Origin of the sequence: Streptomyces sp. SCSIO 75703, from assembly GCF_036607905.1 — a bacterium.
Classification (GTDB): Bacteria; Actinomycetota; Actinomycetes; order Streptomycetales; family Streptomycetaceae; genus Streptomyces.
Genome location: NZ_CP144555.1, coordinates 4,179,475 through 4,294,817, shown reverse-complemented (window position 1 = coordinate 4,294,817; position 115,343 = coordinate 4,179,475). Strand labels below are relative to the sequence as shown.

Annotated in this window: 90 protein-coding genes, 3 rRNA genes and 1 pseudogene (2 of these 94 only partly in view); 35 read left to right on the top strand and 59 right to left on the bottom strand. The window is 72.6% G+C overall.

Going from position 1 to position 115,343, the window contains the following annotated elements:
* The 3 genes from VM636_RS18870 to VM636_RS18860 form a co-directional block, all read right to left on the bottom strand.
* Positions 1–4,730: the 5' portion of an NAD-glutamate dehydrogenase gene (locus tag VM636_RS18870; RefSeq protein WP_030418502.1), read on the bottom strand. The gene continues 202 nt to the left of window position 1, outside the view; the window shows 4,730 of its 4,932 coding nt (coding positions 1–4,730); it begins with the start codon at positions 4,728–4,730; the stop codon falls past the left edge of the window.
* A gap of 486 nt (positions 4,731–5,216) precedes the next feature.
* Positions 5,217–5,882 carry an HAD family hydrolase gene (locus tag VM636_RS18865; RefSeq protein WP_030418503.1) on the bottom strand — a complete coding sequence of 222 codons (666 nt, stop codon included), beginning with the start codon at positions 5,880–5,882 and terminating at the stop codon, positions 5,217–5,219.
* Between the two features lie 70 nt (positions 5,883–5,952).
* Entirely contained in the window at positions 5,953–6,477 is a 525-nt protein-coding gene (locus tag VM636_RS18860; protein WP_030418504.1) for a hypothetical protein, read from the bottom strand.
* 308 nt (positions 6,478–6,785) lie between these two features.
* On the opposite strand from VM636_RS18860, the gene VM636_RS18855 reads away from it, so the two are divergent.
* Positions 6,786–7,442: an Rv3235 family protein gene (locus VM636_RS18855; protein ID WP_053913903.1), complete on the top strand. Its 657-nt coding sequence runs from the start codon at positions 6,786–6,788 to the stop codon at positions 7,440–7,442.
* A gap of 362 nt (positions 7,443–7,804) precedes the next feature.
* On the opposite strand, the gene secA is transcribed toward VM636_RS18855, so the two are convergent.
* Positions 7,805–10,621: a preprotein translocase subunit SecA gene (gene secA, locus VM636_RS18850; RefSeq protein ID WP_030418506.1), complete on the bottom strand. Its 2,817-nt coding sequence runs from the start codon at positions 10,619–10,621 to the stop codon at positions 7,805–7,807.
* 279 nt (positions 10,622–10,900) lie between these two features.
* Between secA and VM636_RS18845 the strand changes: the two genes are divergently transcribed.
* Both VM636_RS18845 and VM636_RS18840 read left to right on the top strand, forming a co-directional pair.
* A complete protein-coding gene (locus VM636_RS18845; protein ID WP_030418507.1) occupies positions 10,901–11,470 on the top strand; it encodes a GNAT family N-acetyltransferase in 570 nt (189 codons plus the stop codon).
* A gap of 61 nt (positions 11,471–11,531) precedes the next feature.
* On the top strand, positions 11,532–12,707 hold the full coding sequence (locus tag VM636_RS18840) for a crosslink repair DNA glycosylase YcaQ family protein (protein WP_030418508.1): 1,176 nt from the start codon (positions 11,532–11,534) through the stop codon (positions 12,705–12,707).
* A gap of 33 nt (positions 12,708–12,740) precedes the next feature.
* On the opposite strand, the gene VM636_RS18835 is transcribed toward VM636_RS18840, so the two are convergent.
* The 7 genes from VM636_RS18835 to mtnA all read right to left on the bottom strand — a co-directional run bounded on the left by VM636_RS18835 (position 12,741) and on the right by mtnA (position 21,737).
* A complete protein-coding gene (locus tag VM636_RS18835; RefSeq protein ID WP_030418509.1) occupies positions 12,741–13,487 on the bottom strand; it encodes a response regulator transcription factor in 747 nt (248 codons plus the stop codon).
* A 225-nt stretch (positions 13,488–13,712) separates the two neighbouring features.
* On the bottom strand, positions 13,713–14,405 hold the full coding sequence (gene raiA / locus VM636_RS18830; protein WP_338485194.1) for a ribosome-associated translation inhibitor RaiA: 693 nt from the start codon (positions 14,403–14,405) through the stop codon (positions 13,713–13,715).
* 314 nt (positions 14,406–14,719) lie between these two features.
* Positions 14,720–15,730: a ComF family protein gene (locus VM636_RS18825; protein WP_053913995.1), complete on the bottom strand. Its 1,011-nt coding sequence runs from the start codon at positions 15,728–15,730 to the stop codon at positions 14,720–14,722.
* A gap of 202 nt (positions 15,731–15,932) precedes the next feature.
* A complete protein-coding gene (locus VM636_RS18820) occupies positions 15,933–17,777 on the bottom strand; it encodes an LpqB family beta-propeller domain-containing protein (protein ID WP_030418512.1) in 1,845 nt (614 codons plus the stop codon).
* Complete coding sequence (mtrB, locus tag VM636_RS18815; protein WP_338485193.1) at positions 17,767–19,899, bottom strand: MtrAB system histidine kinase MtrB; 2,133 nt, start codon at positions 19,897–19,899, stop codon at positions 17,767–17,769. The genes VM636_RS18820 and mtrB overlap by 11 nt, the downstream gene beginning before the upstream one ends.
* A gap of 1 nt (position 19,900) precedes the next feature.
* Entirely contained in the window at positions 19,901–20,590 is a 690-nt protein-coding gene (mtrA, locus tag VM636_RS18810) for a two-component system response regulator MtrA (RefSeq protein ID WP_193776289.1), read from the bottom strand.
* Between the two features lie 4 nt (positions 20,591–20,594).
* Positions 20,595–21,737 carry an S-methyl-5-thioribose-1-phosphate isomerase gene (gene mtnA / locus VM636_RS18805; RefSeq protein WP_338485192.1) on the bottom strand — a complete coding sequence of 381 codons (1,143 nt, stop codon included), beginning with the start codon at positions 21,735–21,737 and terminating at the stop codon, positions 20,595–20,597.
* Positions 21,738–21,877: 140 nt separating this feature from the next.
* On the opposite strand from mtnA, the gene VM636_RS18800 reads away from it, so the two are divergent.
* The 5 genes from VM636_RS18800 to VM636_RS18780 are packed head-to-tail and all read left to right on the top strand — an operon-like array spanning position 21,878 to position 27,491.
* On the top strand, positions 21,878–23,215 hold the full coding sequence (locus VM636_RS18800; protein ID WP_338485191.1) for a hypothetical protein: 1,338 nt from the start codon (positions 21,878–21,880) through the stop codon (positions 23,213–23,215).
* 22 nt (positions 23,216–23,237) lie between these two features.
* Complete coding sequence (locus tag VM636_RS18795; protein ID WP_338485190.1) at positions 23,238–23,987, top strand: DUF4129 domain-containing protein; 750 nt, start codon at positions 23,238–23,240, stop codon at positions 23,985–23,987.
* Positions 23,984–25,192, top strand: coding sequence for a DUF4350 domain-containing protein (locus VM636_RS18790; RefSeq protein WP_030418517.1), 1,209 nt, complete (start codon positions 23,984–23,986; stop codon positions 25,190–25,192). Before VM636_RS18795 ends, VM636_RS18790 begins: the two co-directional genes overlap by 4 nt.
* Positions 25,192–26,181: a MoxR family ATPase gene (locus tag VM636_RS18785; protein WP_078962701.1), complete on the top strand. Its 990-nt coding sequence runs from the start codon at positions 25,192–25,194 to the stop codon at positions 26,179–26,181. Before VM636_RS18790 ends, VM636_RS18785 begins: the two co-directional genes overlap by 1 nt.
* Positions 26,181–27,491 (top strand): DUF58 domain-containing protein, encoded by a 1,311-nt coding sequence (locus VM636_RS18780; protein ID WP_338485189.1) that lies wholly within the window; start codon positions 26,181–26,183, stop codon positions 27,489–27,491. The genes VM636_RS18785 and VM636_RS18780 overlap by 1 nt, the downstream gene beginning before the upstream one ends.
* Positions 27,492–27,619: 128 nt before the next feature.
* Here VM636_RS18780 and rrf read toward each other — a convergent pair.
* The 4 genes from rrf to VM636_RS18760 form a co-directional block, all read right to left on the bottom strand.
* Positions 27,620–27,736, bottom strand: a 5S ribosomal RNA gene (gene rrf / locus VM636_RS18775).
* Positions 27,737–27,804: 68 nt separating this feature from the next.
* Positions 27,805–30,925 (bottom strand): 23S ribosomal RNA (locus VM636_RS18770).
* Between the two features lie 312 nt (positions 30,926–31,237).
* Positions 31,238–32,762: ribosomal RNA gene (locus VM636_RS18765) — 16S ribosomal RNA — on the bottom strand.
* The 16S, 23S and 5S rRNA genes sit together here, the layout of an rRNA operon.
* Positions 32,763–33,312: 550 nt before the next feature.
* A complete protein-coding gene (locus VM636_RS18760; protein WP_030422590.1) occupies positions 33,313–34,320 on the bottom strand; it encodes a stage II sporulation protein M in 1,008 nt (335 codons plus the stop codon).
* Positions 34,321–34,446: 126 nt separating this feature from the next.
* Between VM636_RS18760 and VM636_RS18755 the strand changes: the two genes are divergently transcribed.
* Positions 34,447–35,490, top strand: a complete 1,044-nt coding sequence (locus VM636_RS18755; protein ID WP_338485188.1) for an RDD family protein — start codon at positions 34,447–34,449, stop codon at positions 35,488–35,490.
* A gap of 144 nt (positions 35,491–35,634) precedes the next feature.
* Here VM636_RS18755 and VM636_RS18750 read toward each other — a convergent pair whose 3' ends face one another.
* The 9 genes from VM636_RS18750 to VM636_RS18710 all read right to left on the bottom strand — a co-directional run bounded on the left by VM636_RS18750 (position 35,635) and on the right by VM636_RS18710 (position 45,897).
* Positions 35,635–36,249, bottom strand: coding sequence for a hypothetical protein (locus VM636_RS18750; RefSeq protein WP_030422592.1), 615 nt, complete (start codon positions 36,247–36,249; stop codon positions 35,635–35,637).
* A 152-nt stretch (positions 36,250–36,401) separates the two neighbouring features.
* The gene (gene ahcY, locus VM636_RS18745; protein ID WP_030422593.1) at positions 36,402–37,859 is read right to left on the bottom strand and encodes an adenosylhomocysteinase; all 1,458 of its coding nucleotides are present in this window, start codon (positions 37,857–37,859) and stop codon (positions 36,402–36,404) included.
* A 356-nt stretch (positions 37,860–38,215) separates the two neighbouring features.
* Positions 38,216–39,190, bottom strand: a complete 975-nt coding sequence (locus VM636_RS18740) for a cation diffusion facilitator family transporter (protein WP_030422594.1) — start codon at positions 39,188–39,190, stop codon at positions 38,216–38,218.
* Positions 39,191–39,391: 201 nt separating this feature from the next.
* On the bottom strand, positions 39,392–40,543 hold the full coding sequence (manA, locus tag VM636_RS18735) for a mannose-6-phosphate isomerase, class I (RefSeq protein WP_338485187.1): 1,152 nt from the start codon (positions 40,541–40,543) through the stop codon (positions 39,392–39,394).
* Positions 40,544–40,734: 191 nt separating this feature from the next.
* Entirely contained in the window at positions 40,735–41,862 is a 1,128-nt protein-coding gene (locus VM636_RS18730; protein ID WP_338485186.1) for an SIS domain-containing protein, read from the bottom strand.
* 109 nt (positions 41,863–41,971) lie between these two features.
* The gene (locus tag VM636_RS18725) at positions 41,972–42,142 is read right to left on the bottom strand and encodes a Trm112 family protein (RefSeq protein ID WP_078856207.1); all 171 of its coding nucleotides are present in this window, start codon (positions 42,140–42,142) and stop codon (positions 41,972–41,974) included.
* Between the two features lie 117 nt (positions 42,143–42,259).
* Complete coding sequence (locus tag VM636_RS18720; protein ID WP_030422597.1) at positions 42,260–43,624, bottom strand: phosphomannomutase/phosphoglucomutase; 1,365 nt, start codon at positions 43,622–43,624, stop codon at positions 42,260–42,262.
* A gap of 76 nt (positions 43,625–43,700) precedes the next feature.
* Positions 43,701–45,317, bottom strand: coding sequence for an L-lactate permease (locus tag VM636_RS18715; protein WP_338486403.1), 1,617 nt, complete (start codon positions 45,315–45,317; stop codon positions 43,701–43,703).
* A gap of 208 nt (positions 45,318–45,525) precedes the next feature.
* Complete coding sequence (locus VM636_RS18710) at positions 45,526–45,897, bottom strand: DUF3499 domain-containing protein (protein WP_030422599.1); 372 nt, start codon at positions 45,895–45,897, stop codon at positions 45,526–45,528.
* Positions 45,898–46,240: 343 nt separating this feature from the next.
* Between VM636_RS18710 and VM636_RS18705 the strand changes: the two genes are divergently transcribed.
* Entirely contained in the window at positions 46,241–46,690 is a 450-nt protein-coding gene (locus VM636_RS18705; protein ID WP_030422600.1) for a metallopeptidase family protein, read from the top strand.
* A gap of 220 nt (positions 46,691–46,910) precedes the next feature.
* On the opposite strand, the gene VM636_RS18700 is transcribed toward VM636_RS18705, so the two are convergent.
* From VM636_RS18700 to VM636_RS18690, 3 genes are all read right to left on the bottom strand, one after another.
* Positions 46,911–48,518, bottom strand: coding sequence for a DUF5719 family protein (locus VM636_RS18700; RefSeq protein WP_030422601.1), 1,608 nt, complete (start codon positions 48,516–48,518; stop codon positions 46,911–46,913).
* Entirely contained in the window at positions 48,515–52,279 is a 3,765-nt protein-coding gene (locus tag VM636_RS18695) for a glycosyltransferase family 2 protein (protein WP_338485185.1), read from the bottom strand. Before VM636_RS18695 ends, VM636_RS18700 begins: the two co-directional genes overlap by 4 nt.
* Positions 52,280–52,506: 227 nt before the next feature.
* A complete protein-coding gene (locus tag VM636_RS18690; RefSeq protein ID WP_003975777.1) occupies positions 52,507–52,770 on the bottom strand; it encodes a WhiB family transcriptional regulator in 264 nt (87 codons plus the stop codon).
* Between the two features lie 780 nt (positions 52,771–53,550).
* Between VM636_RS18690 and VM636_RS18685 the strand changes: the two genes are divergently transcribed.
* The 4 genes from VM636_RS18685 to VM636_RS18670 all read left to right on the top strand — a co-directional run bounded on the left by VM636_RS18685 (position 53,551) and on the right by VM636_RS18670 (position 57,565).
* Positions 53,551–54,072, top strand: coding sequence for a cysteine dioxygenase family protein (locus VM636_RS18685; protein ID WP_030422603.1), 522 nt, complete (start codon positions 53,551–53,553; stop codon positions 54,070–54,072).
* 130 nt (positions 54,073–54,202) lie between these two features.
* On the top strand, positions 54,203–55,162 hold the full coding sequence (cofD, locus tag VM636_RS18680; RefSeq protein ID WP_030422604.1) for a 2-phospho-L-lactate transferase: 960 nt from the start codon (positions 54,203–54,205) through the stop codon (positions 55,160–55,162).
* Positions 55,159–56,469 carry a coenzyme F420-0:L-glutamate ligase gene (locus tag VM636_RS18675; protein WP_030422605.1) on the top strand — a complete coding sequence of 437 codons (1,311 nt, stop codon included), beginning with the start codon at positions 55,159–55,161 and terminating at the stop codon, positions 56,467–56,469. Before cofD ends, VM636_RS18675 begins: the two co-directional genes overlap by 4 nt.
* An 82-nt stretch (positions 56,470–56,551) precedes the next feature.
* Positions 56,552–57,565, top strand: coding sequence for a DNA-3-methyladenine glycosylase 2 family protein (locus VM636_RS18670; RefSeq protein ID WP_030422606.1), 1,014 nt, complete (start codon positions 56,552–56,554; stop codon positions 57,563–57,565).
* A 142-nt stretch (positions 57,566–57,707) separates the two neighbouring features.
* On the opposite strand, the gene VM636_RS18665 is transcribed toward VM636_RS18670, so the two are convergent.
* Entirely contained in the window at positions 57,708–58,790 is a 1,083-nt protein-coding gene (locus VM636_RS18665; RefSeq protein ID WP_030422607.1) for an NDP-sugar synthase, read from the bottom strand.
* 139 nt (positions 58,791–58,929) lie between these two features.
* A complete protein-coding gene (locus VM636_RS18660; protein ID WP_338485184.1) occupies positions 58,930–60,276 on the bottom strand; it encodes a peptidoglycan recognition protein in 1,347 nt (448 codons plus the stop codon).
* A 128-nt stretch (positions 60,277–60,404) separates the two neighbouring features.
* On the opposite strand from VM636_RS18660, the gene VM636_RS18655 reads away from it, so the two are divergent.
* The 4 genes from VM636_RS18655 (at position 60,405) to VM636_RS18640 (ending at position 66,246) form a co-directional block, all read left to right on the top strand.
* Positions 60,405–61,166 (top strand): TIGR03089 family protein, encoded by a 762-nt coding sequence (locus tag VM636_RS18655; RefSeq protein ID WP_053914180.1) that lies wholly within the window; start codon positions 60,405–60,407, stop codon positions 61,164–61,166.
* 1,052 nt (positions 61,167–62,218) lie between these two features.
* Positions 62,219–62,461 carry a hypothetical protein gene (locus VM636_RS18650; RefSeq protein WP_338485183.1) on the top strand — a complete coding sequence of 81 codons (243 nt, stop codon included), beginning with the start codon at positions 62,219–62,221 and terminating at the stop codon, positions 62,459–62,461.
* A gap of 230 nt (positions 62,462–62,691) precedes the next feature.
* The gene (locus VM636_RS18645; RefSeq protein ID WP_030422610.1) at positions 62,692–64,506 is read left to right on the top strand and encodes an LCP family protein; all 1,815 of its coding nucleotides are present in this window, start codon (positions 62,692–62,694) and stop codon (positions 64,504–64,506) included.
* Between the two features lie 78 nt (positions 64,507–64,584).
* The gene (locus tag VM636_RS18640) at positions 64,585–66,246 is read left to right on the top strand and encodes an LCP family protein (protein WP_338485182.1); all 1,662 of its coding nucleotides are present in this window, start codon (positions 64,585–64,587) and stop codon (positions 66,244–66,246) included.
* Positions 66,247–66,417: 171 nt separating this feature from the next.
* On the opposite strand, the gene VM636_RS18635 is transcribed toward VM636_RS18640, so the two are convergent.
* Positions 66,418–67,461 (bottom strand): glycosyltransferase family 2 protein, encoded by a 1,044-nt coding sequence (locus VM636_RS18635; RefSeq protein WP_030422612.1) that lies wholly within the window; start codon positions 67,459–67,461, stop codon positions 66,418–66,420.
* 73 nt (positions 67,462–67,534) lie between these two features.
* On the opposite strand from VM636_RS18635, the gene VM636_RS18630 reads away from it, so the two are divergent.
* Entirely contained in the window at positions 67,535–69,109 is a 1,575-nt protein-coding gene (locus VM636_RS18630) for an LCP family protein (protein WP_078856210.1), read from the top strand.
* A gap of 27 nt (positions 69,110–69,136) precedes the next feature.
* Here VM636_RS18630 and VM636_RS18625 read toward each other — a convergent pair whose 3' ends face one another.
* A complete protein-coding gene (locus VM636_RS18625) occupies positions 69,137–70,396 on the bottom strand; it encodes an LCP family protein (protein ID WP_199809447.1) in 1,260 nt (419 codons plus the stop codon).
* Positions 70,397–70,515: 119 nt separating this feature from the next.
* Between VM636_RS18625 and VM636_RS18620 the strand changes: the two genes are divergently transcribed.
* Entirely contained in the window at positions 70,516–71,082 is a 567-nt protein-coding gene (locus VM636_RS18620; protein ID WP_053914178.1) for an acyl-CoA thioesterase, read from the top strand.
* 73 nt (positions 71,083–71,155) lie between these two features.
* Here the strand turns inward: VM636_RS18620 and VM636_RS18615 are convergent, their stop codons facing one another.
* The 3 genes from VM636_RS18615 to VM636_RS18605 are packed head-to-tail and all read right to left on the bottom strand — an operon-like array spanning position 71,156 to position 72,760.
* On the bottom strand, positions 71,156–72,004 hold the full coding sequence (locus VM636_RS18615; RefSeq protein ID WP_053914177.1) for a helix-turn-helix transcriptional regulator: 849 nt from the start codon (positions 72,002–72,004) through the stop codon (positions 71,156–71,158).
* Between the two features lie 14 nt (positions 72,005–72,018).
* The gene (locus VM636_RS18610; protein ID WP_030422617.1) at positions 72,019–72,534 is read right to left on the bottom strand and encodes a DUF6879 family protein; all 516 of its coding nucleotides are present in this window, start codon (positions 72,532–72,534) and stop codon (positions 72,019–72,021) included.
* Complete coding sequence (locus VM636_RS18605) at positions 72,506–72,760, bottom strand: hypothetical protein (protein WP_053914176.1); 255 nt, start codon at positions 72,758–72,760, stop codon at positions 72,506–72,508. Before VM636_RS18605 ends, VM636_RS18610 begins: the two co-directional genes overlap by 29 nt.
* Positions 72,761–73,046: 286 nt before the next feature.
* On the opposite strand from VM636_RS18605, the gene VM636_RS18600 reads away from it, so the two are divergent.
* From VM636_RS18600 to VM636_RS18580, 5 genes are all read left to right on the top strand, one after another.
* Positions 73,047–73,208 carry a hypothetical protein gene (locus tag VM636_RS18600; protein WP_234312781.1) on the top strand — a complete coding sequence of 54 codons (162 nt, stop codon included), beginning with the start codon at positions 73,047–73,049 and terminating at the stop codon, positions 73,206–73,208.
* A gap of 321 nt (positions 73,209–73,529) precedes the next feature.
* Entirely contained in the window at positions 73,530–74,024 is a 495-nt protein-coding gene (locus VM636_RS18595; protein ID WP_053914175.1) for a hypothetical protein, read from the top strand.
* Positions 74,025–74,999: 975 nt separating this feature from the next.
* Entirely contained in the window at positions 75,000–75,830 is an 831-nt protein-coding gene (locus VM636_RS18590) for a helix-turn-helix transcriptional regulator (RefSeq protein WP_053914199.1), read from the top strand.
* 534 nt (positions 75,831–76,364) lie between these two features.
* Positions 76,365–76,589 carry a hypothetical protein gene (locus VM636_RS18585; RefSeq protein ID WP_030423078.1) on the top strand — a complete coding sequence of 75 codons (225 nt, stop codon included), beginning with the start codon at positions 76,365–76,367 and terminating at the stop codon, positions 76,587–76,589.
* Between the two features lie 85 nt (positions 76,590–76,674).
* Positions 76,675–77,142, top strand: a complete 468-nt coding sequence (locus tag VM636_RS18580) for a hypothetical protein (protein ID WP_078962739.1) — start codon at positions 76,675–76,677, stop codon at positions 77,140–77,142.
* 434 nt (positions 77,143–77,576) lie between these two features.
* Here VM636_RS18580 and VM636_RS18575 read toward each other — a convergent pair.
* A pseudogene (locus VM636_RS18575) lies at positions 77,577–77,669 on the bottom strand (transposase family protein); the annotation flags it as partial.
* A 222-nt stretch (positions 77,670–77,891) separates the two neighbouring features.
* The gene (locus tag VM636_RS18570; RefSeq protein WP_030423077.1) at positions 77,892–79,064 is read right to left on the bottom strand and encodes an acyl-CoA dehydrogenase family protein; all 1,173 of its coding nucleotides are present in this window, start codon (positions 79,062–79,064) and stop codon (positions 77,892–77,894) included.
* Between the two features lie 187 nt (positions 79,065–79,251).
* Here VM636_RS18570 and VM636_RS18565 point away from each other — a divergent pair, with 187 nt between their 5' ends.
* Positions 79,252–80,595: a UDP-glucose/GDP-mannose dehydrogenase family protein gene (locus tag VM636_RS18565; protein ID WP_030423076.1), complete on the top strand. Its 1,344-nt coding sequence runs from the start codon at positions 79,252–79,254 to the stop codon at positions 80,593–80,595.
* A gap of 112 nt (positions 80,596–80,707) precedes the next feature.
* Here the strand turns inward: VM636_RS18565 and VM636_RS18560 are convergent, their stop codons facing one another.
* On the bottom strand, positions 80,708–81,214 hold the full coding sequence (locus VM636_RS18560; protein ID WP_030423075.1) for a CGNR zinc finger domain-containing protein: 507 nt from the start codon (positions 81,212–81,214) through the stop codon (positions 80,708–80,710).
* Between the two features lie 125 nt (positions 81,215–81,339).
* Here VM636_RS18560 and VM636_RS18555 point away from each other — a divergent pair, with 125 nt between their 5' ends.
* On the top strand, positions 81,340–81,699 hold the full coding sequence (locus VM636_RS18555; protein ID WP_053914173.1) for a VOC family protein: 360 nt from the start codon (positions 81,340–81,342) through the stop codon (positions 81,697–81,699).
* A gap of 37 nt (positions 81,700–81,736) precedes the next feature.
* Here VM636_RS18555 and VM636_RS18550 read toward each other — a convergent pair whose 3' ends face one another.
* The 4 genes from VM636_RS18550 to VM636_RS18535 form a co-directional block, all read right to left on the bottom strand.
* Entirely contained in the window at positions 81,737–82,969 is a 1,233-nt protein-coding gene (locus tag VM636_RS18550) for a dipeptidase (protein ID WP_053914172.1), read from the bottom strand.
* A 108-nt stretch (positions 82,970–83,077) separates the two neighbouring features.
* The gene (locus VM636_RS18545; RefSeq protein ID WP_053914171.1) at positions 83,078–84,256 is read right to left on the bottom strand and encodes a dipeptidase; all 1,179 of its coding nucleotides are present in this window, start codon (positions 84,254–84,256) and stop codon (positions 83,078–83,080) included.
* A 5-nt stretch (positions 84,257–84,261) separates the two neighbouring features.
* On the bottom strand, positions 84,262–84,783 hold the full coding sequence (gene purE, locus VM636_RS18540; protein ID WP_078856270.1) for a 5-(carboxyamino)imidazole ribonucleotide mutase: 522 nt from the start codon (positions 84,781–84,783) through the stop codon (positions 84,262–84,264).
* Complete coding sequence (locus tag VM636_RS18535; RefSeq protein ID WP_078856269.1) at positions 84,780–85,919, bottom strand: 5-(carboxyamino)imidazole ribonucleotide synthase; 1,140 nt, start codon at positions 85,917–85,919, stop codon at positions 84,780–84,782. Before VM636_RS18535 ends, purE begins: the two co-directional genes overlap by 4 nt.
* 153 nt (positions 85,920–86,072) lie before the next feature.
* Between VM636_RS18535 and VM636_RS18530 the strand changes: the two genes are divergently transcribed.
* A complete protein-coding gene (locus tag VM636_RS18530) occupies positions 86,073–86,669 on the top strand; it encodes a GtrA family protein (RefSeq protein WP_051821577.1) in 597 nt (198 codons plus the stop codon).
* Positions 86,670–86,711: 42 nt separating this feature from the next.
* On the opposite strand, the gene VM636_RS18525 is transcribed toward VM636_RS18530, so the two are convergent.
* Both VM636_RS18525 and VM636_RS18520 read right to left on the bottom strand, forming a co-directional pair.
* Complete coding sequence (locus tag VM636_RS18525) at positions 86,712–87,980, bottom strand: ATP-binding protein (protein WP_030423068.1); 1,269 nt, start codon at positions 87,978–87,980, stop codon at positions 86,712–86,714.
* 65 nt (positions 87,981–88,045) lie between these two features.
* Positions 88,046–88,723: a response regulator transcription factor gene (locus VM636_RS18520; RefSeq protein WP_030423067.1), complete on the bottom strand. Its 678-nt coding sequence runs from the start codon at positions 88,721–88,723 to the stop codon at positions 88,046–88,048.
* A gap of 576 nt (positions 88,724–89,299) precedes the next feature.
* Here VM636_RS18520 and VM636_RS18515 point away from each other — a divergent pair.
* Positions 89,300–90,796 (top strand): oligopeptide:H+ symporter, encoded by a 1,497-nt coding sequence (locus tag VM636_RS18515; RefSeq protein ID WP_338485181.1) that lies wholly within the window; start codon positions 89,300–89,302, stop codon positions 90,794–90,796.
* Positions 90,797–91,034: 238 nt separating this feature from the next.
* On the opposite strand, the gene VM636_RS18510 is transcribed toward VM636_RS18515, so the two are convergent.
* Together VM636_RS18510 and VM636_RS18505 are read right to left on the bottom strand one after the other, a co-directional pair.
* Entirely contained in the window at positions 91,035–91,667 is a 633-nt protein-coding gene (locus tag VM636_RS18510; protein ID WP_030423065.1) for an ATP-binding protein, read from the bottom strand.
* A gap of 201 nt (positions 91,668–91,868) precedes the next feature.
* Positions 91,869–92,246: an STAS domain-containing protein gene (locus VM636_RS18505; RefSeq protein WP_030423064.1), complete on the bottom strand. Its 378-nt coding sequence runs from the start codon at positions 92,244–92,246 to the stop codon at positions 91,869–91,871.
* Between the two features lie 239 nt (positions 92,247–92,485).
* Here VM636_RS18505 and VM636_RS18500 point away from each other — a divergent pair, with 239 nt between their 5' ends.
* Complete coding sequence (locus VM636_RS18500; RefSeq protein ID WP_030423063.1) at positions 92,486–93,412, top strand: RNA polymerase sigma factor SigF; 927 nt, start codon at positions 92,486–92,488, stop codon at positions 93,410–93,412.
* A gap of 92 nt (positions 93,413–93,504) precedes the next feature.
* Here the strand turns inward: VM636_RS18500 and hutI are convergent, their stop codons facing one another.
* The 4 genes from hutI to hutU all read right to left on the bottom strand — a co-directional run bounded on the left by hutI (position 93,505) and on the right by hutU (position 99,069).
* On the bottom strand, positions 93,505–94,680 hold the full coding sequence (gene hutI / locus VM636_RS18495) for an imidazolonepropionase (RefSeq protein ID WP_030423062.1): 1,176 nt from the start codon (positions 94,678–94,680) through the stop codon (positions 93,505–93,507).
* A 77-nt stretch (positions 94,681–94,757) separates the two neighbouring features.
* Positions 94,758–96,161: a formimidoylglutamate deiminase gene (locus VM636_RS18490; protein WP_338485180.1), complete on the bottom strand. Its 1,404-nt coding sequence runs from the start codon at positions 96,159–96,161 to the stop codon at positions 94,758–94,760.
* Entirely contained in the window at positions 96,158–97,375 is a 1,218-nt protein-coding gene (locus VM636_RS18485; RefSeq protein ID WP_338485179.1) for an allantoate amidohydrolase, read from the bottom strand. Before VM636_RS18485 ends, VM636_RS18490 begins: the two co-directional genes overlap by 4 nt.
* Positions 97,372–99,069: a urocanate hydratase gene (gene hutU / locus VM636_RS18480; protein WP_030422143.1), complete on the bottom strand. Its 1,698-nt coding sequence runs from the start codon at positions 99,067–99,069 to the stop codon at positions 97,372–97,374. Before hutU ends, VM636_RS18485 begins: the two co-directional genes overlap by 4 nt.
* A 183-nt stretch (positions 99,070–99,252) precedes the next feature.
* Between hutU and VM636_RS18475 the strand changes: the two genes are divergently transcribed.
* Positions 99,253–100,620, top strand: a complete 1,368-nt coding sequence (locus VM636_RS18475; protein WP_030422144.1) for a diaminopimelate decarboxylase — start codon at positions 99,253–99,255, stop codon at positions 100,618–100,620.
* A 70-nt stretch (positions 100,621–100,690) separates the two neighbouring features.
* Here VM636_RS18475 and VM636_RS18470 read toward each other — a convergent pair whose 3' ends face one another.
* Both VM636_RS18470 and VM636_RS18465 read right to left on the bottom strand, forming a co-directional pair.
* Entirely contained in the window at positions 100,691–101,284 is a 594-nt protein-coding gene (locus VM636_RS18470) for a hypothetical protein (RefSeq protein WP_030422145.1), read from the bottom strand.
* A gap of 118 nt (positions 101,285–101,402) precedes the next feature.
* Positions 101,403–102,248, bottom strand: a complete 846-nt coding sequence (locus tag VM636_RS18465) for a MurR/RpiR family transcriptional regulator (RefSeq protein WP_030422146.1) — start codon at positions 102,246–102,248, stop codon at positions 101,403–101,405.
* Positions 102,249–102,453: 205 nt separating this feature from the next.
* Between VM636_RS18465 and VM636_RS18460 the strand changes: the two genes are divergently transcribed.
* Entirely contained in the window at positions 102,454–102,894 is a 441-nt protein-coding gene (locus tag VM636_RS18460) for a hypothetical protein (RefSeq protein ID WP_078856150.1), read from the top strand.
* Positions 102,895–103,464: 570 nt separating this feature from the next.
* Here VM636_RS18460 and VM636_RS18455 read toward each other — a convergent pair.
* On the bottom strand, positions 103,465–104,853 hold the full coding sequence (locus VM636_RS18455; protein ID WP_053914169.1) for a cystathionine beta-synthase: 1,389 nt from the start codon (positions 104,851–104,853) through the stop codon (positions 103,465–103,467).
* Positions 104,854–105,019: 166 nt separating this feature from the next.
* Between VM636_RS18455 and VM636_RS18450 the strand changes: the two genes are divergently transcribed.
* The 3 genes from VM636_RS18450 (at position 105,020) to VM636_RS18440 (ending at position 108,668) form a co-directional block, all read left to right on the top strand.
* A complete protein-coding gene (locus tag VM636_RS18450) occupies positions 105,020–106,045 on the top strand; it encodes an SGNH/GDSL hydrolase family protein (RefSeq protein WP_030422149.1) in 1,026 nt (341 codons plus the stop codon).
* 312 nt (positions 106,046–106,357) lie between these two features.
* Positions 106,358–107,578 (top strand): acetyl-CoA C-acetyltransferase, encoded by a 1,221-nt coding sequence (locus tag VM636_RS18445; protein ID WP_030422150.1) that lies wholly within the window; start codon positions 106,358–106,360, stop codon positions 107,576–107,578.
* A gap of 280 nt (positions 107,579–107,858) precedes the next feature.
* The gene (locus VM636_RS18440; RefSeq protein ID WP_030422151.1) at positions 107,859–108,668 is read left to right on the top strand and encodes a hypothetical protein; all 810 of its coding nucleotides are present in this window, start codon (positions 107,859–107,861) and stop codon (positions 108,666–108,668) included.
* Between the two features lie 144 nt (positions 108,669–108,812).
* Here VM636_RS18440 and VM636_RS18435 read toward each other — a convergent pair whose 3' ends face one another.
* From VM636_RS18435 to VM636_RS18405, 7 genes are all read right to left on the bottom strand, one after another.
* On the bottom strand, positions 108,813–109,124 hold the full coding sequence (locus tag VM636_RS18435) for a hypothetical protein (RefSeq protein WP_199809433.1): 312 nt from the start codon (positions 109,122–109,124) through the stop codon (positions 108,813–108,815).
* A gap of 153 nt (positions 109,125–109,277) precedes the next feature.
* Positions 109,278–110,189, bottom strand: coding sequence for a Bax inhibitor-1/YccA family protein (locus VM636_RS18430; protein WP_030422153.1), 912 nt, complete (start codon positions 110,187–110,189; stop codon positions 109,278–109,280).
* 175 nt (positions 110,190–110,364) lie between these two features.
* Positions 110,365–111,540, bottom strand: coding sequence for a 4-hydroxybenzoate 3-monooxygenase (locus tag VM636_RS18425; protein WP_030422154.1), 1,176 nt, complete (start codon positions 111,538–111,540; stop codon positions 110,365–110,367).
* Positions 111,541–112,156: 616 nt separating this feature from the next.
* The gene (locus VM636_RS18420; protein ID WP_338482875.1) at positions 112,157–113,113 is read right to left on the bottom strand and encodes an IS481 family transposase; all 957 of its coding nucleotides are present in this window, start codon (positions 113,111–113,113) and stop codon (positions 112,157–112,159) included.
* 351 nt (positions 113,114–113,464) lie between these two features.
* Positions 113,465–113,854, bottom strand: coding sequence for a hypothetical protein (locus VM636_RS18415; RefSeq protein ID WP_030422161.1), 390 nt, complete (start codon positions 113,852–113,854; stop codon positions 113,465–113,467).
* A 93-nt stretch (positions 113,855–113,947) separates the two neighbouring features.
* Positions 113,948–115,084 (bottom strand): hypothetical protein, encoded by a 1,137-nt coding sequence (locus tag VM636_RS18410; RefSeq protein ID WP_338485178.1) that lies wholly within the window; start codon positions 115,082–115,084, stop codon positions 113,948–113,950.
* On the bottom strand, positions 115,081–115,343 hold the 3' end of the coding sequence (locus tag VM636_RS18405) for an NAD(P)-binding domain-containing protein (protein WP_338485177.1). Its footprint extends 643 nt past the window's final position; 263 of the gene's 906 nt are visible here — the last part of the coding sequence; the start codon falls outside the window, past its right edge; the stop codon is at positions 115,081–115,083. Before VM636_RS18405 ends, VM636_RS18410 begins: the two co-directional genes overlap by 4 nt.

The following is a 115,343-nucleotide window of genomic DNA, read 5'->3' as shown; positions in this document are numbered from 1 at the left end:
GCCGCGTGCGCGGCGAACAGGTCCTCGCGGATGGCCGCGCGGGCCATGGACTGCCAGCGGTCGGCGCGGGGCAGATCGCTGATCCGGTCCATGAGCTGCGTGATGTTCAGCCGGTCGGCGAGGTCGTAGTAGACCTCGGCGACCTCCAGCGGGTCGCGGCCCATGCTGTCGGCGACGGAGACGATGTCGAGCGTCGGGAAGGCCGAGGAGAACCCGGCGACCCGGGTGGCCGGCTCGTCCGGGACGCCCGCGGCGGTCAGCTCGTCGTAGATCCGCTGGTACCACTCGGCGTCCGCGCCGCGCAGCAGCTTGGGGAGCTGCGACCAGACCTCCTCCACGCGCGCGGTGAAGAACTCGACGGTCTCGGCCAGCTCCACCGGCTGCTGCCGGTTGTTGAGCAGCCAGCGCGTGCCGCGCTCCACCAGGCGCCGCGAGTGCAGCCGGATGCGGGTCTGGACGTCGGCCTCGACCTTGGTGTCCAGGGCCTCCACCGCGTCCCACACCTCGGCCGAGTGGAAGATGGCCCGCGCCGCGGTCTGCGCCCGCACGATCTCCTCCAGCGAAGCGCCGGTCTCCTCGCGCATCCGGTGGAGGTAGGTCGTACCGCCCGTGTTGACCGTGTCGTTGACCAGCACCGTGGTGGTGATCTCCCGGCGCAGCGGGTGGCCGTCGATCCGGTCGCCGAACTGCTCGCGCAGCGCGGTCGGGAAGTAGGCGTGCAGCAGTCCGCGCAGGTACGGGTCGTCCGGCAGCGAGGTGTGCAGCAGCTCCTCGGCGACCGTGATCTTCGTGTAGGCGAGCAGCACCGCCGTCTCGGGGGCGGTCAGGCCCTGCCCGGCGTTGATCCGCTCGCGGATCTGGCGGTCGGTGGGCAGGAACTCCAGCGCCCGGTTGAGGTGGCCCTCCCGCACCAGGTGGCGCAGGAAGCGCTGCTGGGCGTTGACCATGTCCTTGGACTGCGCGAGCGCGTTGGCGATGGCCGTGTTCTGCGCGTAGTTGTTGCGCAGGACGAGCGCGCCGACCTCGTCGGTCATCTCGGCGAGCAGCTTGTTGCGCTGCTTGACGGTCATGTCGCCGTCCTTGACGAGACCGTTGAGCAGGATCTTGATGTTCACCTCGTGGTCGGAGGTGTCCACGCCGGCGCTGTTGTCGATCGCGTCGGTGTTGACCCGGCCGCCGTTCATGGCGATCTCGATCCGGCCGAGCTGGGTCAGGCCCAGGTTGCCGCCCTCGCCGACGACCTGGACGCGCAGGTCCTTGCCGTCGACGCGGATCGGGTCGTTGGCCTTGTCGCCGACGTCGGCGTGGGACTCGGTGGACGCCTTGATGTACGTCCCGATGCCGCCGTTCCACAGCAGGTCGACCGGCGCGGTGAGCACCGCCCGCATCAGCTCGGCGGGGGTCATCTTGGTGACGCCGTCCTCGATGCCCAGGACCTCGCGCATGTGCGCGTTGACGGGGATCGACTTGGCCGAGCGCGGGAAGACGCCGCCGCCCGGGGACAGCAGCTTCTCGTCGTAGTCGGCCCACGAGGAGCGCGGCAGTTCGAACAGCCGGCGGCGCTCGGCGTACGAGACGGCCGCGTCCGGGGTCGGGTCAACGAAGATGTGCCGGTGGTCGAACGCGGCGACCAGGCGGATGTGCTCGCTGAGCAGCATGCCGTTGCCGAACACGTCACCGGACATGTCGCCGATGCCGACGACGGTGAAGTCCTCGGACTGGGTGTCCACGCCCAGTTCCCGGAAGTGCCGCTTGACGGACTCCCAGGCGCCGCGGGCGGTGATGCCCATGCCCTTGTGGTCGTAGCCGGCCGAACCGCCGGAGGCGAAGGCGTCCCCGAGCCAGAAGTTGTACGACTCGGCGACCTCGTTGGCGATGTCCGAGAACTTCGCCGTGCCCTTGTCGGCGGCGACGACGAGGTACGTGTCGTCCTCGTCGTGGCGGACGACGTCCAGCGGCGGGACGACCTCGCCGGCGACCATGTTGTCGGTGATGTCGAGCAGTGCCGAGATGAAGGTGCGGTAGCTGGCGACGCCCTCGGCCATCCAGGCGTCGCGGTCCACGTTCGGGTCGGGGAGCTGCTTGGCGACGAAGCCGCCCTTGGCGCCGACCGGCACGATGACGGTGTTCTTCACCATCTGCGCCTTGACCAGGCCGAGGATCTCCGTACGGAAGTCCTCCCGCCGGTCCGACCAGCGCAGCCCGCCGCGGGCCACCTTGCCGTACCGCAGGTGGACGCCCTCGACGCGCGGCGAGTAGACCCAGATCTCGAACGCCGGGCGCGGCGCCGGCAGGTCCGGGATCGCGGTCGGGTCGAACTTCATGGCGACGTAGTCGTGCGGTCCGCCCTCGCGCGACTCCTGGAAGAAGTTGGTGCGCAGCGTGGCCTTGATGACGGTCAGGAAGGAGCGCAGGATGCGGTCCTCGTCCAGGCTGGCGACCTGGTCCAGGGCGGCGTCGACCTCTTCGAGGAGGGCGTCGACGATCTCCAGCCCGGCGCGCTGGCGCTCCGGCGACATCCGCGCCTCGAAGAGCGAGACCAGCAGCCGGGTGGTGTGGACGTTGTTGCGGAGGGTGTCCTCCATGTAGTCCTGGCTGAACGTGGAGGCGGCCTGACGCAGGTACTTGGCGTACGCGCGCAGCACCATGGCCTGGCGCCAGGTGAGCCCGGCGCTGAGCACCAGGGCGTTGAAGCCGTCGTTCTCCGCCTTGCCGGTCCAGGTGGCGGCGAACGCCTCCTGGAACCGCTCGCGCGCGTCGTCGTCGAGGTCGCCGGCGACCGACGCGGGCATGCGCAGCCCGAAGTCGTAGATCCAGGCCGTGCTGCGGTCGGCGCAGCGCAGTTCGTAGGGCCGCTCGTCGGTGACCTCCACGCCGAGCCGGCTGAGCACCGGCAGGACGGCGGACAGGGAGACGGTGCCGCCCTTCTGGTAGATCTTGAGGCGGCGTTCCCCGGGGGCGGCGCCCACCGGCTCGTAGAGGCTGAGCGCGAAGGCGTGCTCGTCGTCGAGCCGCTCCAGGTGACCGAGGTCGGCGACGGCGGAGCGCGGGTCGTGGTCGGCCTTGTAGCCCTCGGGGAAGGCGCCGCCGTAGTGGCGCGTCAGCTCGGCGGCCCGCTCCTCGCCCACCTCGGCGGTGAGCGCCTCGCCGAAGCCGTCGGACCAGGAGCGGGCGGCGGCGACGAGGCGGGCCTCGATGCGGTCCTTGTCGGCGTCGGAGAGCTGCGGCAGTTCGGTGCCCTGCGGAACGCGGACCACGAAGTGCAGGCGGGACAGGATGGACTCGGTGTTCCAGGCCGTGAAGTCGACGCTGGTGCCGCCCAGCTCCTCCTTGAGGATGTCGATGATCCGCAGCCGGACGCCGGTGGTGTAGCGGTCCCGGGGGAGGTAGACGAGGGCGGAGTAGTAGCGCCCGTAGTCGTCCTGGCGCAGGTAGAGCCGCAGGCGGCGGCGCTCCTGGAGGTAGAGCACGGAGGTGGCGATGGGCCGGAGCTCGGCGACCGGGGTCTGGAACAGCTCGTCGCGCGGGTAGGTCTCCAGGATCTGGAGCAGGTCGCGGCCGTCGTGGCTGTTGGGCGAGAACCCGGCCTGCTCCAGCACCTCCTCGACCTTGCGCCGGATCACCGGCACGCGGCGCACCGACTCGGTGTAGGCGGCGGAGGAGAACAGGCCGAGGAAGCGGCGTTCGCCGACGACCTCGCCGTCGGCGCCGAACTTCTTGACGCCGATGTAGTCCAGGTACGACTGCCGGTGGACGGTGGCGCGGCTGTTGGCCTTGGTCAGGACGAGCAGGCGGTGCTCGCGCGCCTTGGCGCGGGCGTCGGCGGGCAGCCGCTCGAAGGACGGGCTGACCGGGTGGTCCTCGTCGACGTCGTGGTGCGGGTCGGAGCGCAGGATGCCGAGGCCGGTGCCGGGGAGCGCGGCGAGCGAGTCGTCCTCGCGCAGCTCGTACTCGCGGTAGCCGAGGAAGGTGAAGCGGTCGTCGGCGAGCCAGTGCAGCAACTCGCGCGCCTCCTCCACCTCCAGCGGGCCCAGGTCGCCGGGCAGGGGCTCGCCGGTCAGGCTGTCGGCGATGCGCACGGCGGCGTCCCGCATCTTGCCCCAGTCCTCGACGGCCTCGCGGACGTCGTTGAGGACGCGCAGGAGGTCGGCGGTGATCTGCTTGAGGTCGCCGCGGTCGCTCTCCCGGTCGATCTCGACGTGGATCCACGACTCGACGTGCGCGTCGTGCGGGAGGTCGTCGGCGGGCGGGTCGGCGAGGACCTCGACGAGGGAGCCGGCCACGTCGCGGCGGACCACGATCTGCGGGTGGACGACGACGTGGATGCCGCGCCCCTGCCGGGTCAGCTCGTTGGTCACGGAGTCGACGAGGAAGGGCATGTCGTCCGTGACCACCTCCACGACGGAGTGGCGGCAGGTCCAGCCGTTCTCCTCCACCGTCGGGGTGTGCACGCGCACGTTGGCCGTGCCCTGCGGACGGTGGTGGGCGAGCCGGAAGTGGGAGACGGCCGCCCCGAAGACGTCGACCGGGTCGCGGTCGCCCAGGTCCTCCGGTGCGGTGTGCCGGTAGTAGCGCTGGAGGAACGCGAACACGGACGCCTGGTCCGGGAAGCCCGGGGTGCCTTCGTCCGTCGTCCCGGTCGGTAGGTTGCCCCCGACCGGGCTGTTCTCAGCTACCCGCGCGGCCCGTTCGAGCAGCTCGGCCTTGGCTTCGTCCAGCTTGGTCTGCATTGTCCTCTGGCTCCTGTCGCGCGCCGTTGCGTGACGTAGAAGGAAGTACGGTCTCCCGCCCTGCGGCGTGGTGTCGGAACGCGGGGTGTCCGGTCTGTTCCGACGGTATGCCGCGTGGTGAGAGGAGCGGGGGCATATCGGCCGATGTCGTCGCCTTCGCCGGTGTGACGTCGCTCTCGTCGTCGACCGGGGAGTGCGTGGCGTCGTGCGGGGGCCGGGCGGCCCCGTCCCGCCCGCGAGAACCAGCGACCGCCGCCCGGACACGGATGTCGTCCGTGCGCACCGGGCGCGGGGCGGAGGCACCGATGCCCCCGCGAGCTATCGCGCTGATCACGCCCACAAGGCTATCGCCCCTCCCCTGGGGTCCGTCATGGGCCGCTTGTGTACAAATCCGGGGCCGGAAGTTTGACGTTCTGCACAGCTGTGCGGGGCCCGGAACGGGTTTGGCGGCCGAGGGAGCCGCGGCCCCGCTCTCCGGGCGGGGGCTCAGGAGGCCAGCCGCTCCGCCTCCGCCACGGCCTCGGCGAGGGTGTCGACGACGGGGACGCCGACGCTCTCCAGGCCGGCCCGGCTGTGCGAGCCGCCGGTGTAGAGCACGGCCCGCGCCCCCGCGTGCAGGGCGGCCACCGCGTCGTCGGCGGCGTCGCCGATCACCACCGTCCGGCCGGGCGCGACGCCGGTGAGTGCCGCGAGGTGGCGCACCATGTGCTCGGCCTTGCTGCCGCCGGAGGGCCCGGTGCGGCCGTCGACGCGCAGGAAGTGCGGTTCGATCCCGAACCCGCGGACCAGGGGCACGAGCTCGTCGTGGCCGTACATGCTCAGGAGGGACTGGCTGCGTCCGGCGCTCCCCCAGCCCGCGAGCAGTTCGGCGGCGCCCTCGGTGAGCCCGCACCGCGGGCGGTGCTCGGTGTAGTGCCGGTGGAAGGCGGCGTCCATGACCTCCCACTCGTCTCCGGTGGGCAGCCGCCCCATCAGCCGCTCGTAGAACCTGGGCACCGGCACGCAGTACAGCTCCCGGTACCGCTCCAGCGTGATCGGCTCCAGCCCCAGCTCGGCGAAGGCCGCGTTGGTCGCCGCGATGATCGCCTCGTTGTCGTGGAACAGCGTCCCGTTCCAGTCCCAGACGATGTGCGCGCCCGTGTGCATCCCCATGCGGAAAACGTACTCGCCCCCACGGACAGCCGGGCTCCGCGGTGCCCGGTTCCGGGGGTGGGCGCGGGCGTCAGGCGCCGGGGCCGAGCAGGTTCGGGATCTCCTGTGTCGCGTACCACAGCAGTTCGTGGTCCTCGGCGCCGTCCGCCACGAGACGGGCGTCGCCGTCCCCGGCGTCCGCCGCGGGCAGCGCCCTTGCCGCGGCGGTCACGTCCGCCTCCGCGTCGGCGGAGTCCACGTGCACGGAGGCCGCCTCGGCCAGCCGCAGCGCGCCGGTGACCCGCACCTCGCCGAGGGCCCGCGGGTCGAGACTCCCGGCGGGGTCGACGGAGGCCGCCTCGTCGGGCACGTCGGCGGCGACCACGACCCGGCGGCGCGCGGCCCGCGGATCGGCGGCCAGCAGCCGCAGCGAGGCCGCTCCCGCCCGGCCGAGGGCCGCGTACTCGAGTTCCTCGATGTCGTCGGAGAGGCACCATTCCCGCAGCGCGGGCGTGACGGCGTACGCGACGAGGGGTCCGGTCGCTCCCGTCGCCAGTTCGCCCGTCCGGTGCGCCTCGGCGAGACCGGAGAGGGTCAGGGGGACGTAGACACGCATGACGGACCGCTTTCGTGGTCGGGGCCAGGGCCGAAGGGCCGTGCCGGAGGGCCTTCAGGATACGTGCGGGTGTCCCCTTTCGAGTCCCCGCCCGGGGTGCCCCGTACGTCCACCTCCGGCCAGGACGTCACCCGGTTCCCCCGCCCCGTTGCGGGCCCCATCGCCCTCCGGATCACTCGTACCGGTGAATTCCGCGGGGTCCGACACCGGCCGGCCTCCGTCTTGCCGCACCGCCGCCGGGCCAGTACAAGATCCCCGACGGTTAAGTTACCGCCCGGTATCGCCGGGCCGCCGAACGGGGAAGTCCCATGCACAAAGTCATGACCAGGACCCGGCTCCGCCCGGTCCCCCGCACACCAGCCGGCCCGCTCTCCCCCGCGCCCGGCGAGGTGCCGCCCCGCGGCCCCGGCGGCGCCCCCGCGCGGACCGCTCCGTCCGGTGGCCGTCCGCCGGCCTCCCCGGGCCGCTCCGCCCGCTCCCGCACCCGGCCCGCGGACGGCCGGCCGGGTGCGGGGCCCGGCCGGGCCCGGACGGCCCCCCGGACGGCCCCGGACCTCCCGCGTCCGCCCGCGCCGCAGGTCCGGAGCGTCGTCCCCGCCCAGACGCCGCGCCGCCCCGTCCCGCAGCCGAGCCCGACGGACCGGTTCGCCGAACTGCTCCTGGGGGTGCTCAGCGGCCGCCGCCCCGTGCACGCGATGCTGCGGCACACCGCCGGCCGCGCCTACGACGAGCTGGCGCTCCTCGCCGAACGCGGCCCCCTGCGCACCCGGGGCACCCTCCCGGTGGTCCGCGACATCGGCTACTACGAGCCCCGTCCGGGCGCCCTGGAGGTCTTCGCCCGCATCGGCGCGGGCGACCAGCTCCGGGCCATGGCGTTCCGCCTGGAGCTGGGACGGGACCTGCGCTGGCGCTGCACCGCGGTCGAGCTGGGCGGCCCGCGCCGGCCACGCGCCGACGGCCCCTGAGGCGGGGGCGCGGGACGCTCGGGGCACGGGAGGCGCGGGAGACGCGGGAGGCGCGGGCGCTTGAGGCCGCATGCGGCCGGTGGGGCTTGTCGGGCCCGTGCGGCCAGTGCGGCGGCGCCTGTGGCCTGTGGGGCCCGTGTGGCCCGCCCCCTCAGCGCTCCATGGGGCCCATGCGGCCCATGGGGCCCATGCGGCCCATGGGGCCTGTGGAACCCGTGCGGCCCAAGCGGCCCATGTGGCGCCCGGCCCCACCACGGCCCGGTGCGGACCGGTGCCCGGTGCGCCCCCGGCACGCCGAAGGGCCGGCCGCCCCGGGGGACGACCGGCCCTTCCACGCTCGGGGCGCCACGGGCGCCGCGCGGTCACTTCTTGCGGCGGCGACCGCCCTTGGCCTGGCGGCGGCGCTCCGCCCGGGTGAGGCCGTCCGACTCGGAGCGCACGGGCTCGCCGTCGGTGCTGAACTCACCCTCGATGACACCGCCCTCACCGTCGACGGTCGGCGCCGAGAAGTGCAGTTCCCGGCGCTGCGGGGCGTCGAGCCCCTTGGCACGGATCTCCGGGCGGGCACCGGCCTGGGCCGGCACGGCCTCCTGCGGGGCCTTCTCCAGGGAGGGGGCGGCCTCCTCGACGGGGACCTCCTCGACCTGCTGCTCGACCTGGACCTCCAGGTTGAACAGGTAGCCGACGGACTCCTCCTTGATGCCCTCCATCATGGCCTGGAACATGTCGAAGCCCTCGCGCTGGTACTCGACCAGCGGGTCCTTCTGCGCCATGGCGCGCAGGCCGATGCCCTCCTGGAGGTAGTCCATCTCGTAGAGGTGCTCGCGCCACTTGCGGTCCAGGACGGAGAGGACCACCCGGCGCTCCAGCTCACGCATGATCTCGGAGCCGAGCTGCGTCTCCCGCGCCTCGTACTGCTCGTGGATGTCGTCCTTGACGGACTCGCCGATGAACTCGGCGGTGAGCCCGGCCCGGTCCCCGGCGGCCTCCTCCAGCTCCTCCACGGTGACCCGCACCGGGTAGAGCTGCTTGAAGGCGTTCCACAGGCGGTCGAGGTCCCAGTCCTCCGGGAAGCCCTCGGCCGTCTCGGCCTGCACGTAGGCGTCGATGGTGTCGTTCATGAAGTGCTGGATCTGCTCCTGGAGGTCCTCGCCCTCCAGGACACGGCGCCGCTCGCCGTAGATGACCTCGCGCTGCCGGTTGAGGACCTCGTCGTACTTCAGGACGTTCTTGCGGGTCTCGAAGTTCTGCTGCTCGACCTGCGACTGGGCGGAGGCGATGGCGCGGGTGACCATCTTGTTCTCGATCGGCACGTCGTCCGGGACGTTCGCCATCGACATGACGCGCTCGACCATCTGGGCCTTGAAGAGGCGCATCAGGTCGTCGCCGAGCGAGAGGTAGAAGCGGGACTCGCCGGGGTCGCCCTGGCGTCCGCTGCGACCGCGGAGCTGGTTGTCGATGCGGCGCGACTCGTGGCGCTCGGTGCCGAGCACGTAGAGGCCGCCCAGCTTCTCGACCTCCTCCTTCTCCGTCCTGACCGCCGCCTCGGCCCGCTCCAGGGCCTGGGGCAGGGCCGCCGCCCACTCCTCGATGTGCTGCTCGGGGTCGAGGCCGCGCTGGCGCAGCTCCGCCTCGGCGAGGTCCTCCGGGTTGCCGCCGAGCTTGATGTCCGTACCGCGTCCGGCCATGTTCGTGGCCACCGTGACCGAGCCCTTGCGGCCGGCCTGGGCGACGATGGACGCCTCCCGCTCGTGGTGCTTGGCGTTGAGCACCTCGTGCTGGACACCGCGCTTGCTGAGCTGCTGCGAGAGGTACTCGGACTTCTCGACCGAGGTGGTGCCGACGAGGATCGGCTGGCCCTTCTCGTGCTTCTCGGCGATGTCGTCGACGACCGCCTCGAACTTGGCGACCTCGGTGCGGTAGATCAGGTCGGACTGGTCCTTGCGGACCAGCGGCTTGTTGGTCGGGATGGGGACCACGCCGAGCTTGTAGATCTGGTGGAACTCGGCGGCCTCGGTCATCGCCGTACCGGTCATGCCGGAGAGCTTGTTGTAGAGGCGGAAGAAGTTCTGGAGGGTGATCGTGGCGAGCGTCTGGTTCTCGTCCTTGATCTCCACCCCTTCCTTCGCCTCGATCGCCTGGTGCATGCCCTCGTTGTAGCGGCGGCCGGCGAGGATACGCCCGGTGTGCTCGTCGACGATCATGACCTCGCCGTCGATGACGACGTAGTCCTTGTCCTTCTTGAAGAGTTCCTTGGCCTTGATGGCGTTGTTCAGGTACCCGACGAGGGGGGTGTTGACCGACTCGTAGAGGTTGTCGATGCCGAGCCAGTCCTCGACCTTGGCGACGCCCGCCTCGTGGATGGCGACCGTGCGCTTCTTCTCGTCGACGTCGTAGTCGCCGGTCTCCTCCATGCCCTTGAGCGGGTTGCCGGCCTCGCCCTTCTTCAGGCGGCGGACCAGCTTGGCGAAGTCGCCGTACCACTTGGTGGCCTGGTCGGCGGGGCCGGAGATGATCAGCGGCGTACGGGCCTCGTCGACGAGGATGGAGTCGACCTCGTCGACGATGGCGAAGTTGTGGCCGCGCTGGACCAGCTCGTCCTGGGACCACGCCATGTTGTCGCGGAGGTAGTCGAAGCCGAACTCGTTGTTCGTGCCGTAGGTGATGTCGCAGTTGTACATCTCACGGCGCTGGGCCGGGGTCATGTTGGCGAGGATGCAGCCGACCTCCAGCCCGAGGAACCGGTGGACGCGGCCCATCATCTCGGAGTCGCGCTCGGCCAGGTAGTCGTTGACCGTGACGATGTGGACGCCCTCGCCGGAGAGCGCGTTCAGGTACGCGGGCAGCGTGCCGACGAGGGTCTTGCCCTCACCGGTCTTCATCTCGGCCACGTACCCCATGTGCAGGGCGGCGCCGCCCATCATCTGCACGTCGTAGTGGCGCTGGCCGAGGACGCGCTTGGCCGCCTCACGCACGGTGGCGAACGCCTCCGGCAGCAGGTCGTCCAGGGTCTCCCCGTCGGCGTAGCGCTGCTTGTACTCGTCGGTGAGCGCGCGCAGCTCGGCGTCGGAGAGGCCGACGAAGTCCTCTTCGATGGAGTTGACCTGGCCCGCGATGCGGTGCAGCTTGCGCAGGATCTTGCCTTCGCCTGCACGCATGATCTTGGAGAGGACGGACACGGGGGTTGGTCTCCTTGCCGGTCGGGCCTGGGACGGTCGGTTTCCCTTGTACTGATGGAGCAACGGCCATGGTATGCGAGGACCCCGCCGCCCCGGGAGCCCGCCGAAGCGGGGATCGTACGCCCGATCGGCCCCGCCGCCGGCCGCTCCCGACGGGTACAACGTCCCGGGCCCGCCGATGGTGCCGCCCCGCAGCGGGAAATCCCGCGGTGCGCGCACGGGCGGTCACGCACCGCAAAGCGATGGCGCCGGGCGTGCGCCGCCGAGCAGAATCGCACGATGGACCCCGAGACCCTCACCACCGAACGCCTGGTCCTGCGCGCCGTCGGCCCGCGGGACACCGATGCCGTGTACGCCGCCTGCCAGGACCCCGACATCCAGCGCTGGACGGTGGTCCCCTCGCCCTACCTGCCGGAACACGCCCGCGACTTCACGGAGCGGATGGTGCCCGAGGGCTGGGCGGACGAGACCATGTTCACCTTCGGCGTCTTCCTCCCCGACGGCGAGCTGGTGGGCATGTCCGGGGTCACGATCCACGCCCCCGGCCTGGGGGAGATCGGCTACTGGTCGGTCAAGGAGCACCGCGGCCGGGGCCACCTCACCGAGGCCACCGTCGCCGTCGCCCGCTGGGTCTTCACCCGCGGGGGCGTCGAACGGCTGGAATGGCGGGCCGAGGCCGGCAACACCGCGTCCCGGGCGGTGGCGCTGCGCGCCGGGTTCACCATGGAGGGCACGCTGCGGGCCGCCCTGGAACAGCGGGGCGTGCGCCGGGACTGCTGGGTCGGCTCCCTGCTCCCGTCCGACCTGTCCCTGCCCGCCAGAACGCCCTACCTGCCGTCCCCGCGGTGAGCGGCGGGTACGCCGGCGGACCCGGACCCGCTGTCGTACCCACCCCTTATCGTGCGGACGCATGACGACACTCCCGGCCCCCGCCCTGGAACTGTCCGCCGACGAGGCCCGGCGCATCGCGCTGCGCGCGCAGGGCTTCCTCGGCGCCCCCGACCGCCGCGGCGGTGTGCGCGGGGTCCTGCGCCACCTGGGCGCGGTGCAGCTCGACACCATCTCGGTCCTCGCCCGCTCCCACGAACTCATCCCGTACGCCCGCCTCGGCGCGGTCGGCCGCACCCGCGTCGAGGACGCCTACTGGAAGGACACCCACGCCTTCGAGTACTGGTCCCACGCGGCCTGCATCCTGCCCATCGAGGAGTGGCCCCACTTCGCCTTCCGCCGCCGCGCCTACCGCGACCGCCCGCACTGGAACCACGACCTGCCCGACGGCGCCTACGAGCAGGTCGTCAAGCAGTTGCGCGCCGAGGGTCCGCTGACCGCGACGGAGCTGGGCGGCGCGAAGCGGACCAGCGAGTGGTGGGACTGGTCGGGCACGAAGGTCGCCGTCGAGCGCGCCCTCATGTACGGCGAGGTGGTCTGCGTCGAGCGCCGCGGCTGGAAGCGGGTCTACGACCTCGCCGAGCGCGCCGTGCCCGGGGCGCTGCTCCACGACGACCTGGACGACGCCGAGTGCCTGCGCCGCCTCGTCCGCCTGGCGGGGCGTTCGCTGGGTGTGGGGACCCGTGCCGACATCGCCGACTACCACCGGCTCAAGGGGGAGCAGGTCGACGCCGTGATCGCGGAATCGGGGCTGGTCCCGGTGTCCGTGGCGGGGTGGGGGCGGCCGGCCTGGGCGGACCCGGAGGCGTTGGCGACGCCGCCGCGCGGGCGGCACCGCACGACGCTGCTGTCCCCCTTCGACTCCCTGGTCTGGGAGCGGGCCCGCACCGAGCGGATCTTCGGCTTCACCCATCGCCTGGAGGCGTACGTGCCCCGGCAGAAGCGGGTGCACGGCTACTTCGCGATGCCGGTCCTGGCGGGCGGTCGGCTCGTCGGGCGGGTGGACCCGGCGCGTGAGGGACGCACGCTGGTCGCCAGGCAGATCACGCTGGAGGGCGTGAAGGCGGTCCCGGCGGCGGCTCAGGCCCTGGTCGAGGCGGCGGGCTGGGTGGACTGCACGAACGTGCGCCTGGAGCGGGTCGAGGCGCCCGGGCTGCGGGAGCCCCTCACCCGGGAGCTGGCCCGGCTGCTCGCCTGATCCCGCCGATCCCGCCGATCCCGCGCCGGGCGGTCAGTGGATCTCGAGGATCTTCTCCCGCATCGCGTAGACCACGGCCTCCATCCGGGAGTGGAGCTGAAGCTTCTCCAGGATGTTGCGGACGTGGTTCTTCACGGTGTTCTCGGAGATGAACAGCTCCTTGGCGATGTCCCGGTTGTTCATGCCGGTGGCGACGAGCTTGAGCACCTCCAGCTCGCGGTCGGTGAGCCGCGGCGCGGGCACGAGCCGGCGTTCGTCGGTCCGCTGGATCATCGACTTGAACTCGGTGAGCAGCTTGGACGCCATGGACGGGCTGATCTGGGACTGGCCGTCGGCGACCGCGCGGATGGCGGCGGACACCTCGTCCGTCGAGATCTCCTTGAGGAGGTAGCCGGTGGCTCCGGCTTTGATCGCGTCGTAGAGGTCGGCCTCCTCGTCGCTGATCGTCAACATGATGATCTTCGCGCTGGGGGCCACCTCCTTGATGGAGGTGCATGCCTCGATACCGCCCCGCCGGGGCATCCGCACGTCCATGAGGATGATGTCCGGCAGCAGGTCGGCGGCCTTCTCCACGGCCTCCGCGCCGTCGCCGGCCTCGCCCACGACCTGGATGTCCTCCTCGGCCGCGAGCACGATCTCCAGACCGCGGCGGAAGAGGGCGTGGTCGTCCACGACAAGGACTCTGATGGGCTCCTTGCGTGGCGAGCCTCCGTCCGGGCCCATGCCGTCGACGCCGTCGACGACGCCCTCGTCCTGCATCGGTCCGAAACTGTTGGCCATCGTTCCTCCCCCTGACGGCTGCGGTCCCGCGTTTCCGGGCCCTCGCCAACCCAAGGCAACGGCCCACCGGTTGGGCCGTTGACGCCATGATTCCATGCTGACCGGCGCCGGGGTGACAGAGCACGGCGGCGCAGGGGTCGCACGCCCTCGCGCACCGTCGCACACCGGTGCCCCTGGGGGCGCACGCACGCTCCAGGGGCACCGCTTCACTGTCGCCCGGCGAGGTCAGGCGCCGAGTGCGTCGCCCGCCTCGGGGGAGAGCTCCTGCGTGACCATCGTGTCCGTGCTGAGGTGGATCACCCCGTAGTCGTACGCGTGCCGTCGGTAGACGACACTGGGTTCCTTGGTCTCCGAGTCGACGAACAGGTAGAAGTCGTGCCCGACCAGCTCCATCTCGTAGAGAGCCTGGTCGAGGGTCATGGGCGCGGCCACGTGGGTCTTCTCGCGGACGATCAGGGGGCCGTCGCCCTGGACCTCCAGCGAGCCGATCTTCCTGGTGGGGACGCCGGCCTGGCCCTCCTGGGCGGCGACGGCGCCGTTCCCGTTGAGGGTCGCCGCGTCCGGGACGTGGTGGGGGACCTCGGCGGCCGAGATCCGGCGGGCACCGCGCCGTGAGTAGCGCTTGTCGTGCTGCTTGCGCAGCCGGGCGTCCAGCTTCTCCGCGGCCAGGTCGAGCGCCGCGTACGGGTCGCTCGCCGCCGCCTCCGCCCGGATCACCGGCCCGCGCGAACGCAGGGTGATCTCCACCCGGTCGCAGCGGTCGGCCTGGCGGGGATTCATCTCCTTGGACACCTCGACGTCGAGGCTGATCACCTTGCCGTCGAGCTTCTGGATCTTCTCCAGCTTCAGCTTCTCGGCCACGTGCTTCCGGAACCGCTCGGGCACCTCGGTCTTGCGGCCCTTGACGACGATGTCCACGCAGAACTCCGTTCCCGGATCGCTCCGCTTCCATGGCGGAGCGTCTCCCTTTCGCACCAGGCTCCGGTGTGGTCCGGAGCCTCGGACTCGGTGACTTCCACCTCCTCCCCAGCGGACGAGAACTCCACTCCACCGGTGCGGGTGATGACGGGGAGAACCCGCAGCACGGCATTCCGGTGTACGAGGTGTGGCCTGCGGCTTTACCTCTCAACCGAACATATCTCGCCCGGACGGATGTCGTCACCCTCTCACGCGGTGTACCTCCGTTCCGGTGAATTGATTCCCTCATTACCTGCAACGCGGCAAGTTAACGATCAGTTCCGGTTTATTTCGAAGGAATCCGGTGAGGACGCGACCACTGCCGCGTGGAGAGTCCGACGGATGGCATCACCGCCTTCGTGGGGGACGGTCCGTACCGGCCCCTTCGTCCGTTGTTCTCTGCCTTCCCCTGCCGCCGGCGGATACACGGCCGATCCGCCCCTTCCGCGCGCCCTTCCGGCCCTTGCGGAGAACCCTTCGCCTTCCCCTCCCCCGCCCACCCCCGCGTACGTCGCCGGGAGCGGCCCGCGTCCAGCCCCGGCCGCGCGCCGCGGCACGGCCGGACCGGGCGGGCCCATCGCGGCCCGTACCGCGCGTGCCGCCTCCGCCAGGGTCGCCCCGGTGGTCATGAGGTCGTCGACGAGGACGACCACGCCGGCGTCCTCCAGCGACCGGACCGCGCCGGGCGCCACCGCCAGCGCGCCGGCCAGGTTGCGCCGCCGCTCACGGGCGCCGAGCCCCGACTGGTCGGCCACCGCCCGGCGTTGCCGCAGGGCGGTGAGCACCCGTGCCGGTGTGCCCCCGCGCCGCAACTCGCCCGCCGCCGCGAGAGCGATCCGCCGCGCCGGGTCGTGTCCGCGTGCCGCCACCGCCTTCCGCGCGGACGGCACCGGCACGAGCAGCACCGGGCCCGCGCGCACCCGTACCGCCTCCCGCCCCGGCGCCGGACCGCCCGGCCCGGCCCGCGCCGCCCGGGGCGCTTCCCCTCCCGCGTCCGCCAGCGCGGCCCCCACCGCCCCCGCCAGGGCCGTGCCGAGCGGTCCGGCGAGGGTCAGGGCGCCCCGCTCCTTGTGGGCCAGCAGGACGGCCCGCACCTCGTCCGCGTAGGGCGCGGCCGCGTACACCGGCGGCAGTCCGGGCGGCTCCGGCGACGGCCGCACCCGGCGCGGCGCCGCCCCGCCCAGCGCCGCGCGGCAGGGCGCGCACAGCACCGTCCTGGCTCCGCCGCAGCCTCCGCACTCGGCCGGCAGCACCAGGTCCATCAGGTCCCGCCACCACGTCCACATGGCGCCCACTGTGCCCGAGTCCGCCGGACCCCGCCGCCCCTGTGGACAAGGCCCTGTGGACAACCCGGCGCACCGCGCGACGGCCGTCACCCACACGCGCATCAGCGCAGGCCACAGCAGCAGGCCGCAGCGAGCCACAAGGGGCCACAGCAGGCAACAGCGGCTGCGCACCGCTCCACGGCAGGGCGTCCCCGCCGCGCCGTCACCCCGGATAGACCGGTGCCGTCCCCTCCGTGACCTTCTGCCACTGCATACCGGACGGCAGCCGCACGATGGTGTCCTCCGAGTAGGCGACCAGCGGAAGCCGCTCGTCCTCCGTCGCGGCGATCTCCTTCACCCCGGTCAGGGCGGCGGGCACGGACGCCTCGGGCGTGGAGCCGTCGACCTGCACGTACCCGATCTGCTGCACACCGCCCTGCTCACGCCCGACCACCACGAGCCGGCTGTCGCCGGCCCAGGACATGGCGGTGACCTCCTCCAGCTCGGGCGTCGCGGAACGCAGTTCGAGGACGGTGACCGTCGGGTGCTCCTCCCCGTCCCGGGTGTCCCGTTCGATCCGCCCGATGAGCAGCGAGCGCTCGCCGTCCTTCTCCACTATCAGCGCGATCCGCACCCCGTCGGCCGCGACCCGCACCGCCTGGACACGCCCGTCCAGGCCCGGCATCCGCACCTGGGACGGCTCGCCCTCGCCCTGCCTGAAGACCAGCAGCCGGGCCGCCGCGGGGTCGCGGTCGGCGATCCACAGGTCGCCCTGGGCGTCCCAGCTCGGCGGCGTCAGCCGGTCCGCCTCGCGCTTGCCCGCGCTGCTCAGCAGCGGGTCGCCGAGCGAGGCGCCAGGCACCAGGGAGGAGACGTACAGGGACTTGCCGTCGGCGCCGACCCCGGCCGCCCAGTGCTCGTCGCGCGAGACGGCCACCGAGCCGAGGGCCTGCTCGCCCTCGCCCAGCGGGCCGGGCACCGGGTCGGGGCGGGTGCCGTTGCTGCCGGCGGCGATCCGCACCAGCCGCTGCTCCTCGCCCACGAAGTACAGCGAGTCGGGGCGCTGGGCCGAGCCTCGGGTCGCCACCGCCTCGGCCCGGTCGTCCGTGAGCGAGCAGAGCCGGGTGCCGCCGGAGCGCAGCTCGACCTCGTCCACGGCCGGCGTGAGGCTCTGGAGCGTGAACAGGAGCTGGGCGGCCATCTCGTCGCAGGTGTCCTCGCCGACCCGTGCCGCCCGTTCGTTGAGCGACACGGTCAGCTTGTTGCGGTCGTCCGGCGTCAGCGGGGCGGCGCCCCGCGCCAGGGCCGTCCCGGCCGGGAAGCTCGACCGGACCACCGGACCGATCAGCCGGGTCGGCCCCTGCACCAGGGACCGCACCACCTGGGTCATCGAGTCCACCCGCCGGCGCACGTACACCGGGTCGGCCACGGCCGCGGGGCGCCTGCCGGTGCCGGACGCCGTCTCCGGGACGGTGTTCGCGGCGAAGTAGTACTTGTTGACGGACAGGTAGTTGCGCTGGAAGTCAGATTTACCCATGACGACGCCCTGCGGCGGCACGTCGATCCGCCACTGCCGGCTCTTGCCGTCCCGGGTGAGGTGCACCGGTTTGCGGTACGAGCCCTCCGCCGGCGCGTACGACTGCTGGGCGTCCACCGTCGCGACCTGGACGCCGGTCAGGGTGACCGAGTAGTCGTTCCCCTCCTCGCGGCTGCCCGAATGGTCGGAGACGGTGCCGGGGGCACCCGCGAGGACGACCGTGGACCGCTCGGGGCTCCAGGACTTCGCGGCCTGCGCCGTCAGGTACTTGCGGGCCGTCTCGTAGTGCGGGTCGTCGCTGGTCAGCGCCTCCAGGAAGCCCTGCACGATGTCCACGGGCGAGGCGTCCTCGCGCGGCGGCATGGCGAACACCCGCACCTGCGGGTCCTGCCGCGGCGTCGACTCCACGCCCCGCAGGTCGCCGCTGTCGGGCATGGAGGCGCACCCGGCGAGCAGGACGACGCCGCAGACCGCGTACGTCACCGCGCGCACCGGTGCCCGCCGGCCGCTCCCCGCGCGGTCAGCGCCCACGTGATGCCTCCCCTAGCCTGTGCGTGTCCTCGGACCCGGCTCCTGCGTCCGGGCGGTGCCCGGTGCCCGGTCCGTGACCGGTGTCGGGGCGCCGCGTGTCCCGTGCCGCCTCCGGCGCGTCGGTCCCGTCCGGCCGGGGCGGGTCCGCGGCGGGCCGGGCCACCACGCGCGCGCCGTTGCCGGGCAGCGCGGTGGGGTCGGCCGTCGGGGGCTCGGCTGCGGTCAGCGGGGGTATCGGGCCCCGGCCGGTGGCCGTGGCCGTCGCGGCGGTCGCCGTGCGGACCGGTGCGGGCGGCCCCGTGCCGGAGCCGTCGGAGGGGGCCGCGTCCTGGGTGCCGGTGGTGTCGTGTTCGCGGTGGCGCCGGGAGTCCGGCGGCTCCAGCGGGATCGGGGAGCCCCGGAGCGGCTCGTCCGCGGTCCTCGGCAGCGTCAGCCGGAACTGCGAACCGCCGCCGGGCTCGCCCCACGCCTGGAGCCAGCCGCCGTGCAGCCGCGCGTCCTCCAGGGCGATCGACAGCCCGAGGCCCGTGCCGCCGGTGGTCCGGGCGCGGGCCGGGTCGGCGCGCCAGAACCGGCTGAAGACCCGGGTCGCCTCGCCTGGCTTGAGCCCGACGCCGTAGTCGCGCACGGCGACGGCGACCGCGCCGCCCGCCGCGGCGAGCCTGACGACGACGTCCTCGCCCTCGCCGTGCTCGACGGCGTTGACGACGAGGTTGCGCAGCACCCGTTCGACGCGGCGGGCGTCCGCCTCGGCGACGACGGGCTGCTGGTCGCCGAGGACGCGGATCCGCGTGCCCTTGCGCTCGGCGAGCGGTTCGGCGCCGCTGACCACCCGGCGGACGACCTCGCGCAGGTCTATCGCCTCGGCCTCCAGTGCCGCCGCGCCCGCGTCGAAGCGGCTGATCTCCAGCAGGTCCGCGAGGAGCGTCTCGAAGCGGTCGAGCTGGTCGGCGAGGAGTTCGGCGGAGCGCGCGGTCACCGGGTCGAAGTCCACGCGCGCGTCGTGGATGACGTCGGCGGCCATCCGCACGGTGGTCAGCGGCGTCCGCAGCTCGTGCGAGACGTCGGAGACGAAGCGCCGCTGCATCCGCGACAGCTCCTCGAGCTGGTTGATCTTGAGCTGGAGGTTCTGCGCCATCTTGTTGAAAGCCTCGCCGAGCCGCGCGATGTCGTCCTCGCCGGTGACCTTCATGCGTTCCTGGAGGCGTCCGGCGGAGAGCCGTTCCGCGATGCCGGCCGCCATGCGCACGGGCGTGACGACCTGGCGCACCACGAGCCAGGCGATCGCCCCCAGCAGGACGACGACGAAGAGCCCGGCCGTCGCCAGGGTGCCCTTGACCAGGCTGAGGGACTTCTCCTCCTGGGTGAGCGGGAAGAGGTAGTAGAGCTGGTACGGCTCGCCGTTGGGGTCGTTGACCTGCTTGCCGATGACCAGGGCGGGCTGGGAGCCCTGGTCGGAGCTGTAGACAATCCGGGTGTAGCTCTGGGCCGCCGCCGTGCTGCCGTCGATCCGCTGCCGCAGTGCCTCGGGCACGCTGGCCGAGGGGTCGACCAGGCCGGAGGCGCGCGGTCCGCGACCGCTGCCGCTGTCGCCGCCGACGGGCAGGGTGACCACGTCGAAGGCGCCCTGTCCGCCGCTGGAGAGCGCCTTCACGAGATCGCTCATCCACTGGATGACGTTCTGCGGGGCGCGGCCGTCGGCGGGCGTGCCGCCGTCGTCGCCGGTGGTGGTGCTGGCCGCCTCGTCGGCCTTCTGCTTGGCCGCGGCGAACCCTCCGGTGGCCTGGCTCTGGGACGCCTTCACCTTCGCGTCCAGCAGCCCGTTGCGGACCTGCCCGATGACGACGAAGCCGAGCAGCAGGACGACGCCGAGGGACATCAGCAAGGTGGTGACGACGACCTTGAGCTGGATGTTGCGCCGCCACAGCCGCATGACGGGCAGCAGCGGGCGGCGCACCCAGCGCACGAGGAGACGCAGCACGGGGCTGCCCTGGACGCCGCCGTGCAGCAGCCCGCCCTCCAGCAGGCGCTCCCAGCGGGAGCCGGTGGGGCCGGGGTCGACAGGCCGCCCGGCGCCCGGCCCGGAACGGCCCGGCGCCGCCGCGGCGCTGTCCCTGGTCATGTCAGCTCGGTCCGGCCTTGTAGCCGACGCCGCGGACGGTCACCACGATCTCCGGCTTCTCCGGGTCCTTCTCGACCTTGGAGCGCAGCCGCTGGACGTGCACGTTGACCAGACGGGTGTCGGCCGCGTGCCGGTAGCCCCAGACCTGTTCCAGGAGCACCTCGCGGGTGAACACCTGCCACGGCTTGCGGGCCAGTGCCACCAGCAGGTCGAACTCCAGCGGCGTCAGGGCGATGGACTGCCCCTCCCGCTTTACGGAGTGCCCCGCGACGTCGATGACCAGGTCGCCTATGGCGAGCTGCTCCGGCGCGGGCTCCTCGGACCGGCGCAGCCGGGCGCGGATGCGGGCCACCAGCTCCTTGGGCTTGAACGGCTTCACGATGTAGTCGTCGGCGCCCGATTCCAGGCCCACCACGACGTCGACCGTGTCGCTCTTGGCCGTCAGCATCACGATCGGCACACCCGACTCCGCCCTGATCAGGCGGCACACCTCGATGCCGTCCCGGCCGGGAAGCATCAGGTCGAGCAGCACCAGATCGGGCTTGGTCTCCCGGAACGCGGCCAACGCCTTGTCGCCGTCGGCTACGAAAGACGGCTCAAAACCCTCACCACGCAGCACAATGCCGAGCATCTCGGCCAGTGCGGTGTCGTCGTCGACGACAAGGACTCGTCCCTTCATAAACGACATCATCCCATTAGCTCATCGTGACCTGGCGTGACCTGACACACAGCTCGGCGAGGGCCCCGGCCGTCACGGGCGAGACCGCGCCCTCCTCGGTGACGATGGCGGTCACCAGCTCGGGCGGCGTCACGTCGAACGCCGGGTTGTACGCCTGGGCCCCCGGCGGTGCCACCGGAATCCCACCTCCCCCTCCCGTCACCCGCACCCAGGGCGCTGTGACCTCCGTCACTTCGCCGCCGGGGCGCTGTTCGACCTCGATGGACGCCCCGTCCGGTGTGCCGGGGTCCACCGTCGTCACCGGCGCCACCACGATGAACGGCACATGGTGGTACCGCGCGAGCACCGCGAGCGGATAGCTCCCCACCTTGTTCGCCACCGAACCGTCGGCCGCGACGCGGTCCGCCCCGATCAGCACGGCGTCCACCTCACCGGCGGCGAACAGCGAACCGGCCGCGTTGTCGGTGAGCAAGGTATACGCCATGCCGTGGCGGGACGCCTCATAGGCCGTCAGGCGAGCACCTTGCAGCAACGGACGCGTTTCGTCCACCCAGAGCCGCCGCAGCCGGCCCGCCCGGTGCGCGGCGAGCGCCACGGCGAACGCCGTGCCCTCCCCGCCCGACACCAGCGCCCCGGTGTTGCAGTGGGTCAAAACGCGGTGTCCGCCGCCCGGCAGCAGCTCGTCCAGGAGCGCCAGCCCGTGCCCGGCCATCCGGGCGCTGGCCTCGGCGTCCTCCCGGTGCAGGGCCCGTGCGGCGGCGAGCGCCGCGGCGGCGGCCCGCTCGGGATCGCCGCTCCGCGCGAGGACGTCCCGGTACGCGGTGTGGGCGCGGCGCACCCCGACGGCGAGGTTCACCGCGGTGGGGCGGGCCCCGGCCAGCGCCACCGCGGCCTCCTCCACGGCGTGACCGCGTGCGGCGGCGAGCGCGATCCCGTAGGCTCCCGCGATGCCGAGCAGCGGCGCCCCGCGCACGGCGAGCGAACGGACCGCCTCCACCAGCGCGGACGGGTCGGGGCACACCAGTTCGGCCTCCTCGGCCGGCAGCCGGGTCTGGTCCAGCAGGACCAGCGCCGGGCCGTCGGGCAGTTCCTCCCAGCGCAGGGCGGGGATGCCGCCAGGGCGCCGGTCCTCGCCGGTTCGCGCGTACTGATCAGCCATGCGGCCAGTCTGCCCCCTGCGGGGCGGCCCCTGGCAGGTGTGCGGGGCGGACCGCGCCCGGTCCCCGCGAGACCACCCCATGGCACGATGGCAGCCGAAACGCCACCGCGACCGCGGACGGGCACCGTGAAGGAGCGACGATGAACGACACTCCGGGCTGGGCATCGCCCGGACCCGCCCCGTCCGACGGGCGGGAGCCCGGCGCGTCCGGTCCCGCCGTCCCCCCCGGCACCGAACGGCCCGCCGGCGCTCCGGCCCCGGAGCAGGGGCACGCCGGTCCGCAGTGGTCCGACCGGCAGCCGCCCCCCGGCCAGTGGTCCGCGCCCGCGGGCCCCGGCCAGGCTCCCCACCCCGGCGGGCAGGCCCCGCCCGCCGGCGGCGGCTGGGGAGGCCAGGGCGGCTACGGCGCCCCGGGGGGCTGGGGAGGCCCCGGCGGGGGCTGGGGAGGCCCCGGCGGGGGCTGGGGAGGCGGCTGGGGCGGTCCCCCGCCCGCGGCCAAGCCCGGCGTCATCCCGCTCCGCCCGCTCGGCCTGGGCGAGATCCTGGACGGCTCGGTCTCCACCATGCGCGCCCACTGGCGCACCGTCCTCGGCATCTCGCTGACCGTCGCGGTCCTCACGGAGGTCGTCACCGTCCTGTTCCAGGGGTTCCTCCTGGACAAGACCGGCACGGCCGCCCTCGACCGCGACCCCTCGCCGGGCGAGGTGGCCGACGTCTTCTTCGGCGCTCTGCTCGGTTCGGCGCTCGTCTTCGCCGTCACGCTCGTCGGCACCGTCGTGGCCACGGCCCTGCTGACCACGGTGACCAGCCGGGCCGTCCTCGGCGCCTCGGTGACCACCCGTGAGGCGTGGCGCGACGCCCGGCCCCAGGTCCCGCGGCTCCTCGGCCTGGTCCTGCTGATGATGCTCATGGTGTCCGGCGTACTGCTGGCCGGGCTGCTGCCCGGACTCCTCGTCACCTTCCTCGGGGGCGACACTGGGGCCGGGACGGCCCTGACCGTCCTCGGCTTCCTGGGCGCCGCCGTCTACGTGGTGCGGCTCATGGTCCGTCTCTCCCTGGCCTCCCCGGCGCTGATGCTGGAGAAGCAGGGGATCGTGAAGGCCCTGCGCCGCTCCGGCAGGCTGGTGGACGGCTCCTGGTGGCGGATGTTCGGCATCCAGCTCCTCACCGCGCTGATCGTGGGCGCCGTCGGCGTGCTCGTCGTCATCCCCTTCGCCTTCGTGGCCGGCCTGGTCGCCGGCGACGGCTTCGGCGACTTCGTGGAGGGTGCCGGCGGCCTCGGCTGGGCCTTCCTCATCATCAGCGGCATCGGCTCGGTGATCGGCTCGATGATCACGTTGCCGATCTCGGCGGGCGTCACCGTGCTCCTGTACATCGACCAGCGCATCCGCCGCGAAGCCCTCGACCTCGAACTGGCCCGTGCCGCCGGCGTCCAGGCCCCCGGGGCCGGCGCCCCCGGCACCGTCCCGGGGAGCTGATGCGGTGAGTCCGGCGGGGGGAATGCTCACGGAGGTGCTGCCACGCACCGCCATCCGGGTGACGCGGCACGCCGTCGACGTCTCCGTACTCGCATCGGCGCGCTCGGGCGACGAGCCGCCCGTGACCCTCCCGCGCGACCCCGCGCGGGAGGCGGCGCGGCGCGAGCTGGCCAAGCGGATGTACCACGAGAACGAGCCGAGCTGGGCACAGCGGGCGCTGACCGCCTTCTGGGAGTGGCTCGACGGCCTGTTCACCGCCGCCTCCGGCGCGACGCCCGGCGGGACCGTGGGCCTGGTCGTCGTCATCGTGGCCGTCCTCGTGGTGCTGGGTGCCCTCTGGTGGCGCCTGGGCACCCCCCGCGGCCGGCCCGTCTCCGCCTCGGCCCTCTTCGACGAACGTCCCCGCAGTGCGGCCGACCACCGCTCCGCCGCCGAGGCGCACGCCGCCCAGGGCCACTGGAGCCAGGCCGTCCAGGAACGCATGCGCGCGCTCGTCCGCGCCCTGGAGGAACGCGCCCTGCTCGACGTCCGGCCGGGCCGCACCGCCGACGAGGCCGCCACGGAGGCCGGCCGCGCCCTGCCCGGCCACGGCGACCGACTGCGCGCCGCCGCCCGCGACTTCGACGACGTCACGTACGGTGGCCGGCCCGGCTCCGAGGAGGCGTACCGGCAGCTCGCCGCCCTCGACCGTGACATCGCCCGCACCAGACCGCGGCAGGCGGGCGGCACCGCCGACACCGACCTCACCACGTCCCGGGGAGCCGCCGGATGACCACGGAGGCCACCCTGCCCGGCACCTCGGCCTCGCCCACCGTCCGCGGACTGTGGAGCCGCGCGCGGGGCGTCACACTCGCCCTCGTCCTGCTGCTCGTCGGCGCCGTGGTGATGGCCGCGGCCCGCTCCGGAGTCCGGCACGGCGAACTCGACCCGCGCTCGGCCGACCCCTACGGCAGCCGGGCCGTCGCCGAACTCCTCGCCGACCGCGGGGTGGACACGCGTGTGGTCACCACGCTGGACGGCGCCCGGTCCGCGGCCGGCCCCGACACCACCCTCCTGGTGGCGATACCCGACCTCCTGACGGAGCGACAGCAGTCCGAACTGCGCACGGCGACGGCCGCGGCGGGCGGACGCACCGTCCTCGTGGCGCCGGGCGGCCCCTCCGTGGAGCGGCTGGCCCCGGGCGTCACCGCCGACCCGGCCCTCAGCCCCACCTCGACCCTCTCCCCCGACTGCGATCTGCCCGCCGCCCGGCGCGCGGGGACCGCCGACACCGGCGGCCTGCGCTACAGCAGCACCGACGCGGACGCCGACACGTGCTACCGCAGCCAGCGGCTCGCCACCCTCCTGCGCGTCCCGGAGGCCGCGGCGGACGGGACGGAGACCGGCGGCGACACCGTCGTCCTCGGCTCCTCCGACATCCTGCGCAACAACCGGCTCGCCGAGCACGGCAACGCCTCGCTCGCCCTTCAACTCCTCGGTTCCCGGCCGCATCTGGTCTGGTACCTCCCCTCGCTGTCCGACGCCTCGGCCCCGCGGGACGAGCGCGGCTTCTTCGATTTGCTCCCCTCCGGCTGGCTCTGGGGCACGCTCCAGCTCTTCGTCGCCGCCGGCCTCGCCGCCCTGTGGCGGGCGCGCCGGTTCGGCCCCCTGGTGCCGGAGAACCTCCCCGTCGTGGTCCGCGCCTCCGAGACCGTCGAAGGCCGCGCCCGCCTCTACCGCAAGGCGAACGCCCGCGACCGCGCCGCCTCCGCGCTCCGCTCCGCCACCCGCACCCGCCTCGCCCCCCTCGTCGGCGTCCCCGTCTCCCAGGCGCACGCGCCCGAGGCCCTGCTCCCCGCGCTCTCCGCCCACCTCCACGGTGACGGAGAACGGTCCCTGCACACCCTCCTGTTCGGCCCGACGCCGAGCGACGACGCGGCTCTCGTCGCACTCACCGACCGACTCGACGCCCTCGAAAGAGAGGTACGCCGTCCATGATGGACCCGACCACTGACAACGCCGGGCGGACCGGGGTCCCGGGCAACGCCCGCGCCTCCCTGGAGGCCCTGCGCGCCGAGATCGCCAAGGCCGTGGTCGGCCAGGACGCCGCCGTCACCGGTCTCGTCGTCGCCCTCCTGTGCCGCGGCCACGTCCTCCTCGAAGGCGTCCCCGGCGTCGCCAAGACCCTCCTGGTCCGCGCTCTCGCCGCCGCCGTCGAACTCGACACCAAGCGCGTCCAGTTCACCCCCGACCTCATGCCGAGCGACGTGACCGGCTCCCTGGTCTACGACACGCGCAGCGCCGAGTTCTCCTTCCAGCCGGGCCCGGTCTTCACCAACCTGCTCCTCGCCGACGAGATCAACCGCACCCCGCCGAAGACCCAGTCCTCCCTCCTCGAGGCCATGGAGGAGCGGCAGGTCACCGTCGACGGCACGCCCCGCCCGCTCCCGGAGCCGTTCCTGGTCGCCGCGACCCAGAACCCGGTCGAGTACGAGGGCACCTACCCGCTGCCGGAAGCCCAGCTCGACCGGTTCCTGCTCAAGCTGACCGTGCCGCTGCCCTCCCGCGAAGACGAGATCGACGTGCTCACCCGGCACGCGGCGGGCTTCAACCCGCGTGACTTGGGCGCCGCCGGCGTACGCCCCGTCGCGAGCGCCGCCGATCTGGAGGCGGCCCGCGCCGAGGTCGCCAAGACCACCGTGTCCCCGGAGATCGCGGCCTACGTCGTGGACGTCTGCCGCGCCACCCGCGAGTCGCCGTCGCTCACCCTCGGGGTGTCCCCTCGCGGCGCCACGGCACTGCTGTCGACGGCCCGCGCCTGGGCCTGGCTGACCGGCCGCGACTACGTCACGCCCGACGACGTGAAGGCGCTGGCGCTGCCGACGCTCCGCCACCGCGTCCAGCTCCGTCCCGAGGCCGAGATGGAGGGCGTCACCACGGACTCCGTGATCAACGCCATCCTCGCCCACGTCCCCGTCCCGCGCTGATGGCGTTCACCGGCCGCGCCGCGCTCCTGGCGGCCCTGGGCTCGGTCCCCGTCGGCATCTGGGACCCGAGCTGGACGGGTGTCCTCGCGGTGAACGCCCCGCTGGCCGTGGCGTGCGCCTGTGACTTCGCCCTGGCCGCTCCGGTGCGGAGCCTGCGTCTGACCCGCTCCGGCGACACCTCCACACGACTGGGCGACTCTGCCGACGTTGTGTTGACGGTGGCGAATCCGTCGCGCCGCCGGCTCCGTGCCCGGCTCCGGGACGCCTGGCCGCCGAGCAGTTGGCGTCCGGGGACGGAGCCGGCGGCCTCGCGTCACCGGCTGACGATCCCGCCGGGCGAACGCCGCCGGCTGACCACCCGGTTGTGGCCGACGCGCCGCGGCGATCACCGCAGTGACCGGGTGACGATCCGCTCGTACGGCCCGCTGGGTCTCTTCGCCCGTCAGGGCACCCATGTCGTGCCGTGGACGGTACGGGTGCTGCCGCCTTTCACCAGCCGCAAGCACCTGCCTTCGAGGCTGTCGCGGCTGCGTGAGCTCGACGGCCGCACCAGCGTGCTCACCCGCGGCGAGGGCACGGAGTTCGACAGCCTGCGCGAGTACGTGCCGGGTGACGACACCCGTTCCATCGACTGGCGGGCCACGGCCCGGCATTCGACGGTCGCGGTGCGCACCTGGCGTCCCGAGCGTGACCGGCACATCCTCCTCGTCCTCGACACCGGTCGTACGTCGGCGGGCCGGGTGGGCGAGGCACCGCGTCTCGACGCCTCCCTGGACGCCGCGCTGCTGCTGGCCGCGCTCGCCTCCCGGGCCGGTGACCGCGTGGACCTCCTGGCGTACGACCGCCGGGTCCGCGCGCTGGTCCAGGGCCGTACGGCCAACGATGTGCTCCCCTCGCTGGTGAACGCCATGGCGACGCTGGAGCCGGAACTTCTGGAGACGGACGCGCGGGGTCTGACCGCGGCGGCCCTCCGGTCGGCTCCGCGCCGCTCCCTGGTGGTCCTGTTGACATCGCTCGACGCGGCCCCGATCGAGGAGGGGCTGCTTCCGGTCCTCGGCCGGCTCACCCGACGTCACACGGTCGTCCTGGCCTCGGTGGCGGACCCGCTCGTGGCGCGCATGGCCGGCACCCGGGGCGACGTGGACGCCCTGTACGAGGCCGCGGCGGCAGCTCAGGACCAGGAGGAGCGTCGACGCACGGCGGACCAGCTCCGTCGGCACGGTGTGACGGTCGTGGACGCGACGCCGGACGAATTGGCGCCCGCGTTGGCTGACACCTATCTGGAACTGAAGGCCGCCGGCCGTCTGTGACGCTGTGGACGGGCGCCCTCGGGAGAGAGGGGCCCGTCCCCTCGGCCGACGCAGGATCCCCGGGCCGGGAAATGTCTCCGGAAACGCAGAAGACCCCGCACCAAAGGTGCGGGGTCTTCCCAATATTTGTTCGGCGGCGTCCTACTCTCCCACAGGGTCCCCCCTGCAGTACCATCGGCGCAGTAGAGCTTAGCTTCCGGGTTCGGAATGTAACCGGGCGTTTCCCCTACGCTATAACCACCGAAACACTATAAAACCCAGCCAACAAAGACTGTTCGTGGTTTCAGAACCAACACAGTGGACGCGAGCAACTGAGGACAAGCCCTCGGCCTATTAGTACCAGTCAACTCCACACTTTACAGTGCTTCCATATCTGGCCTATCAACCCAGTCGTCTACTGGGAGCCTTACCCCATCAAGTGGGTGGGAGCCCTCATCTCGAAGCAGGCTTCCCGCTTAGATGCTTTCAGCGGTTATCCCTCCCGAACGTAGCCAACCAGCCATGCCCTTGGCAGAACAACTGGCACACCAGAGGTTCGTCCGTCCCGGTCCTCTCGTACTAGGGACAGCCCTTCTCAAGACTCCTACGCGCACAGCGGATAGGGACCGAACTGTCTCACGACGTTCTAAACCCAGCTCGCGTACCGCTTTAATGGGCGAACAGCCCAACCCTTGGGACCGACTCCAGCCCCAGGATGCGACGAGCCGACATCGAGGTGCCAAACCATCCCGTCGATATGGACTCTTGGGGAAGATCAGCCTGTTATCCCCGGGGTACCTTTTATCCGTTGAGCGACGGCGCTTCCACAAGCCACCGCCGGATCACTAGTCCCGACTTTCGTCCCTGCTCGACCCGTCGGTCTCACAGTCAAGCTCCCTTGTGCACTTACACTCAACACCTGATTACCAACCAGGCTGAGGGAACCTTTGGGCGCCTCCGTTACCCTTTAGGAGGCAACCGCCCCAGTTAAACTACCCATCAGACACTGTCCCTGATCCGGATCACGGACCCAGGTTAGACATCCAGCACGACCAGACTGGTATTTCAACGACGACTCCACACACACTGGCGTGCATGCATCAAAGTCTCCCAGCTATCCTACACAAGCCGAACCGAACACCAATATCAAACTGTAGTAAAGGTCCCGGGGTCTTTCCGTCCTGCTGCGCGAAACGAGCATCTTTACTCGTAGTGCAATTTCACCGGGCCTATGGTTGAGACAGCCGAGAAGTCGTTACGCCATTCGTGCAGGTCGGAACTTACCCGACAAGGAATTTCGCTACCTTAGGATGGTTATAGTTACCACCGCCGTTTACTGGCGCTTAAGTTCTCAGCTTCGCCTGGACGAATCCAAGCTAACCGGTCCCCTTAACGTTCCAGCACCGGGCAGGCGTCAGTCCGTATACATCGCCTTACGGCTTCGCACGGACCTGTGTTTTTAGTAAACAGTCGCTTCTCGCTGGTCTCTGCGGCCACCCCCAGCTCAGACCGAAAAGATCATCACCAGGAATGGCCCCCCTTCTCCCGAAGTTACGGGGGCATTTTGCCGAGTTCCTTAACCATAGTTCACCCGAACGCCTCGGTATTCTCTACCTGACTACCTGAGTCGGTTTAGGGTACGGGCCGCCATGAAACTCGCTAGAGGCTTTTCTCGACAGCATAGGATCATCCACTTCACCACAATCGGCTCGGCATCAGGTCTCAGCCTATTGCGAGGCGGATTTACCTACCTCACGGCCTACACCCTTACCCCGGGACAACCACCGCCCGGGATGGACTACCTTCCTGCGTCACCCCATCACTCACCTACTAACCGCTTGGTTCAGCGGCTCCACCACTCCCCTTCACCCGAAGGATCCAGGACGGCTTCACGGCCTTAGCATCACGATGCTCGATGTTTGACGCTCCACAGCGGGTACCGGAATATCAACCGGTTATCCATCGACTACGCCTGTCGGCCTCGCCTTAGGTCCCGACTTACCCTGGGCAGATCAACTTGACCCAGGAACCCTTAGTCAATCGGCGCAAACGTTTCTCACGTTTGTATCGCTACTCATGCCTGCATTCTCACTCGTCAACCGTCCACAACTACCTTCCGGTGCTGCTTCACCCGGCAGACGACGCTCCCCTACCCATCACGATCCCCGTTAGAGGTACATATCGCAATGACACGACTTCGGCGGTACGCTTGAGCCCCGCTACATTGTCGGCGCAGAATCACTAGACCAGTGAGCTATTACGCACTCTTTCAAGGATGGCTGCTTCTAAGCCAACCTCCTGGTTGTCTCTGCGACTCCACATCCTTTCCCACTTAGCGTACGCTTAGGGGCCTTAGTCGATGCTCTGGGCTGTTTCCCTCTCGACCATGGAGCTTATCCCCCACAGTCTCACTGCCGCGCTCTCACTTACCGGCATTCGGAGTTTGGCTAAGGTCAGTAACCCGGTAGGGCCCATCGCCTATCCAGTGCTCTACCTCCGGCAAGAAACACACGACGCTGCACCTAAATGCATTTCGGGGAGAACCAGCTATCACGGAGTTTGATTGGCCTTTCACCCCTAACCACAGGTCATCCCCCAGGTTTTCAACCCTGGTGGGTTCGGTCCTCCACGAAGTCTTACCTCCGCTTCAACCTGCCCATGGCTAGATCACTCCGCTTCGGGTCTTGAGCGTGCTACTCCACCGCCCTCTTCGGACTCGCTTTCGCTACGGCTTCCCCACTCGGGTTAACCTCGCAACACACCGCAAACTCGCAGGCTCATTCTTCAAAAGGCACGCAGTCACGAGAGCAAGGCAAGCCTTGCTCCGACGCTCCCACGGCTTGTAGGCACACGGTTTCAGGTACTATTTCACTCCGCTCCCGCGGTACTTTTCACCATTCCCTCACGGTACTATCCGCTATCGGTCACCAGGGAATATTTAGGCTTAGCGGGTGGTCCCGCCAGATTCACACGGGATTTCTCGGGCCCCGTGCTACTTGGGTGTCTCTCAAACGAGCCGCTGACGTTTCGACTACGGGGGTCTTACCCTCTACGCCGGACCTTTCGCATGTCCTTCGCCTACATCAACGGTTTCTGACTCGCCTCACAGCCGGCAGACTGTGAACAAGAGATCCCACAACCCCGTATGCGCAACCCCTGCCGGGTCTCACACGCATACGGTTTGGCCTCATCCGGTTTCGCTCGCCACTACTCCCGGAATCACGGTTGTTTTCTCTTCCTGCGGGTACTGAGATGTTTCACTTCCCCGCGTTCCCTCCACACTGCCTATGTGTTCAGCAGCGGGTGACAGCCCATGACGACTGCCGGGTTTCCCCATTCGGACACCCCCGGATCAAAGCCTGGTTGACGACTCCCCGGGGCCTATCGTGGCCTCCCACGTCCTTCATCGGTTCCTGGTGCCAAGGCATCCACCGTGCGCCCTTAAAAACTTGGCCACAGATGCTCGCGTCCACTGTGCAGTTCTCAAACAACGACCAGCCACCCGTCACAACCCGCCGAAGCAGATCTATACCGGGGCCGGCAACCGAAGACACAGCCATCACGGCCGCACCCTCAGACACCCAACAGCGTGCCCGACACCCCCACCGCTTCCCTCACCGTTCCACGCCCCGCAAAGGGCAGTACTAGAAGGAGAAGACGACCAAGAATGCCGAGTAGTCAACGTTCCACCCATGAGCAACCAGCACCGGACATTCGCCGATGTACTGGCCTCTGGACTGCCGAAGCAGCCTAGAAGTGCTCCTTAGAAAGGAGGTGATCCAGCCGCACCTTCCGGTACGGCTACCTTGTTACGACTTCGTCCCAATCGCCAGTCCCACCTTCGACAGCTCCCTCCCCGAGGGGTTGGGCCACCGGCTTCGGGTGTTACCGACTTTCGTGACGTGACGGGCGGTGTGTACAAGGCCCGGGAACGTATTCACCGCAGCAATGCTGATCTGCGATTACTAGCGACTCCGACTTCATGGGGTCGAGTTGCAGACCCCAATCCGAACTGAGACCGGCTTTTTGAGATTCGCTCCACCTCACGGTATCGCAGCTCATTGTACCGGCCATTGTAGCACGTGTGCAGCCCAAGACATAAGGGGCATGATGACTTGACGTCGTCCCCACCTTCCTCCGAGTTGACCCCGGCGGTCTCCCGTGAGTCCCCAGCACCACAAGGGCCTGCTGGCAACACGGGACAAGGGTTGCGCTCGTTGCGGGACTTAACCCAACATCTCACGACACGAGCTGACGACAGCCATGCACCACCTGTACACCGACCACAAGGGGGGCACTATCTCTAATGCTTTCCGGTGTATGTCAAGCCTTGGTAAGGTTCTTCGCGTTGCGTCGAATTAAGCCACATGCTCCGCCGCTTGTGCGGGCCCCCGTCAATTCCTTTGAGTTTTAGCCTTGCGGCCGTACTCCCCAGGCGGGGCACTTAATGCGTTAGCTGCGGCACGGACAACGTGGAATGTTGCCCACACCTAGTGCCCACCGTTTACGGCGTGGACTACCAGGGTATCTAATCCTGTTCGCTCCCCACGCTTTCGCTCCTCAGCGTCAGTATCGGCCCAGAGATCCGCCTTCGCCACCGGTGTTCCTCCTGATATCTGCGCATTTCACCGCTACACCAGGAATTCCGATCTCCCCTACCGAACTCTAGCCTGCCCGTATCGACTGCAGACCCGGGGTTAAGCCCCGGGCTTTCACAACCGACGCGACAAGCCGCCTACGAGCTCTTTACGCCCAATAATTCCGGACAACGCTTGCGCCCTACGTATTACCGCGGCTGCTGGCACGTAGTTAGCCGGCGCTTCTTCTGCAGGTACCGTCACTCTCGCTTCTTCCCTGCTGAAAGAGGTTTACAACCCGAAGGCCGTCATCCCTCACGCGGCGTCGCTGCATCAGGCTTGCGCCCATTGTGCAATATTCCCCACTGCTGCCTCCCGTAGGAGTCTGGGCCGTGTCTCAGTCCCAGTGTGGCCGGTCGCCCTCTCAGGCCGGCTACCCGTCGTCGCCTTGGTGAGCCATTACCTCACCAACAAGCTGATAGGCCGCGGGCTCATCCTGCACCGCCGGAGCTTTCGAACCCTCTGGATGCCCAGAAGGATCAGTATCCGGTATTAGACCCCGTTTCCAGGGCTTGTCCCAGAGTGCAGGGCAGATTGCCCACGTGTTACTCACCCGTTCGCCACTAATCCCCACCGAAGTGGTTCATCGTTCGACTTGCATGTGTTAAGCACGCCGCCAGCGTTCGTCCTGAGCCAGGATCAAACTCTCCGTGAATGCTTTTCACGGGAGCGGAACAGTCGGAGGAATAGTCCGACCGTTCACAGCGTCCTCGCTGTGTATTTCAAAGGAACCACAACATCAGGAACAGAGTCCCGATGTCGGGGTATCAACATATCTGGCGTTGACTTTTGGCACGCTGTTGAGTTCTCAAGGAACGGACGCTTCCTTTGTACTCACCCGAGACACTGTCTCCGGCTTTCCTCCGGGCGCTTTCCCTTCGGTCTTGCGTTTCCGACTCTATCAGACCTTTTCCGATCCGATTTCCTCGGTGCTTTCCAGGTTCCCGCTTTCGCGTTTCCCTTTCCGGCGGACCCGACTTTAGCAGAACTTTCGGGCCGGTCCGACCGGCCGTTGTTTCCGATTCATCGGGGGGATGCTTCCTCGGAATCGAGGATTCGGGAAGCGGATAGGTTCTCAAGACGCCCTCCGGGAGTGAACCCCATCTCCGGGCAACTGTTTGAATCTACCTCCCCACGCGGTCCGTGTCAACGGCTCGTGTGGGGAACGATGAGGACACTAGCAGCTCCCCCGGGCCGGACGCACATCAGGCCGCCGTCGGCACGGTGGCACCGCGTCCGGCAGCCTCCAGGTCCCCCGTCTGGCCGCTGCGCGCGGCACGCCCGCCCAGGACGTAGACGTAGGCGAGGAAGGCCAGCTCGGCGACGACGCCGATGGTGATGCGGGCCCAGGTGGGCAGCCCGGACGGGGTGACGAAGCCTTCGATGGCACCCGAGACGAACAGGACCAGGGCCAGCCCGATCGCCATGCCGATGGCGGCCCGGCCCTCCTCGGCGAGAGCGTCGCGACGGGTCCTCGGTCCCGGGTCGATGACGGTCCAGCCGAGCCGCATCCCCGTACCCGCGGCGACGAAGACGGCGGTCAGTTCGAGCAGGCCGTGCGGCAGCACCAGGCCGAGGAAGGTGTCGAGGCGGCCGGCGGACGACATCAGGCCGAAGCCGATGCCCAGGTTGAGCATGTTCTGGAACAGGATCCAGAGGACCGGCAGTCCGAGGAAGACGCCCAGGATCAGGCAGAGCGCCGCGGCCCAGGCGTTGTTCGTCCAGACCTGTGCGGCGAACGACGCCGCCGGGTGGGAGGAGTAGTAGGTCTCGTACTGGCCGCCGGGCCTGGTCAGCTCCCTCAGTTCGCTCGGCGCCGCGATCGCCGACTGCACCTCGGGATGGGTGCCGATCCACCAGCCCAGCAGGGCGGCGACGGCGGTGGAGAGCAGCGCCGTGGGCACCCACCAGTGGCGGGCCCGGTAGACCGCGGCGGGAAAACCGTGGGCGAGGAAGTGGGTCACGTCCCGCCAGGATGCCCGGCGGGTGCCCGTCACCGCGCTGCGCGCGCGGGCGACGAGCTGGCTCAGGCGCCCGGTGAGCTGCGGGTCGGGCGCGCTCGACTGGACCACGGAGAGGTGCGTGGCCGTCCGTTGGTACAGGGAGACGAGTTCGTCCGCCTCGGCCCCGGTCAGCCGGCGCCGGCGGCGCAGGAGGTCGTCGAGGCGGTCCCACTCCGCCCGGTGGGCGGAGACGAAGACGTCGAGGTCCATCGGTGTGCGTGCTCCTCGGCTATCGTCGGCGGCTCGTCGTGGATCTGCTTGTCGTACCGCGGCGCGGTGCGCCCACAGCTTGGCAGACTGGGCGGACGAGAGGCAGACGGGGAAGGGCGGCGTGCGGTGAGTGAGCTGGTGACGGGCGAGGCGGTGGCGCTGGAACTGCGCCACGCGAAGCTGCCCAGCAGGGCGATGGCGCTGCTGCTCGATCTGGCGGCGGCCGTGACGGTGTACCTGATCGTCACGATCGCCCTGGTCGCGGCCACGTCCTCGCTGGACGACGCGGCGCAGACGGCGCTGTCGATCACGTCGTTCGTCCTCGTCCTGGTGGGCGGTCCGATCGCGGTGGAGACGCTGACCCACGGCCGTTCGCTGGGGAAGCTGGCGTGCGGGCTGCGGGTGGTCCGCGACGACGGAGGACCGATCCGGTTCCGGCACGCGCTGGTGCGGGGCCTGATCGGGGTGATCGAGATCCTCCTGACCTTCGGCGCGGGAGCGTGCATCGCCTCCCTGGTGTCCGCGCGCGGCCGGCGGGTCGGGGACGTGTTCGCGGGGACCCTGGTGGTGCGGGAGCGGGTGCCGGTCACGCCCGCGGCGTACGTGCCGCCGCCCCCGCCCTGGCTGGCCGGACGGTTCGCGGAGCTCGACCTTTCCGCGGTCCCGGACGGGCTGTGGCTCGCCGTCCGGCAGTACCTGACGCGGATGGGGCAGCTCGACGGGCAGGTGCGTCACTCCATGGCGGAGCGGCTGGCGTCCGACGTCGCGGCCCGTACGGGGACGCCGCCGCCGTACGGCGTACCCGCGCCGGCGTACCTGTCGGCGGTGCTGCACGAGCGGCAGGCCCGGGAGGCGCGGCGCGCGTTCGGGAGCGGCGCGCCTGCGGGTGCGACCGCTGCCGGGGCACCCGGCCCCTGGGCCGCCGGCCCCTCTCCGGTGACTCCGATGGCTCCGGTGACGACTCCGCCGACGCGGCTCCCGTCGACGGCTCCGGTGCCGCCGTCCTCCCTCACGGCTGCGGTGGCCCCGCCCGCTGCTCCCGCCGTCGCTCCCCCGGCGTCCTCTCCCGCCTCTTCCCCCGCCCCTCCTCCGGCCGGAGGAGGGCCCCCTCCTCCGGCCGGAGGAGGGGCGGGCGGCGGCGCCGGCACGGGGTTCGTACCTCCGGCGTAGCGGGCCGGTCCCGTCCCGCCACTCCGTCCTCCGGTCCCCGGCTGTCGCCGGGGACCGTTCGCCTGCCCCTCGGTTCGTCTCGGGGGCGCGGCCTCGTGTCGTCTCGGGGGCGCGGCCTCGTGCGAGGTGCCGCTCAGCTTCCGCTCAGGGGAAGACGGAGGGCGGTGACTCCAGGTCCTCCAGCTCGGTCCCCGGGGCCGCGAGGACGACGTCGCCGGCGAGGTGCACGGTATGCCGTTCGCCCGTGTCCAGGGCTGTGACCTGGTACTCCTCCACGACGAGGGGGCCGTTGTCAGTGGCGTGTGCTTCTCTTTCCCGCAAGGTCCAGGACTGGTCCACGGTGCGGGGGGCGAGGACCGGGTCCGTCAGGGCGACCAGGCGGACCCGGGTCTCCGACGCGGAGGGGGTGAGGCGCAGGAGTCGTGCGGTGGCGACGAGGAAGGCCGGGGAGGTGCCGGTGAAGGCGTGGGCGCGCACATTGCCTTCGGTGGCGTGGTCTCCGGTGGGGTCGGTACGGACCCAGGTGACGCCGTCGAGGGCGGCGCCGCGCACCTGCCAGCCACCGGCGTGGAGTTCGAGGCGCAGGGGGCGGCCGAGGTCGTCGAGCGTGAGGTCGACGGAGCCGTGGGGGTCGCCGGCGGGTGTGGTCAGCCGGGACGTGTAACGCCAGCCGGAGGGGCCGGTGGCGCACTGGAAGTGTTCTTCCGCGAGGGGGGTGTGATCGTGCGGATCGTGGAGCGAATAACGGCCGCGGGGCATGGGGGTCCTGGGTGACGGCGGGCGGGTGCTGCCACTGAGGCGCCGACGGGGCAGGCCCCCGGCACGGGGGTGCGGGGGCCTGTCTCGGAGGAGCCGGCGATCGGCCGGGGGACGCGTCGACGCGCGGGCGTGTCCCTCCGGCCGGGGCCGTGTCAGTAGCGGTAGTGGTCCGGCTTGTACGGGCCGTCGACCGTGACGCCGATGTACTCGGCCTGCTCGGGGCGGAGCGTCGTCAGCTTCACGCCGAGCGCGTCCAGGTGGAGACGGGCGACCTTCTCGTCGAGGTGCTTGGGCAGCACGTAGACGTCGGTCGGGTACTCGTCGGGCTTGGTGAACAGCTCGATCTGGGCCAGGGTCTGGTCCGCGAAGGAGTTGGACATCACGAACGACGGGTGGCCGGTGGCGTTGCCCAGGTTGAGCAGGCGGCCCTCGGAGAGGACGATGATCACCTTGCCGTCGGGGAAGGTCCAGGTGTGGACCTGGGGCTTGATCTCGTCCTTGACGATGCCGGGGATCCTGGCGAGGCCGGCCATGTCGATCTCGTTGTCGAAGTGGCCGATGTTCCCCACGATGGCCTGGTGCTTCATCCTGGCCATGTCCGAGGCCATGATGATGTCCTTGTTGCCGGTCGTGGTGACGAAGATGTCGGCCTGCTCGACGACCTCGTCGAGGGTCGTGACCTGGTAGCCGTCCATCGCGGCCTGGAGGGCGCAGATCGGGTCGATCTCGGTGATGATCACGCGGGCGCCCTGTCCGCGCAGGGACTCCGCGCAGCCCTTGCCCACGTCGCCGTAGCCGCAGACGACCGCGGTCTTGCCGCCGATCAGGGTGTCGGTGGCGCGGTTGATGCCGTCGACGAGCGAGTGGCGGCAGCCGTACTTGTTGTCGAACTTCGACTTGGTGACGGCGTCGTTGACGTTGATCGCCGGGAACAGGAGGGTGCCCTCGCGGTGCATCTCGTACAGGCGGTGGACGCCGGTCGTGGTCTCCTCGGTCACGCCGCGGATCTCGGAGGCGAGGTGGGTCCACTTCTGCGCGTTCTCGCCCAGGGTGCGGTGCAGGAGCTGGAGGATGACGCGGTGCTCGTCGGACTCGGCGGTCTCCAGGGCGGGGACCTCGCCGGCCTTCTCGTACTCGACGCCCTTGTGGACGAGGAGGGTGGCGTCACCACCGTCGTCCAGGATCATGTTGGGGCCGCCGGTGGGGCTGTCCGGCCAGGTCAGGGCCTGCTCGGTGCACCACCAGTACTCCTCCAGGGTCTCGCCCTTCCAGGCGAAGACCGGGATGCCCCGCGGGTCGTCCGGCGTGCCGTCGGGGCCCACGGCGATGGCGGCCGCGGCGTGGTCCTGGGTGGAGAAGATGTTGCAGGAGGCCCAGCGGACCTGGGCGCCGAGGGCGACCAGGGTCTCGATGAGGACGGCGGTCTGCACGGTCATGTGCAGGGAGCCGGTGACGCGGGCGCCGGCGAGGGGCTGGGCCTCGGCGTACTCCTTGCGGATCGCCATGAGGCCGGGCATCTCGTGCTCGGCGAGGGTGATCTCCTTGCGGCCGAACGTGGCCAGGGAGAGGTCGGCGACCTTGAAGTCCTGTCGGCTGTCGACAGTCGTCATTACGGGCTGCTCCTCGGGTTCGGGTCGAGGTGGGTACGGCTGACCTGCGCGGCGGCGGACACAGGGGTGCCCCGAAGAGGACACAGGCATGCCCGCGTGCGCGCAGCGCAGTCCGTCGGAGGCCCTCTCTCCCTCGGCCGGTCCGTGGGGACCGCCCGACCGCCATCAGCAGCGACGTCTGGCTCCGCACCAAGCTACACCGGGGAGCGCGGCGGCCCCAGTCCGGCTCCGCACACTTCCGGACGTTTGCGGAGCGTCGTCTTCACGCAGGGTCACCGGTCGCCGTGCCGGGTCCGCCCGGTGCAGGCCGGTCCCGGTGCGGGGCTCCGTGGCAGGTGGCGGTGGAGGGAGGGCGGTCAGTGGGCGTCGGAGCCGGGTCCGCCGGGGGTGGCCTCGCGGTCGGGGCCCTTGGCTGCCTCGGCTTCGCTGTAGATGTCCGGTTCCAGGTAGATGACGCGGGCGATGGGGACGGCCTGGCGGATACGGGCCTCGGCGGCGTCGATGGCGGTGGCGATCTGGGCGGCGGTGTCGTCGTGCCGGACGGCGATCTTGGCGGCGACGAGGAGTTCCTCGGGGCCGAGGTGGAGGGTGCGCATGTGGATGACACGGGGGACGCTGTCGCCGTCGACGAGGGCGGACTCGATCCGGGTGAGCTGTTCGGGGCCGGCGGCCTCGCCGAGGAGCAGGGACTTGGTCTCGGCGGCCAGGACGAGCGCGATCACGATGAGCAGGACGCCGATGCAGAGGGTGCCGACGCCGTCCCAGACGCCGTCTCCGGTGAGCAGGGCCACGCCGACGCCGCCGAGGGCGAGGACGAGTCCGATGAGGGCGCCGAAGTCCTCCAGGAGCACGACCGGGAGTTCGGGGGCCTTGGCGCGGCGGATGAACTCCTTCCAGGAGAGCGTGCCGCGCAGGGTGTTGGACTCCTTGATGGCGGTGCGGAAGGAGATGCCCTCGGCGATGATCGCGAAGACGAGGACGCCGACCGGCCAGTACCAGTGCTCGACGGCGTGCGGGTGCTTGATCTTCTCGTAGCCCTCGTAGAGGGCGAACATGCCGCCGACCGAGAAGAGGACGATGGAGACGAGGAAGGCGTAGACGTAGCGTTCGCGGCCGTAGCCGAAGGGGTGCTGGGGGGTGGCGGCGCGCTGCGCGCGTTTGCCGCCGAGCAGGAGCAGGAACTGGTTGCCGGAGTCGGCGAGCGAGTGCACGCCCTCGGCGAGCATCGAGGACGAGCCGCTGAAGGCGAACGCCACGAATTTCGCCACCGCGATCGCCAGGTTGGCGCCGAGTGCCGCCACGATCGCTTTGGTACCGCCTGACGCGCTCATGTGTCGCGTTGCCCCTTCACCTTCGTCGGCTGTGTGCCGGTCTCGTCGTCGTGCTGGTGCGTCCGCGGCGTCGCCGCGACCCGTGGTCACGGACACGTCCCCGGTCGGCGCGGCGTCCCGGCGGTGGGTCCGTGGTGTGCGGGGCGTCATTGTCGCAGCCCGGTCCGGCGGCGTGGGCCGGACCGGGCTGCCGGTGGGCCGTCAGACGCGCACGGTGGCGCGGAAGACGGTGCCGGTACCGGAGACGGCGGCCGGTTCGCCCGCGGGGACGAAGACGGAGCCGCCCGGGGCGAGGTCGTGGTCGCCCGCCCGGACCGTTCCCGCGGTGCAGAGCAGGATCTGCGCGGCCGGGCCGGTGAGGTCGCGGGTGGCGCCGCCCTCGGGGAGGACGTACCGGGAGAGGCGGAACTCGTCGGTCGGGGTGTCGTAGACCTCTTCGCCGTCCGGGGACGCCTCCGGGCGCTGGACGCCGGGGTCGCCGGAGGCGAAGCGGACGACGCGCAGCAGTTCGGGGACGTCGACGTGCTTGGGGGTCAGTCCGCAGCGCAGCACGTTGTCGGAGTTGGCCATGATCTCGACGCCGAGGCCGGCGAGGTGGGCGTGCGGGACGCCGGCGCCGAGGTAGAGGGCCTCGCCGGGCTGGAGCCGGACGTGGTTGAGCAGGAGCGCGGCGAGGACGCCGGGGTCGCCCGGGTGGTGGCGGGCGATGTCGGCGTAGGGGGCGTAGGGGCCGCCCAGGCGTTCACAGGCCGCGGCGGTCTCGGTGACCGTGCGGGTCGTCTCCTCGGGGTCGGCGGTGAGGATCGCGGTGAGGACCTCGCGCAGGGCGGCTTCCTCGGGGTGGGCGCGCAGCAGGTCGGCGTAGGGCTTGAGGGAGGGGACGCCGAGTCCGTCGAGCAGCCCGGCCGTCCGCTCGGGGGTCCGGAATCCGCAGAGGCCGTCGAACTCGGTGAGGGCGCAGAGCAGTTCGGGCTTGTGGTTGGCGTCCTTGTAGTTGCGGTGCGGTGCGTCGAGGGGGACGCCGCGGCGTTCCTCGTCCGCGTGGCCCTCCTCGGCCTGCGCCAGGTCGGGGTGGACCTGGAGGGAGAGCGGGGCGCCGGCGGCGAGGATCTTGAGGAGGAAGGGCAGGCGCGGGCCGAAGGCGGCGACGCTCGCGGCGCCGAGTTCCCGTTCGGGGTCGGTGTCGATGACCTCGGCGAGGCTGCCCCGGCCGGTGCGGGAGGGGGCGCCGGGGTGGGCGCCGAGCCACATCTCCGCCTGCGGTTCGCCGGTCGGCTCGGTGCCGAGCAGCGCCGGGATCGCGGTGGTGGAGCCCCAGGCGTAGGGGCGGATGGTGTTGTCGAGGCGGTCCATGGACTCTCTCTGCCGTTCCTGGGCGCGGGTGCCGGTCCGGCGGTGGGGTGCCGGTGGCGGGGTCCGCGTATGTGGTCGTCCGGTACGTACGACGTATCACGAGGTGCCGGTGGGTACCACGAGGTACGTGGTGTCGGTGGGGTGTGCGCGTGGTGCGTGCCGACGGGGGCGCGTACCGGGTACGTACGAGGTCAGGCGCCCGAGGCGAGCGCCAGGTAAACGGCGGCGAAATCCGTGATGGCGATCAGTTCCGCGAGGGTCTCCAGTTCGCCGCCCGCCTCCGGTTCGAGTTCGCTGATCGGCGTGTCGTGGCCGAGCGCCAGGTCACGGGCGGCGGGGGCGGCGGTGAGGCCGCCCGCGGGGCGGTCGCGGAGCAGCACCACGCGCGCGTGCAGCGCGGGTGTGTCCTCGACGCGGTCGCGGAAGAAGTCGCCGGGGTCGGCGCCGGCGGCGAGCCGGCCGGAGAGCAGGGCGCCGTGCGCGGCGAGGGCCTCGGGGAGTTCGGCGACGACGGCGGGGTGGCCGGAGAGTTCGGCGAGGCCGGCGGCGAAGCGGCGTCCGGCCGGCCCGGCGGAGGTGCCCTCGGTCCAGATCAGCGGGAGGGCGTCGGCGAGTTCGGCGGCGAGGGTCTTGGCCGGGTTGCCGTACGTGGCGACGGCGGGTCCGCAGCGTTCGGCGATGCGGTCGAGGCGGTCGGCGACCCGTTCGACGGCGTCGGGCGGGGCGTCCAGGAGTCCGATGCGGTCCAGCAGGGCGAGCAGCGGGGTGAGCAGCGCCCACAGCACGCCGGGGGCGGACCCGGCGACGGGTTCCTCCTGGTCGTAGGGGGCGGTGTCCATCGGCAGCAACATGCCGTGGGAGCCGCTCACCGTCTCGCTCAGCGGGGAGCGGACGGGGGCGACGGCGACGACGGTGCAGCCGCGCCGGTACGCCTGTTCGGCGAGGAGGGAGAGGCCCGGCTCGGTGCCCTCGGGGCTGGCGATCAGCAGGAGGTCCACGGAGCCGGCCCAGCCGGGCAGTTCCCAGCGCAGGGCGCCCGCGGCGGGGGCGACGCCGGAGGGGGCGAGCCGGATGACGGGGCTGCCCGCACCCGCGAGGGTGCCCAGGAGGTCGGCGGCGTGGGTGGCGGCGGCGCCGGGGCCGGCGATCAGGACGGCGCGGGGCCGGCCGTCGGGCTTGAGGTCGCCGACGCCGGCCTCGGCGGCGTGCCGGGCGGCGGTGCGCACGCGTGCGCCGGCCTCCGCGGCGCCGCGCAGCAGTCCGCGCCGGTCGGCCTCGGCGAGGCCCTCGGGGGTGTCGAGCAGCGATTCGTCGAGCATGGCGGCAGTCTCCGATCGCCGGGGCGTCAGGTGCTCTCCCGTGGTCGGCTACCCGGTGTCCGGGAGAACAGTGGCCAAGGTGGTGCCGGGCGGCCGGCTCCCGGGCGGGTCACTCGGGGCGGCGGGCCTCGTCGACGAGGAGGACGGGGATGCCGTCGCGGACCGGGTAGGCCAGGCCGCAGTCCTGGCCGGTGCAGACCAGTTCGGCCTCCCGCTCTTCGAGGGGGGCGTGGCAGGCCGGGCAGGCGAGGATCTCCAGGAGGCCGGCTTCGAGCGGCATGGGGGTTCCCTTCGGGAGCGTTCGGCGTGTGCTGATGTGCTGGTCAGGGTACCTCCGGAGGGGGCCCCTCGGTCGAGCCGGTGAGGGCCCGCCCGGGGGCCCGGCAGGCAGCGCGGCTCAGCCCCTGATCAGGGCCAGGGCCTCGTCGCGGACGGCGCGCATGGTGGCCTCGTCGCGGGCCTCGGCGTTCAGGCGCAGCAGGGGTTCGGTGTTGGAGGAGCGGACGTTGAACCACCAGTCGGCGGCGGTGACGGTCAGGCCGTCGAGTTCGTCGAGGGTGACGCCGTCGCGGTCCTCGTAGGCGGCCCGGATCGCGGCGAGGCGGCCGGCCTGGTCGGCGACGGTGGAGTTGATCTCGCCGGAGCCGGCGTAGCGGTCGTACTGGGCGACCAGCGCGGACAGCGGGCCGTCCTGTCCGCCGAGGGCGGCGAGGACGTGGAGGGCGGCGAGCATGCCGGTGTCGGCGTTCCAGAAGTCGCGGAAGTAGTAGTGGGCGGAGTGCTCGCCGCCGAAGAGGGCGCCGGTGCGGGCCATCTCGGCCTTGATGAAGGAGTGGCCGACGCGGGTGCGGACCGGGGTGCCGCCGTTCTCCTCGACGACCTCCGGCACGGACCAGGAGGTGATCAGGTTGTGGATGACGATGCCGGTGCCGCCGTTGCGGGCGAGTTCGCGGGCGGCGACGAGGGCGGTGACGGCGGACGGCGGGACGGGGGCCCCGGCCTCGTCGACGACGAAGCAGCGGTCGGCGTCGCCGTCGAAGGCGATGCCGAGGTCGGCTCCCTCCTCGCGGACGCGTCGCTGCAGGTCGACGAGGTTGGCCGGGTCGAGCGGGTTGGCCTCGTGGTTGGGGAAGGTGCCGTCCAGTTCGAAGTACAACGGCACGAGGTCCAGGGGCAGGCCGGAGAAGACGGTGGGGACCGTGTGGCCGCCCATGCCGTTGCCCGCGTCGACGACGACCTTGAGGGGGCGGATGCCCGTGAGGTCGACGAGGGAGCGCAGGTGGGCGGCGTAGTCGCCCAGCGTGTCCCGGCGGGTGAGGGTGCCGGTGCGGGCGGCGGGTTCGGGGGCGCCGGTCTCGGTCCACCCCTCCACCAGGGCGCGGATCTCGGCGAGGCCGGTGTCCTCGCCGACGGGGGCCGCGCCCGCCCGGCACATCTTGATGCCGTTGTAGCGGGCGGGGTTGTGCGAGGCGGTGAACATGGCGCCGGGCAGGCCGAGCGCCCCGGAGGCGTAGTAGAGCTGGTCGGTGGAGCACAGGCCGATCTCGGTCACGTCCGCGCCGCGGGAGGCCGCGCCCCGGGCGAAGGCGCCGGAGAGTCCGGGGGAGGAGGGCCGCATGTCGTGGCCGACCACGAGCGCGCCGGCGCCGGTCAGTTCGGCGAAGGCGGCGCCGAAGAGTCCGGCCAGCGTCTCGTCCCACTGGTCCGGGACCACGCCGCGCACGTCGTACGCCTTGACGATCTGTGACAGATCAGCAGCCACGGCCAACCTTCCTGGAGTCCTGTCGGTGCCCACAAACTACCCGTAGGCACGCGGACGGGACGGGCGCAGGGCCCGGTCAGGGCAGCATCCAGCCCAGGACCGGCGAGGACTGCGCGACGACGATGAGGCACATCACCAGCAGCAGGAGCGCGCTCCAGGGGAGCACCTTGCGCAGCAGGTCGCCCTCGCGGCCCGCGAGCCCGACGGCGGCGCAGGCGATGGTGAGGTTCTGCGGGGAGATCATCTTGCCGAGGACGCCGCCCGAGCTGTTGGCGGAGGCGAGCAGGACGGGTGAGAGGCCGGACTCCCGGGCGGCGGTGACCTGGAGGGCGCCGAAGAGGGCGTTGGCGGAGGTGTCGGAGCCGGAGACGGCGACGCCGAACCAGCCGAGCACCGGGGAGAGGAAGGCCAGTCCGGCGCCGGCCGCGGCGACGAAGTGGCCGATGGTGGCGGCCTGTCCGGAGAGGTTCATCACGTAGGCGAGGGCGAGGACGGAGGTCACGGTGAGCAGGGCGAAGCGCAGTTCGCGGACGGTGGCGAGCCATTCGCGGGCCGCCGTCCCGGCGCGGACGCCGAGCACCGCGGCGGTGCCGAGCCCGGCGATCAGCACGAGGGTGCCGCCGGTGGACAGGACCGGCCAGGTGAAGACGTTGCCGCCGGCCGGGGTGCCGTCGGCTCCGACGACGTCGAGGAACGGCCAGTCCCAGCTCCGGGTGGCCCGGTCCAGCAGGTGCTTGACGGCGGGGATCTGGGCGACGGAGAAGACGAGGACGATCAGCGCGTAGGGGGCGTAGGCGCGGACGGTCTCGCGGCGCGGGTCCTCCTCGTCGAGTTCCTCGCTGCGCGCGCCGGTCAGCACGGCGGCGCGGACGGGTTCGGCGGCGGGGCGGCGGGCGGCCGGGACGGCGACCAGGGCGCCGGCGCCGGCCAGCGCGGCGACGATGTCGGCGAGTTGGGCGGAGAGGAAGTTGGAGGCGGCGAACTGGGCGACGGCGAAGGCGGCTCCGCAGGCCAGCGCGGGCGCCCATGTCTCGCGCAGTCCCCGGCGGCCGTCGACGAGCCCGACCAGGACGAGAGGCACGACGAGGGCGAGCAGCGGGGTCTGACGGCCCACCACGGAGGCGACGTCGTCCAGTGGCAGCCCGGTGACCTGGGCGAGGGTGACGACCGGGGTGCCCATGGCGCCGAAGGCGACCGGCGCGGTGTTGGCGACCAGCGAGACCACCGCGGCGCGTACCGGGTCGAAGCCGAGCGCGACGAGCATCACCGAGCAGATGGCGACGGGGGCGCCGAAGCCGGCGAGGGCCTCCAGCAGGGCGCCGAAGCAGAAGGCGATGACGAGGGCCTGGATGCGCGGGTCGTCGGAGAGCCGTCCGAAGGAGCGGCGCAGGACGTCGAAGTGCCGGGTGCGAACGGTCATCCGGTACACCCACAGGGCGTTGACGACGATCCACAGGATGGGGAACAGGCCGAACAGGGCGCCCTGGGCGGCGCTGGAGACCGTCTGGCCGAGCGGCATGCCGTAGGCGAGCCAGGCGACGAGCACGGCGGCCAGCAGGCCGGTGAGCCCGGCGAGGTGCGCCTTCATGCGGACGCCGCCGAGCAGGACGAGGACGGTGAGCAGGGGCAGGGCCGCCACGAGGGCGGACAGTGCCAGCGAATCGGCGACGGGTTCCAGTTCCTGGACGTACACGGGCGCCTCCCCGGTTTCCGCCATGCGAAAGTGATATCTCGCGATCCCGGAATGGTCGTGTCCGCGACAAGCGCGCGTCAATGGGTGTGCGGCAACGGATGCCGGAGCGTGGGGCGGGTGGGACGCGGGAGACACCGCTCACCAGGCGGAAGACCGCGGGGCGGCACCGGGAGGGGAAAGAGGTACGGGAGGTGGGCGCCGGCGCCGCTCAGTTGTCCGGCGAGCGCAGGACGCGGAGGTGACCCCGGCGGGCGACCTCCATCGGGTCGGTCCGCGGTCCGCCGCCCTCGGCGGTGCGCCGCTCCTGGGGGCGGGCCGCCTCGCGCACGGCGTTGGCCAGCGCCTCCAGGTCGTCGCCGCTGGGGCGGGCGGGGGCCGAACCGTCGAGGAGCCGGACGACCTCCCAGCCGCGCGGGGCGGTGAGGCGCTCGGAGTGCTCGGCGCACAGGTCGTAGCAGTGGGGTTCGGCGTAGGTGGCGAGCGGACCGAGGACCGCGGTCGAGTCGGCGTAGACGTACGTCAGCGTCGCGACGGCGGGACGACCGCAGGCGGTGCGCGAACAGCGACGTACAGGGCTCACGATGTTGGACGGTACCGCACTCTTGAGCGGGCCGCGACGACTCCCCCTCAGGTCACACCACCGTGTCGCCGTGTGAATCACGCCACACGCCCCGCGGACGCTCCTTCCTGACCTGCGTGGACGCCGTACTTCGGCGAACCGGACACGCTGCGGAGCGGTCACTAGTCGCTATAAAGGGGGCCATTTGCCGTGAGCGCCCCGGTCATGGAGAGGTACGGAATCGAGCCCAATCTTGGCTGGAATGGTCATCCTGCGACATGCGGTGCGGGCCGCCACGGCGGCGGGGGTGCGCGCGGCGCGCGCTCGGGCGCCCGGAGGCCGCGAGGACTACCCTTCAGGCGTGATGGACTCCCCCATGACGCCCCCCGCCGGCGGCCCGGGGCCCCGCCGGCGCGACCGGCACGGCCGGGGCATGCGAGGCCCGATCGCCCCGCCCCAGGTACCGCTCGCGGCGAGCCGCGCCGACCTCTTCGCGGACCTGGTGCAGGACTCCGTGGAACGGCTGGAGCGGCGGTGGCCGCAACTGGCCGACGTCGACTTCCACGTCCTGGAGGTGCCGCAGGCGGGCGGGGCGTACCCGGTCTGGAACGACGAGGCGGTGCCGCTGGGCGGCGTGCTGCCGGCGCGGGACGGACACCGCGCGCGGGTGGTCGTCTACCGGCGGCCGGTGGAGATCCGCAGCAAGGGCCGGGACGAGCGCGCGGCACTGGTGCACGAGGTGGTCGTGGAGCAGATCGCCGAACTGCTGGGCCTGACCCCGGAGACGGTGGACCCGCGCTACGGCGAGGACTGACCGCCCGGCGCGAGGCCCGGCCGCGGGGCCGGGCGGATCGGGCCGGGCCGGACTGGGAACAAGGTGCCCGGCCCGGCCGGACGGCGGGGCCGGGGGGCGGACCGGCAGGACCGGATGCCCGCGGGTCCCGCGGGGCGGGGCGGAGACAGTCGGGCGAGGCGGGGCACCGGCCGGCCGGCGGGCGGGGCGGCCGGCGACCCGGGTGCCCCGCCCGGGGCCGTCACCGGACGAGGACGGAGAGGTCCTGTTCGGCGTGCGGCACCGCGACCATGCCCCGGTCGTCCGGGAGGGTCTGGACGGTGAAGGCGGCCACGTCGCCCTTCTCCGGTCCCAGCAGCGTGCGGGCCGCGTAGACCGGGCCGCCGGAGAGCGGTTCGACGGTCAGCGCGTAGACGCCCTCCAGCCCCTCGGGGACGGGCAGTTCCACGTTCTGCGTCGTCCCGGCCTTGAGCGTGTACTCGCGTGAGGCCGCCGCGCCCCCGTCGCTGCCGGCGGAGGCGGTGACCCTGACCTTCGCGCCCTCGGCGGGGGCGGCCAGGGAGAGCCTGGTGGCCTTGGCGCGGTTGTCCGCGGCCGTCGCCCGCTTCCCGACCGGCCGGGTCGCCGGGACGAACGCCGACTCCTGGCCCTCGCCCTTGCCGCGCACCACCCGGGCGGCGGCCACCACGGGCACGGAGCCGCCGGTCGGCGTCAGCACCAGCGAGCCCGCCTCGTCCCGCATGACGTCGCCGAGGTCCACGCCCGTCGTCGTCCCGGCCTTGACGTGCAGCGTCTCGTGCCCGGCGGGCGTGATCGTCCCGGAGGGGGAGGCGAGCCGCACCTTCAGGTCGGCGTCGATGCCGCCCGGCGTGAACACCACCAGGTGCACCGCCGTGGCGTCCTCGGGGATGCCCGGCAGCACCAGCGAGCCCGACGGGTCGGTGGCCGCGGCCAGCCAGTCGCCGCCGGTCGTCTCGTCCAGGGACTGGACGGCGGCGCCGACCCGGCCGCTGCGCACGCCGATGTGGACGGTGAGGTCGGCCTCGCGCGCCTCGCTGAGCGTGGAGAGGAGGATCGGCTCGCTGGAGTTCGGGGCCACGGTGATGCCCTCGCCCGCCGTGGACTCCAGGGCACCGTCCTTGCCGTACAGCTCGATGTCGACGACGGCCGCCGAGTCGTCCGGGTTGGTCAGGTGGACGTAGTCGGTCCGGCCGCTCGCGGTGCTGACGCCCGGGAACCAGAACTCGGTGTCCGCCGGGGTGCAGGCGACGCCCAGCATGCCCCGGCCGTTGCCCGCGGTGACCTCCGTGGTCTGCTGCACGGTCCAGCCGGAGGCGTGGCTGCCGTCCGCGGTGCCGATGAAGGCCGGCGTCTCGCCGCCGGAGGCCGTGCCGGTGGCCGGCTTGCCCGGTGCCTCCGGCTCCACGGGGGGCTTCACCTCCCCCGCCGAGCCCTTGGCCCCGTCCTTGCCGTCCTTGCCGTCCTTCTCGTCCTTCTCGTCCTTCTCGTCGTCACCGGTGCTCCCGGAGTTCTCGTCGGCCGCTCCGTCCTCGGCCCCGGCCGCGTCGTCCGCGTCGGCCTCGGCCCGTCCGGCCCGCGCGGAGCGCAGCGCGGCGGTGCCCTTGGCCTCGGCGCCCTTGGTGACCGGCGTGAACGAGGTGTACGTCGTCTCCGCGAGGTCGGAGGTGCTCGGGGCCGGGCAGAGCAGACTGGTGCGCTCCACCGGGAGCCGGGCCGCCGCGCCCACGGCGTCCGCGCCGGAGGCGTCCGGCGAGGTGAGCGCCGCGAATCCGGTGACGGCGGCGAGCGCGGTCGCGCCGGCGATCAGGGACAGGGTCGTGCGGTTCACTGCTGGCTCCCGTCGGAACGCTCGTCGGCCGTGCCGTGGGGGTGCGGGGGCCGGGCCGGGTCGTACGGCGTGTCGTAGCCGCCCCGGCCGTACGCCGGGTCGTACCCGCCGTCGGGGGTCCGGCCGCCGTAGCCGTACGGGTCGTACGTGCCGCCCCCGTACTGCGTGCCGTCGTAGGCGCCGCCCTGGTACGGGTCCTGCCCGTCGTAGGGCTGCTGCCGGGCGTAGGCGCCCTGGTCGTACCCGCTGTGGTCGTAGCCGCCCTGGTCGTAGGGCGGGGCGTCCTGCCGGTCGCCGTACCCGTCGTGACCGCCGTGGCCCGGGGCCGGCTGTCCGGCGGTGTCCCACTCCTCGTAGGGCCCGGACTGCTGGGCCGGGACGGGGGCGGGCTCGCCGTGCGGGTCCACCGCGTGGGGCCCGGCGTCCGGGTCCGGGCCGGTGCCCGCCGGGACTCCGCTCGCCTCCGCCTCGGCCTCGGCCTGGGCGCGCAGCCGGCGGGCCCGGCGGCCCTCCCCGGCGACGGCCTGCTCGGGCACGGCCGGCTCCTCGGGCAGGTCGTCGTCGACGTCGCGGCGCCGGCCCGGCAGGGCGAGCACGACCAGGACGACGGCGAGGCAGCCCTGCGTCCAGAGCCAGACGCCGTGGGTGAAGGGGGCCTCGTAGGTGACGTCGAGCTTGCCGCCGGTCTCGGGGAGCCGGAAGCCCTGGGCCCAGCCGTCGACCGTGGTCGGGGTGAGCGGCTTGCCGTCCAGGGTGGCAACCCACCCCTCGTCGGCGCTGTCGGCGAGGCGCAGCACGCGCCCCGTGCCGCCCTCGGGGATCTCGGTGTGGATCTCGACGGGGCCGGCGGCGACGGGCTCGGGGCGGGCCGGGGTGGCGCCGCCGGAGCCCTCGGAGACGAGGGTGGCGCGCGCGACCTCCCGGTTCACCCGCCACAGTCCGCTGCCGTCCTGCTGGCTGAGGCGGCTGAGGCCGGGCGTGGCGTCGAGGACGCGGGCCACGTCGCGGGGGGCGCCCTTGCGCACCAGGACGTAGCGGACGGCGAAGCCGCCGAGCTGGCCGGCCTGGTCGGCGCCGGAGCCGGCGACCAGGTTGCCGACGACCTTGTCGAGGCGGGCGTCGCCGCCGGCCTCGGCGGCCAGTTCGGCGTCGCCGAGGCGGGCGCCGGAGCCGCGGACCAGCGAGTAGCGGACGCGGGCGGCGGAGTCGCTGTCGAGGACGAGGGTGCGGGGCTGGTCGCGGGTGCGGCTCTCCTCGGCGACGAACGCCGGGACCTGGACCGGGTCGCGGCGCGCCAGGGGCCCGTCGGCGCCGCCGATCATCCAGCCCGCGGCGGAGATCAGCGGTCCGACGGCCGCGGCGAGGGCGATCAGCGCGGCGACCGGCTGGCGCCAGCCGAAGCTCTCCTCGGCCACCCGCGACCGGGCGCCGTCTGCGCCGAGGGCGGCGGCCGAGAGCAGGGCGATGCCGTAGACGAGGGTGGCGGGGCCGGCCCAGGCGGAGGCGTTGGCCAGGACGGCGAAGACCAGTCCGGTCAGCGCGACGGCCCAGGCGGTCAGGATGCCCAGCCGGCGTTCCGAGCGCAGCAGGGCGGCGAGGGCGGCCAGCACGATGCCGACGAGGACGAGCCCGCCGACCGTGCCGGGTCCGCCGGGGCTGATCCCGAGCAGGTCGAGCGCGGAGGCGGCGGAGGCGCCGTGGCCGAGGCCGGCCTCGGCGAGGAAGCCGAAGGGCAGCAGCGACAGCGACCAGGGCGCGAGGACCAGCAGGGGGGTGCCGAACTGGGCGAGGAAGCGCGGCCCGTACGCCGCGAGGTCGGCCCGGCGCAGCGCCAGCACGCCGATGCCGAGGAGCAGCGCGATCGGCCACACCACGGGGGTGAAGGCGGTGGTGACCGTCAGCAGCAGCGCGTAGGCCCAGGTGGCCCGCCAGGTGCCGCGGGTGCCGTCCTCGTGGGCGAGGCCGGCGGCGGCGACGCCCGCGCGGGCGAGGAGCGGGAGCAACACGGCGAGAAGGGCGGTGCCGATGCGTCCGCCGGCCAGCGCGCCGGTGACGGCGGGCAGGAAGGCGTAGGCGACGGCGGCCCAGGCGCGCAGCAGCCGGGAGGTGACGAGCGGCCGGGAGGCGAAGTAGGCGCTGAGGCCGGCCAGCGGCACCGAGCAGACCAGGAGCACGGTGAGGGCCAGCCCGGTCGAGCCCAGCAGGATCGAGGAGAGCAGGGCGACGACGGCGAGGTAGGGCGGGGCGGAGGCGGTGCCGCCGGTGCCGACGGTGTGCCAGGCGTCGAAGTAGCGCGACCACAGTTCGCCGGCGCCGCCGGGGGCGGGCAGCAGGGCACCGCCGGCCAGCGCGCCGCCGCCGAGGAGCTGACGGCACGCCACCAGCGAGGCGAGCAGGAGCAGGGCGAAGAGGAGCGGCGCGGGCTTGCGGGCGACGCGCTTGAGCCGGGCGAACTGCTCGACCTCCAGGAAGTCGGCGTCGTCGCCGCCGGGCCCGGACTCGATGCCGCCGCCGTGCCGTCCGGCACCGGAGGCGGTCTCGTCGGAGCCGCCGCCCAGGTTCCCCGCCATCTGCTCGACGGTGACGCGGATGGTCGCGCCGGGCGGCGGGAACAGCGGGCGCAGTTCCTCCTTGCCGATCCGCGGGCGGCCCCGCTCCCGCCGTGCGGCGAGGACGCGTTCGGGCCGCAGCAGGACGCCGAGCAGGCCGCGTATCTCGTCCACGGCCTGGCCGGGGACCTTGCCGACGAGGTAGGCGAGGGTGCGCAGCAGGGTGCCGACGACGAGGCGCAGCAGCACCCAGGGCAGCGCCGCGGTACGGGTGTTGACGAGCAGGGTGTGGACGGCGCCGGCCTTGTCCACCTTGTGCGGGGAGGCGGTGGTGCGGCCCGCGCAGTCGACGGCGCGGCGTTCGCGGGAGGCGGCCTCGGCGTGGCGCAGGACGGCCTCGGGGGCGATGAGGACGCGCAGGCCCTCGGCGTGCACCCGCCAGCACAGGTCGACGTCGTCACGCATCAGGGGCAGCCGGCGGTCGAACCCGCCGAGCCGGTCGAAGACGTCACGCCGGATCAGCATCCCGGCGGTGGAGACCGCGAGGACGGAGCGGACGTGGTCGTGCTGGCCCTGGTCCTGCTCGCGGCGGTCCAGGCCGGTCCAGCGGCGGCCGGAGTTGGCGATGGAGACGCCGACCTCCAGCAGTTGCCGGCGGTCGTACCAGCCGCGGAGCTTGGGGCCGACGACGGCGACGTCGTCGCGGCCGAGTTCGTACTCGGTGTCGACGACGCGGAGGAGTTCGGCGAGGGCGTCGGGCTCGGGGGCGCAGTCGTCGTGCAGCAGCCAGAGCCACTGCACCGGTTCGCCGTGCGGCAGTTCGGGCAGGTCGTAGGCGTCGTCGCGCCAGGTGCGGGTGACGGGGTCCCAGCCGCTGGGCCGCTTCAGGTACGGCAGGTCGTCGGGGGTCGGCTCCGGCGCGCTGCGGGCGGCCTCCCCGACGGCCTGGCCGAAGCCGGTCCGCCGGGCGAGGTGCAGCACGCGGTCGTCGCCGAGCGCGTCGGTGACCAGCCGGGCGGAGTCGTCGGCGCTGCCGGTGTCGGCGGCCACCGCGTACTGGACGGGGCGCTCCTGGCCGAGCAGCCCCGCGAGCGCGTCGGGCAGCCAGCGGGCTCCGTCGTGGGAAACGAGGACCGCGGTCACCACGTGACGCGGGAACTCAGGTGTGGCAGCGAGGTCTTGCTGGGCTGCCGTGTGGCTGTGCACGGACATCGAGGTACGGGCCCCGGTTCGGTGGACTGCGGTGGACGCCCGTGACCTGTGAGGAGGGCCGGGCTTCTCGGACGAGCGACCACACTATCGGCTGGGCATGACGACGGCCCGCCGCCTGTGGACAAGCCACCCGCGACGGGCCGTTCCCGCCGGCGTACCGAGGGGGAGGTGGTGGGGTCCGCGCGCGCCGGCCCGGCCGGCGCGGGTGCGCGCGGTCCGGGTCCGGGTCAGACCGCGGCCTTCTTCAGCCTGCGGCGCTCACGCTCGGACAGTCCGCCCCAGATGCCGAAGCGTTCGTCGTTGGCGAGGGCGTACTCGAGGCATTCGGAGCGGACTTCGCAGGCGAGGCAGACCTTCTTCGCCTCCCGGGTGGAACCGCCCTTCTCGGGGAAGAAGGACTCGGGGTCGGTCTGGGCGCACAGCGCGCGCTCCTGCCAGCCGAGTTCCTCGTCCGCGTCGTCGACCAGCAGTTGCTGCACCAGCTCGGTCATGTGCGCCCCTCGTCTGTCTCTTCGCGTCCCCGTGATGTAGCCGTTACCGATTCCGGCTGAACGACACGAGTGAAATTACAAGTGTGCTGCTCCGGGCGAGTCAAGCCGAGATCTGCTATTGGGCCCCTTATTCACTCTGCGGAACCAAGGCCATGCGGAAAGTGTTCAAATCGGCATAAACCTTGACACCCCGACGAGCCCCGCCGGCGACCTCCGGCCCCGTCGTGCCCTACAGGGGGAGACGCGCCGGCGTTCGTTCTCGTTCCGACACACGGACCGAAGCGAGCCTGATCACAGCGAGATCACGGGATCGCAACGGAGGTCGTGTGCCCGGCTTGAGCGCCATGTGTCCCGCAACCCGTCTGAGCAAACCTTTCACCGGAGAGATGAACCGGATGAGGTGAAACATATCCCACAAAACGGTCGGCAAGTTGACACGGTGAGTGTGAGCCGCTGTCCTAGGGGGCATGCTCGCGAACTTGGCACACGCCTCGACCCGCCTCGCCGGGTCCCACGGTGCTGCCCGCGCTCGTCGTAGCTGTCGCCGTTCCTTCCGTACCGCGTGTCGCGCGTGTCCCGCGCGCCGCGGCCGTTGAGCCACCCGCTCCGGCCGAACCGCACCCGGTGATCCGGTCCACGCGACCGGCCCTCCCCCCGCGTCCCGCCCCACCCGGGCGCGCGCTCCCCCGCCCGAGGCGTGTCCACGGCCCGCCTCCCTGCTCTCCTCCGCCGCGTCTCCCACCGGCTTCCGCCCTCATTCGCCGAGGAACCACCCCACCCATGAACAGCGACAGCGACCTCCAGATCGCCGGCGACATCCTCGAAGTCCCCCACCTCCTCCAGCCCCCGCGCGAGCACCCGGCGACCGTCGCCGAGTTCGCCGGGCTGGCCCGCTCGCTGGCCGCCGACCGGTCCCAGTGGGCCCCGCTCGTCCGCTACGACGCCACCACCCGCTGGTACCACCGGCTGCGCACCGGCCCCGGCTACGAGGTGTGGCTCCTCTCCTGGGTGCCCGGCCAGGGCAGCGGCCCGCACGACCACGGCGACTCCAGCGGCATCCTGACCGTCCTGGAGGGCACGCTCACCGAGCGCACCCGGCGCTCCACGCGCGTGCTGGGTGCCGGCGCCCAGCGGGTGTTCGCCCCCGGGTACGCGCACACGGTGGTCAACGACTCCCTCGACGGCGCGGTCAGCCTGCACGTCTACCACCCGGGGCTGACCCGGATGCCCATGCACTCCCCGCAGTGCCCGGCCGCCGCGGCGCCGCGCGACACGGGCGCGGGCGCGGTGACGGCCGGCTGACGCGCGGGCGGCCGGGCCGGGCGCGTGCCGGCGCCGCCCGCGCTCGCGCGGCCCCGGCACGGTGCCGTACGGGTCCGCGCGTCGACGACTGGCCGACGCGTTGTCGGCGCCGCCTGCAAGACTGACCCCCATGCGCATTGTGGTTCTGGCAGGCGGCATCGGCGGTGCCCGTTTCCTGCGCGGTCTGAAGCGGGCCGCGCCGGACGCGGACATCACGGTCATCGGCAACACCGGGGACGACATCCACCTCTTCGGGCTGAAGGTCTGCCCGGACCTCGACACGGTGATGTACACGCTCGGCGGCGGCATCAACGAGGAGCAGGGCTGGGGGCGTTCCGAGGAGACCTTCCACCTCAAGGAGGAACTCGCGGCGTACGGCGTCGGGCCAAAGTGGTTCGGCCTGGGCGACCGGGACTTCGCCACCCACATCGTGCGGACGCAGATGATCGGCGCCGGCTATCCGCTCAGCGCCGTGACCCAGGCGCTGTGCGACCGCTGGCAGCCGGGCGTCCGGCTCATCCCGATGAGCGACGACCGGGTGGAGACGCACGTCGCCGTCGAGGTGGACGGCGAGCGCAAGGCGGTCCACTTCCAGGAGTACTGGGTGCGGCTGCGGGCCTCGGTCCCCGCCGAGGCCATCGTGCCGGTCGGCGCCGAGCAGGCGAAGCCCGCGCCCGGCGTCCTGGAGGCCCTCGCCGAGGCGGACGTCATCCTCTTCCCGCCCTCCAACCCGGTCGTGTCCGTCGGCACCATCCTCGCCGTGCCCGGCATCCGGGAGGCCATCGCCGACGCCGGGGTGCCCGTGGTGGGCCTCTCCCCGATCGTCGGGGACGCGCCCGTGCGCGGGATGGCCGACAAGGTGCTCGCGGCGGTCGGCGTGGAGACCTCGGCGGCGGCGGTCGCCGAGCACTACGGATCGGGGCTGCTCGACGGCTGGCTGGTCGACACGGTCGACGCGGGCGTCGTCGACCGGGTCGAGGCGGCCGGCATCCGCTGCCGGGCGGTGCCGCTGATGATGACGGACCCGGACGCCGCGGCCCGGATGGCCGAGGAGGCGCTGGCGCTGGCCCGGGAGGTGCGGGCCGCATGAGCACGCCCCCCGCGGACGGGTACCGGGTCTGGGCCGTCCCCGGACTCCCCGAGATCCGGCCGGGCGACGACCTGGCCAAGCTGATCGCCGCCGCCGAACCCGGCCTCTCCGACGGGGACGTGCTCCTCGTCACCTCCAAGATCGTGTCCAAGGCCGAGGGCCGCGTGGTCGAGGCCGCCGACCGGGAGGCCGCGATCGACGCCGAGACGGTCCGGGTGGTGGCCCGGCGCGGCACGCTGCGCATCGTCGAGAACCGGCAGGGCCTGGTCATGGCCGCGGCCGGGGTCGACGCCTCCAACACCCCCGCCGGGACGGTACTGCTGCTCCCCGAGGACCCCGACGCCTCCGCGCGGACGATCCGCGAGGGGCTGCGCGACCTGCTCGGCGTGGACGTCGGCGTGATCGTCACCGACACCTTCGGGCGCCCCTGGCGCTCCGGGCTGACCGACGTGGCGATCGGCGCCGCCGGTGTCCGCGTCCTCGACGACCTGCGCGGCGGCACCGACGCGCACGGCCACCCGCTCAGCGCCACCGTCGTCGCCACCGCCGACGAACTCGCGGCCGCCGGCGACCTGGTCAAGGGCAAGTCCGCCGGACTGCCCGTCGCCGTGGTGCGCGGGCTCCCGCATGTGGTCGCCGAGGACGACGGCGAGGGGACGCGGGCCCTGGTGCGCGGCGCCCGCGACGACATGTTCCGCCTCGGCACCTCCGAGGCGGTCCGGCAGGCGGTCACCCAGCGCCGTACGGTACGGGCCTTCACCGACGAGCCGGTCGATCCGGGCGCCGTGCGCCGGGCGGTGGCCGCGGCGGTCACCGCGCCGGCCCCGCACCACACCACGCCGTGGCGGTTCGTGCTGCTGGAGTCGGCCGCGTCCCGGCTCAGGCTGCTGGACGCCATGCGGGACGCCTGGATCGCGGACCTGCGCCGCGACGGCAAGAGCGAGGAGTCCATCGCCAGGCGGGTGCGGCGCGGGGACGTCCTGCGCAACGCCCCCTACCTCGTCGTCCCCTGCCTGGTCATGGACGGCTCGCACACCTACGGGGACGCGCGGCGCGACGGCGCCGAACGGGAGATGTTCCTCGTCGCCACCGGCGCCGGCGTGCAGAACCTGCTGGTGGCACTCGCCGGGGAGCGGCTGGGCTCGGCCTGGGTGTCCTCGACGATGTTCTGCCGGGACGTCGTCCGCGAGGTGCTGGACCTGCCCGGCGACTGGGACCCGATGGGCGCCGTCGCGGTGGGGCACCCCGCCGAGGAGCCGCGGGCGCGGCCGGAGCGGGACCCGGACGCCTTCGTCACCGTGCGCTGAACCACCGCGGCGGACGCGCCGGTCCGCCGCGGCGACCCCCTACTCTCGTAGGGACCCCCGCTCCCCAGGCCCAGGACCCTCCGTGGCAGGACGCTTCTCCCCCCGGCCCCCGCGCGCGACCCCCGTGTCGCCCGGCGGGCCCGCCGCCGTGCCCGCGCGCGGACGCGTGCCGCGGCAGGCGCCGGCGCCCGGGGCGGTCCGCGTGTGGGTGCCGGACGGGCCGCTGGAACCGGGGCTGGTGCTCGGCCCGCTGCGGCGCGGCCCCGGCGACCCGACCTTCCGGTCGCTGCCCGACGGGTCGGTGTGGCGGGCCAGCCGGACCCCCGCCGGTCCGGGCACGCTGCGGATCTCCGTACGCGGGGGCGAGGTGCGCGGCCAGGCCTGGGGACCGGGCGCCGGGTGGCTGCTGGAGCGGCTGCCCGCGCTGCTCGGCGCCGACGACGACCCCGCCGCGTTCGTGCCCCGGCACCGGCTGCTGGCGCTCACCGCGCGCCGGCGGCCCGGACTGCGGCTGACGCGGACCGGGCTCGTGCTGGAATCGCTGATCCCCTCGGTGCTGGAGCAGAAGGTCACCACCCTGGAGGCGTACCGGGCGTGGCGGCTGCTCGTGCTCCGGTTCGGGGAGCCCGCGCCGGGGCCCGCGCCCGAGCGGATGGCCGTCATGCCGGCGCCGCGTACCTGGGCGCTGATCCCGTCGTGGGAGTGGCACCGCGCCGGTGTGGACGACAAGCGGGCCGCCACCGTGCTGCGGGCCGTGCGGCTCGCCGCCCGGATGGAGGAGACGGCCGCGATGGAGCCCGGGGAGGCCCGGCGGCGGCTGGAGGTGGTGCCCGGCATCGGCCCCTGGACCTCGGCGGAGACGGTGCAGCGCAGCCACGGGGCGCCGGACGCGGTCACCGTGGGCGACCTGCACCTGCCGGGGATCGTCGGGTACGCGCTGGCCGGTGACCGGTCGGCGGACGACGCGGAGATGCTGCGGCTGCTGGAGCCGTACGCCGGTCAGCGGCACCGGGCCGCGCGGCTGGTGCTGCTCAGCGGACAGGTGCCGCCGCGCCGGGCCCCGCGGATGGCACCGCGCCGCATCGAACGCCTCTGACCCCGGCCGGCCCTCGCCCGCACGAGCGGGCCGGCGCGTCCGGGCCCCAACCCACTGGGCCGGTTGGCCGGGCCCCGGCCCACGCGGCCGGGCCAGTGCCCCGGTCCGCGGTCCGCGGTCGCCCCGCCGGACGGCCGCCCGCTCACGTGTCGGACGAGAAGCGCACCGAGCCCGCCGGGATGCGGACGTCGCACCAGACGCGGGCGCCGGAGCGGAGTTCGTTGTCGGCGCCGACGACCGCGCCGTCCCCCACCACCGTGTCGGTGAGGACGGAGCGCGTGCCGACCCTGGCGCGGGTGCCGACGAGCGAGTCGGTGACGACCGCGCCCGGCTCGATGACCGCCCCCGGCAGGATCGCGCTGCCGACGATCCGCGCGCCGTCGGCCACGAAGGCCCCCTCCCCCACCACCGTGCCGCCGGACAGTTCGGCGCCCGCCGCGACGGTGGCCGTGGGCAGCACCAGCCGGTCCCCGCAGCGGCCCGGCACCGCCGGGGACGGGGCCCGGCCCAGCACCAGGTCGGCCGAGCCGCGCACGAAGGCGGCCGGGGTGCCGAGGTCCAGCCAGTAGGTCGAGTCGACCATGCCCTGCAGGTGGGCCCCGTTCGCCAGCAGCCCGGGGAAGGTCTCCCGCTCGACCGAGACGGGGCGGCCCGCCGGGATGGTGTCGAGGACGGAGCGGCGGAAGACGTAGGCGCCCGCGTTGATCTGGTCGGTGACGATCTCCTCGGGCGTCTGCGGCTTCTCCAGGAAGGCGAGGACGCGTCCCGTGCCGTCCGTCGGGACCAGTCCGTACGCCCTCGGATCGTTCACCCTGGTCAGGTGCAGGGAGACGTCCGCGCCCGTCTCCGTGTGGGTGCGCACCAGGGCGCGGATGTCCAGGCCGGTCAGGATGTCGCCGTTGAAGACGAGTACCGGCTCCTCGGGACCGGAGTGCAGCCGGGAGGCGACGTTGCGCAGCGCGCCGCCGGTGCCGAGGGGTTCCTCCTCGGTCACGTACTCGATGTGCAGTCCGAGCGTGGCGCCGTCGCCGAAGTACGGTTCGAAGACCTCGGCGAGGTAGGAGGTGGCGAGCACGATGTGCTCGACGCCGGCCGCCTTGGCCCGCGCGAGCTGGTGGGTGAGGAACGGCACCCCCGCCGCGCGCACCATGGGCTTCGGGGTGCGCACCGTGAGCGGACGCAGCCGCGTGCCCCTGCCGCCGACCAGGAGGATCGCTTCTGTCACCTGTCGTCTCTGCTTCCTGCCGGACCGGCCGAACTCTCTTTCGACCGGCCAGTGTAGGCAGACCGCCGCCCGGCGCCGCGGGGGGCCGCACGGGGGGCCGCCCCGGGCGCGGCGGCGGTGGTGCCGCCCCGGACGGTGCTCAGCGTCCCTGGTAGGAGGCCGCGGTGGAGCGGGCCGTGCCGAGCTTCGCGTACAGCTTGGCGCCGGGGCAGTTCGTGGAGAAGCCGTCCCGGTGGCCGGAGATGGTGTCGAGCCGGACCTTGCTGCCCTTGCGGTACAGGTTGCCGCCGGCGGACTTCAGGGAGGTCTTGCCGCGCGGGTTGACGCCCTGGAGGCCGAGTTTCCACGCGGTGAGCCGGGCGACGGCCTTCACGGCGGCGGACGGCGGCTGGTGGGAGCCGAAGGTGCCGAGCACGGCGATGCCCGTGCTGTCGGAGTTGAAGCCCATGGTGTGGGCGCCGAGGACGGGTTTGGCGACGCCGCCCGCCCGGCCCTCGTAGATCTTTCCGCACTTGTCGACGAAGAAGTTGTAGCCGACGTCGCGCCAGCCGAGGCTGCGCACGTGGTAGCGGTGGATCCCGCGGATCACCGAGGGGGCCTGGGCGCAGGCGTAGTCGTTGCCGGTGGCGGTGTGGTGCACGAAGGCGGCGCGGACCTTCTTGGTGTAGACGAAGGACTTCTCGCGCAGTCTCTCGTCCGCGCCCCAGCCGTGGCGGGTGACGATGGCGGGGCGCGGTCCGATGTACCGCTTGGCCCGCGCTGCCGCCGGCACGCCGGTCGCGCCCGCGAGCCGGCTCTCGGTGGCCGCCCGGTCCAGGGCGGGGAGTTCGGCGGCGGGCGCGGCGGGTCCCGTGGGGGCGCCGGCCCGGCCGGAGGCCGCGGGCGGGGGCATGTCGTCCCCGGGGTCGACGAGTTCGAGGCGGAGCCCGGAGGGGAGCGGGGCGGCGGGGCCCCGGGTGTGCGGGTCGCCGGTGCCGTCCGCCGCGCGGACGCGGACCTCGACGCCGTCCGCGTCGCCCACCCACAGCGGGGCGGTGGCCCCCCGCGTCCCGCCCCGGGCGCTCTCCGCGGTGCCGGGGTCGGGGGCGTGGTCGTCCTGGTGGGTCTCCAGGTCCCGCCACGGCGACCAGGTGCCGCTGCCGGCCGCGCGGGTGCGGACCTGGACCTGGCCGTGCAGCGGGGCGTCCGGGTCGTCCCAGACGACGCCGACCAGCGAGAAGGGGCGTACGGACTGGCGGGGCACGCCCTGTTGGGCGGTGCCGGGGGCGCTCTGGGCGCGGTCGTGGCCCACCGAGCGCAGGGGCAGCGACTGGGTGGAGCCGGGCACGGCGGCCCCGTTGGGCGCCGTCGCCGTCGTTCGTCCGGTGCCGGAGGGCGTCGGGCTCGCGGGGGTCGCCGGGGAGGCCGTCGCGGGGGGCGCGGCGGCCGGCAGGGCGAGTGCGGTCGCGCAGGTGACGCCGATCGAGGAAGCAAGGAATCCACGCATGCCCCTGATCCTGAACATATTCGGATAAATCTGTCCATCCGGGATCTGACGGCCCGTAGGGTGCCGCCGCCCGCCCGGGTGGCCCGGCCGCTCGGTGCCGCGGGGCGGCGGCGCGTACGCTTGCCCGGGTGAACGCGACCGACCGCACCCCTGCCGACCTGCTGAGTTCCGCGCTCGCCGCGGACCCGGGACGCCCCCTGGTGACCTTCTACGACGACGCCACCGGCGAACGCGTCGAACTTTCCGTGGCCACCTTCGCCAATTGGGTGGCGAAGACCGCCAACCTCCTTCAGGACGAACTCTCCGTCGAACCCGGTGACCGGGTCGCGCTGCTGCTGCCCGCGCACTGGCAGACGGCGGTGTGGCTGCTGGCGTGCGCCTCGGTGGGCGTGGTCGCCGACATGGCGGGCGAGCCGGCCGCGGCCGACGTGGTGGTGAGCGGACCCGATCCGGAGTCCCTGGAGGCGGCACGGGCCTGCCGGGGCGCGCGGATCGCGCTGGCGCTGCGCCCGTTGGGAGGCCGGTTCCCCGAGGTTCCGGAGGGGTTCGCGGACTACGCGGTGGAGGTGCCGGGGCAGGGCGACCGCTTCGCGCCGTACGCGCCGGTGGACCCGGACGAGCCCGCGCTCATCGTGGCCGGACGGGAGTTCAGCGGCGCCGAGGTGGTGGAGCGGGCGCGGGCGGAGGCGTCCGAGATGGGCCTGATCGGGCCGGGCACGCGCATCCTGTCGGGGCTCGCGTACGACACCTGGGAGGGGCTGAACGCCGGGCTGTACGGGCCGCTGGCGACCGGGGGCTCGGTGGTGCTCTGCCGGCATCTGGAGCTGGCCGGGCAGGAGACGCTGGATCAGCGGATCGAGACGGAACGGGTGTCGGCGACGGCACGCTGACCCGCCGCCGGGAGCGCGGCGGCCGGGCGGCCCACGGCCGCGGTCCCGGCCCCTCGTCGGCGCCGCGGCGCCGATGCCGTCGCCGCCGCCGTCGGCACGCGGTCGCGCCGTCGCGTTCCGGCGGGCGGGCGCCGCGCGCCGGGGCGGCTCTCCTCGGCAAAGCGCTTTGTCCTCGGCGGTATCGACCGCCATTGCGGAAGGCCCGCTCCCGCCTCCTCCGCAACGGCCCGCCCGGCCCCTTTGCGTGCTTCCGTCCGCACTCTCGCGCGATCTGCGCCAAATCCCCCCGAGTTCTTCTCGATTCCTTTTATTCGCAAGGGCGTTGATCGACCATGACAGAGCCCGGGACGCTCTACCCCGGGGTGCTCCCCCGCCGTGCCCGGACGGCGGCCCGCCCGGGGATTCCGTTCCCAGGGGCGGGCCGGACGGGTGCCCGGAGTGCCCGAACTCCCCCGGGGGGAACGGCCCCCCGCAGGTCGGTTCGTCACGGTGCCGAAGGGGCCCGCGACGTCTTCGCCGCGATTCCGCGAAAGCGCCCTCCAAAACCCCGCCAAGAAGAGCCGGACACCGCGGCCCTTACCCGAAAGACGGGGTGGAACAGCCGGTTGCGGAGGCCGTGGAACACGTCCCTGCCGACCTGCGGTGCCGACTCGGGCGGTTGATCTGAGCGATCCGGTGAGACCGCCCGAGGACCTCGGCCTGGAGCTGGGCCGGCTCGACATCAGGAACCTGCCCTTCACCACCGTGCCGGTGGCCGACAACCCGGAGGAGAAGGCCAAGGCGACGGTCGTGCTCAGCGAGGACTGCGCGGCCCAGGCCTTCCGCATGTTCCGTGACGACGTCTTCTTCACCGAGGCCGAGAGGAGGGGAAGGCGGAGCGGACCGACGCGGCGGCGGCCCGGCGGACGGGCCCCAGGTCCACGGCGCCCGAGGTCCGGGTCCGCGTCCTCGACGGCGGCGCCCCCGACGGCAGCGCGCGGAGGGAACTGCCGCACCTCCAGAAAGAGACCGGCGTCACACGGCCGGAGAACGCCGGCGACGCCCCGCGCGAGGTGGCGAGGACGACCCCCGCGTACGCCCCCGCCAGGGCCGCCAGGCCCGCCGGCGCCCTCGGCCTGTCCGGCTCGGCCGTGAAACCGGGCGGGAGCGTCGTCAACCTCCAGGGCCTGCCCACGATGACGCTCACCCTCGGCAAGGACTCCCCCGGCGCCGGGATCGGGCTCGACGCGCCCGCCGCGAAGGCGCCCGAGGGACTCCGGAAGTCGACGGCGGACAAGGTGGCGTGCGCGAAGTGACCTGACTGGACACCGACCGGGCGGAGATGCTCAGGAATATGAGCCAAATTGCCCTGTTGTAGGATCGTCGAATTTGTCACCTGTGTCGTTCGGCGCTGAACTTGGCGGATAGTGTGAGCGCTCCAGTGCCCGCGCCACGTGCTCCGTCCTGGCCGCGTGCACTTGCTGACACCTTTACCGTGCGCCTTCCGGGAAGGCGCCGCGTGGCCCCGTCGGAGGATTGGGAGACCGTGGACGCGCAAGGACGTGGGCGGGCGGAGAACATCGACCCCGCAGACCAGTGGGTGCGGAATCCGCGTACGGGCGAATACGAATTGCGACTGCCCCCTTCCGCTCCGCGACCGGACGCCGGCTCCGCGCCGCACGCGGACGTCCCCCCGCCCCGGGGCGCCGCCCCGCACACCACCGGCTCCGCACGGGCTCCCGGGCCGTCCGCCGCGGACCGGTCCGCCCCCTCCGCCGACGCCGAGGACGCCGCGCCGCCCGCCCGCGCCGGCCGCTCCCGCACCGCCGCGCCCGGCCGTGAGGTGCCGCCGCAGCGGCGGCGCCGCTCCGCGCCCCCGGAACCGGCCCCCGGCCGGCGCGGACGCCGGCCCGCGAAGAAGCGGCGCGGCGGGAAGATCCTCCTGTGGACCGGCGGCACCACGGCCTTCGTCGTCCTCGCGGCCGGTGTCGGCGGCTACCTCTACCTCAAGCACCTCGAGGGCAACGTCTCGACGACGGACGTCGGCAACGCCGGCAGCAGCAACTTCAGCAAGGACGAGGCCTTCAACATCCTCATCATCGGCACCGACAAGCGCACCGGTGAGGGGAACGAGGGCTACGGCGACGCCGGCAGCGTCGGGCACGCCGACACCAACATCCTGCTGCACGTCGCCAAGGACCGCTCCAACGCGACCGCGCTCAGCATCCCCCGCGACATGATCGTCGACATCCCGGACTGCCCGACGAAGCAGGACGACGGCTCGACCCAGATCATCCCCGGCGAGACGGACGTCCGCTTCAACCGCAGCCTCGGCGAGAGCGGCCGGGACGCCGGCTGCGCCATGCGCACCGTCAAAGAGGCGACCGGCATCCCCGTCGACCACTTCATGATGGCCGACTTCAACGCGGTCAAGACGCTGACCACGGCCGTCGGCGGCGTGGAGGTCTGCGTGGAGAAGGCCGTGGACGACAAGAAGTCCCGGCTCAAACTCCCCGCCGGCACGTCCAACGTCGCGGGCGAGGACGCCCTCGCCTTCGTCCGCACCCGGCACGCCTTCGGCAACGAGGGCGACCTGGACCGGATCAAGGTGCAGCAGCAGTTCCTCGGCTCGCTGATGCGGAAGATGGCCTCCGGCGACACCCTCACCAGCCCCACCAAGCTGGTGAAGCTGGCCGAGGCGGCGACCGACGCGCTGACGGTCGACGCGGCGATCGGCAACGTCGGCACGCTCAAGGACGTCGCCCTGGAACTGAAGAAGGTGCCGACGAAGAACATCACCTTCGCCACGGTGCCGGTGGACGACAACCCGGCGGAGAAGGTCAAGGCGACGGTCGTGATGAAGCCGGAGGCCGCCCAGGTCTTCGACATGATCATCAACGACATCTCCTTCACCGAGGTGAAGAAGCAGGAGAAGAAGGAGGCCGCCGCGGTCGCCGCCCGGCTGGAGGGCGCCAAGTCCGACCCCTCCGAGATCCGCGTCCGCATCCTCAACGGCGGGGCGGCCACCGGCAGCGCCCAGAAGGAACTGGCCTGGCTCCAGACCCAGGCCGGCGTCACCAAGTCCGAGAACGCCGGCAACGCGCCGAAGGAACTGGCGAAGACCACCCTGGAGTACGCCCCCGACCAGGCCGACCAGGCGCGCGCCCTCGCCGGTCTCCTCGGACTGTCCGGCTCGGCGATGAAGCCGGGCGAGAGCGTCACCAACTCCCAGGGCCTGCCCACGATGACGCTCACCCTCGGCAAGGACTTCAAGGGCGCCGGGGTCAAGCTCGACGCGGCCTCGGTGAAGACACCGGACTTGGACAAGTCCACCGCCGACAAGGCCCAGTGCGCGAAGTAACCCTGTGGGCCCCTCGTGCGTCTGACGTGACGTGCGGTGGGCCCGCACCGTGGTACGGGGTTGGGGAAGGACGCGTAAGTGACGCAGAGCAGTGTGCGGGAGCGGGACGCCCGGCAGGGTGTGTCCGGGGCTCCCGAGGACGAGGTCGCGCAGGACACCGAAGTTCCCGGTGACGGCGGTGACGGCGGTGACGGCGGCGACGGCGGCACGGGGGGCGGCGGGGGCGGGAAGGAGGCCGGCAAACGGCCGCGCCGCGGCCGGCGCGCGCTGCGCTGGACCGCCCTCACCCTCGCGGTGCTCATAGCCGGCACGGCCGGCGCCGGCTACCTGTACTACGAGCACCTCAACGGCAACATCAAGAAGGACACGCTCAACCTGGGCGACAAGAGGCTCGCCGACCCGACGCCGAACGCGGCCGGCCAGACCCCGCTGAACATCCTCGTCATCGGCTCGGACGCCCGGGACACCGAGGAGAACCAGCAACTGGGCGGCGCCCGCGAGACGTTCGGCTCCACGCCCCTCGCGGACGTGCAGATGCTGGTGCACGTGTCGGCCGACCGCAGCAACATGTCGGTGATCAGCATGCCGCGCGACACCCTCGTGCGGATCCCCAAGTGCACCGACCCTGAGGACGGCACCGTCTACCCGGCCAGCCAGGGCCGGGTGATGACCAACCAGAGCCTCGGCCACGGCGGCCCCGGCTGCACGGTCGCCACCTGGCAGGAGCTGACCGGCATCCGCATCGACCACTTCGTGATGGTCGACTTCGCCGGCGTGGTCGCCATGGCCGACGCCGTCGGCGGCGTCCCGGTCTGCGTGGACGCCAACATCCACTCCCGCGACGCCAAAGGGCACGGCTCCGGCCTGAAGCTGGAGAAGGGCACCCACCCGGTCCGCGGCGAACAGGCCCTCCAGTGGCTGCGCACCCGCTACGGCTTCGAGGACGGCAGCGACCTGGCCCGCGCCAAGGCGCAGCACATGTACCTCAACTCGATGGTCCGCGAACTGCGCGAGAACGCCACGCTGAGCAGCCCCGGCAAGCTGCGCCGGCTGGCCGAGCAGGCCACCGACGCCCTCACCGTCGACCCGGGCCTCGACACCGTGAAGAAGCTGTACGACCTGAGCAACGAGATGCGCAAGGTGGAACCCGAGCGCATCACCATGACCACGATGCCCAACCGGTACGTGGGCGCCCGGGTGGAGCCGACCCAGGACGCCGAGCAGCTCTTCCGGCTGGTGCGCGAGGACATCGCGCTGGACGGCAAGGACGCGCCGAAGGAGCCGGACGCCGCCCCCGAGGCGACGCCCTCCGAGGACCCGCCCGCCGCCGACGACCGGATCTCCGTGCAGGTCCGCAACGGCACCCGCACCGAGGACCGCGCGGCGGTCGGCGGGCGCGCGAGCGCCGTGGCGGCGCTGCTGGTGGAGAAGGGCTTCGGCCGGGCCCTCGCCGACTCCTCCCCGCTGCCCGGAGAGGAGCGGACCGTCGTGCGCTACCCGAGCGCCGAACTGGAGGGCGACGCCCGGCGGGTCGCCGAGGTCCTCGGCCTCCCGCAGAGCGCCGTCCTGCGCTCGACCGAGGTGTCGGGCGTCACGCTCGTCGTCGGCGCGGACTGGCGGGAGGGGACCTCGTACGAGGCGCCGCCGAAGGACGACACGACGCCGGAGTCGGCCGAGGCCCTCAACGGTGCCGACGAGAGCGCCTGTATGCGGGTGAACCCGGCTTTCACCTGGGAGTGAGGATGAGGCGGCCGGACCCGCGCGGGGGCGGGCCGGCGCGTCGCGGCCCGCACGGGGAACGGTGCGGGACACCCGGGTCCGCGGGGCCGGCGGGGCCGGGGACCGGGAACGCGGGCCCCCGGGCCGGGCCCGGGAACCGCGGGTCTGCCGGGCCGCGCCGCGGCCGGCGGGTCAGCGGGTCTGGGCGTCGGCGTCCGGCCGCACGGCGGGGCGCCGGCTCGCGATCACCTTGCGCGCCAGCGACCGGGGGCTGGTCAGGAAACCCCAGCCCCACGACATGTGCATGGTCGCCAGCGCCACCGGTATCCGCGCCCGCGCCTTCAGGGGCAGCCCCTTGCCCGCCGGGAGCGAGCCGAGGGCGATCGCGGCGAGGTAGCCGCCGGGTACGACGAAGCCCCACGGGGTGAGCACGGCGCCCGCCACGAGACCGGCCGCGATGGCGCACACCGCGGCCGGCGGGGCGAGGTAGCGCAGGTTGATGGAGCCGGCGTGGTAGCGGGCGACGACGTGCCGCCAACGGCCGTAGTCCTTGTACTGCCTGGCGAGCGCGCGCACCGAGGGGCGGGGCCGGTAGGAGACCTTCAGCTCGGGCGAGAACCAGATCAGGCCGCCGGACTCGCGGATGCGGAAGTTCAGCTCCCAGTCCTGGGCGCGGATGAACTCCTCGTTGTACCCGCCCAGGCGCTCCAGCGCCTCGCGGCGGAAGACCCCGAGGTAGACGGTCTCGGCCGGCCCGGCCCGCCCGCCGGTGTGGAAGGCCGCGTTGCCCACGCCGATCCGGGACGTCATCGCGGCGGCGACGGCGTCCTCCCAGGCGTTCTCGCCCTCGGCGTGCATGATGCCGCCCACGTTCTGCGCGCCGGTCTCCTCCAGGAGCCGTACGGCGGTGGCGATGTAGTCCGGCGACAGCATGCCGTGACCGTCCACCCGGACGACGACCGGGTGGCGGGACGCCTTGATGGCGGCGTTCAGCGCGGCGGGCGTACGGCCGGTGGGGTTGGGCACGGTGTGCACGCGCGGGTCCTCGCGGACCAGCTCGGCCGCGATCTCGTCCGTGCGGTCCGCGGAGGGACCGAGGGCGATCACGACCTCCATCTCGCCGGCGTACTCCTGGGCGAGGATGGCGCGGACGGCGCCGCGCAGATGCCGCTCCTCGTTGAGGACGGGCATGATCACGGAAACGGCGGGCAGCCGCACGTCGGACTTGGCGTTCATCGGTGCTCACGTTACCGCGAACGGGGGACACGGGTGCGCGCCGCGGGGGCCACAGCGCCGGGCAGCAGATCGTATGGGCCTACGGTTTTCGGACGTCCCACGTCCGGACCGGCGTCCCGACCTCGCGGAGGTGCCTCCTTTGCCCACGCCGCCCCGTCCCCCCAGGGTTCCGGCAGCGCCCCCACCGGGCGGCCCCCCGCCCCGGCGGGGCCGTACCGGCCCGTCGCGCCGGCCGGCCGGTACCGCCGTACGGCGCAAGCGGCCGCGGTGGGCCGTGCGGGTGGCCACCGCCTTGTCGGTGGTGCTGCTCGCCTCCGCGGGCATCGGTCACGCGGTGCTGTCGGGGCTGGACGCGGACATCGCCCGGGTGGACGCCTTCAAGGACATGAAGAACCGGCCGCGCGGCGGCCACGGCACCAACCTCCTGCTGGTCGGCACCGACGGCCGCGACAAGATCACCGAGGAGGAGCGGCGCGCGTACCGGCTCGGCGGCGCCCCCTGCCACTGCACCGACACGATCATGCTGGTGCACATCTCGGAGGACCGGGAGCGGGCCAGCGTGGTCAGCCTGCCGCGCGACTCGTACGCCGAGACGCCGCCGCACACCGACGAGACCACCGGCGAGCGGCACTCCGGGCACCCGATCAAGCTCAACGCGGCCTACGCGGAGGGCGGCCCGCAGCTCACCATCCGGACCGTCGAGCACATGACGCGGGTGCGGATCGACCACTACCTGGAGGTCGACTTCACCAGCTTCATGAAGACCGTGGACGTCATCGGCGGGGTGGAGATCTGCACCGCCCAGCCGCTCAAGGACAGCTACACCGGCCTCGACCTGGCCGCCGGCACCCACCTGCTCAAGGGCGGGCCGGCGCTCCAGTACGTCCGCTCCCGGCACCTGGACGGGGCGTCCGACCTGAGCCGGATGACGCGCCAGCAGCGTTTCCTGGCGGCCCTGGTCGACCGGGCGACCTCCTCCGGCATCCTGCTCAACCCACTGAAGTTCCGGGAGATCACCCAGGCCGTCCTGGGCTCGGTGCGGGCGGACCGCGGCTTCGGCACCGACGAACTGCTCGCCCTGGGGCGGGCGATGCGGAACTTCTCGCCGTCCTCCTCGGAGTTCACCACCGTGCCGATCGGGAAGATGGGCCACACCGTCGAGGGCGTCGGGTCGACCCTGAAGTGGGACCCCGCCGCCTCGGAGCGGATCTTCGCGGCGCTGCGCGAGGACAAGCCGCTCGCCCCGCACCGCGCGGCGCCGGCCCCGTCGGCCGTGCCGGTCCCGGTGGACCCGCGGGAGATCCGGGTCCAGGTCGAGAACGGCACCGCGACCTCCGGGCTCGGCAAGCGCGTGGACGACGCCCTGGCCGCGACCGGCTTCGCCACCACGCGGGCTCCGGTGAACGCCGCGGACCGCACCGCGCGGCGGACGGTGGTCGCCTACGACCCCCGCTGGGACCGCTCGGCGAAGTCCCTGGCCGCCGCCCTGCCCGGCAGTGAGCTGCGGCCGGTCGAGGGACAGGGCGCCACGCTCAAGGTGATCGCGGGCGCGGACTTCGAGGAGGTCCGCAAGGTGCGGCCGGCCGAACCGCGGCAGGAGTCCGGGACGGTGGTGCGCGGCGACGAGGTGGTCTGCGGCAAGGGATGACGGAAGCGGCCGGGGCGGGCCGCCGGTTCAGTTGCCGGTGACGGTGACCTTCTCGTCGTTCCTCAACTGGTCCACCAGCGTCTTCACCTTGGCGGAGTCCCAGGTGAGGTTGCCGCCGGCGCTGCCGGAGACCGGCATGTTCAGCGACGTGCCGTCGCCGCCGCTGACGCCCTTCATCGCCCAGAACATCCCGGCCAGGTCGAACAGGCTCATGTCCTTGTCGACGATGAGGGAGTCGAGGCCGGCGCCCATGGTCGGGTAGAGCCGGAAGGGGTTCAGGACCGTGGCGGGCGTGGCCACCTGGCTCGCCAGCGCGGCCAGGAACTTCTGCTGGTTCTTCGTGCGGTCCAGGTCGGAGCCGGCCAGCGCGTAGCGGGTGCGGACGAAGGCCAGCGCCTGCTGCCCGTCGAGGGTCTGCCTGCCCTTCTTCAGGTCGGCGCCGGACTTCGTGTCCTTGATGTCCTGCGGGATGTCCATCTCCACGCCGCCGACCGCGTCCACGATGTTGGCGAAGCCGGCGAAGCCGATCTCGACGTAGTGGTCGATCCGCAGCCCGGTGTTGAACTCGACGGTCCGCACGAGCAGTTCGGGCCCGTCCTCGGCGTAGGCGGCGTTCAGCTTCACGTGCCGGCCGGTGCCCGGGTAGGTCTTGCCGGAGTCGGAGCCGACGAAGCTCGGGATCTCCACGTTCGAGTCGCGGGGCAGCGAGACCAGCGTCGACCCGTTGCCACCGGTGTGCAGGATCATCATCGAGTCGGTGCGCTTGCCCTCGGCGGAGCCGGTGTGCAGGTGCTTCTTCTGCTCGTCGGTCATGCCCTCGCGGCTGTCGGAGCCGACGATCAGGTAGTTGGTGCCCTTGCCCGCCTCCGGCCGCTCGATGACCTTGGAGAGGTCGACCTCGCGGTTGAGCTTGGAGTCGGCCCAGAAGTAGGTGCCCACCGTTGTGACGAGCAACACGGTCACCACCGTGATCGCCGTCCGCTTGACGCGGCGGCGCCAGTCGGGCGCGGGGCGTCCGGCGCCGGGCGCGGGTCCGTGCGGACCGCCGCCGGACCCGCCGTAGACCCGGCCGGTGTTGTACCCGCTGTCGTAGCCGTCCCGGCCGCCGTGGCCCGCGCCGTCGACGTACGACGGCTGCCGCGGCACCCCGCCGGCCTGCGGCGGGGCCGCCTGGCCGCGGCGGACCTGCCGCATCACGCGGGCGTTCTCGGGCCGCGGGCTCGCGCTGCCGCGTCCGTAACGGCTGCCGCGGTCGTCACCGGACCATCCCTCGGGCCATTCGCTCATGCGGACCAGTGTGCAGTGGGCGGCCGGGCCGCTGACAGGGGCGGTGGGGTTCCGGGGCTCCGCTGTTGCGAAGCTGACACAAACCGTCCGGCGCGCCGGACCGGCATAAGGTGGAGGCCATGACAGACCAGGCAGACCCGGCCTCCGCCGAGCATGCGGCGGTTCCGGAGATCCCGGGCAAGCCGACCTCGGCCTCCCGTACCACCCTCAGCCACATCATGACGCACAACGACACCAACCTCCTGGGGACGGTGCACGGCGGCGTGATCATGAAGCTCGTCGACGACGCCGCCGGTGCCGTGGCCGGACGGCACTCCGGCGGCCCCGCCGTCACCGCGTCCATGGACGAGATGGCCTTCCTCGAACCGGTCCGCGTCGGCGACCTCGTCCATGTGAAGGCCCAGGTCAACTGGACCGGCCGCACCTCCATGGAGGTCGGCGTCCGGGTCCTGGCCGAACGCTGGAACGAGTCCGCCCCGGCCACCCAGGTCGGCTCGGCCTACCTGGTCTTCGCCGCGGTCGACGCCGACGGCAAGCCCCGCTCGGTCCCGCCGGTCCTGCCCGAGACCGACCGCGACCGGCGCCGCTACCAGGAGGCCCAGATCCGCCGCACCCACCGCCTGGCCCGCCGCCGCGCCATCATGGAGCTGCGCCGGACCCGGGCCGCGGAGGGCTACGAGGACTGACCCTCCGGGGGCCGCGACCGGGTGCTTTCCCGGCATTCCCCTGGATCATCACGTGAGGTGTCTGCGTTGCTGGTCAGCCCAGGGACGCCACCGCGTCCGCGATAAGGGAACGGGCCGCCGCTCCTCGCGCCGCCCCCTGCGAGAGACGTTCAAAGGCTCGGGTGTACAGCTCGACCTGACTGGGCTGTGCGAGCGTGGAGGCGGCGTCGAGGGTGTCGGCGTGCACTCTTCTGTCGTCGAAGACCGTGAAGGTGGGCATGGGCCATACGGCCCGTCGCTCTGAGAACGGGACGATGCCCACGGCGACGTTGTGGAGGTCCATGACCCCGAGCAGGTGGCCGAGCTGCGCCGCCATGGTCTCGGAACTGCACAGCCGGTACCGCAATACCGACTCCTCCAGTACGAAGGAGAATCGGCGTCCGCCCTTTTTCAGCACTTCGTTGCGCCTCATGCGGGCTGCCACTGCGTCGCTCACGTCGTCGGGCGTTCCTCGGAAATCGGCGATGGAGGTCAGCAGGGCGGAGGCGTACCCCGGTGTCTGAAGGAAGCCGGGGATCACGTCGGATACGTAGACGCGGAAGGTCCTGGTTTGTTGGTAGAGGTCGCCGGTGCTCTCTTGGAGTCTCCGGAGGCCGGTCCGCTGGAGTCGCTTCCACTCCACGTGTGCTTCGGCGGACTGCCGGTTGGCCGCGATCAGGTCGGGGGCCTGGTCCTCGGCGGCGCAGGCCCGGCACCACGCCCGGATATCGGCATCGGACGGCGGCGTCTTGGCGTTCTCGATCCGGGACGACTTCGACTCGGACCAGCCGCAACTGACGGCCAGCTCCCGCCCGCTGATTCCCGCGTCTTTCCGGATCTCGCGCAGACGGTTGGCCAGGGCTTGGCGGGCCTTCTGTATGCGTGAAGAGGGGTGTGGGGGCATGGAGCCGGCTTTCGTCAGACCTTGTACTGGTGGTGCGGGATCGCTCGCTCCCAGACCGTTTCGAATGCGGTGGAGCACAGCTTCACGGTTTCCGGGTCTGCCGTGATCTCATCCTCCACCACCGCGCCGTCACCTGAGAAGTGGTGGACCCGGAGCAGCGCGTCATCGAACAACCAGAAGTCGTTGCCGGGCAGGGGAACGGTCGTGGCTTGTCGCCGGGGCAGCCAGCGGACCCGCTCGCCTGCTGTGACGTTGGCGTGAGTGACGTAGTGCTCCCAGCGGATGTACTCCGACACCGGCTCGGAGATCACCCGCGCCCTTCGGATCACCACGCCCCTGGCGACGGTGTCAGCGATCAACTGGTCGTAGGGGTGCCACCAGGACTGGCGGTCCTCCCAGTTGATCCGCTCCCCACGCTTCCATGCCTCGAACCGGTCCGTGGCGGCGTAGGCGTCACGCAACTCCAGGTGGACGGCGGACCGCTCGCACCGGCCAAGCAGCTCAGCGAAGCCGGGCACGCTCGACGGCATCGCATGCCTCCCTGATCATCGGAATCATCCGGGCCGGAAGCCTGACGATGGCCTCGCTGTCGGGTACCGGACCGTTCGCGGGGCTGCTTCCTTCGCAGTCCGCCTGAGCCTCGGGGGTCGGCTTCCACCCCTGCAACAAGATCTCCTGTGCTTCCGCGTCCGCCCACACGGTGAGGCAGTGGTCCCGGTCGGTGTCGGGGTCGATCCCAACGAACTCCACGGCCACGGCAGGCTCCCTGATTTAGGTACTTGCTCGGGCTTGCACCAGCATCCTCAACCTGCGAAGAGAGCGTCAATACCGCAATGAGTCACGTGAATTGACGTGCAAGCTCGTGCAAGTTCGTGGAGCCCGATCATCTCCGCTTCCTACGGTCACGACATCGACGCGGAATCGATCGGAAGGCCAGCATGGTGGGCGGGATGAAGTCGGCAGACGGAGCCGGGGAGTTCGCGGCGTGCGTACTCACAGGGGTGTCGGTACGAGTGAGCCGAGAACTCATCCGGGTGAGCCGGTGGAGCTTCCGCTGACCGTGGACCGTGAACCCACCCCTGTGCCGGGCTGCGCCGGATGCGAGGAACTGGCCAACGCGCGAGACCGCGCGCGGGTGGTTGGCGACATGACCACGGTGTCGGACTGCAACGTCTTCCTGCGGCGGCATCCGGAGGGCCACTGATGGTCACGGCCCGGGACATCGGGGCCCTCGTCACGGATGCGTGGGGCAGGGTCGGAGTCCTGCGTGACGTGATCCCGGACTTCGAGGACCCCGCCGACCCGCCGCAGGAACGCCGGAAGCGCCCGACGGCGTTTCTGTGGCCGGAGTCCGGGGGCGCGGAATGGCTGGTCCCGCCGGATTCCGTCCGGCGGGTCGAGAAGTCTCCGGTGCGTCCGTCGTCCCCGTGACGGCCCACCGGCCTGTCCCACCCCGGTAGCGGAAACCTTGGACAGTCGGGCTACCGGGGTGGGCTGTGCCATGCCACAACAGGGAGGAACCCACATGCACGACGTACGCGCATTACTCACCCCTGCCGCGTTCGGGGGTGTGGTCGCAACCGTTGTCGACAACAACCCCGGCATGCAGAAGGCTACGGCCGAGCGGATCGTGGTGGAAGCGCTCAAGTTCATGGACACGGCGGCGCAGTTCCCCACCGTCACAATCACGCCGTCCAACGTGGTGGACGAGGGGTGGCACGCCCTGATCCTGCATACGAACCTGTACAAGAAGCTGTGCCGGCGTCTGGGGCGGTTCGTGCATCACTGGCCCGAGCGTCCCGACGCGGCGCGTCACGACGAGCACGCGCTCACGCGTACGGTGGCCATCATCGAGCAGGCCGGGCACACCGTGGACAGTGAACTGTGGACGGGCCCGGCCAAGGCCCTGGTGCCGGTGGCGGCCAACTGCTCCCACACCCCCAAGCCTGGCGGCTGCGGCCCGATCAATCCGGGCAAGTGCGCTTCGCACTGCTCGGGCGACGGAGATGGCGATGGCTAGGCCGGCCACGTGCGGACGGAAGGCGGAAGTGTGGACGCTGAGCAGGCCCGGCAAGTCGATGCCGTGCTGAGGCGGTTGGGAATCCCCGGTGTGGTCGCACTCGAGAACCCGGAGAACACGGCAGGCCCCTGGCGCGTGTACGACCCGGCCACGCGCCGGGACGTCACGGCTGACGCGCTGGCATCCCTGGCCGCCAAATTCCCTGAGGAGAAACCGGGACCAGGGCCGATGCGGGGATTCGTCATTCCCCCCACGGACGAGTGACCACATGCGACGCTGACCGACAAACGAACGCCCCTGCCGCAAATGGCAGGGGCGTTCTTTGGCGGCGCCGCATCCAGAACACGACCCCGGAGCCGAAGGACCAACGGGTCAACCGTCGGCGCAAGCAGCGCGGGCGGCAGACCAGGCTTTCCCCAGCATGACGTCTGGGGACGGTCCTGAACCCTGTTACGGAAGGTTTCTGGCCATGACGATGCGCTGGACCTGGTTGGTGCCCTCGTAGATCTGGGTGCTTTACAGGCCATACGGCGCTGACCTGCACGGACACCCCTCTTGGCTGAGCCCTGCCCAGCATTTCCCCATGATCGTCAGGAGTCTGCCCAGGTCGGCGCGGTACTGGCGGCAGCCTCCCCGACCGGTCGGAGGGGCGGCAGACTCCGGGGAGGTTACGCGGTTTCCCGTTCCGTCAACCGTGATCGCTTGACCCGCGCGCCCTGGCCTCGGGAGCATCAACCCAGATGCGGGGTACTGGCAGCACGGGAGAGGGGAACCCAGACCATGAAGGTCACCAAGCTGGTCAGCACGTGCGACATCAAAGACTGCCCGACGATCTACGCGACGGATCGCGGCACGCTCTTGATCCATGGGCTCGGAAGTCCTGCCACCGGATCGAGTGACGGAATTCTCCGGACACCGTGACGTGGCACTCTCCCACGCCGAACCGTTCACGGATTGGTGGGCCAAGTACAGGGCGTGAACAGAGGACATCTTGGGGCAGCGCTGCGGGCCCTGCGAGTGGCATCCGGTAAGGAAGCCAAAGCGGTGGCCCGCAGCGCCCTCATGTCTCCGTCCAAGCTGTCCAAGATCGAAAATGCGAAGCTCGCGGCAAATGCGACTGACGTGGAGCGCATCCTGACCGCCATCGGCGTCTCGGATGAGGTCAAGGCGGAGTACGCCGAGGCCGCCCGCGCGTCGGCCACGGAAGCGACGGCATGGCGACTTCTGAAGCGCATCGGGGTCCACAAGGGCCAACAAGCGGCCAAGGCGCTTGAGGCGCAGATGTCCATGCTCCGGCTGTTCCAACCGGCCTTGGTGCCGGGGTTGCTTCAGACGCCGGAGTACATCCGGGCCATCCTCCAACGGCACGACCTCAGTGAGGACTCTCTCCAACGAACAATTAACGGCAGACTTGAACGGCAAGCGGTCCTCTACGACAACACCAAGAGGCTGCGGCTCATCATCACCGAACCAGTCCTACGGTGGCGCATTATCCCGCCACAGATGATGGCGGCTCGGCTCGACCGCATCGTTTCCATTTCCCGCCTGCCCCATGTGGACATCCGAATAGTCCCGCTGGGGATTCAGCAGCGCGACATCGCGAATCATGCTTTCGTCATTCGTGATGACCGGATGGTCACGATAGAGACAGTCCATGCCGAGGTAGTCGCCACAGACCCGAGGGATGTAGGGCTCTACGTCGATAAATTCGAAGGCTTCGAACGAGCGGCCCTGTCCGGAGATGCAATGCGGTGCCTGACCGAAGCCATCCGGGACGACTTTTTGCGAGAACAGGAAACAGGCTAGAGCCGCTTCTTCGGCGCAGTCCAAAATGACGCCATGGAGAGCGAAGAGAGAACTTCCGGTCCTGAGACCCCAGCCAGGTTGGGGACGTGTCTGACGGAGCCACTCAGCGAGCCGTATGCCAGGCCTGGTTGCTCTGGCTGTCTGTCCTTGTCGGTGGCCCGCGAGAACGCCCGCTCCACGGGGGACCACAGCGCTGTTTCTGACGCCAACGTGAGGCTGCGTAAGCACCACGCAGAGGCGCACACGTCATGAGCAAGGGAACAGGCGCAAACCTCTTCGCGGACCGGCCCCTGATGACCATGCGGGTCTCTCGCGACTCCGGCCAGACCTGGGGGCCGGAACGCGCCGTGTCCACCACGGATGACCTCCCGCCCCTCAGGACGTCCCAATGGCCTCCGTGTCAGTGCTGGCGCTGTGCTGGGCGCGGTAAGCGTTCTGGTCGTTGACGGATCTCTCCTCTCCCATGAACTCCCGCCCGGCATGGGCGGCGGCGGTCAGCCATGGCCGCGATCAGTTGAACAGGAAGGTGCAGTAATGCTGAACGGAACCGACCTGTACGCGCTCGACATCGACGGGGCCCCGTTCGTGAAGGCGTGCGGCGGCCCCTGCACCGAGGGGTGCGTGATCCTGGCCCAGATCGGCGAGAACGCCTGGGCCCTTGGTGACAGCAAGCGGCCGAATGCGGAGCCGCTGCGCTTCACCACGGAGGAACTGGACGCGGCCGGAATCGACCCGGCCCGCTTCGGCCTGAGCATCTGATCCTTCCCCTCCCGCCAGCCGGGCCCGGGTCCATCCCCGTCCCTGGGTCCGGGCCCGGCTGGTACTTCTCGAACGGGAACGACTCGTGCACCACCACGCGTATCTCTGGACCGGCCCGAAAGAGCGTTTTGACCAGGAAGCCCTACGGCGACCCCCGCACCCCGAGCCGCCCCCGGCCGGAAGCAGGCCTGAACTGATCCAGCGGTACCGGGAAGTGGCAGCCGAGTTCCCGACTGTCGATCTGCCGCCGCTGGAAACGGCGTACTGGCTCATCAAGCCCCGCTCCCTTGTCCGTGACACGTGTGATGAAGCGAAGGAAGCGGCGGCCTGGATCGGTGCGCGACTGGCCGAGTACGCGTCCCGGTTCGCACCGGAGAGGGACCGAGACACCACACGTCTGGCCCGGCTGGTGAACACTGCTGCCGAGCATCTGCGCTCGGGTGCTGATGTGTCGTACGGCTTCTACCTCGAACGCCCCTCGTATCTCTCCCTGGCCGTGGTGACGTGCTCACCGAATCGCTCAAAGCCTGAACTGGCGTGCCCTGTCAGGTAGTCCAAGCAACGAAACGGGCCCCGGTCATGCGGCCGGGGCACTCTGCATTGGTGAGAGCAGCGCCAGGAAGGTTCCGGCCGCTTTGGTTCTGGCGCAGGCTCCGGGGCCTGCTCCGGTTCCGGGCGGTAGGCGTCCAGGCGGACGACGATTGCGCGGTTCTGCTCACGCTCCGCGCTGGCCGGCCACGGCTCTGCGTGACGGTCAGTGCCCCGGTTCCGGTCACTCTTCGAACCGACCGGCTGGGGCGCAGAGTCACCGGAGGTGTCAACGCGGAGTGAGAAGGCGGTGGCCGGTCGGCCGGTCTTCCCCCGACCGCTCCACAGTCACGACGATTTCGGGCAGTGAGGCTTTTCCATCATCGGTCTGAGCCGGCCAGATGAAGGGTGAGGACGGCCTGGACGAGGCTGGTGGTCCGGGTGGTCGAGCACCGGAGCGACGCCGAATCCAGCCGCGAGCTGGGCATAGGTTGGTCCCACCCGCAGGTGGGCGAGTGCGAGGAGGGCCTGGCGCCCGGCGCCGACGACCCTACGGAGGCGTCAGAGGTTGCCTGATCGGCAAACGCCAACAGCCCCCGGCGTCACGCCGGGGGCTGCGTTGTTTGTGCAGGTCATTGGCCATTTCAGTCCGGCATCCGCCCAGGCTTCCCCCAGCATGACGCCCAGGAAGGGCCCTGGTCCGGCCGCAATGGACGGACAGCCCAGAATGCCCACGCGGACCCTCGAAACCGCCCCTGACCTGCATAAACCCTGCTACGGAAGGTTCCGGGCCATCACGATCCGCTGGACCTGGTTCGTGCCCTCATAAATCTGGGTGATCTTGGCGTCGCGCATCATGCGTTCCACCGGGTAGTCGCGGGTGTAGCCGTAGCCGCCGAGGAGCTGGACGGCGTCGGTGGTGACCTCCATGGCGACGTCCGAGGCGAAGCACTTGGCGGCGGCGCCCTGGAACGTGAGGTCCCCTTCTCCCCCTCCGGCGGCCACGCGCTCGGACTTGGCCGCGGCGGCGTAGGTGAGCTGGCGGGCGGCCTCGATCTTCATGGCCATGTCGGCCAGCATGAACTGCACGCCCTGGAAGTCGCCGATCGGCTTGCCGAACTGCTTGCGCTCGCGGACGTAGCCCTTGGCGTAGTCCAGGGCGCCCTGGGCGATGCCGAGGGCCTGGGCGGCGATGGTGATGCGGGTGTGGTCCAGCGTCTTCATCGCGGTGGCGAAGCCCGTGCCCTCCTCGCCGATCATGCGGTCGGCGGGGATGCGGACGTTGTCGAGGTAGACCTCGCGGGTCGGGGAGCCCTTGATGCCGAGCTTCTTCTCCGGGGCGCCGAAGGAGACGCCCGCGTCGCCCTTCTCCACGACGAAGGCGGAGATGCCCTTCGAGCGCTTCTCCGGGTCGGTGACCGCCATCACCGTGTAGTACTCGGACTCGCCGGCGTTGGTGATCCAGCGCTTGACGCCGTCGAGGACGTAGTGGTCGCCGTCGCGGACCGCCCTGGTCTTCATGCCGGCCGCGTCGGAGCCCGCGTCGGGCTCGGAGAGGCAGTACGAGAACATCGCGTCGCCCTTGGCGAGCGGGCCCAGGTAGCGCTTCTTGAGCTGCTCGGAGCCGGAGAGGACGACGGGGAGCGAGCCCAGCTTGTTCACCGCGGGGATCAGGGACGAGGACGCGCAGACGCGGGCGACCTCCTCGATGACGATCACCGTGGCGAGCGCGTCGGCGCCGCTGCCGCCGTACTCCTCGGGGACGTGCACGGCGTGCAGGTCGTTGGCGGTCAGGGCGTCGAGGGCCTCCCGCGGGAAGCGGGCCTCCTCGTCCACCGCGGCGGCGTACGGCGCGATCTTCGCCTCGGCCAGCGAGCGGACGGCGTCACGGAGCATGTCGTGCTCTTCGGACGGGCGGTACAGGTCGAAGTCAGCCGATCCGGCCAAGGTCTCTCACGCTCCAAAACGCAGTGATGCTGACGCTAACTACCGTTAAGTAACCCAAATTTTAGAGCCCCGCCGCCGTCCTGGATAGGTGAGCTTGACGACAGGGTGGCGCCGCCGGGCGCGGGGGCCTTCCGGGCCCCCGATATGCTCGGGCGCGCACGTCCGCCGTACACCGTCTGGAGCAGTCATGGCCCTCAAGATCACCGTGATCGGCACCGGCTACCTGGGCGCCACCCACGCGGCCGCCATGGCCGAGCTGGGCTTCGAGGTGCTGGGTCTGGACGTGGTGCCGGAGAAGATCGAGACGCTCCGGCGGGGCGAGGTCCCGATGTACGAACCGGGGCTGGAGGAGCTGCTGCGGCGGCACGTCGCCGGCCTCGACGGCTCCAGCGGCCGGCTCCGCTTCACCACGGACTTCGCCGAGGTGGCGGCCTTCGGGGACGTGCACTTCCTGTGCGTGAACACGCCGCAGAAGCACGGCGAGTACGCCTGCGACATGTCGTACGTGGAGTCGGCGCTCGCCTCCCTCGCCCCGCACCTGCACGGCCCCGCCCTGGTGGTGGGCAAGTCGACCGTGCCCGTCGGCTCGGCGGAGCGGCTGGCCGCCTACCTGGCCGAGCACGCCCCGGCCGGGGAGGACGCCGAGCTGGCCTGGAACCCGGAGTTCCTGCGCGAGGGCTTCGCCGTCGACGACACCCTGCACCCGGACCGGATCGTGGTCGGCGTGCGCGGCGAGCGGGCCGAGAAGGTGCTCCGCGAGGTGTACGCGGTGCCCGTCGCCGAGGGCTCGCCGTTCATCGTGACCGACTTCCCGACCGCCGAGCTGGTCAAGACGTCGGCCAACTCCTTCCTCGCCACCAAGATCTCCTTCATCAACGCGATGGCCGAGGTCTGCGAGGCGGCCGGCGGTGACGTGGCCAAGCTGGCCGAGGCCATCGGGCACGACGACCGGATCGGGAAGAAGTTCCTGCGGGCCGGCATCGGCTTCGGCGGGGGCTGCCTGCCCAAGGACATCCGGGCCTTCATGGCGCGCGCCGGCGAGCTGGGCGCGGACCAGGCGCTGACCTTCCTGCGCGAGATCGACTCGATCAACATGCGCCAGCGCGGCCAGATGGTCGAGCTGACCCGGCAGGCGCTGGGCGGCGGCCCCTTCCTGGGCAAGCGGGTCGCGGTGCTCGGCGCCACCTTCAAGCCCGACTCGGACGACGTCCGGGACTCGCCCGCGCTGAACGTCGCCGGGCAGATCCACCTCCAGGGCGGCCAGGTCACCGTCTACGACCCCAAGGGCATGGAGAACGCCCGCCGGATCTTCCCCACGCTCGGCTACGCGGACTCGGCGGTGGAGGCGGTGCGCGGCGCGGACGTCGTCCTGCACCTGACGGAGTGGCGGGAGTTCCGGGAGCTGGACCCCGCGGAACTGGGCCGGAACGTGGCGGCGCGGGTGCTGCTCGACGGGCGCAACGCGCTGGACCCCGAGGTCTGGCGGCGGGCCGGGTGGACGTACCGGGCGATGGGGCGGCCGACCGCCTGAGCGGCGCCGGGCGCGGCGGGACGCCGGTTCGGCCGAGGCTCAGTCGGCCGAACCGGCGCTCGTCGCATTCTGCACCACGGCGCGCCGTGCCGGACGGCGGACCCCGCGCGGCTCAGGTCTCCCGGGCCCGGTAGCGGCGCATCTTGGCGCGTGCCCCGCACACCGCCATCGAGCACCAGCGCCCGCGTCCGGCGGGGCTGCGGTCGTAGTACGCCCAGTGGCAGTCGGCGGCCTCGCACGCCTTGAGCCGGGTCCAGGTGCCCGCGACCAGCGCCTCCGCGACGGCCGCGGCGATCCGGGCGGTCAGGGGGCGGCCGTCGGCCGGCGCGAGGGCGGCCGAGCCGTCCGCGTCGTCGACCGTCACCAGCAGCGGCGCCTCGGCCAGCAGCGCGCCGAGCGGGGTGACCGGCGCGTGCGGCGGGTGGCCGGCGTGGGCGAGCAGGGCGGCCCGCAGCGATTCGCGCAGCACGCGCGCGTGCGGTGTCTCCCGCTCGGTCAGTGCGAAGGGAGCGCGGCCCTCGGGGGTGTCCAGCGAGTCGGCGCCCGTCTCGAGGTCCAGCGTGTTCACCAGGGACTCGACCAGGGCCAGCCCTCCCGGTGCGGGCGATTTCCCACTCATGGTTGCGACGTTACCCCCGATACGGCAACATACGGTAACCGTTACCGGTTACCGGCGTTCATCGGTAACCGCCCTGGTTGCCGGTGCCTGTCGGGCAACCGGCCCCGTCTCCCGAGGAGGACGTCATGGCCGTCGCCGAACTGGGTGCCGTCGTGCTGGACTGTCGCGCCCCCCGTGCCCTGGCCGGCTTCTACGCCGGTCTGCTCGGCGGGACCGTCGAGGGCGAGGGCGACTGGATCGACCTGCGGCTGCCCGGCGGGCGCGTGCTGTCCTTCCAGGCCGCCCCCGGGCACGTCCCGCCGGTCTGGCCCGCGCCCGACCGGTCGCAGCAGGCCCACCTCGACCTGACGGTGACCGATCTGGACGCCTCGGAGCGGGCCGCGCTGGAGCTGGGCGCCACACCGCTGGACACGGAGGACCGCACGCGCGCCTTCCGCGTCTACGCCGACCCCGCGGGGCACCCGTTCTGCCTCTGCGCCTGCTGAGCGACGTCAGCGGCGCCGGGCGCCTCCCGGGGCCGCGTCACCGGCCTTCGTCCACCGCTCCCCCGGTGGGTCCCGCCTCCCCTCGGCCGTCCAGGTCCGCCCGGGTCGCCGCGGAGGGCTCGCGACGCTGCCGGGCGGCTCGGGCGGCGAAGGTGACGGCGCGCAGCACGCGCTGGGCGTTGCCCCAGGTCAGCAGGGCGATGTCGGCCTCGGGCCAGTCGCGGCGGAGCAGTTCGGCGACGAGGCGCGGGTAGCCGCTGGGGTCGCCCAGCTCCAGGGGGTGGGCGGTGCCGGTGTCGTAGGTGCCGGAGAGGCCGACGGCGTGCCGGCCGGCCACCGCGCGGACGTGGTCGAGGTGGTCGGCGACGTCGCTCACGGTCGGGCCGGTCTGCTCGGCGGCCAGCGGCACCATGCACAGGCCCCCGGCCGCGCCGAGGCGTGCCAGGAGGTCGTCGGGGAGGTTGTCCGGGTGCGCGCGCAGGGCCCCGGCGGCGGAGCGGGTGCACAGGACCGGGGCGCGGGAGACGTCGAGGGTGCGGTGGGCGGTCGGGGCGGAGGCCCCGGAGAGGTCGGCGGCGACGCCGAGCCGGTTCATCTCGCGCACGGTCTCCTCGCCGAAGCGGGTCAGCCCGGCCTCCCCCGCCCAGTCCGCCCCGGTCAGCGTGAGCACGCGCAGCCCGAGGGCGTGCAGGGAGCGCAGGACGGAGAGGCTGTCGGCGAGGGCGGTGGCCCGGACGGGCCCCGGCACCACGGCGACGCGGCCCCGGTTGCGGGCGTCGGCGATCTGCCCGGCGTCGTGGGCCAGGGCGAGGCCGTCGGGGTGACCGCGGACGACGGCGCCGATCAGGTCGAGCTGTTCGAGCGCGGCGGCGACGGCCCCCTCGCCGCGCACGCCGCCGGGCTGGTGCAGGGCCCAGAACTGGGCGCCCACCAGGCCCTCGCGGAGCCGGGGCACGTCGGCCTCGACGCCGCTCTCGCCGAGTTCCAGGTCGTAGGCGTACCAGCGGAGCCGTTCGAGGGCCCGCAGCAGTCCGCCGCAGCCGTCGGCGACCGGGTGGGCGCGCAGCACGGCGCGGGCCCGGGCCGCGAGGTCGTCCTCACCGGCGGGGGCCGGGGCGGTGCCGGGTCCCGCGCCGGGGTCCGGGGCGTGTCCGGCGCAGGCGCTGGGTATCGGCGGGCAGGGCTCGGGCGGGTGGATCTCCGCGGACGACGGTACGGGCATCCCACCGGCCCCGGTGCGGATGTGCAGGTCGTCCTGGAGATCTGCCATGGCGGGCTCCGTCCCGTCGTCGTGCGTTTCGGTCACCGTCGCACGACGGGGCGGGGCCTTCCCGGTGGGTGGGGCGTTCGGTGTACGCGCGCCCCACCCGCGCCGGCGTCAGCCGTCCAGCTCCGCGAGGGTCGCGTGGGACGGGCCGCGGGTGGCCCGCAGCTCGCGGGAGACGTCCTCGGCGGCGCCCAGCACGCGGACCGCGTTCTGCCAGGTCACCTTGGCCAGGTCGGCGCGCGACCAGCCCCGGTCGAGGAGTTCGGCGATCAGGTTCGGGTAGCCCGAGACGTCGCCGAGCCCGTCCGGGAGGAAGGGCGTGCCGTCGTAGTCGCCGCCGACGCCGATGTGGTCGACGCCGGCGACCTCGCGCATGTGGTCGAGGTGGTCGGCGACGGTGGCGACCGTGGCGACGGGACGCGGGGAGCGCTCCTCGAAGGCGTGGTGCACGGCCATCGCCTCGGGTCCGGAGTCGAGCGGGTGGAAGCCGTGCGCGCGCATGTTCTCGTCGGCGGCGGCCGTCCAGTCCACGGCCGCCTGGAGCACGAACTTCGGCACGAAGGTCACCATCGCCAGGCCGCCGTTGGCGGGCAGCCGCTCCAGCACGTCGTCGGGGACGTTGCGGGGGTGGTCGCAGACGGCCCGCGCGGAGGAGTGGGAGAAGATCACCGGCGCCGCGGAGGTGTCCAGCGCGTCCCGCATGGTCGTGGCGGCGACGTGGGAGAGGTCGACGAGCATGCCCTCGCGGTTCATCTCGCGCACGACCTCGCGGCCGAAGGCGGACAGGCCGCCCACGCCGGGCGCGTCGGTCGCGGAGTCGGCCCACGAGACGTTGTCGTTGTGGGTGAGGGTCATGTAGCGCACGCCGAGCGCGTACAGGGCGCGCAGGGCGGCGAGCGACTCGTCGATGCAGTGGCCGCCCTCGGCGCCCATGAGGGAGGCGATACGGCCCTCGGCGCGCGCGGCCTCCATGTCGGCGGCGGTCAGCGCGGCCCGCAGGTCCCGGGGGTGCCGCTCCAGGAGCTGCCGTACGCAGTCGATCTGCTCCAGCGTGGCCGTCACCGCGCCGGGCAGGTCGGAGCGGACGTACACCGACCAGAACTGGGCGCCGACGCCGCCGGCCCGCAGCCGGGGGATGTCGGTGTGCAGGTGGGCGGACTGGTCGGCGGCGATGTCACGGGCGTCGAGGTCGTAGCGGACCTGTTCGCGCAGCGCCCAGGGGAGGTCGTTGTGGCCGTCGACGACGGGGAACTCGCGCAGCAGTTCCCGGGCCCGGTCCAGCGCGGTCACCGGCGTCACTTCCCGAATCCGAAGCCGCCGCTGCCCTCGGCCTTGGAGCGCAGCCGCTTGCCCTTCTCGGTGGCCTGGTCGTTGAGGTCCTGCTGGAACTCGCGCATCCGGGCGAGCAGCTCCTCGTCGTGGGCGGCGAGCATCCGCGCGGCCAGCAGCCCGGCGTTGCGGGCGCCGCCGACGGAGACGGTGGCGACGGGGACGCCGGCCGGCATCTGCACGATGGACAGCAGGGAGTCCATGCCGTCGAGGTACTTCAGCGGCACGGGCACGCCGATGACGGGCAGCGGGGTGACCGAGGCGAGCATGCCGGGCAGGTGGGCGGCGCCCCCGGCCCCGGCGATGATCGCCTTCAGTCCGCGTCCGGCGGCCTGCTCGCCGTACGCGATCATCTCGTGCGGCATGCGGTGCGCGGAGACGACGTCGACCTCGTAGGCCACCTCGAACTCGTCGAGGGCCTTGGCGGCGGCCTCCATGACGGGCCAGTCGGAGTCCGACCCCATGACGATGCCTACGACCGGGCTCATTCGGTGATCGTCCCTCTCAGGTAGCCGGCAGCGTGACGGGCGCGCTCCAGCACGTCGTCCAGGTCGTCGCCGTAGGTGTTGACGTGGCCGACCTTGCGGCCGGGCTTCACGTCCTTGCCGTACATGTGGATCTTGAGCTGGGGGTCGCGGGCCATGCAGTGCAGGTACGCGGAGTACATGTCCGGGTAGTCGCCGCCGAGGACGTTGACCATGACCGTCCAGGGGGCGCGCGGACGCGGGTCGCCGAGCGGCAGGTCGAGGACGGCGCGGACGTGGTTCGCGAACTGGCTGGTGATCGCGCCGTCCATGGTCCAGTGGCCGGAGTTGTGCGGGCGCATCGCCAGTTCGTTGACAAGGACGCGGCCGTCGCGGGTCTCGAACAGCTCGACGGCGAGGTGGCCGACGACGCCCAGCTCCTTGGCGATGCGCAGCGCCATCTCCTCGGCGCGCAGCGCCCGCTCCTCGTCGAGGGCGGGGGCGGGCGCGATCACGGTGTCGCAGACGCCGTCGACCTGCCGGGACTCGACGACCGGGTAGGCGACGGCCTGGCCGTGCGGCGAGCGGACGACGTTGGCCGCCAGCTCGCGGACGAAGTCGACCTTCTCCTCGGCGAGGACGGGCACCCCGGCGCGGAAGGGCTCGGCGGCCTCCTCCGCGCTGTCGACGACCCAGACGCCCTTGCCGTCGTAGCCGCCGCGGACGGTCTTGAGGACGACCGGGAAGCCGTCGCCCTCGGCGGCGAAGGCCGCCACGTCCCGCGGGTCGGAGACGATCCGGTGCCGCGGGCAGGGCACACCGATCCCGGCCAGCCTCTCGCGCATCACGCCCTTGTCCTGGGCGTGCACCAGCGCGTCCGGGCCGGGGCGCACGGGGATGCCGTCCGCCTCCAGCGCCCGTAGATGCTCGGTCGGTACGTGTTCGTGATCGAAGGTGATCACGTCGCAGCCCCTCGCGAAATCGCGCAGCGTGTCCAGGTCGCGATAGTCGCCGACGACGACTTCGTGCACGACCTGTGCCGCGGAATCCTGAGGGGTGTCACTGAGGAGCTTGAACCTGATGCCCAACGGGATGCCCGCTTCGTGTGTCATACGCGCGAGCTGGCCCCCGCCGACCATGCCGACTACCGGGAACGTCACACCCCTAGCGTATCGGCCACGGCGGGGCGGCCGGTTTTCCGCCCTCCCCGCGCGCTCCCCCGTCTGCCGTGGCCGTCCGCAGGAAGATCGCACGTCCGGGTGGTTAGCATGACTGAGTTGATGCCCAACCGACGGACGGGGGCCTGCACGACCATGGAACACGGCTCCCCGGGGTCTCCCACGGCTCCTTCCCCGGCGCCCTCCGGCGCCCTGCGGGGGCGGATCGGCCGGCTGGTCGCCGAGGTCGCCAAGTTCGGCGCGGTCGGCGGCGCGGGCGTCCTGGTCAACCTCCTCGTCTTCAACTTCGTCCGGCACGTCAGCGACCTGCCCGTGGTGCGGGCGAGCGTCATCGCCACCATCGTGGCGATCGTCTTCAACTACCTGGGCTTCCGGTACTTCACCTACCGGGACCGCGAGAAGGGTCACCGCACCCGGGAGATGTCGCTGTTCCTGCTGTTCAGCGTGGTCGGCCTGGTGATCGAGAACGGCGTGCTGTACACGGCGACCTACGGCTTCGGCTGGGACACCCCGCTGCAGAGCAACATCTTCAAGTTCCTCGGCATCGGTCTCGGCACCCTCTTCCGCTTCTGGTCGTACCGGACCTGGGTGTTCCGGGCGCTGCCCTCCCCCGAGGCGGCGGCGCGGACCGCGGCGGAGCGGGGGCGCGCGACCGCGCTGCACCCCCAGCCCAGCGCCCGCGCGGCCCGTCCCGCCGGGGCCACCGGCCTGGGCGCGAGCCGCCGGCCGTAGCACCGGCCCGCGGACCCGCCGCGGGCGGCGTGGACCGGCCGCTCAGCGGACCGTGGTGCCCGTCGGGGCCTTCTTCGGCGGGGAGGTGCGGGACAGGAACAGGCCGAAGACCGGCGGCCGGGGCTGGAGGAGTTCCAGCCGTCCGCCGTCCGCCTCGGCCAGGTCCCGGGCGACGGCCAGGCCGATGCCGGTGGAGTTGCGCCCGCTGATGGTCCGCTCGAAGATCCGCGCCCCCAGGTCCGCGGGGACGCCGGGCCCCTCGTCGGCGACCTCGATCACGGCCTGGTTGCCCGTGACCCGGGTGCGCAGCGCCACCGTGCCGCCCCCGTGCATGAGGGAGTTCTCGATCAGCGCGGCGAGCACCTGGGCCACCGCGCCGGGCGTGCCGACCGCCGTCAGGTGCCGTTTGCCGGAGGTGACGATGGCCCGCCCGGCGCTGCGGTAGGCGGGGCGCCACTCGGCGATCTGCTGCTGGATCACGTCGTCCAGGTCGAAGGAGACGGCGGAGCCGCTGCGCGGGTCGCGGGCGTTGGTGAGCAGCCGCTCCACCACGTCCGTGAGGCGTTCCACCTGGGTCAGGGCGATGGTGGCCTCCTCCTTCACCGTCTCCGGGTCGTCGGTGAGGGTGATCTCCTCCAGCCGCATGGACAGCGCGGTCAGCGGGGTGCGGAGCTGGTGCGAGGCGTCGGCGGCCAGGCGCCGCTCGGCGGTGAGCATGCGGGCGATGCGTTCGGCGGAGGCGTCCAGCACGTCCGCGACCCGGTCCAGCTCGGGGACGCCGTAGCGCTTGTGGCGCGGACGGGGGTCGCCGGAGCCGAGGCGTTCGGCGGTCTCGGCGAGGTCGGTGAGCGGGGAGGCGAGCCGGCCGGCCTGGCGCAGCGCCAGCAGCACCGCGGCGATCACCGCGAGCAGCGCCACCAGGCCGATGATCAGCAGGGTCCGGCCGACCTCCCGGGTCACCGAGGACCGCGGTTCCTCGACGAGGACGGTCTCGCCCTCCTCCCCCACCGCCTTGCCGCGCAGGACCTCGCCGGAGGGCCGCTCGCCGACCTCGATGACCGGCCGGCCGGGGATGCGGATCACGGCGTAGCGGTCGCGGGAGACCTGTTCGCTCAGGATCTCGGCGTCGACGGTGCCGGAGCCGAGCAGCCGGCTGTCCACGATGCCGGCCAGCCGCACCGCCTCCAGGTCCACCCGTTCCTGGGCGGTGCTGGTGATGGTGCGGGCCTCCACGATGACGAGGGAGACGCCGAAGACGGCGATCACCACGAGCACCACGGCGAGCGTGGACTGGATCAGTCGGCGGCGCATGACCTCTCAAACCCGTTCGTGCCCGTGCCGCCCCCGCCCCGGTGCCCGGCGAGGGGCGGCCCGGCTCAGCTCTTCTCGAAGCGGAAGCCCACGCCGCGCACCGTGGCGATGTAGCGGGGGTTCGCCGCGTCGTCGCCCAGCTTCTTGCGCAGCCAGGAGATGTGCATGTCGAGGGTCTTGGTCGAGGACCACCAGGTGGTGTCCCAGACCTCCCGCATGAGCTGGTCGCGGGTGACGACCCGGCCGGCGTCGCGCACGAGCACGCGCAGCAGGTCGAACTCCTTCGCGGTGAGCTGGAGCTCCTCGTCGCCCATCCAGGCCCGGTGCGACTCGACGTCGATGCGCACGCCGTGCGTGGCGGGCGGCTGCTGGGGCTCGGCGGCGCCGCGCCGCAGCAGGGCCCGGACCCGGGCGAGCAGCTCGGCGAGGCGGAAGGGCTTGGTGACGTAGTCGTCGGCGCCCGCGTCCAGGCCGACCACGGTGTCCACCTCGTCGGCGCGGGCGGTCAGGATGAGGATCGGCACGGTGTGGCCCTCGGAGCGCAGCCGGCGCGCGACCTCCAGCCCGTCCATGCCGGGCAGCCCCAGGTCGAGCACGACCAGGTCGACACCGCCCTGCATCCCGGCGTCCAGCGCGGCGGGTCCGTCCTCACGCACCTCGACCTCGTACCCTTCCCGGCGCAGTGCGCGGGCCAGCGGCTCCGAGATGGACGCGTCGTCCTCGGCGAGCAGTACACGGGTCATGGGCTGATGGTAGTCCGCCCGGCAGGGGCCCAGGGGGCCGATCACGGCGCGGACGACCCGTCTCCCGACACCTGGGGAGACCTGGTGAAACCTCCTGACATCGGGGGACATGGCGGGGCGCGGCCCGGCGGGCCGGACGGTCGCGCGCGCACGAGGGCCCCCGGGCCGGGACCTGCGGGTCTGGGGTGAGACCCTGGAACGGACCTTCGAAAGGTCGAGCGCGGTTCCGATTGCTCCTGTGATCCGCGTCTCAATCCCTTCCATACCGGGCGGTGTCCTGCCGTATGGTGAATCAGCGCCTGTAGCACCCAATGACCTTTGGCATCTGTTCGACGCTGAAGGTCTCTTTTGTGTGCGGGCCGGCTCCGGCCGGCCTTGAAAGGAATGACCTGTGGCCGGGCTCCGGCGCGCGCAGCACGCGTGCCGGAGCGTGGATCCCGGTGGTCTCCGTCCGCCGTCCCGCGATCCGGGGCGCGATCCCTCAGGCGTGGGATCGGACGGGACGACCGCCGGTGCCGGCTCCCCCCACCGGGCGCGCATCGCCTCATGAGCGCGTCCCGACCAGCAAGGAACGACATGGCGTCCAGCCTGACGAAGGACTCGGTCCAGCCGGGCACACCCGGCTCCGAGAAGACCTTCTTCGGCCACCCCCGCGGACTGGCCACTCTCTTCATGACCGAGATGTGGGAGCGTTTCTCCTACTACGGCATGAGGGCCCTCCTGCCGCTGTACCTGGTCGCCCCGGGCGGCCTGCACATGAGCGCCGCCACGGCCACCGCGATCTACTCGGTGTACGTGTCGCTGGTGTACCTGCTCGCCATGCCGGGCGGCTGGTTCGGCGACCGTGTGTGGGGCCCCCGCAAGACCGTCGCCATCGCCGGCGGCATCATCATGCTCGGCCACCTGACGCTGGCCCTGCCCGCGTCCGGCACCTTCTTCGCCGGGCTCGGCCTGGTGGCGATCGGCTCGGGCCTGCTCAAGGCCAACATCTCCACGATGGTCGGCCAGCTCTACCACGGCCCCGACGACGCGCGCCGCGACGGTGGCTTCACCGTCTTCTACATGGGCATCAACCTGGGCGCCTTCGCGGCGCCGCTGGTGATCGGCACCGTCGGCGAGAGCGTCAACTGGCACCTGGGCTTCGCCCTGGCCGCGGTCGGCATGGGTCTGGGCGTGGTCCAGTTCCTGCTGGGCAGCCGCCACCTGGACCCGCGTTCCAGCGTCGTGCCGAAGCCGCTGTCCGCCCAGGAGAAGGTGTCGACGCTGCGCAAGGCCGCCTTCTGGGCCGCCCTCGCCGTCGTCTTCTACGCGATCGTCGGCTTCAGCGGCCACTACACGCTGAAGTGGATCCTGGTCCCGCTGACCCTGCTCGGTGTGATCATCCCGGTGATGGTGCTGGCGCGCATCAAGCGCGACAAGGAACTGGACCGCTCCGAGCAGTCCAAGATGTCCGCGTACATCTGGTTCTTCGTGGCCGCCGCGGTCTTCTGGATGATCTACGACCAGGGCGGCTCGACGCTGTCGATCTTCGCCGACTCCTCGGCCGAGAACAGCGTCCTGGGCTGGAACTTCCCGGTCTCCTGGTACCAGTCGATCAACCCGGTGCTGATCATGTCGCTGGCCCCGGTCTTCGCCTGGGTCTGGCTGGCGCTGAACCGGCGCGGCAAGGAGCCGAGCACGATCGTGAAGTTCGCCTCCGGCCTGGTGCTGGTCGGCGTCTCCTTCTTCCTCTTCCTGGCCCCGCTGAGCATCGCGGGCGACGGCCACAAGGCCGCGGCGATGTGGCTGGTGGCGATCTACTTCGTCCAGACCTGTGGTGAGCTGCTGCTCTCCCCGGTCGGCCTGTCGGTGACGACGAAGATGGCGCCGGCGAAGTACGCCTCGCAGATGATGGGCGTCTGGTTCCTGGCCGTCACCGCGGGCGACGCCACGACCGGCCTGCTGTCCCTCTTCGGGGTCGACCTGGACAGGACCGGCATCGTCGGCATGGAGGCCACGCTCGCCGTGGTCGCCGGACTCGCGGTGTGGGTGTACCGCAAGCGGGTCAAGGAGCTGATGGGCGACATCCGCTGAGCCCTGCCGGCCCGGACGGCACGACGGAGGGCCACCGCTTCCCCTGGGGAGGCGGTGGCCCTCCGGTCGTTTCCGCGTGCGGTGCGCCGGGGGTGGACGTGCCGGGGCGAGTGCGCCGAGAGTCGCGCCGGTGCGGGGGACGCCGGGGGCGCACGCCGGTGCGGGGTGCGTCGGGGCGGGGTGCGTCGGGGGCCCGGGGGTACCGCCCCGCGTCTCCAGCGCCGGAGGGGCCGGCGGGCTACGCCGGTGCGCCCAGTTCCGCCCAGACGCGTTTGCCGGCGACGCCCGGGGTGCGGACGACGCCCCAGTCCAGGCAGAGGCGCTGCACGATGAACATGCCGTGGCCGCCGGGGCGTCCCGCGCGGTGCGGGGTGCGCGGGGCCGGCTGGCCCGTACCGCGGTCGGAGACCTCCAGCCGGATCACCTTGCGGTCGCAGGTGATCCACAGCTCGTCCGGCCCCTCGGCGTGCAGGCAGGCGTTGGTGACCAGCTCGGAGACGACGAGGAGCACGTCCTCGGCGGCGGCGCGCTGGTCCGCGGTGGCGGAGGGCAGCCAGCCCCACGCGTGCAGGGCCTGGCGGGTGAAGTCGCGGGCCAGCGGCACGACGCCGCTCTGCCCGTCGAAGCTCAGTCTGCGGACCTGCCGGCCCGGGCCGGTACCGGCCGGCCGCGCGCCGTCCGCCCGGGGCGCTCCGCCCGGGGCCGGCTGCGCCGCCACGGGCCCACCGGGCCCCGCGGACAGGTGTGTACCGGACATCTGCGCGCCCCCCTCGGACTTCCCCGTCCCGGACACGCCCCCCTCGGACGCCCCGGAAGCGCCGCCGGGCTCCGGACCGCGGTCGCCCGGCGAGTAGGGCCGGGTGGTGCTCATCAGCGCTTCACCTCACCGATCCACCGAATTCACATTCCACCGTCGTGCACACTCAGTCGCGCCGGCCGGAGGTACCCAGAGGTTCTCCTGCCCGACCCGCCACGGGGAACACCCCCGTCTTCGACGCGAAAGGGCGGACGCGGCGGCACCACCGTCCCCGAAGGCCCACGCGTACCCGCGCCGATCCGTTCACGGACCGGCTCAGCCGGTCTCGCCCGGCAGGGCGTCCGCCAGCGTGTCGTGCAGGGTGAAGACCGCCTCGGCCCCCGTGATCTCGAACACGCGGGCCACCACGGGCTGCATGCCCACGAGATGGACGCCGCCCCCCGCCGCCTCCGCCTTCAACCGCGCGCCGAGCAGGACGTTGAGTCCCGTGGAGTCACAGAACTCCAGGCGCGAGCAGTCGACGACGAGCCGGCTGAACCCCTTGGCGACACACTCCTCCAGCGGCTCCCGCAGCAGATCTGCGGTGTGGTGATCCAGCTCACCCGCCGGAGTCACGACGGCGCTGGAGCCCTCTTCCCGCACCTCCACCAGAAGCCGGCCCGACTGTGCGCTGCCGACCGTCCCGCGGTCCATGCCGTCTCTCTCTCCCGACCTCGTGAGTGCCTTGCCGATGCCCTCGAACACTACGCCTTCCGACCGCCCGACGACACCTGACAAACGCACATAACCGGACATACGTACACAGAACACACTTGCGGTGGGCTCGGTAAACCCGGTAACCCTAGAGGAACACGTACCCGACACGGCCGGCTTTGGAGGCGCCGCACACCGCAGTGCACATCCTTGGCTTCGGCAGCCTTATGCCGAGAACGATGGAGGACATCATGTCACCCCGGCTCGACGGATCGCCTACCCACAAAGCGACGTCGACACCCCCTCCGGAACATCTGGAACCCATCGCGCATCTCGACGCGGTCGTCGACCCCGACGACGCCCTCGCGGGGCTTCCGGACATCCCCGCTTACGACGAGGTCGCTCCGGCGGACGCACGGGCCCTGTCCAAGACCCTCTTCGAGCGGCTGGAGTCGCTGGAGGAAGGCACCCACGAATACGCCTACGTACGCAACACGCTCGTCGAGCTGAACCTCGCGCTGGTCAAGTTCGCCGCCTCCCGCTTCCGCTCGCGCAGCGAGCCCATGGAGGACATCATCCAGGTCGGCACGATCGGCCTGATCAAGGCGATCGACCGCTTCGAACTGTCCCGGGGCGTCGAGTTCCCCACGTTCGCCATGCCGACCATCATCGGCGAGATCAAGCGCTTCTTCCGCGACACGTCGTGGTCCGTGCGCGTACCGCGGCGGCTCCAGGAACTCCGTCTCGACCTGGCCAAGGCCGGGGACGAGCTGGCCCAGCGGCTGGACCGCGCGCCCACGGTGAGCGAACTCGCCGAGCACCTCGGCCTCTCGCGCGACGAGGTCGTCGAGGGCATGGCGGCGTCCAACGCCTACACCGCCTCCTCCCTCGACGCCCAGCCCGAGGAGGACGACGCCGAGGGCGCGCTCGCCGACCGGATCGGCTACGAGGACCACGGCCTCGAAGGCATCGAGTACGTCGAGTCGTTGAAGCCCCTGATCGCCGAACTGCCGCCCCGGGACCGGAAGATCCTCTCCCTCCGGTTCGTCGCGGGCATGACCCAGTCCGAGATCGGCGACGAACTCGGCATCTCCCAGATGCACGTGTCCCGGCTGCTGTCGCGGACGCTGGTACGGCTGCGCAAGGGGTTGACGGTCGAGGAGTGACCGTCACGGAGTGACCCCGCCACGGGGGCGGTCCCACGAGGGACCGCCCCCGCGCGCGTTCCGGCCCGCGCGGGGCCCGTCGCCGCTCCGGCTCACACCACCCGCACGCCGCGCCGCCACACCCCGGTGACGAGCGGCACGCCCGGCCGGTAGGCCAGGTGCACGTGGCTCGGCGCGTCCAGCAGGACCAGGTCCGCGTACGCGCCCGGGACCAGGCGCCCCACGTCGTCCCGGCGCAGGGCCGCCGCGCCGCCCGCGGTGGCCGACCAGACCGCCTCGTCCGGCGTCATCCCCATGTCCCGTACCGCGAGCGCGACGCAGAAGGGCACGGACGAGGTGAACGAGGAGCCCGGGTTGCAGTCCGTCGACAGCGCCACCGTCGCGCCCGCGTCGAGCAGCCGCCGGGCGTCGGGCCAGGGGGCGCGGGTGGAGAACTCGGCGCCCGGCAGCAGGGTCGCCACCGTGCCGCCGTGCGCGAGGGCGTCGACGTCGGCGTCGGTGAGGTGGGTGCAGTGGTCGGCGCTGGCCGCGTCGAGTTCGACGGCGAGCTGGACGCCGGGCCCGTGGGTGAGCTGGTTGGCGTGGACGCGCGGGCGCAGGCCCCGTTCCCGGCCGGCGGTGAGGATGGCGCGCGCCTGGTCGCCGTCGAAGGCGCCGCGTTCGCAGAAGACGTCGATCCAGCCGGCGTGCGGGGCGCAGGCGTCCAGCATCTCGCCGGTGACCAGGGCGACGTAGCCGGCGGGGTCGTCGGCGTACTCGGGGGCGACGATGTGGGCGCCGAGGTAGGTGACCTCGTCGGTGTGGTGGGCGGCGATGCGCAGGGCGCGGGCCTCGTCGTCGACGGTCAGCCCGTAGCCGGACTTGGTCTCCAGGGTCGTGGTGCCCTGGCGCAGCGCCTCCCGCAGGTGCCGCACGAGGGTCGCCTCCAGTTCGGCGTCGGTGGCGGCGCGGGTGGCGGCGACGGTGGTGCGGATGCCGCCGGCGCTGTAGGGGCGGCCGGACATGCGGGCGTTGAACTCCTCGGTGCGGTCGCCCGCGAAGACCAGGTGGGAGTGGCTGTCGACGAAGCCGGGCAGGACCGCCCGGCCGCCCGCGTCGACCCGGTTGTCGGTGGCGGGTGCTTTCCTGGTCTCACCGGTCCACACGACGCGGTCGCCGTCGATGACGACGGCCGCGTCGCGGACCAGTCCGAGGGGGTCGCCGTCACGGAGGGAGGGGTCGTTGGTGACCAGCGCGGCGATGTGGGTGATGGCGGTGCTGCTGCTCATGGCGTCCTCGTCGGCGTCGCGGGGGGCGGGGGCGGGGGCGGGCGGCGGGGGCGCCCGGGGGACGGCGGGCCGGGGCGTCAGGCGTGCAGGGCGCCCACGGCCCGCGCCAGTTCGCGGGGCACGTCGGGGACGAGGGTGTGCGCCCCGTCGCGCACCACGTGCCGGCCGCCCACCACCGTGTGCCGGACGTCGGCGGCCGTGGCCGCGAATACGGCCGTCTCGGCGCCCAGCCGTGGCGGCGGCCCGGCCGTTCTGACCGAGTCCAGGGCGAGGGTGGTGAGGTCGGCCGGGGCGCCGGTCCCGATGCGCCCCGCCTCGGGCCAGCCGAGCGCGGCGTGTCCGTCGGCGGTGGCGGCTCGCAGCAGGGCGGCGGCCGTCCAGTGCCCGCGGGTACGGGTGCGCAGGCGCTCGTTCAGCTCCATCGCGCGGGCCTCTTCGAGCAGGTCGACGACGGCGTGGCTGTCGGAGCCGAGGGAGAGCGGCGAGCCGGCCCGCTGGAGGGCGACGGCCGGCCCGATGCCGTCGGCGAGGTCCCGTTCGGTGGTGGGGCACATGCAGGTGCCAGTGGTGCTGCCACCGAGCAGGGCGATGTCCTCGTCGGTGAGGTGGGTGGCGTGGACGGCGGTGGTGCGCGGTCCCAGCACGCCGTGGTCGGCGAGGAGCCGGGCGGGGGTGCGTCCGTGGGCCTCGCGGCAGGCGTCGTTCTCGGCGGGCTGCTCGGAGAGGTGGACGTGGAGCGGAGCCTGCCGTTCCTCCGCCCACCGCGCCACGGTCGCCATCTGGTCGGCGGGCACGGCCCGTACGGAGTGGAGGGCGGCGCCGATCCGCGCGTGGTCCCGCTCCCGGAGGAGCGCGCAGCGTTCCGCCCAGGCATCGGCGGTGCCGTCGGAGAAGCGGAGCTGGTGGGGGTCGGGGCCGCGCCCGAAACCGGCCGCGAGGTAGCAGGTGTCGAGGAGGGTGATGCGGATGCCGGCCTCGGCGGCGGCCTCGATCAGGGCCTCGCCCATGGCGTTGGGGTCGGCGTAGCGGGCGCCGCCGGGGGCGTGGTGGACGTAGTGGAACTCGCCGACGGCGGTGATGCCGGCCAGCGCCATCTCGGCGTAGGCGGCGCGGGCGAGCGAGAAGTAGCTGTCCGGGGTGAGCTTGTCCGCGACGGCGTACATGACGTCGCGCCAGGCCCAGAAGGAGTCCGGCGCCCGCTCGGCGCCCGCGGCGTTCGTCTCCCCCGGGCGCGCGGGTGCTCCCCCGCCGGAGCCGGTCTGGACGATGCCGCGCAGCGCCCGGTGGAAGGCGTGGGAGTGGGCGTTCGCCAGTCCGGGCAGGGTCAGTCCGCGCAGGGGCTCGGCGCCGGGCGGCGGGGCGGGCACGCCGGTGCGGACGGAGGCGACGCGTCCGTCCCGTACGTCCACGGCGACGCCCGGCTCGACGTGGGTGCCGAGCCAGGCGTGCTCCAGCCAGTACGTGCGCGGGGTGGGGTTCACGTGCGGGCCAGTCCTTCCAGTACGTCGGCGAGCGCGGCGACCCCGGCCAGGCAGTCGTCCTCGGCGGCGAACTCGGCCGGGGAGTGGGAGACGCCGGTGGGGTTGCGCACGAACAGCATGGCGGTCGGGACGCGTCCGGAGAGGATTCCGGCGTCGTGTCCGGCGCCGGTGCCGAGGACGGGCACGGGCGCGTCGGCCGTCGCGCCCAGGATGCGGGCGAGTTCGTCGCGCAGGGCGTGGTCGAACTCGACGACGGGGCTGAAGGACTCGCGGACGACGTCGAGGTCGACGCCGTGCGCGGCGGCGTGTTCGCGGGCGGCCTTCTCGACGCCGGCGACCACGGTGTCCAGGCTCTCCTGGTCGGCGGCGCGGGAGTCGAGCCAGCCGCGTACGAGGGAGGGGACGGCGTTGACGGCGTTCGGCTCGACGGCGATCTTGCCGAAGGTGGCGAGGGCGCCGGCGAGCCGGGCCTCGCGGCGGGCGGCGAGGACGGTCTCGGCGTAGGGCTGCATCGGGTCGCGGCGGTCGTCGAGGCGGGTGGTGCCGGCGTGGTTGGCCTCGCCGCGGAAGTCGAACCGCCAGCGGCCGTGCGGCCAGATCGCGGAGGCGATACCGACCCGGTCGCCGGACAGGTCCAGGGCGCGGCCCTGCTCGACGTGGAGTTCGACGAAGGCGCCGATGCGGGCGAGGCGTTCGGGGTCGGGGCCGAGGGTGTCCGGGTCGTGGCCGGCGGCCTCCATGGCGCGCGGGAGGGTGATGCCGTCGGCGTCGGTCAGGCGGTGGGCCTGTTCGGCGGTGAGCGCTCCGGCGCTCAGGCGGGAGCCGACGCAGGCGAGGCCGAAACGGGCGCCCTCCTCGTCGCCGAAGTTGACGATGCCGAGCGGCCGGGTGAGCCGGACGCCCCGGGCGCGGAGTTCGTCGAGGGCGGCGAAGGCGGAGACGACCCCGAGGGGCCCGTCGAAGGCGCCGCCGTCGGGGACGGAGTCCAGGTGGGAGCCGGTGACGACGGCGTTCCCGGCGGCCGGGTCGCCGAGCCAGGCCCACTGGTTGCCGTTGCGGTCGGTCTCGTAGGCGAGGCCGCGGTCCTCGGCCTGCCGCCGGAACCAGGCCCGGCAGTCGGCGTCGGCGGCGGTCCAGGCGAAGCGGTGGTAGCCGCCGGAGGCGGGGCTGCGGCCGATGGGCAGCAGCTCCGCCCACATGCTGTGGAAGCTCACGCGCCGTCACCCTCGCGCGCGCCGCCGCCCTCACGCATCGGCACCCGCACGCCCCGCTCGTCGGCGACGGCCTCGGCGCTCTCGTAACCGGCGTCGACGTGGCGGATGACGCCCATGCCGGGGTCGTTGGTGAGCACCCGGCGGATCTTCTCCCCGGCGAGCGGGGTGCCGTCGGCGACGGTGACCTGTCCGGCGTGCAGCGAGCGGCCCATGCCGACGCCGCCGCCGTGGTGGATCGAGACCCAGGAGGCGCCGGAGGCCACGTTGACCATGGCGTTGAGCAGCGGCCAGTCGGCGATGGCGTCGGAGCCGTCGCGCATGGCCTCGGTCTCGCGGTAGGGGGAGGCGACGGAGCCGCAGTCGAGGTGGTCGCGGCCGATGACGACGGGGGCGGCCAGCTCACCGCTCGCGACCATGTCGTTGAAGCGTTCGCCGGCCTTGTCGCGTTCGCCGTAGCCGAGCCAGCAGATGCGGGCGGGCAGGCCCTGGAAGTGGACGCGTTCGCCGGCGAGCCTGATCCAGCGGGCCAGCGACTCGTTCTCGGGGAAGAGGTCGAGGATCGCGCGGTCGGTCCTGGCGATGTCGGCGGGGTCGCCGGAGAGGGCGGCCCAGCGGAAGGGGCCCTTGCCCTCGCAGAAGAGGGGGCGGATGTAGGCGGGGACGAAGCCGGGGAAGGCGAAGGCGCGGTCGTACCCGGCGAGCCGGGCCTCGCCGCGGATCGAGTTGCCGTAGTCGAAGACCTCGGCACCGGCGTCCTGGAAGCCGACCATGGCCTCGACGTGGCGGGCCATGGACTCGCGGGCGCGGGTGGTGAAGCCGGCCGGGTCCTTGGCGGCGGCGTCGGCCATGTCCTCGAAGGCGATGCCGGTGGGCAGGTAGGCGAGCGGGTCGTGGGCCGAGGTCTGGTCGGTGACGATGTCGACGGGGGCGCCCATGGCGAGCAGGCGCGGCACCGCGTCGGCGGCGTTGCCGAGGACGCCGATGGACAGCGGGGCGCGCCGGTCGCGGGCCTCGGTGGCGAGGTGGAGAGCGTGGTCGAGGGAGTCGGCGCGGACGTCGAGGTAGCGGTGCTCGATGCGCCGGTCGATGGCGCGCGGGTCGCAGTCGACGCAGATGACGACGCCGTCGTTCATGGTGACGGCGAGGGGCTGGGCGCCGCCCATGCCGCCGAGCCCGGCGGTGAGGGTGATGGTGCCGGCGAGGGTCCCGCCGAAGCGCTTGGCGGCGACGGCGGCGAAGGTCTCGTAGGTGCCCTGGAGGATGCCCTGGGTGCCGATGTAGATCCAGGAGCCGGCGGTCATCTGCCCGTACATGGTCAGGCCCAGGGCCTCCAGGCGGCGGAACTCCTCCCAGGTGGCCCAGTCGCCGACGAGGTTGGAGTTGGCGATCAGCACGCGCGGGGCCCACTCGTGGGTCTGCATGACGCCGACCGGGCGGCCGGACTGGACGAGCATCGTCTCGTCCTGCCCGAGCCCCTCCAGGGTGCGGACCATGGCGTCGAAGGAGCGCCAGTCGCGGGCCGCCTTGCCGGTGCCGCCGTAGACGACGAGCCGGTCGGGGTGTTCGGCGACCTCGGGGTCGAGGTTGTTCCGCAGCATCCGCAGCGCGGCCTCCTGCGGCCAGCCCCGGGCGGTGCGCAGGGTGCCGCGGGGCGCCCTGACGGGGCGGGCCTCGGATGGGCGGGGTCCGGACATGGTCTGCCTCCTGGTGGCTCGCTCCCGGCGACTGTTACTGCGGATATTCACATCCTGTCCCGCTGAATATGGCTAGTCAATACACGGTGTGGGCCCGCGGCGGCGCGTCGCGGATGTTTGGCTGGATACGGGGCAGGGAGCCGCGGGGAAGCGGAGATCCGCGGCGACGGGACGGAGGAGCGCGTGAGCGAGGGCACGGACGGGTACGAGGGTTGCGGCCAGGAGCGGGCCGCCCGGCGGGACCGGGCGGTGCGGGCGGCCGTGGAGCAGGGGCTGCTCGGGCCCGGCGAGCCGCTGGTGGCGCTGCTCGACGTGACCGGCATCCGCGCGTCGGCGGCGGCGCTGCGCTCGGCGTTCGCGGCGGTGACGGCACCGGGGACGCCGGTGCTGCACGCCTTCGCGGTGAAGGCGACCCCCCTGGTGCCGGTGCTGCGGCTGCTGCACGAGGAGGGCATCGGCGCGGAGGTGGCGAGCGCGGGCGAGCTGGCGCTGGCCCGCGCCGCGGGGGTGCCGGCGGCGCGGACCGTGCTGGACTCGCCGGCCAAGACCCCCGGGGAGCTGCGCGAGGCGCTGGCCCTGGGCGTCGCCGTCAACGCGGACAATCCGCAGGAGCTGGCCCGGCTCGACGCGCTGCTCGCCGCGGGCCGGACCTCCTCCCCGCTCGGTGTCCGGGTGAACCCGCAGGTCGGCGGCGGCGCCATCGAGGCGCTGTCGACGGCGACCGCGACCTCGAAGTTCGGGGTGGCGCTCCGGGACGAGGGGGCCCGGGAGTGGGTGGTGCGGGCGTATCTGGACCGGCCCTGGCTGACCCGGCTGCACGCGCACACCGGCTCGCAGGGCGTACCGCTCACGCTGATGGCCCAGGGGGTGGCCGCCGTCCACGCCCTCGCCGAGGAGATCAACGCGCGGGCCGGGCGGCGGCAGGTCGACACCCTCGACATCGGCGGCGGACTGCCGGTGAACTTCGCCTCGGAGGAGACCGCGCCGAGCCACGCGGAGTACGCGCGGGTGCTGCGGGAGGCGGTGCCGGGGCTCTTCGACGGACGCTACGGGCTGGTCACCGAGTTCGGCAGGTCGCTGCTGGCCAAGCACGGCACGATGCTGGCGCGGGTGGAGTACGCCAAGAGCGCCGGGGGGCGCCCGGTCGCGGTGACGCACGCGGGCGTGCAGGTGGCGACGCGCACGGTCTACGCGCCGGACGCGTGGCCGCTGCGGATCGCCGCGTACGACGCCGGGGGCCGTCCGAAGGCGGGGCCCGAGGTGGTGCAGGACGTGGCCGGACCGGCGTGCTTCGCCGGGGACCTCCTGGCGACGGGCCGCGCGCTGCCGTTGCTGGAGCAGGGGGACCACGCGGCCGTGCTGGACACGGGCGCGTACTACTTCGCCCACCACTACGCGTACAACTCCCTCGCCCGGCCCGCCGTCCACGGCTTCCTGCCGGACGGCCGCGGCGGGATCTCGTTCGTCACGGTCCGGGAGGCCCAGTCGGTGGCCGACATCGTGGCGGAGTCGGGCGGGGCCCACGCGGACGCCCTGGTGGGACGGGGCTGAGGGGCCGGCGGCGCCCGGGGCGCCCGGCCCGACGGCGCGGGGCGGGCACTCCGGACGCGCGGCCGTCGGCTCAGGCCGGGGCCGCCGCCTTGCGGCGGGCGCCGCCCGGGGCCGCGTCGCCGGCCGCGATACCGGTGCCGCGGTAGGAGCCGACCGCGGGGCCGGCCGGACGGCCGCCCCGGGCGAGCCAGTCGACGCGCACCCACAACAGGACCCCGTCGGCCTCCTCACGCCGTCCGATCCAGGCCGACTTGAGCCACAGGCCGACGGCGCAGCCGGCCATCAGCAGCCCCGCGGCGGCCGGGACGGCGAAGGAGGCGCCGACGGCGGCGAGGAAGGCGAGCAGCAGCCACCAGCGGTGGCCCCGGCGCCAGTTGCGCAGGGTCACGGCCCGGTCCTGGAGCACGTCGTACCGCCCCGCGCGGGTGGCCGAGCCGGCCAGCGCCGCGTACCGCCCGCGCCGTACCGCCGCCACCGCGGGCACCGCGATCACGAACAGCGCGGCGCCCGCCAGGACGCCGATCCGGCGTCCCGTCAGCCCCGGCACCAGCGCCCCGACGCCCGCCGCGAGCAGCCCCAGCCACCACAGCGGTGCCGCCCCCGCCCGTACGACGACGGCGACCCGGGCCAGTCCCCGTCCTCCACCCTGTCCTGCGCGCGCCACGTCGGCCTCCTGTCCCTGTTGTCCGAAGCGAACGTCCGAGGGTCTGTCAGCGTAGGCACGGTAGCGGGAGAAGGTGAGACGCGTCTGAGAGAAACCCGCCCGCCGGAGCCCGCGCCCGTCACTCCACGAACAGCCCCCGGGCCGCGGCCCGCGCGTCGAACTCCTCCAGCCGCGCCTGGGCCTGCGGGAGGTCGTCGCACATCGCCTCCAGCAGCACCCGGCCGAGCAGCATCGGCGCGCAGGCGGTGTCGAAGGCGAGCCCGGTGCCGACGGCGGCGGGCAGCAGCAGGTCGGACGCCTTGGCGACGGGCGCGAAGGCCGAGTCGGCGACGGTGACGACGGTGAGCCCGGCCGCCCGCGCGTGGACGAGGGCGTCCAGGACCTCGCGGGGGTGCCGGGGCAGGGCGAAGCAGAGCAGGGCGCTCGCGCCGGCCCGGACGGCGGCGTCGATGCGGTCGTGGAGCATGGTGCCGCCCTCGTTGAGGAGCCGCACGTCCGGGTGGACCTTGGCCGCGAAGTAGGCGAAGCCGTGCGCCTGCGCGGCGGCGGCCCGCAGCCCGAGCACCGGCAGGGGGCGGCTGGCGGCGAGGGTGCGCCCGGCCTCCTGTACGGGGGCGGGGTCGGCGAGAGCCTCGGCGAGGTGCCGCAGGTTCTCGATCTCGGCGGCGACGGCCTGCTGGTACTCGTTGTGCCCGGTGTCCCGCGGGGCGGGTTCGGCCGAGGGCACCACCTCGCGCAGGTGGCGGCGGAGCGCGGGGTAGCCGTCGAAGCCGAGGGCGACGGCGAAGCGGGTGACGGAGGGCTGGCTGACCCCGGCGACCTCGGCCAGCTCGACGCTGGAGAGGAAGGGCACCTCGGCGGCGCGGCGCACCATGCTGTGCGCGATGCGCCGCTGGGTCGGCGTGAGCCGGTGCCCCTCGAAGAGCGTCTGCAGCCGCGCGGCCGGGCTGTCGCTCCCGCTCATCCCCTGCTCCCCCTCGTGCCTATTCACGTACCCCGTTTCCTGCATACCGTTATACAGCGCGCCACCGGCCCCCGGTACGGGAGCGGCGGGTACCGGACGGTGACCCGCTCCCCGGGGGCTTCCCGGGGCCCACCCGGCGTCCCCCCGGGCGGAGACGGGGGTTAGCACCAGTGTTCCGGGGCGGCCCGGTCCCTAGCGTGGGGGCATGACGGGAATGGACGCGCGGGACGCCGATCTGAAGAAGGACCTCGACGCCACTCTGCGGGCCCGCAGGGAGCTGGGCGAGGAGTACGACTCCGCGCTGGTCGACTCGTTCCTGGAGAAGGTCGACCAGCGCATCGACATCGCGGTGGACCGGCGGGTGCGGCGCCAGCTCGCCGAGCAGCAGGTGACGGCGGTGCGGGGCGCGCGGTCGCCGCGGCCCACGGACTCCTGGGGCGAGCGCTTCGGCTTCGCCATCGTGTCGCTGGTGCTCGCCATGCCGCTGTCCGCGATCGGCGGCGGGATCGCCAGGCTGCCGGGGCTCCTGGTGGTGTGGATCGGCATCGTCGGGGTCAATCTGATCCAGGCCGCGCGGAGCACGCCCGAGCTGTTCCACCGCCGTCCGGGCCGCGACGACCGCCGCGAGGACGGCTGGAAGGACTGACCGGGAGAGGGACCGCCGGCCCGGGAGGGACCACGGGCCCGACAGGGGCCGCACGTACGGGAGGGGCCACGGGCCCGACAGGGGCCGCACGCCCGGGAGGGACCGGGGCCCAGGGAACCGGGGCGCGCGGGGACCGGCGCGCCCCCGGCCGGGTGGCCGGGGGCCGGGACGACGGCGGCCCCCGCGCGGGACGCGGCGCCCCGGTCCGAGCGGCGGGGGCCCCGCGTCCTGTGGCGTCCGTGGAGGTCCGGGAGCCGCTCCGGAAGGTCCCCGACGCCGTGCGGTGCCGGCCGGACGGGGGCACTCCTCCTGCTCCGCACCCGAAGGGCACCCCGCCCGCCGACGTCTCCCACTGTGCCGGTCGCTTGTTAAGCCCGTGCTGCGGGCACGTGACGCGCGCGTACCGCTTCCGCGAAGTCCGCGAAGATCACCGCCCGGCACGCCGGCCGGTGCCGGGGCGGGACACTCCGGCACCGGCCGGGACGTCCGTACCGCCCCCGGCCCGGCTCCCCGCCCGCACCGTCCCCGGGCGCGGTGGACGGGTGGTCCGCCCGGCGCCCGGGGACGACGTCACTTGCCGCCCTTGGCGAGGAAGGCGAGCAGGTCCTGGCGGCTGACCACGCCGGTCGGCTTGCCCTCGACGAGGACGATCGCCGCGTCCGCGCCGCCGAGCACCGACATCAGGTCCTCGACCGGTTCGCCGGAGCCGACCTGCGGCAGCGGGGCCGACATGTGCTTCTCCAGCGGGTCGTCCAGCGAGGCGCGCCGGGTGAACAGGGCGTCCAGCAGCTCCCGCTCCACGACCGAGCCGACGACCTCGGCGGCCATCACGTCCGGGTGGCCGGCGCCCGGCTTGACGATCGGCATCTGCGAGACGCCGTACTCGCGCAGCACCTCGATGGCCTCGCCGACGGTCTCCTCGGGGTGCATGTGGACCAGGGAGGGGATGGAGCCTCCCTCCTTGTGGTCGAGGACGTCGGCGACGCGGGCGCTGGGTCCGGTGTCGTCCAGGAAGCCGTAGTCAGCCATCCACTCGTCGTTGAAGATCTTGCTGAGGTAGCCGCGCCCGCTGTCCGGCAGCAGCACGACCACCACGTCGTCCTCGCCGAGCCGCTCGGCCACGCGCAGCGCCGCGACGACGGCCATGCCGCAGGAGCCGCCCACCAGGAGGCCCTCCTCCTTGGCGAGGCGCCGCGTCATCTGGAAGGAGTCCTTGTCGGAGACGGGGACGATCTCGTCGGCGACGTCACGGTCGTACGCCGTCGGCCAGAAGTCCTCGCCGACGCCCTCGACCAGGTAGGGCCGGCCGGAGCCGCCGGAGTAGACCGAGCCCTCGGGGTCGGCGCCGATCACGCGGACCCGGCCCTCGCTGGCATCCTTCAGGTAGCGGCCGGTGCCGGAGATGGTGCCGCCGGTGCCGACGCCCGCCACGAAGTGGGTGATCTTGCCCTCGGTCTGCTCCCACAGTTCGGGGCCGGTCGAGTGGTAGTGGGAGAGCGGGTTGTTCGGGTTGGAGTACTGGTCCGGCTTCCAGGCGCCCGGCGTCTCGCGCATCAGCCGGTCGGAGACGTTGTAGTACGAGTCGGGGTGGTCGGGGTCGACCGCGGTCGGGCAGACGACCACCTCGGCACCGTAGGCGCGCAGTACGTTGATCTTGTCCGTGGACACCTTGTCCGGGCAGACGAAGACGCACTTGTAGCCCTTCTGCTGGGCCACGATCGCCAGGCCCACGCCCGTGTTGCCGCTGGTCGGCTCGACGATGGTGCCGCCCGGCTTCAGCTCCCCGCTCTTCTCGGCGGCCTCGATCATGCGCAGGGCGATGCGGTCCTTGACCGAGCCGCCGGGATTGAAGTACTCCACCTTGGCCAGGACGGTGGCCTTGATGCCCTTGGTGACGCTGTTGAGCCGTACCAGCGGGGTGTTGCCGACGAGGCTGATCATCGAGTCGTGGAATTGCACCGTTGTCTCCGGATGCTGCAAAAGGTGTGGTCGTAGTGGTTCCGCCACCCTATGGCCTGCCGCCCCGGGGGCGCCCCGGGGCGCCGTTCACCCCCTGTGGAGATTGGACGACGGTCCGTACGGGGCAAGCAGTGGATGTACGGCTTGGAGGAGGTGGCGGCGAGGCATGACGAGCATGTCGAGGGCGAGGGTGGCCCGGCGGATCGCGGCGGGCGCGGCCTACGGCGGCGGCGGGATCGGGCTGGCCGGCGCGGCCGCGGTCGGTCTGCTGCTGGCGGAGGTGCAGCTCGCGCGGCGCCGGGTGGGCATCGGCACGCCCGACCGGGTGCCGAACGCGCAGGGGCTGTACGGCGGGGCGCTGCCGGCGCCGGGAGGGCTGCCCCTGCGGCTGGTGATGCTCGGCGACTCCACGGCCGCCGGGCAGGGCGTGCACCGCGTCGGCCAGACGCCGGGCGCGCTGCTGGCCTCGGGGCTCGCGGCGGTGGCCGAACGGCCGGTGGAGCTGCGCTCTGCGGCGGTGCCGGGGGCGCGGTCGGACGACCTGGACCGGCAGGTGGGCGAGGTGCTGGCGGACCCGGGGCGGGTGCCGGACATCTGCGTGATCATGATCGGGGCCAACGACGTGACCCACCGCATGCCGGCCACGCGCTCGGTCCGGCACCTGTCGTCGGCGGTGCGGCGGCTGCGCACGGCCGGGGCGGAGGTGGTCGTCGGGACCTGCCCCGACCTGGGCACCATCGAGCCGGTGCCGCAGCCGCTGCGCTGGCTGGCCCGGCGGGCCTCGCGGCAACTGGCGGCGGCGCAGACCATCGGCACGGTGGAGCAGGGCGGCCGCACGGTGTCGCTGGGCGATCTGCTCGGCCCCGAGTTCGCGCAGAACCCGCGCGAGCTGTTCGGCCCCGACAACTACCACCCCTCCGCCGAGGGGTACGCCACCGCGGCGATGGCGGTGCTGCCCTCGGTCTGCGCGGCGCTCGGGCTGTGGCCGGCCGAGGAGGAGCGGCCGGACGCCGCCCGCCGCGAGGGCTTCCTGCCGGTGGCCCGTGCGGCGGCGGAGGCCGCCTCGGAGGCGGGTACGGAGGTCGCGGCGGCGATGCCGTCCGGGCCCCGGGGCCCGTGGGCCCTCCTCAAGCGCCGGCGCCGCCGCCGTGTCCCGGAGGCGGAACCGGCCTCGTCCACCCAGCCGACCTGACGCCCGTGCCGCCCGGCCCGGCCGCGTGCCCGCGCCGGGCGCCGGGCGGGCCGACGGCGGGCGCCGGGGGCACGCGGCGGGGCCAGGTGCCGCCGGCGCTCCCCCGGGCCCAGGCGGCCCCGGGCGCGGCGGCCCCGGGCGCGGCGGCCAGGGGGCCGCACCGTCTCCCCGGCCCAGCCGCCGACAGGAAAAAGCAAGCGCTTAGAAAGCTGCGGCCGAAGTCACACCCCCACCGGCGTGACCCGGCCCATACCTCCGGGTAACTTCCCAACCGTCCGCCCGTTTCCCCGTACGTACGCCACTGGAGCCGTGATGCCCGAAGCCGTGATCGTCTCTGCCGCCCGCTCCCCCATCGGCCGCGCTTTCAAGGGCTCCCTGAAGGACCTGCGGCCCGACGACCTGGCCGCCACGATCATCCAGGCCGCCCTCGCCAAGGTCCCCGAGCTGGACCCGCGGGACATCGACGACCTGATGCTCGGCTGCGGCCTGCCCGGCGGCGAGCAGGGCAACAACCTGGGCCGGATCGTCGCCGTGCAGATGGGCATGGACCACCTGCCCGGCTGCACCATCACCCGGTACTGCTCCTCGTCCCTCCAGACCTCCCGCATGGCGCTGCACGCCATCAAGGCCGGGGAGGGCGACGTCTTCGTCTCGGCCGGCGTCGAGACGGTCTCCCGGTTCGCCAAGGGCAACTCGGACAGCCTGCCGGACACCCGCAACCCGCTGTTCGCCGAGGCGGAGGCCCGCACCGCGGCCGTCGCGGCGCAGGAGGGCACGACCTGGCACGACCCGCGCGAGGACGGCCTGCTGCCCGACCCCTACATCGCGATGGGCCAGACCGCGGAGAACCTGGCCCGCTGGAAGGGCGTCACCCGGCAGGAGATGGACGAGTTCGGCGTCCGCTCGCAGAACCTCGCCGAGGAGGCCCTCGAGAACGGCTTCTGGGAGCGGGAGATCACCCCGGTGACCCTGCCCGACGGCACGGTCGTCGCCAAGGACGACGGCCCCCGCGCCGGCGTCACCCTGGAGGGCGTGGCCGGGCTCAAGCCCGTCTTCCGCCCCGACGGCCTGGTCACCGCCGGCAACTGCTGCCCGCTGAACGACGGCGCCGCAGCCCTCGTCGTCATGAGCGACACCAAGGCCCGCGAGCTGGGCCTGACCCCGCTCGCGCGCATCGTCTCCACGGGCGTCTCCGCCCTGTCCCCCGAGGTCATGGGCCTCGGCCCGGTGGAGGCGTCCCGGCAGGCGCTGCGGCGGGCCGGGCTGACCATGGACGACATCGACCTGGTGGAGATCAACGAGGCGTTCGCCGCCCAGGTCGTCCCGTCCTACCGGGAACTGGGCATCCCGCTGGAGAAGCTGAACGTCAACGGCGGCGCCATCGCCGTCGGCCACCCCTTCGGCATGACCGGCGCCCGCATCACCGGCACGCTGATCAACTCGCTCCAGTGGCACGACAAGCAGTTCGGCCTGGAGACCATGTGCGTCGGCGGCGGCCAGGGCATGGCGATGGTCATCGAGCGCCTGAGCTGACCCGGACACGGGACCCTCGGTGCCGGCCGCCGCACCGAGGGTGACGAACGGCCCGGAATCCTGCCGCCGGCGGGTTCCGGGCCGTTCCGTGACCCAATCTCCCCCAGGATGTGACCTATCTCCCCCTCGGGGCCGTCACCGCAGGTCAGAGCCGTTGAGCCCGCCCCTTCCGGGCCCAAAGTCCTGTCCGTTTCGTGACGTTACGCACTGACAGAAGGTTAGTCCGCCCTTCAAGCTGATGTAGGAAGTCGGGGGTCGACTTTGAACCGGGAGTATGTCAGTGAGCGCCATATCGATCGCCCTGCTGCTCACCACGGCCGCCACCGGCGCCGTGGGCGTCGCCGTCCTGCGTGCCGTACTGGTGCTGCGCCGCCAGGTGGCGGCCCTGCACGCCGAGCTGACCGAGAGCAGGACAGCCGACGCGCGGGGCCGCGTCCCCGCCGCCCGCACCACCGCGGACACCGACGAGATCCGTGCCGCCGTCGCCGCCGCGCTCGCCGAGGAACGGGAGCGCGAGCTGGCCGAGGCGCGCGCGTTCTGGGCCGCGCAGGAGGCGCGCGACGCCGCCGACGCCCCGCTGCTGCTGGGCCTGTCCGACAGCGAGCTGTTCCTGCCCCGGCAGGCGGACCTCGCCGGCCTGGAGCCGGTGGTCGAGCCGGGGCCCGGCTTCGACGAGGCTCCGGGGGACGCCGTGCAGGAGGACGCCCCGAAGGAGTCGGCGGAGCTGGCCGCGGCCCGGCGCCGGCACCCCTCGCACCCGGATTTCGTGCCCAACCCCTCGCCGGTCGTCGACGATCACGAGCAGACCGTCGACACGCTGGAGGAACTGGCCGCGGCCGAGGTGCCCCTGACGGACGTGCGCCCCGGTCCGCTCGGCACGCTCGACGTGTACGTCTTCGCCGACGGCACCACGCTGTGCATGACGCCCGGCCACCGCGAGACCTCCGAGCGCCTGGCCGACGCGCTCGACGCGGGCGCGGCCCCGTACCTGCTGGGCGGGTCGGGCGTCTCCGGCGCCTACACGCTGACCTTCGCCTGCGGCGAGGAGAACGTCTACATCCTGGCCGACCGGGTCATCGCGTCCCTGTAATCCCGGGGGCCCTGTAGTCCCGGGGGCCTGTAGTCCCGGGGGCCTGTAGTGGCGGGCCCCACCGCCCCCGCGTCCGCGCGGTCCGGCGGGGCAGGCGGCGGCCGGCGCGTACGGCAGACTCCCCCGGACGCGCTCGACCCGGTGTCAGACCCCGGCCCGCCCACGGGCCTCGCGGACCAGCTCCGCGGCCTCCGCCACCTGGCCCTCGTCCTCCAGGACGAGGGCCAGATCGTGTGCGGCGACGGCGATCTGGTCGGCCGCCGCGAACATCCCCGCGTCCGGCATCTCCCGCGGCCGGGCGCCCGGTTCCTCCACGCGCTGGGCCCGCCGGGCCAACTCCCGGGCCAGTTCCAGCGCCTCGGCGGCGGCCCCGCGTTGCAGCCGGCTCTGCGGGGCGGCCCGCAGGCGGTCGGCGAAGTCGTCCACGGCACGGGTCAAAGGCGTCGTATCCACCACGGCGCGAGCGTACGCGGCCCCGCGCCGCCGGTGCCAGCGCGCCCCGGCTCCGGGCGCCGTCCCGGGGCGGGCGCGGCGGGCCGGGCGACGACGAGGGCCCCGGACCGTACCCGGTCCGGGGCCCTTCGGGCGCGGCGTGTGCCGGCGACGGTGTCAGTCGCTGCTGTTGAGGATCGAGATGAGCCGCAGGAACTCCATGTAGATCCAGACCAGCGTCAGCGTGAGGCCGAAGGCGGCGAGCCATGCCTCCTCGCGCGGGGCGCCGTAGGCGATGCCGTCCTCGACCTGCTTGAAGTCCAGGGCGAGGAAGCAGGCGCCGAGCAGGATGCCGACGATGCCGAAGACGATGCCGAGCGTGCCGCTGCGGAAGCCGAGGCCGTCCCCGCCGCCGAAGACGGCGAACAGCATGTTCACCATCATGAGCAGGACGAAGCCGAGCGCGGCGGCCATCACGAAGCCGTAGAAACGGCGGTTGACGCGGATCCAGCCGGCCTTGTAGGCGATCAGCACGCCGACGAAGACCGCCATGGTGCCGATGACGGCCTGCATGGCCGCGCCGCTGGCGATGTGGGTGTCCACGATGTTGGACACCACGCCGAGGAACACGCCCTCGAACGCCGCGTACGACAGGATCAGCGCGGGCGACGCCTTGCGCTTGAAGGACTGGACGAACGCCAGCACCATGCCGATGACGGCCGCACCGATGCCGATGCCGTAGGCGCGGCCGATGTTGGCCTCGTCCACGGGCAGCAGCGCCCACGCGAGCGCGGCGGTGACGATCAGCAGGCCGAGCGTGCTCGCCGTGCGGACGACGACGTCGTCCATCGTCATCCGGCCGGTGGCCGCGGGCGCCTGCGGCGGCGCGCCGTGCTGCAGGTCCTGCTGCGCGTACGGGTTCTGCGCGTAGGGGTTGCCGGCCGGCTGGGCGTACGGGTTGCCCTGCGCGTACGGGTTGCCCTGCGTGGCGACGGCGGGACCCCCGGCCTGCGGCGCGGCGTTGAAGCCCGCGTAGCCGTTGTCGCGGCTGAACCCCCGTCGCGAGAAGACCGGGTTTCTGCTCCTCATTTCACTCCTCCATGGCCACACTGCGCAGCCTTGGCTCAAGAGTAATAGAACGGCAAAGGATAGACCCTACTGCCTGCGGAGGATCTTTCCCTCACCCTGCCGGGCAACACGCTACGCGGAACGGTGATTCCCCTCACGGCCGGGGGGAGGGGCGCCCGCCCCCGGCCGGGCGTGTTCAGCCGATCGGGAAGCCGGTGTAGGACTCGGCGAGGTCGGTCTCGGCGGCGCGGGAGGCGGTGACGCGCTCCAGCCGGGCGAGCTGGAGACGCAGGTCGAAGCCGCCGGCCTCCGGGGCGGGGTGCAGCATGGTCGTCATGTCGTACGAGAACCGCTCGGCCTGCCAGACGCGGCGCAGGCAGGTGGCGGAGTAGGCGTCGAGCAGTTCGTCCGACCCGGTGGCCTCACGGTGCGTCAGGGCACGGGCGAAGGTGACGACGTCGCCGACGGCGAGGTTGAGGCCCTTGGCGCCGGTGGGCGGCACGATGTGGGCCGCGTCACCCGCGAGGAAGAGGCGGCCGTGGCGCATCGGCTCGTGGACGTAGGAGCGCATCGGCGTGACGGACTTCTGGGTGATCGGGCCCCGCTCCAGCGTCCAGCCGTCGGCGGTCTCGAAGCGGCGGTCCAGCTCGTCCCAGATCCGCTCGTCGCTCCAGTCCGCGGCGTCGGTGCCGTCGGGCACCTGGAGGTAGAGGCGGGAGACGGACGGGGAGCGCATGGACAGCAGGGCGAAGCCGCGGTCGTGCCGGGCGTAGACCAGCTCGTCGTGCGAGGGGGCGACGTCGGCGAGGATGCCGAGCCACCCGAAGGGGTACGTCCGCTCGAAGGTGCGGCTCAGCTCCGCCGGGAACGCCCGGCGGGCGACGCCCCAGAAGCCGTCGCAGCCGACGACGTAGTCGCATTCGAGGACGTCCTCCACCCCCTCGTGCCGGAAGCGGATCCGGGGGCGGTCGGTCTCGGCGCCCTCGACGGCGAGCGCCTCGGCCTCGAAGAGCAGCGGGCCGCCGTCCTTGAGCTGGAGGGCGATGAGGTCCTTGCAGACCTCGGTCTGGGCGTAGACCATCACGGACTTGCCGCCGGTGAGGGCGGGGAAGTCGACGCGATGGCGCCGCTTGTCGAAGCGCAGCTCGATGCCGTCGTGGCGCAGCCCCTCGCGGTCCATCCGCTCTCCGGCGCCGGCCTCGCGGAGCACGTCCACGGTGCCCTGCTCCAGGATGCCCGCGCGCTGGCGGCGTTCGACGTAGTCGCGGTCGCGGCTCTCCAGGACGACCGAGTCGATCCCCGCGTTGTGGAGCAGCCGGGCGAGGAGGAGCCCGGCGGGGCCGGCTCCGATGATGCCGACGGTGGTGCGCATCGGTCGTTCCTTTCGGTGGGCGTCGTTGCCGTCACGCCGGGGGGCGTCGCCCCGCGTTGTTCGCGTAGTGAAGTTTCCTTCACCAACTGTTCGACGTGAGTCTCGGCCCCTTCGGCGCGCCTGTCAACGGTTCGCGGCATATCGCCCCCTACACCCGCCCGCGACGGGACGCCCGGGGAGGGGGAGAGGAGGGGGCGAGGGAGGGGCGGGCGGAGAACACCGGGGTCCGAGAGGGGGCGGCGGTGGGCCGCGCCGGCGTTCCGCTGAAGGGGGTGCGGCGTTCCGCTGTCGTTCCCGCCGGCCTGTCCCCCTGAAGGCGGTGGTGCCCGGAGCCGGACGTGAACCCTTTCGGGTGCCCCACATCCGCGCAGGTCAGCAGGCTGGCCTTCGAATCCGTCCAGCCTGGGCCAGCCTGGGGCCTTCTGAACCCGACTCGGCCGCACCCTCGTGCGCCAGTTGGCGCACGGCTTGCCTGCCCACCCAGACGGCACCCTCACGCAGCCGGCCCGGCACGTCCAGAAGGGACATGACGGGCCGGGACACGCTGACGAGGCTCAAGGCCCCGCCCATCCGCCACGGGGGATGAGCAGACGGGCGGGGCCGTCCATGAGGGGCGCTAGGTGTATTGACCCGCAGCGTTGTTGACACGGCTGATGGGCGGGTGTCCGTCCAGTGCGGTGTGGCAGCGGTGGTGGTTGTAGGTGTGGAGGAAGTCTGCCAGGGCTTCGGTCCGTTCGGTGTTTGAGGTGTAGGGCCGCAGGTAGGCCCATTCGTCGAGCAGGGTGCGGTTGAAGCGTTCGACCTTGCCGTTGGTCTGCGGCCGGTAGGCCCGGGTCAGCTTGCCGGTCGCGCCGAGCTCGGCCAGGACTGCCTTCCAGGCCAGGCCCTTGCGGTAGGCCCAGGCGTTGTCGGTCAGCACCCGCTCGATCCGGGTGATGCCCTGGCTGTGGAAGAACGTGGCCGCGCGGGTGAGGAAGCCCGCGCAGGTCGCGGTCTTCTCGTCGCCGTGGATCTCGCTGTAGGCGAGGCGGGTGTGGTCGTCGACGGCGGAGTGGACGTAGTCGAAGCCCATGTTGTTGCGGGTGGCCCGGCCGGCCTGGCGGCCCAGCGCTTTGTGACCGCCGCCGTCGGGGATCCGGCCGAGTTTCTTCACGTCGACGTGGATGAGTTCCCCGGGACGCTCGCGTTCGTAGCGGCGGATCAGCGTGCCGGTGGGGCGGTCGAGCCAGGCCAGGCGGTTGAGCCGGTGGCGGGTCAGGATCCGGTGGACGGTCGAGGCGGGCAGGCCCAGGATCGGGCCGATCCTGGCCGGCCCGAGCTTGCGGCTCTGTCGCAGGTCGCAGACGCGGGTTTCGACCGAGGCCGCGGTCCGGTGCGGCGTCGTGTGAGGCCGGCTCGACCGGTCGTGCAGGCCCGCCTCGCCTTCAGCCCGCCACCTGCGGATCCATTTGTGAGCCGTGGCCCGGGAGATACCCATCTCGGCGGCCACGTGAGCGACCGGACGGCCTGAGCAGACACGTTCGACCAGCAGTCTTCTACCGAAGACGGTCAGCCGGGCATTACGGTGGGGCACGAAGACCTCCGTGCGGTGAGTTCCTAGACAGCTCCCACCACACCGGAGGTCTTCGCCATGTTCAAGATCCAGCAGTGTCAACAACGCTCGTGATCAATACAGCTAGGCGGCCGGCTGCCCGCTACCGGGACAGGTCTCGCGGCTCCCCTGCGCCTGATGCATCGTGGTCGGCGTGCCGGGCGCCGAGCCCACGCCCGCGCCGCAGACAGGGCAGTGCCCGGGGCACAGGCCGGGGTCGAAACGGTGGCCGGGGCGGTGGTGCATGCAGTCCATATCCAGCTCCTCACGTCGGTGTGGTGGTGCTGACTGGTCGTGCTGTGCAACTCCCCGGCCGCCCCCGGCCGGGGAGGGTCAGAGCTTCCGCACGTACGCTCGCGCGCCGTTGTGGAAAGTGATCTTCAGGCCCTCGCTGGCCGATCCCTTGAACGGCTCGATCGCGGCAATCTCCGGGTTCTTCACCTCGCCGATCGCGGAGGCCAGCCACCCCACCGGCCCGCTGCCCGGCGCCGCGTCCGCCCAGGCCGCCGGCTCGCCCTCCACGCGCTGCTCCTGGTGCTCATGGCGCTCGCCCTCCACGAGCTGTCCCATGATCTGCCAGCGCGTCTCACCAGCGCTCGCGCTGATCGCCACACCGTACGGGTACTGCGCGTCCCCGGCGTCGGCCAGGGTCTGCACTCGCGTGACATCGCCGCGGTGAGGAAGCTCATCGAGGAGGAACCGTTGGAAGGTGGCGGGGCGCATAGGTGATCTTTCCTCTCGGGCCGGGCGGGGAGTGCGCCAGTCTAGAAGCACCGGATGGCCGACACGCGCGCCCGGTCCGGAGCCGTGTCGGTCTCAGCGAATGCCGTCGGCGACCTTGCACAGCACGGCAGCGCTCGCCGGTACGTCGTGACTCAGCCGGACCGTGCGGTGCGGCAACCCGGCGAGACGCGCCGCGACCTCGGCCCGCGCGCTCTCCCGGCCGCCGCCGTCCACGCCCTGCGCCTGCCCGAAGACGTCGGGGTACCGGTCCTCCATCGCCCCGGACATGAAGTCCGCCTCGGCCAGTGTCCGGACGCCGTCGGTGATGTCCGGCACCGCGTTGGCGTCGACCTGGGGGAAGAGGAGCCCGGCCACCCGGCCGCTGGTGGCCAGCGGCACGCCGAACAGGACCGGGAACTGGTCCGGGAAGACCTGGGCCTTCCGCTCCCGCTTCGCGTTCTCCCACAGCGGCGTGTGGTCGCCGGCGAGCAGCGCCTCCGTCACCGCCTCGTGCTGCGTCGGGTGGAAGCTCCCTCCGGCCCGCAGGTGCTCACGCGAGATCTCGAACCAGCCGAGCGACTCCATCAGGCCGAGGCCGAGCGCCGCAGCGGCAGGCCACGGCACCACCTCGACGTCCCGGTCGCCGGTCGGCCGGACCAGTACTCGGTCATTGGCGAGGAGTTGCCAGCCGCGCGAGGCGAGCAGCAGCGCCGTGGTGGTCTTCCCGGCCCCCTTGCCGCCGAAGGCCAGGAGGGTCGCGCCGTCGTCCGGCCGGACGACGGCGGAGGAGTGGAGCACCGCCCACCCGTCGCGGAGGAGCCGGCCACGGATCGCCTCCCGCGCGAGGCGCGCGGCGGCCAGGGCGAGCGGCTGAGCGTCGGAACCGGCGAGGACGAGACGGTCCGAGGACGGGGTGCTGCGGTACGCGATCCCCTCCTCCGGCGACGTGGCGATGATGTCCTCGCCGTCGCTCGCCACCAGGAGCCGGTGCTTCGCGTAGGCCACCTTCGCGGCAGGCCGGCCGTCGTGGACCAGGAGGGTGATCTCCTCGTAGTCCTCCGGCTTGACGTCCGCGATCACCACGGGCCCGGCGCACACGGCGGCGGCGTCCACCGTCGTGGCGTTCCACCACGGGCCGAAGTAGCGCAGGGTCCAGCCCGTGACCTCCTGACGGTTGCTGAGCACGGTGACGGCCGCCGCGGCGGCTTCCAGACGCGTTGCTGTGATCACGTAGTGATCCTCTCGGGGAGAGCTGGGAGTTGGGCGTAGGCGTCGCGGAGACTGCCGGCCGCAGAGTCCAGACGCAGACGTTCGGAACGGGTGAGGGGAGGCAGGCACCGTACGGGCTGCCCGCCGGTGAAGCGCAACGGGATTCCCAGGAACACGTCCCCGTATGGGACGGACAGCTCCTCGATGCCGTCGACCAGAGCGAGGGCCTTGCGGAGGGTGGAGAGCACCGCTCCGGCGGGGCCGCATCGGGTCCGGCCTA

Excerpts from the sequence above, each read along its gene's own strand:
- VM636_RS18690 (WP_003975777.1), bottom strand. The coding sequence starts at position 52,770 with ATGACCGAGCTGGTGCAGCAACTGCTGGTCGACGACGCGGACGAGGAA.
- VM636_RS18675 (WP_030422605.1), top strand. The coding sequence starts at position 55,159 with ATGAGCACGCCCCCCGCGGACGGGTACCGGGTCTGGGCCGTCCCCGGA.
- VM636_RS18610 (WP_030422617.1), bottom strand. The coding sequence starts at position 72,534 with ATGCCGTCGAGCGTGCCCGGCTTCGCTGAGCTGCTTGGCCGGTGCGAG.
- cofD (WP_030422604.1), top strand. The coding sequence starts at position 54,203 with ATGCGCATTGTGGTTCTGGCAGGCGGCATCGGCGGTGCCCGTTTCCTG.
- VM636_RS18445 (WP_030422150.1), top strand. The coding sequence starts at position 106,358 with ATGCCCGAAGCCGTGATCGTCTCTGCCGCCCGCTCCCCCATCGGCCGC.
- VM636_RS18565 (WP_030423076.1), top strand. The coding sequence starts at position 79,252 with ATGGCCCTCAAGATCACCGTGATCGGCACCGGCTACCTGGGCGCCACC.
- VM636_RS18860 (WP_030418504.1), bottom strand. The coding sequence starts at position 6,477 with ATGCGTGTCTACGTCCCCCTGACCCTCTCCGGTCTCGCCGAGGCGCAC.
- VM636_RS18520 (WP_030423067.1), bottom strand. The coding sequence starts at position 88,723 with ATGACCCGTGTACTGCTCGCCGAGGACGACGCGTCCATCTCGGAGCCG.
- mtnA (WP_338485192.1), bottom strand. The coding sequence starts at position 21,737 with ATGGCTGATCAGTACGCGCGAACCGGCGAGGACCGGCGCCCTGGCGGC.
- VM636_RS18585 (WP_030423078.1), top strand. The coding sequence starts at position 76,365 with ATGCTGAACGGAACCGACCTGTACGCGCTCGACATCGACGGGGCCCCG.
- VM636_RS18530 (WP_051821577.1), top strand. The coding sequence starts at position 86,073 with ATGGAACACGGCTCCCCGGGGTCTCCCACGGCTCCTTCCCCGGCGCCC.
- VM636_RS18855 (WP_053913903.1), top strand. The coding sequence starts at position 6,786 with ATGCACAAAGTCATGACCAGGACCCGGCTCCGCCCGGTCCCCCGCACA.
- VM636_RS18425 (WP_030422154.1), bottom strand. The coding sequence starts at position 111,540 with ATGCGCACCACCGTCGGCATCATCGGAGCCGGCCCCGCCGGGCTCCTC.
- VM636_RS18635 (WP_030422612.1), bottom strand. The coding sequence starts at position 67,461 with ATGAACGCCAAGTCCGACGTGCGGCTGCCCGCCGTTTCCGTGATCATG.
- VM636_RS18740 (WP_030422594.1), bottom strand. The coding sequence starts at position 39,190 with ATGAGCGCGTCAGGCGGTACCAAAGCGATCGTGGCGGCACTCGGCGCC.
- VM636_RS18625 (WP_199809447.1), bottom strand. The coding sequence starts at position 70,396 with ATGAGCGAATGGCCCGAGGGATGGTCCGGTGACGACCGCGGCAGCCGT.
- VM636_RS18750 (WP_030422592.1), bottom strand. The coding sequence starts at position 36,249 with ATGCCCCGCGGCCGTTATTCGCTCCACGATCCGCACGATCACACCCCC.
- VM636_RS18760 (WP_030422590.1), bottom strand. The coding sequence starts at position 34,320 with ATGGACCTCGACGTCTTCGTCTCCGCCCACCGGGCGGAGTGGGACCGC.
- VM636_RS18450 (WP_030422149.1), top strand. The coding sequence starts at position 105,020 with ATGACGAGCATGTCGAGGGCGAGGGTGGCCCGGCGGATCGCGGCGGGC.
- mtrB (WP_338485193.1), bottom strand. The coding sequence starts at position 19,899 with ATGACCAGGGACAGCGCCGCGGCGGCGCCGGGCCGTTCCGGGCCGGGC.
- VM636_RS18835 (WP_030418509.1), bottom strand. The coding sequence starts at position 13,487 with ATGGCCAACAGTTTCGGACCGATGCAGGACGAGGGCGTCGTCGACGGC.
- VM636_RS18555 (WP_053914173.1), top strand. The coding sequence starts at position 81,340 with ATGGCCGTCGCCGAACTGGGTGCCGTCGTGCTGGACTGTCGCGCCCCC.
- VM636_RS18525 (WP_030423068.1), bottom strand. The coding sequence starts at position 87,980 with ATGCGCCGCCGACTGATCCAGTCCACGCTCGCCGTGGTGCTCGTGGTG.
- manA (WP_338485187.1), bottom strand. The coding sequence starts at position 40,543 with ATGGACCGCCTCGACAACACCATCCGCCCCTACGCCTGGGGCTCCACC.
- purE (WP_078856270.1), bottom strand. The coding sequence starts at position 84,783 with ATGAGCCCGGTCGTAGGCATCGTCATGGGGTCGGACTCCGACTGGCCC.
- VM636_RS18660 (WP_338485184.1), bottom strand. The coding sequence starts at position 60,276 with ATGCGTGGATTCCTTGCTTCCTCGATCGGCGTCACCTGCGCGACCGCA.
- VM636_RS18865 (WP_030418503.1), bottom strand. The coding sequence starts at position 5,882 with ATGGGGATGCACACGGGCGCGCACATCGTCTGGGACTGGAACGGGACG.
- VM636_RS18515 (WP_338485181.1), top strand. The coding sequence starts at position 89,300 with ATGGCGTCCAGCCTGACGAAGGACTCGGTCCAGCCGGGCACACCCGGC.
- VM636_RS18685 (WP_030422603.1), top strand. The coding sequence starts at position 53,551 with ATGAACAGCGACAGCGACCTCCAGATCGCCGGCGACATCCTCGAAGTC.
- VM636_RS18840 (WP_030418508.1), top strand. The coding sequence starts at position 11,532 with ATGACGACACTCCCGGCCCCCGCCCTGGAACTGTCCGCCGACGAGGCC.
- hutI (WP_030423062.1), bottom strand. The coding sequence starts at position 94,680 with ATGAGCAGCAGCACCGCCATCACCCACATCGCCGCGCTGGTCACCAAC.
- ahcY (WP_030422593.1), bottom strand. The coding sequence starts at position 37,859 with ATGACGACTGTCGACAGCCGACAGGACTTCAAGGTCGCCGACCTCTCC.
- VM636_RS18825 (WP_053913995.1), bottom strand. The coding sequence starts at position 15,730 with ATGTGGACGTGGTGGCGGGACCTGATGGACCTGGTGCTGCCGGCCGAG.
- VM636_RS18510 (WP_030423065.1), bottom strand. The coding sequence starts at position 91,667 with ATGAGCACCACCCGGCCCTACTCGCCGGGCGACCGCGGTCCGGAGCCC.
- VM636_RS18415 (WP_030422161.1), bottom strand. The coding sequence starts at position 113,854 with ATGCGCCCCGCCACCTTCCAACGGTTCCTCCTCGATGAGCTTCCTCAC.
- VM636_RS18795 (WP_338485190.1), top strand. The coding sequence starts at position 23,238 with ATGCTCACGGAGGTGCTGCCACGCACCGCCATCCGGGTGACGCGGCAC.
- VM636_RS18845 (WP_030418507.1), top strand. The coding sequence starts at position 10,901 with ATGGACCCCGAGACCCTCACCACCGAACGCCTGGTCCTGCGCGCCGTC.
- VM636_RS18550 (WP_053914172.1), bottom strand. The coding sequence starts at position 82,969 with ATGGCAGATCTCCAGGACGACCTGCACATCCGCACCGGGGCCGGTGGG.
- VM636_RS18615 (WP_053914177.1), bottom strand. The coding sequence starts at position 72,004 with ATGCCCCCACACCCCTCTTCACGCATACAGAAGGCCCGCCAAGCCCTG.
- VM636_RS18560 (WP_030423075.1), bottom strand. The coding sequence starts at position 81,214 with ATGAGTGGGAAATCGCCCGCACCGGGAGGGCTGGCCCTGGTCGAGTCC.
- mtrA (WP_193776289.1), bottom strand. The coding sequence starts at position 20,590 with ATGATGTCGTTTATGAAGGGACGAGTCCTTGTCGTCGACGACGACACC.
- VM636_RS18790 (WP_030418517.1), top strand. The coding sequence starts at position 23,984 with ATGACCACGGAGGCCACCCTGCCCGGCACCTCGGCCTCGCCCACCGTC.
- VM636_RS18465 (WP_030422146.1), bottom strand. The coding sequence starts at position 102,248 with ATGAGCGGGAGCGACAGCCCGGCCGCGCGGCTGCAGACGCTCTTCGAG.
- VM636_RS18500 (WP_030423063.1), top strand. The coding sequence starts at position 92,486 with ATGGAGGACATCATGTCACCCCGGCTCGACGGATCGCCTACCCACAAA.
- VM636_RS18780 (WP_338485189.1), top strand. The coding sequence starts at position 26,181 with ATGGCGTTCACCGGCCGCGCCGCGCTCCTGGCGGCCCTGGGCTCGGTC.
- VM636_RS18430 (WP_030422153.1), bottom strand. The coding sequence starts at position 110,189 with ATGAGGAGCAGAAACCCGGTCTTCTCGCGACGGGGGTTCAGCCGCGAC.
- VM636_RS18695 (WP_338485185.1), bottom strand. The coding sequence starts at position 52,279 with ATGTCCGTGCACAGCCACACGGCAGCCCAGCAAGACCTCGCTGCCACA.
- VM636_RS18730 (WP_338485186.1), bottom strand. The coding sequence starts at position 41,862 with ATGCTCGACGAATCGCTGCTCGACACCCCCGAGGGCCTCGCCGAGGCC.
- VM636_RS18460 (WP_078856150.1), top strand. The coding sequence starts at position 102,454 with ATGACGGGAATGGACGCGCGGGACGCCGATCTGAAGAAGGACCTCGAC.
- VM636_RS18800 (WP_338485191.1), top strand. The coding sequence starts at position 21,878 with ATGAACGACACTCCGGGCTGGGCATCGCCCGGACCCGCCCCGTCCGAC.
- VM636_RS18630 (WP_078856210.1), top strand. The coding sequence starts at position 67,535 with ATGGGCCTACGGTTTTCGGACGTCCCACGTCCGGACCGGCGTCCCGAC.
- VM636_RS18595 (WP_053914175.1), top strand. The coding sequence starts at position 73,530 with ATGCACGACGTACGCGCATTACTCACCCCTGCCGCGTTCGGGGGTGTG.
- VM636_RS18620 (WP_053914178.1), top strand. The coding sequence starts at position 70,516 with ATGACAGACCAGGCAGACCCGGCCTCCGCCGAGCATGCGGCGGTTCCG.
- VM636_RS18725 (WP_078856207.1), bottom strand. The coding sequence starts at position 42,142 with ATGCCGCTCGAAGCCGGCCTCCTGGAGATCCTCGCCTGCCCGGCCTGC.
- hutU (WP_030422143.1), bottom strand. The coding sequence starts at position 99,069 with ATGTCCGGACCCCGCCCATCCGAGGCCCGCCCCGTCAGGGCGCCCCGC.
- VM636_RS18505 (WP_030423064.1), bottom strand. The coding sequence starts at position 92,246 with ATGGACCGCGGGACGGTCGGCAGCGCACAGTCGGGCCGGCTTCTGGTG.
- VM636_RS18785 (WP_078962701.1), top strand. The coding sequence starts at position 25,192 with ATGGACCCGACCACTGACAACGCCGGGCGGACCGGGGTCCCGGGCAAC.
- VM636_RS18705 (WP_030422600.1), top strand. The coding sequence starts at position 46,241 with ATGGACTCCCCCATGACGCCCCCCGCCGGCGGCCCGGGGCCCCGCCGG.